This window comes from Streptococcus equinus (assembly GCF_049393805.1).
GTDB classification, from domain to species: Bacteria; Bacillota; Bacilli; order Lactobacillales; family Streptococcaceae; genus Streptococcus; species Streptococcus equinus.
In genome coordinates, this window is the sequence record NZ_CP185763.1 from 1,626,717 (window position 1) to 1,742,059 (window position 115,343).

Genomic DNA, 115,343 nt, shown 5'->3' on the forward strand with positions numbered 1-115,343 from the left:
GTATTCAAAAGTTGGTTGATGAACTCAACCAGTATAGAAAAGAGTATTATACCCAGGACCAACCAACGGTCTCTGATAGTGAATATGACAAGCTCTATCGTGAATTGGTAGAGCTTGAAAAGGCTAATCCAGATTTAGTTTTGCCAGATAGTCCGACTCAGGCAGTTGGTGGTCTTATTTTAGATGGTTTTGAAAAATATCAGCACGAAACACCGCTTTATAGTCTTCAAGATGCTTTTTCACGTGAAGAACTTGATGACTTTGACCGACGTGTAAAGGCTGAATTTCCAAATGCCTCTTACATGGCTGAGCTTAAGATTGATGGCTTATCGGTATCACTTGTCTACGTTGATGGTGAATTACAAGTTGGGGCTACACGTGGTGATGGTTCTATTGGTGAAAATATTACTGAGAATGTTAAGCGTATCAAAGATATCCCACATAAATTAGAGCAGCCGTTGACGATTACAGTTCGAGGCGAAGCTTATTTACCAAGAAAATCATTTGATAAAATCAATGAAGAACGTCGTGAAAGTGGTCAGTCAGAATTTGCCAATCCTCGTAATGCCGCAGCTGGGACTTTACGTCAGTTAAATACAGCTGTTGTTGCAAAACGAAATTTGGCAACTTTCCTTTATCAAGAAGTTGCGTCAACTGACAAAACAACACAAAATGATGTTTTAGAAGAATTAGCAGGCTACGGTTTTTCGGTTAATCCAAGACGTATCACGACATCATCTATGGATGATATTTGGAAATTTATCCAAGAAGTAGCAGCTGAACGTGATGAACTAGCCTACGATATTGATGGTATTGTTATCAAGGTCAATAGCTTGGCTATGCAAGAAGAACTAGGTTTTACGGTTAAAGCACCACGTTGGGCAATCGCTTATAAATTCCCAGCAGAAGAAAAAGAAGCTGAGATCTTATCAGTTGACTGGACAGTTGGACGTACAGGTGTTGTAACACCAACTGCGAATTTAACTCCTGTCCAACTTGCGGGAACTACAGTTAGCCGTGCTACCTTGCACAATGTTGATTACATTGCTGAAAAAGATATTCGTATTGGCGACACGGTTATTGTCTATAAAGCAGGAGATATTATTCCAGCGGTGCTTCACGTTGTTGAAAGCAAACGTGATAAGCAAGTGCCGATGCCGATTCCTGAGGCTTGTCCGTCTTGTGGTAGCGAGCTGATTCATTACGAGGATGAAGTAGCGCTTCGTTGTATTAATCCACTTTGCCCAAGTCAGATTCAAGAACGATTGACTCACTTTGCAAGTCGTGATGCAATGAACATTACAGGGCTTGGTCCATCAATTGTTAAGAAACTCTTTAAGGCTGATTTGGTTCATGATGTTGCAGATATTTATCGATTAAGTGTTGAAGATTTATTAACGCTTGATGGCTTCAAGGAAAAATCTGCTGAGAAGCTTTATGATGCTATCCAAACCTCTAAGTCTAATTCAGCTGAAAAATTGCTATTTGGTTTAGGCATTCGTCATGTTGGTGCTAAAGCCAGTCGTCAGCTTTTAGAAGTTTTTGAAAGCATTGAAAATCTAGTGGCAGCAGATGAAGAAGCTATTGCAAATATCGATGGTCTTGGAACTGTCATTGCCAAATCATTGCGCAGCTATTTTGCTAAAGATGAAGCAGAAAAACTTTTAAGTGAATTGAAAAATGCGGGTGTTAACTTTGCATATCTTGGAAAGAAAGTCTCTAAAGATGCTCAATTAGCCGGCTTAACAGTTGTTTTAACCGGAAAATTGCAACGCTTAACACGTAATGAAGCGAAGGAAAAATTGCAAGATTTAGGAGCAAAAGTCACTGGAAGTGTTTCTAAAAAGACAGATATTGTCGTTGCAGGAGCAGATGCAGGTTCAAAATTGACAAAAGCCCAAGCACTTGGAATTGAAGTCCGTGATGAAGCTTGGTTAGAAAGTTTATAATTTTTGAGGTAATAAAATGGTCAAAAAACAAAAACGAGCACGTTTAATCTATAATCCGACCTCTGGCCAGGAAATTATGAAGAAAAATGTTGCAGAAGTTCTAGATATTTTGGAAGGATTTGGATATGAAACTTCAGCATTCCAAACGACTCCTGAAGAAAATTCTGCACGTGATGAAGCAGCTAGAGCTGCTAAAGCTGGTTTTGATTTAGTCATTGCTGCTGGTGGTGATGGAACAATTAATGAAGTGGTTAACGGAATTGCTCCGCTTCCAAAACGTCCAAAGATGGCGATTATCCCGACAGGTACCACAAATGATTTTGCGCGTGCTCTGAAAATTCCGCGTGGAAATCCAGTTGAAGCAGCAAAAATCATTGGTAAGAATCAGTTGATTCACATGGATATTGGTCAAGCGCGTGAGGATACTTACTTCATTAATATTGCAGCAGCAGGTTCATTCACTGAATTGACTTACAGTGTGCCAAGCCAATTGAAAACAATGTTTGGATACTTAGCTTATTTAGCAAAAGGTGTAGAACTTTTACCAGGTATCCGCACAGTTCCAGTTCGCATCAAGCACGATAAAGGTGTCTTCGAAGGTGATGTGTCAATGATTTTTGCAGCCATCACAAACTCTGTTGGTGGTTTTGAGCAAATTGCTCCTGATGCAAAACTTGATGACGGTAAATTCACTCTTATCTTGGTTAAAACAGCTAACTTGATTGAAATTCTTCGCTTAATTCGCTTGGTACTTGATGGTGGCAAGCACATCGGTGACAAACGTATCGAATATATTAAGACAGGTTCTCTAGAAATTGAACCATTATCTGATAAGAGAATGATGATTAATTTGGACGGTGAATACGGCGGTGACGCCCCAATCAAACTTCGTAACCTTAAAAATCACATTACTTTCTTTGCAAATACTGATGAAATTTCTGATGATGCTCTAGTTTGGGACCAAGAGGAACTTGCTTTAGAGGCTATCGCTCAAAAATTTGCGCATGAAGTTGAAGATTTAGATGATTCAATGGATAATTAGTTCTGAAATGTTCAAATTGTAAACTATATTATAGTAGAAAGTTGTCACATTTTTAGTGTTCATGTAAGCCTTTAAAAGAAATCTTGTTCTTTGATGGCAAATTAAGTCATTTTCTACACATTTTTTAGAAAAAAACGCCATTAATTATTAGTGAATTATGGCTAAAAATACTAGAGAGAAGCGGATGATATCGTTTCTCTTTTTTTAAAATAAAAAAACTAAACAGAGGTTAAGTATAGTTTGGGAAAACGTTTCCTAAATCAGTGATTTCGTTGACAATTTTCTAAAATAGGACTAGAATAACAAGGTAAAAAATTTTAAAAGGAGATTCATATCATGTTGAATTTAAAAATCTTAGCACTTGGTCTTGCCGTACTAGGAGTTAGTCTTGGTGAAGGTATCCTTGTTGCCAATATTGCAAAATCTGCAGCACGTCAACCTGAAATGTTCAGCAAATTGCAAACAATTATGTTCCTTGGGGTAGCCTTTATCGAAGGTACATTCTTCGTCCTTCTTGCATCAACATTCTTCGTTGGATAATTCTAACTTAGAACATTAAAAAGAAGGAGGGATAGAGTTGGAAACATCTGTAAATCCAACAGCGCAGTTCTTTGGTATTGAGTTTGACTTAACCATTTTAGCGATGTCTCTCTTGACGGTGATTATTTCCTTCGGTATCATTTTTTGGGCTACTCGAAAAATGACTTTGAAACCTAAAGGAAAGCAGAATTTCATTGAGTACGTCTACGAGTTTGTACAAAATACGATTAAACCTAATCTAGGGAAATACACTCCCAACTACAGCTTGTTGATGTTCACGATTTTCTTTTTCATTCTGATTGCTAACAACCTTGGGTTGGTAGTGAAATTGGAGTCTGATAACTACAACTTTTGGACATCTCCAACATCAACTTTCATGGTTGATTTCACGCTATCTTTGATTATAGCGATTGTTGTCCATTTTGAAGGTGTACGAAAAAAAGGTGTAGGTGCATACTTGAAAGGGTACTTAAGCCCATTTCCAATGATGCTTCCAATGAACATTTTAGAGCAATTTACAAATCTTTTGTCACTTGCTTTGCGTTTATTTGGTAATATCTATGCCGGTGAAGTTGTTACAGCTTTGATTGTTGGCTTTGGTACAAAAAGCTTAATTTTTGCGCCATTTGCCTTTGCCCTTAACTTGGCTTGGGTTGCTTTCTCAGCCTTTATCGGATGCATTCAAGCGTACGTATTCACAATTTTGTCATCTAAATATATTTCAGAAAAACTCCCAGAAGATGAGGATGAATCTTAAGAAAGGAATAATCAATGGAAACACTAATCAATAGTACAAGTATTGGTAATATCATTATTACTGCTGGTTCAGTGATCCTTTTGTTGGTTCTCATCAAACTTTTTGCTTGGGAACAATTGACAGGGATCTTTGCCGCTCGTGAAGAAAAAATTGCTAATGATATTGATGGTGCAGAAGCAGCTCGTAAAGAAGCAGAAGCTCTTGCTGCTAAACGCCAAGAAGAGTTAGCTGGCGCTCGTACTGAGGCAACACAAATTATTGATGATGCCAAAGAAACTGGTAAAAATCAAGAGGCTAAAATCGTCGCTGAAGCACGCGAAGAAGCTAGTCGCTTGAAAGCTAAAGCTAATCAAGATATCGAACAAAGTAAAGCAGAAGCTCTTTCAAGTGTGAAAGGTGATGTCGCTGATTTAACTGTCCTTTTGGCAGAAAAAATCATGACAGCAAATCTTGACAAAGAAGCTCAAAGCAATCTCATTGATAGCTATCTTGACAAGCTAGGAGATGCCTAATGGATAAAAAGACACAAGCTCTTGTTGAGCAATATGCGAAAAGTCTCGTAGAAATTGCTATTGAAAAAGACAGTTTAGCTGAACTCCAATCAGAAACAGAAGCTTTGTTGTCTGTTTTTGAAGAGACAAACTTAGCTGACTCTTTGTCAAGTTTAGTTGTTTCACGTGATGAAAAAGTAAAACTTGTTAGGTTGCTTCAAGAGTCTAGTTCAGTTTACATGAACAATTTTCTTGAGGTAATTTTACAAAATGAACGAGAAGCGCTCTTGAAAGCCATCTTAGAAGGCGTTCAGAAAGATTTTGTTATTGCAACTAATCAACACGACATTGTTGTGACGACTGCGGTAGCATTGACTGATGAACAAAAAGAACGTATCCTTGCTTTGGCAGCTGAAAAATTTGGTGTCCAAGCAGGTAAACTCGTTGAAAACATCGATGAATCAATCCTTGGTGGATTTATCATCAATGTTAACAATCAAGTAATTGACACAAGCATTCGCCGTCAATTGCAAGAATTTAAAATGAATTTGAAATAGAAAGTGGTGTGACTTTTGGCAATTAATGCACAAGAAATTAGCGCTTTAATTAAAAAGCAAATTGAAAACTTCCAGCCAAATTTTGACGTCACAGAAACTGGTGTTGTCACTTATATCGGTGATGGTATCGCTCGTGCTCGTGGTCTTGATAATGCCATGAGTGGAGAACTTCTTGAATTTTCAAATGGTGCTTTCGGTATGGCTCAAAACCTTGAGTCAAATGACGTAGGTATCATCATTCTTGGAGATTTCTCTTCAATTCGTGAAGGTGATGAAGTTAAACGTACTGGTAAAATCATGGAAGTACCAGTAGGTGAAGCTCTTATCGGTCGTGTTGTTAACCCACTTGGTCAACCAGTAGATGGTCTTGGCGATATCGAGACAACTGCTACACGTCCAGTGGAAACACCTGCACCAGGCGTTATGCAACGTAAATCAGTTTCTGAACCACTCCAAACAGGTATTAAAGCGATTGACGCTTTGGTTCCAATTGGACGTGGTCAACGTGAATTAATCATTGGTGACCGTCAAACAGGTAAAACTTCTGTTGCGATTGACGCAATTTTGAACCAAAAAGGACAAGATATGATTTGTATCTATGTTGCTATTGGTCAAAAAGAATCAACTGTTCGTACACAAGTTGAAACACTTCGTAAATACGGTGCCCTTGATTACACAATTGTTGTGACAGCATCTGCTTCACAACCTTCTCCATTACTTTACATCGCTCCATATGCTGGTGTTGCAATGGCAGAAGAATTCATGTACAACGGAAAACACGTATTGATCGTTTATGATGATCTATCAAAACAAGCGGTAGCTTACCGTGAACTGTCACTTCTTCTTCGTCGTCCACCAGGACGTGAAGCTTACCCAGGTGATGTCTTCTATCTTCACAGCCGCTTGCTTGAACGCTCTGCGAAAGTTTCTGATGCACTTGGTGGTGGATCTATTACAGCTCTTCCATTCATCGAAACTCAAGCTGGTGATATCTCAGCTTACATCGCAACTAACGTAATCTCAATCACTGACGGACAAATCTTCTTGCAAGAAAATCTTTTCAACTCAGGTATTCGTCCTGCGATCGATGCTGGTTCTTCAGTATCACGTGTTGGTGGTTCAGCTCAAATCAAAGCAATGAAGAAAGTTGCTGGTACACTTCGTCTTGACTTGGCTTCTTACCGTGAACTTGAAGCCTTCACTCAATTTGGTTCAGACTTGGATGCTGCAACTCAAGCTAAACTTAACCGTGGACGTCGTACAGTAGAAGTGCTTAAACAACCTGTTCACAAACCACTTCCTGTTGAAAAACAAGTTGTGATTCTTTATGCACTTACTCATGGTTTCTTGGATGATGTGCCAGTAAATGACATCCTAGCATTCGAAGAAGCTTTGTATGATTACTTTGATGCACACTACGAATCAATCTTTGAAACTATCCGTACAACAAAAGATTTACCTGAAGAATCTGTCTTAGATGCAGCTATCAAAGCCTTTAAAGATCAGTCAGAATTCAAATAAGAGGGAGGTAGCATATGGCAGGCTCTCTTAGTGAAATCAAAGGGAAAATTATTTCAACTCAGAAAACTAGTCATATCACTGGTGCCATGCAAATGGTATCAGCTGCAAAATTGACTAAATCTGAGCAGGCAGCAAAAGATTTCCAAGTTTACGCATCAAAAATTCGTCAAATCACAACTGACTTATTGAAATCAGAACTTGTTAATGGTTCAAAAAATCCAATGCTTGCAGCACGTCCTGTTAAAAAGACTGGTTACATTGTAATCACATCTGATAAAGGACTTGTTGGTGGTTATAACTCAAAAATCCTTAAAGCAATGATGGATCTTATTGAGGAATATCACAAAGATGATAGCTATGCTATTATCGCCATTGGTGGTATTGGAGCTGATTTCTTTAAAGCCCGTGGTATGAACGTTGTCTTTGAATTGCGTGGTTTGGAAGATCAGCCATCATTTGAACAAGTTGGAAATATCATTTCAAAATCTGTTGAGATGTATAAAAACGAATTGTTCGATGAATTATATGTATGTTACAATCACCATGTGAATAGCTTGACTAGTCAAGTTCGTGTACAACAAATGCTTCCAATCGCTGAATTAGACGCTGACGAAGCAGCAGAAGAAGGTGTTACCGGTTTTGAATTGGAACCAAATCGTGAGATGATTTTGGAACAACTCTTGCCACAATACACTGAAAGTCTGATCTACGGAGCAATTGTTGATGCGAAAACTGCTGAGCATGCGGCAGGTATGACTGCTATGCAAACAGCAACTGATAACGCTAAAAACGTTATTAACGATTTGACTATTCAGTATAACCGTGCGCGTCAAGCTGCTATTACGCAAGAAATCACTGAAATTGTAGCAGGTGCTAACGCACTAGAATAATGTGAGTGCTTTTTAGCCTCATAAAAAAGGGAGCGACTCCCTAAAAAATCTAAAAGGAGAAAAACATGAGCTCAGGCAAAATTGCTCAGGTTGTTGGTCCAGTTGTCGACGTAGCGTTTGCAGCTGGTGACAAATTACCTGAGATTAATAATGCATTGATTGTTTATAAAAATGGCGATAAATCTCAAAAAATCGTGCTCGAAGTTGCTCTTGAACTTGGAGACGGTCTTGTTCGTACTATCGCTATGGAATCAACTGATGGGCTTACACGTGGATTAGAAGTTTTCGATACTGGTCGTCCAATTAGTGTACCAGTTGGTAAAGAAACTTTGGGTCGTGTGTTCAACGTTCTTGGTGATACAATTGACCTTGATGAACCATTCGCAGAAGATGCACCTCGCGAACCAATCCACAAAAAAGCACCAGCTTTTGATGAATTATCAACATCATCAGAAATCCTTGAAACAGGTATCAAAGTTATTGACCTTCTTGCCCCATACCTTAAAGGTGGTAAAGTCGGACTTTTCGGTGGTGCCGGTGTTGGTAAAACCGTTCTTATCCAAGAATTGATTCACAACATTGCCCAAGAACACGGTGGTATCTCAGTATTTACCGGTGTTGGGGAACGTACACGTGAAGGTAATGACCTTTACTGGGAAATGAAAGAATCTGGTGTTATCGAAAAAACAGCCATGGTCTTCGGTCAAATGAATGAACCACCTGGAGCACGTATGCGTGTTGCCCTTACTGGTTTGACAATTGCGGAATACTTCCGTGATGTTGAAGGACAAGACGTACTTCTCTTCATCGATAACATCTTCCGTTTCACTCAAGCAGGTTCTGAAGTATCAGCCCTTCTTGGTCGTATGCCATCTGCCGTTGGTTACCAACCAACATTGGCTACTGAAATGGGTCAATTGCAAGAACGTATCACATCAACTAAAAAAGGTTCTGTTACATCTATCCAAGCCATCTACGTACCAGCCGATGACTACACTGACCCAGCGCCAGCAACAGCATTCGCTCACTTGGATTCAACAACCAACCTTGAACGTAAGTTGACTCAAATGGGTATCTACCCAGCCGTTGACCCTCTTGCTTCAAGCTCACGTGCCCTTGCCCCAGAAATTGTTGGTCAAGAACACTATGAAGTAGCAACAGAAGTTCAACGTGTTCTTCAACGTTACCGTGAATTGCAAGATATCATTGCAATCCTTGGTATGGATGAATTGTCTGACGAAGAAAAAACATTGGTTGGACGTGCTCGTCGTATCCAATTCTTCTTGTCACAAAACTTCAACGTTGCTGAACAATTTACAGGTATGCCTGGTTCATACGTTCCAGTTGCTGAAACTGTTCGTGGATTCAAAGAAATCTTGGAAGGTAAATATGATGATCTTCCAGAAGATGCTTTCCGTAACGTAGGTCCAATCGAGGATGTAGTTGAAAAAGCTAAGAAAATGAATTACTAATGAGGTGATACCATGACATATATGACTGTTCAGGTAGTAACACCAGATGGTATTCGCTATGATCACCATGCTAATTTTATTTCAGTAAAAACACCGGATGGTGAGATGGGGATTTTGCCAGAACACATTAACCTCATTGCTCCGCTAACTGTCCACGAAATGAAGATTCATCGTACTGATGATCCTAATCATGTGGATTGGGTAGCTATCAACGGTGGTATTATTGAGATTAAAGATAATCTTGTGACAATTGTTGCAGACTCTGCAGAACGTGAACGCGATATCGATGTTAGCCGTGCTGAACGTGCTAAACTTCGTGCAGAACGTAAATTGGAACAAGCTCAAAGTACTCACGATATCGACGAAGTACGTCGTGCACAAGTTGCTCTTCGTCGTGCTTTGAACCGTATCAGTGTTGGTAATAAATAATATAAGAAAGTCTGAGATTTTTGTCTCAGACTTTTTTGTTCCATAAGCACTTTCTGTTACAATTTAATTGCCGCTGTGTAAAGAAGTTTGACATTTTATAAGTTTTTTGTTGTTGGCTTTGAATTCTGATATAATAGCCTTATGGAAATTTTAAATAGTTCAGTGACTCTGATTAGTCATCTAATCTTTATTGCGATGACTCACCAAGTGCTTCGCAATTTATTTGATTGGTCAAAAGTGATTAAAAATACTCCTGAGAATATCGGACGTCTCAAAGTTTTTATTCTTTTGTTGAGTATTGCCATTGGCTACATGGTAAGCCATTTTATTTTGGAAATTATCACTGTTAGCCAGACTTTCTTCTTCGGTTTTCAATAAAAGCAATAATTGGCAAACTATGATATAATTCTAGGTATTATAATATAAGAATGGAGTTCATTTTGGATAAAATTATAATTGAAGGTGGTAATACTCGCCTTGAAGGAGAAGTAATCATAGAAGGAGCTAAAAACGCTGTCCTTCCTCTTCTTGCTGCGACAATTTTACCAAAGGAAGGAAAAACAATTTTAACAAATGTTCCAATCCTTTCGGACGTATATACAATGAACAATGTTGTTCGTGGTTTAGATATTCAAGTTGATTTTGATGAGGCTAAAAATACTATTGAAGTAGATGCTTCAGGCGATATCTTGGATGTTGCACCGTATGAGTATGTCAGCAAAATGCGTGCTTCAATCGTTGTTTTAGGACCAATTCTAGCTCGTAAGGGTCATGCCAAAGTTTCAATGCCAGGTGGTTGTACAATTGGTAGCCGCCCAATTGACCTTCACCTCAAAGGGTTGGAGGCTATGGGTGCAAAAATCACACAATCCGGTGGTGATATTACAGCAACAGTTGATGGAAAACTTAAAGGAACAACAATCTATATGGATTTCCCATCAGTTGGTGCGACACAAAACTTGATGATGGCAGCAACTCTTGCTGAAGGTACTACAGTTATTGAGAATGTTGCTCGTGAGCCAGAAATTGTTGATTTGGCGATGCTTCTAAATAAAATGGGAGCGGTTGTTAAGGGTGCTGGTACTGAAACACTTACGATTGTTGGTGTCGACAGTCTTCACGGCGCTGAACACGATGTAGTTCAAGACCGTATCGAAGCAGGTACATTTATGGTTGCGGCAGCGATGACATCTGGTAATGTTCTCATCAAAGATGCTATCTGGGAACACAATCGTCCATTGATTTCAAAATTGATTGAAATGGGTGTGACTGTAATCGATGAACCAGAAGGTATTCGTGTGGTCGCTGATACAGCTAAATTAAAACCTGTAACAGTTAAGACACTTCCTCACCCAGGATTTCCTACAGACATGCAGGCTCAGTTCACAGCCTTGATGGCAGTGGTTAATGGTGAGTCAACAATGATTGAAACTGTTTTTGAAAATCGTTTCCAACATTTGGAAGAAATGCGCCGTATGGGATTGCAATCTGAAATCATGCGTGATACGGCAATGATTCACGGTGGTCAAGAACTTCAAGGAGCTCCTGTGATGTCAACAGACCTTCGTGCTAGCGCAGCTTTGATTTTAACAGGAATGGTCGCTAAAGGGACAACAACTGTAGGGCGTTTGAACCATCTTGACCGTGGTTATTACAAATTCCATGAAAAATTGGCAAAACTAGGTGCAAATATTAAACGTGTAAGCGAGGCTTAAAAATGACAAGTGGCTGGAAATATGTGGTAAGACAAATAGGATTAGTTTTATTGGTTGCTCTCTTAGCCTGCTTATTTTTAGCGATTGGATTGATGGTTGGATATGGTGTTATCGGAGATGGTAAAAATCCATTTTCAATTCTATCACTCGATAAATGGCAATCTATTATTGCTAAGTTTACAGGTCAATAATTAGAGCAGTTTCGAGAAACTTTGTTGTAGAATTTAGAGGTGGAATCATCGAATCTATTTTTAGGTTTGGTATTCCACTTTTTTGGTGAAAGGACGTTAATGGCAAAAAAATCAAATCTGTCTAAAAAGACAAAATCAATTATCTCTTTACTGGTTTTATTAGTTGGTATTGGAACAGGATGGGTAACGACATCTGATTCTAGTGACCCAGTCAGTCAAGTTTTATCCCTTGTTACGGGAGAATCATCATCGGTTACTTCAAATCATTCAAGTGCTAATGAATCAGCACCAAGTCAGGAATTGGCTGAGTCAGTTTTAACTGATAATGTTAAAGCACAGTTAGGCTCAACTATTGAATGGAATGGAGCAGGGGCTTATCTTGTAAATGGAAATAAAACCTCTTTGAATGCAAAGGTTGCAAGTAAACCTTATGCCAATAATAAGACGAAAGTTGTACAAGGACAGTCAGTTCCAACAGTTGCTAACGCACTTTTGAGTAAGTCAACCCGTCAATACCGAAGCCGTGAGGAAACAGGTAATGGCTCAACCTCTTGGACGCCAGCTGGTTGGCATCAAGTACAAAATCTATCTGGAACTTATAGCCATGCGGTTGATCGTGGGCATTTGCTTGGATACGCTTTAGTTGGTGGGCTAAAAGGTTTTGATGCCTCAACAAGTAACCCTGAAAATGTTGCTACTCAGACAGCTTGGGCAAATGAGGCTAGATCAGAAGATTCAACAGGACAGAATTACTATGAAGGGCTTGTCCGTCGAGCACTTGATCAGAATAAACGTGTTCGTTATCGTGTGACTTTGATTTATGATGGGGACAATATTTTAGCTAGTGGAACACATTTAGAAGCAAAATCATCTGACGGCAGCTTAGAGTTTAATGTCTTTGTTCCAAACGTTCAAAGTGGACTTACGATTGACTATTATTCTGGTCAGGTTAGTGTGAATTAATTTGGCTTGACCTTGTCAAATGGTGAAAAATTTGCTAGAATGAGGAGTAAATTGAATAGTGTCTTATGAGACTAGTAACCTTATGGCAGTTTAACAGGGAATGGAAGTCGTGACTGGAAGCTTCCTAGATGAAAGTTTGGCGAATTCACTCATGATAAAGACGATGAATTAAGGTCTGCTAGTCAGATAAAAAACGGATGGTACCGCGTGTCAACGCTCCGCTATTGGAGTATGGCACGCTTTTTTCGTTTTCAATTAAATCGGGCTTGACCCAAGGAAGGAAATTTAATGGATTTACAAGCGCAGTTAGAGGAATTAAAATCATCTACGCAAGCTAAATTGGCTGAAATGCGTGGGAACAATGCAAAAGAACTTCAAGAATTACGTGTTCAAGTTCTTGGTAAAAAAGGATCATTGACAGAATTGTTGAAAGGTTTGAAAGATCTTTCTAAAGAAATGCGTCCAGTTGTCGGAAAACAAGTCAATGAAGTGCGTGACGTTTTGACAAAAGCTTTTGAAGAACAAGCTAAAATTGTTGAAGCCGCTAAAATCAAAGCACAATTGGAATCAGAAAGCTTGGATGTGACTCTTCCAGGACGTCAAATCAATCTTGGTAACCGTCATGTCTTGTCACAAACAAGTGAAGAAATCGAAGATATCTTCCTTGGTATGGGATTCCAAGTTGTTGATGGTTTTGAAGTTGAATCAGATTACTACAACTTCGAACGTATGAACTTGCCTAAAGATCACCCAGCACGTGATATGCAAGATACTTTCTACATCACTGAAGAAATCTTGCTTCGTACACACACAAGTCCTGTTCAAGCTCGTACACTTGATAAACATGACTTCTCTAAAGGTCCATTGAAAATGATCTCACCAGGACGTGTGTTCCGTCGTGACACTGACGATGCAACTCACAGCCACCAATTCCACCAAATCGAAGGTCTTGTTGTTGGTGAAAATATTTCTATGGGTGACCTTAAAGGAACTCTTGAAATGATTATCAAGAAAATGTTTGGTGAAGATCGTAAAATCCGTCTTCGTCCATCATACTTCCCATTCACTGAACCATCAGTAGAAGTTGACGTTTCATGTTTCAAATGTGGCGGTAAAGGATGTAACGTATGTAAGAAAACAGGTTGGATTGAAATCCTTGGTGCTGGTATGGTACACCCTCGTGTTCTTGAAATGTCTGGCGTTGACTCAGAAAAATATTCTGGATTTGCTTTTGGTCTTGGTCAAGAACGTATTGCAATGCTTCGTTATGGTATCAACGATATTCGTGGCTTCTACCAAGGCGATGTCCGTTTCTCAGATCAATTTAAATAATCATTATTAAGAAAAAGAATTGGAGGTCATCATGGCAGAAATCAGAGTTGAAAAAGTGACCTTGGATAAGTTGGATGTGCTACAGAAACTTAGCATCGATACTTTTCGTGAAACTTTTGGTTTTGATAACACCGAGGAAGAACTTCAACAATTTTTCGATGACAATTACACTTTAGAGCAACTTGAAAAAGATGTGACAGATGCTGAATCTGATGTTCGCTTTGTTTTGGTTGATGGACGTGAAGTCGGTTTTATGAAAGTCAACTGGGGAGCTGCACAGACTGAGCATGAGTTAGAAAATGCTTTTGAAATTCAACGTATTTATATTCTTAGTGAATGTCAGGGTTTGGGCTTAGGTAAAAAATTATTTGAGCTAGCGCTTGATATGGCTAAAAAAGGTGGATTTGATTGGGCTTGGTTAGGTGTCTGGGAAGACAACGTTAAAGCGCAAGGATTCTATCGTAAATATGGTTTTGAGAAATTTTCAGAACACTCATTTGAAGTTGGCGATAAAGTCGATACAGATTGGCTTATGAGAAAAGCCTTAAAAGAATAACAGTAGAAAGGGATAAAGAAGCTTGCAGGTCAATTAAACTTTGACTGCGAAAGCTTTTAACACATTATTATGTTAGTAAGTTATAAATGGTTAAAAGAGCTTGTCGATGTTGATGTTACAACTCATGAGCTTTCTGAAAAAATGTCAACTACAGGGATTGAGGTTGAAGGAGTATCAACACCATCTGAAGGTTTGACAAAATTAGTTGTTGGTCATGTTGTATCTTGTGAAGATGTTCCTGAAACACACTTGCACCTTTGCCAAGTAGATACTGGTGATGACGAATTGCGCCAAATCGTTTGTGGTGCTCCAAATGTTACTGCAGGAATTAAAGTAATCGTTGCCGTTCCAGGTGCTCGTATTGCAGACAACTACAAAATCAAAAAAGGTAAAATCCGTGGTATGGAATCTCTTGGTATGATTTGCTCACTCCAAGAACTTGGTTTGCCAGAATCAATCATTCCAAAAGAATTTTCAGACGGAATTCAAATCTTGCCAGAAGATGCTAAACCAGGTGACAGCATTTTCCCATACCTTGATTTGGATGATGAAATCGTTGAATTGTCAATCACACCAAACCGTGCAGATGCTCTTTCAATGCGTGGTGTAGCTCACGAAGTAGCAGCTATCTACGGAAAAGAAGTTCACTTTCCAGAAAAAGAAGTTAAAGAAGTTTCTAAAGCTGCTAAAGATGTTATCGATGTTGCAATCGAGTCTGACAAAGTCTTGACTTACAAAGCACGTGTCGTTGAAAACGTGACTGTTAAACCAAGTCCACAATGGTTGCAAAACCTTTTGATGAACGCTGGAATCCGTCCAATCAACAACGTTGTTGACGTGACAAACTATGTTCTATTGTACTTTGGTCAACCAATGCACGCCTTTGATTTGAACAAATTTGAAGGAAATAAAATTGTTGCACGTAACGCGCGTGAAGGTGAAAAATTAGTCACTCTTGATGGCGAAGAACGTGAATTGATTGCTGAAGATCTTGTTATCACAGTTGCTGATAAACCAGTTGCACTTGCAGGTGTCATGGGTGGACAAGATACTGAAATCGACAGCGATTCTAAAAATGTTGTTCTTGAAGCTGCTGTCTTTGACGGTACATCAATTCGTCGCACAAGCGGTCGTTTGAACCTTCGTTCTGAAAGCTCAGCTCGTTTTGAAAAAGGTATCAACTATGCAACTGTCGATGAAGCTCTTGACTTTGCAGCAGCAATGCTTACAGAACTAGCTGAAGGTGATGTTCTTGCAGGTCGTGTTGAAGCTGGTTCAGTACCAACTGAAGATGTTGAAGTATCAACTACACTTGATTATGTTAACGTTCGTTTGGGAACAGAATTGACATATGCTGATATCGAAGATGTCTTTGCAAAACTTGGCTTTGGCTTGTCAGGAAATGCTGATAAATTTACAGTTTCAGTACCACGTCGTCGTTGGGATATTGCTATCCAAGCTGATTTGGTTGAAGAAATTGCTCGTATTTATGGTTACGAAAATCTTCCAACAACATTGCCACAAGCAGCTGGTACTGCAGGTGAATTGACAGCAACTCAAAAATTGCGTCGTAAAATGCGCTCAATCGCTGAAGCAGCAGGTTTGTCTGAAATTGTATCATATGCTTTGACAACACCTGAAAAAGCAACTGAATTCACATTGCAACCAAGCAACTTGACTGAATTAATGTGGCCAATGTCAGTAGAACGTTCAGTTCTTCGTCAAAACGTTGTTTCAGGTATGCTTGATACAATTGCTTACAACGTTGCTCGTAAGAACAGCAACTTGGCTATCTACGAAATTGGTAAAGTCTTCGAACAAAAAGGTAATCCAAAAGAAGACCTTCCAAATGAAATCAGCACATTTGCATTTGCCATTTCTGGTTTGGTAGCTGAAAAAGATTTCCAAACAAAAGCTACACCAGTTGATTTCTTCTATGCTAAAGGTATCGTTGAAGCAATCTTTAACAAACTTGACTTGACAGTTGATTACGTTGCTGAAAAAGGTCTTGATAGCATGCATCCAGGCCGTACAGCAAGCATTTACTTGGACGACAAATTAGTAGGTTTTGTTGGTCAAATTCACCCACAAACTGCTAAAAACTACAACGTTCCAGAAACTTATGTTGCTGAATTGAACTTGGATGTTATCGAAGCTGCTCTTGAAGCTGATAAAGCATTCGTAGAAATCACTAAATTCCCTGCAGTTTCTCGTGATATTGCTTTGCTATTGCCAGCAGCAACAACTCACAAAGATATTGTCACTGCAATTGAATCAGCTAAAGTGAAACGTTTGACTGATATCAAACTCTTCGACGTGTACGCTGGTGCAAACATTGCTGAAGGTATGAAATCAATGGCTTACAGCCTAACATTCCAAAATCCAAATGACAACTTGACTGATGAAGAAGTTACAAAATACATGGATAAAATCACTAAAGTCCTTGTTGAGCAACTCGGAGCAGAAGTTCGTTAATTGCTAACTTGTACAGTAGGCTATTTGGGTTAATATAAATAAACCACCGCTGCAAAGTGGTGGTTTTTGTTTTGTCAGAAATCCAAAGGCACTTAGAATTTGATATAATAAAACTATCTACTGCATGACGAAGGATTATTATGAAATTATTATATACAGATATTCAGTTTGATATGACTGAGATTTTAACGAAAGAGGCAATTGAACAAGCAAAAGCAAATAAGCGAGTTTTTTACATTGCCCCAAACTCTTTGTCTTTTGAAAAGGAAAGAGCGGTTTTAGGACTTTTGCCTGAGCAGGCTTCTTTTGCAATTACTATTACGCGTTTTGCTCAGATGGCACGTTATTTTGTCTTAAATGAGTCACAGACAACAGAAACAATTGATGACAATGGTTTAGCCATGATTTTTTACCGTGCGCTTTCACATTTTTCTGATACAGATTTGAAAGTCTTTGGACGTTTAAAACAGGATACTAATTTTATCAAGCAGTTGGTTGACTTGTATAAAGAGTTGAAGTCGGCTAATATGACTGTGCTTGATTTGAATGGGCTTCAATCTGAGGAAAAGCAAGAGGATTTGGTGAAAATTTTCTTGGCTGTCAATGATATTTTGTTAGCCAATCAGTATGATACTCAGTCAAAAATTGCTTTTTTTGCTAAGCAAGTTGAATCAGGGCACTTGGACAAGGCTCTTGAAAATGTAGCACTTGTCATTGATGGTTTTACGCGTTTTTCAGCAGAAGAAGAGCACTTGGTTAGCTTACTTGAGCAAAAATGTGCGCAAGTTATTATCGGAACATACAGCAGCCAAAAGGCTTATAAGGCAACCTTTACAGCGGGAAATGTTTATCAAGCTAGTTTGGATTTTTTGCGTTCTTTAGCGATGAAATTTCAAGCGCAGCCACATTATGTTGAGAGTTCTCAACAATCACACGAAGCTTTTGTTAAGTTATCAAAATTATTTGAAGCTAAGCATGATTTTACAACAGCAGAGTTAACCTTGACAGATGATGATAAGCAACACTACGCTATCTGGGATGTGATCAACCAAAAAGAAGAAGTTGAACATGTGGCTAAGGCGATTCGTCATAAGCTTTATGAGGGTTACCGTTATAAAGATATCTTGGTTCTTTTAGGTGATGTGGACAGCTATCGTCTTCAAATCGGAAAGATTTTTGACAAGTATGAAATTCCATATTATTTTGGGAAAGCAGAGTCGATGAGTGATCACCCGTTGGTGCATTTTATTGATTCTTTGGAGCGCGTGAAACGCTATCGCTTCCGAACAGAAGATGTTATCAATCTCTTGAAGACGGGGCTTTATGGACAATTCAAGCAAGATGATTTAGACCTTTTCGAGCAATATTTGATTTATGCTGATATTAAAGGACAAAGCAAGTTTGCAAAGGAATTTACGGTTAACTATAAAGGAAAAGAGCACTTAGCTTTTATGAATCGAATGCGCGAGCAAATCATGGCGCCTTTGCTTACGCTCTTTAAAGCACAAAAGCAGCTTGGTTCAAGTTTGCTTGAAAAATTAATGACTTTCTTGCGTGTTATTAGTCTTCCAGACAATCTTGAAAGCATGGTTGCCACTTTCCCAGAGATTGAGCAAGAAAAACACGAGCAAGTTTGGCGAACATTTACAGGAATTTTAAACCAATTCCAAACGATTTTCGGTAAAGAAAAATTGTCTTTGGATGAATTTTTATCGCTGGTCAGAAGTGGTATGCTTGCTGCTCAGTACCGTGTCGTACCTGCGACTGTCGACGTTGTTTCGGTAAAATCGTATGACCTTGTCGAACCACATACGAATAAATTTGTTTTTGCACTCGGTATGACGCAATCACATTTTCCTAAAATTGCCCAAAATCGCAGTTTAATCTCAGATGAAGAACGTGCCAAGGTCAACGAAAACACAGATGAAAACCAACGCTTTGATGTCATTAGTCGTGAGAACATCAAGAAAAATCACTTTGCAGCCCTTTCGCTTTTCAATGCTGCAACAGAAGAATTGGTTCTTAGTTTGCCACAAATTGTTAACGAATCAGAAGACAAAGAATCATCATATCTTGCTGAGCTAGCTAGCTTTGGTGTGCCTGTTTTGAAAAAAGGTCGCAATCGTTTATCAGCAAATCTTGAAGACATCGGAAACTACAAGGCGCTGTTGTCTCGAGTGATTGAGGTTAATCGTTTGGCGATTGAAGAAGAACGTGAGCTCAGCAAAGAAGAGCAAACATTTTGGTCTGTTGCTGTTCGATATCTTCGAAAAAAACTTGAGACACAAGGTATTGATTTGCCATTGATTAAAGATAATATGCAGACTAAGCCAGTAGCTTCTGAAGTTATTGAGACTCGTTTCCCGAGTGATAAGCCAATTAATTTGTCATCATCAGCTGTGACAACTTTCTATAATAACCAGTACAAGTATTTCTTGCAGTATGTTCTTGGCTTGCAAGAAGTTGAGACGATTCATCCGGATGCTAGAAACCATGGAACATATCTTCACCGTGTCTTTGAACTTGTCATGAAAGATGAGTCTGATCAGCCATTTGATACTAAGTTAAATCAAGCTATTCAAAAGACTAATTCTGAAGATGAGTTTAAATTTGTCTATGAAGAAGATGAAGAAAGTCGTTATTCTCTGACCGTTTTGGAAGATATTGCAAGAAGCACGGCAAGCATTTTGAAAAATGATGCTCAGATTCAAGTTGAAAACGAGGAAGAGCCGTTTGAATTGATGATTGCAAATGCAGTGCGCATTCGAGGTATTATTGACCGTGTTGACCGCTTGAGCGATGGCAGTCTTGGTGTGGTTGACTATAAATCAAGTCACAATACTTTTGATATTCAGAAATTCTACAATGGTTTGAACCCGCAATTGGTGACATATATGCAGGCTTTGCGTGATAAAAAAGGAAGAAGCGAGTCAGATAAAATTTTTGGTGCCATGTACCTTCACATGCAAGAACCCAAAGTTGATTTGTCAGCGGTAGCAACGACAGATAAAATTTTGGAGAATTTGTCAAAAGAGCTACGCTATCGTGGCCTATTCTTGGACGAAGAAAAAGGTTATCTATCAAATGGAAATTATCATTTGAATGATTCTGTTTACACTCAAGAAGAGCTCGATATTCTTCTTGCTTACAACCAAAAATTATTTATTCAAGCAGCAGAGCAAATCAAAAAAGGACATTTTCTGATTAATCCATACAGCGAAGATGGCAAGTCTGTCCAAGGTGACCAGCTAAAAGCTATCACACGCTTTGAAGCCAATCGCCACATGCCATACGCGAGAAAATGGTATAAACTACCAAGAAAAGAAAGACGTCAAGGCTTTTTGAGTCTAATGCTAAAAGAAGAGGAGGAAAAAGATGAACTTTAAGCCGTTTTTGACATCAGAAGAGATTTCCTTTTTGCAAGCTCAAGAAGCAAAGTCATCAAGCAAACAAAAACGCACGCCTGAACAGATTGAAGCGATTTATAGTTCTGGCAATAACATTTTAGTCTCAGCCTCAGCGGGTTCTGGTAAAACCTTTGTCATGGTTGAGCGCATTATTGATAAGATTTTACGTGGTGTCACTGTTGACCAGCTTTTCATCTCTACTTTTACTGTTAAAGCAGCAGGTGAGTTAAAAGAACGTCTTGAGAAAAAAATTAGTCAGGTTTTACAAGTAACCACAGATAACGACACAAAAACATATTTGAATGAGCAATTGCTAGGTCTTCAGACAGCTGACATTGGGACAATGGATGCCTTCACGCAAAAATTGGTTAACCAATATGGCTATACGCTTGGTATTTCGCCAACTTTCCGTATTATGACTGATAAGAGCGAACAAGACCTTGTCAAAAATGAAGTATTTGCAGATTTATTTTCTGATTATATGCTTGGTGAGAACCAAGACATTTTCCGTAAATTGGTGCGTAATTTTTCAGGAAATCGCAAGGATAGCTCAGAGTTTAGAGAAATCGTTTATAAGATTTATGACTTCAGTCAAGCTACGGATAATCCAAAAAAATGGATGTCTGAGGTATTTTTAAAAGGGGCTAAAACTTATACGGATTTTTCTGCTATTCCAGACCAAGAAGTCAATGACTTTCTAAGTTGCTTACATGATACGGCAAATCATTTGCAGGATGTGACGGACTTAGAGGATTATAAGCAGGTTACAGCTAAGGGGACACCTACTGCCAATTATAAAAAACACTTGAATATGATTGAGCATTTGCATGAATGGGCAATGCATTTTGAGACGCTTTACGGGCGTGAAGGTTTGGGACGTCTGGCTTCTGATGTGGCGGATTTAATTCCATCTAGCCCAGCTGTGACAGTTGCAGGAACGAAATATCCTGTCTTTAAAAATCTACAAGGGCGTTTGACCGGGCTTAAACACCTAGAGACGATTTTTAATTATCAATCAGAAAGTCTTCCTTTATTGGAATTATTGCAGAATTTTGTTCAAGATTTTTCTGAGCAATATTTACAAGCCAAAATCCAAGAAAACTCTTTTGAATTCTCAGATATCGCACATTTTGCGATTGAGATTTTGGAGGAAAATCCAGATATTCGTAAGCTTTATCAAGATAAGTACCACGAAGTGATGGTCGATGAGTACCAAGATAACAACCACACGCAGGAGCGCATGTTGGAATTGCTATCAAATGGTCATAATCGTTTTATGGTGGGAGATATCAAGCAATCGATTTATCGTTTTCGTCAGGCTGACCCACAGATTTTCAATCAAAAATTCAAAGATTTTCAAGAAAATCCTGAGCATGGAAAATTAATTTTGCTCAAAGAAAATTTCCGTAGCCAATCAGAAGTTCTAGATGCAACAAATAGCATTTTTACACACTTGATGGACGAGTCTGTTGGTGAGATTTTGTATGATGGCATGCATCAACTTGTTGCAGGAAGTGATGCTCAGAAAGAAGCTCACCCCGAAAATGAAACAAAAGTGCTCATTTACGACACTGATGAGGCAAATGGTGCTCCAGAAGGTGCTGAAGAAGAGTCAATCAATCCAAACGAAGTCAAGTTAGTCGCAAAAGAAATCATTCGTTTGCATAATGAGGAACACGTTCCGTTTGAAGATATTACTCTTCTAGTTTCGCTTCGTACGCGAAATAATGCGATTTTGCAGACCTTTGAACATTACGGGATTCCTTTGGTAACGGATGGTGGCGAACAAAATTATCTCAAATCGGTTGAGGTCATGGTGATGCTTGATACGCTTAGAGCACTTGATAATCCGCTTAATGATTATGCCCTAGTTGCTCTGATGCGCTCACCAATGTTTGCCTTTAATGAAGATGATCTAGCTAGACTAGCACTTCAGACTCTTGAAGATGAACACAAGGCTAATCTTTATCAAAAACTCGAACACGCTTTGAGTGGCACAGGTGAGCACGCTGATTTGATGACGGCAGCTCTTCAGAATAAATTGAAAGATTTCATGGACTGTCATGCAAGCTGGCGTGAATTTGCCAAATGGCACTCGCTTTATGACTTGATTTGGAAGATTTATAATGAGCGTTTCTATTATGATTACGTTGGAAATCTGCCTCGTGCAGAGCAACGTCAAGCCAATCTTTATGCGCTTGCCCTTCGTGCCAATAATTTTGAACGAGGCGGCTTTAAAGGCTTGTCACGCTTTATTCGTATGATTGACAAAGTTCTTGAGAGTGAAAATGATTTGGCAGATGTTGAAGTGGCACTGCCTAAAAATGCTGTAAACTTGATGACCATTCACAAGAGTAAGGGACTTGAGTTTAAGTATGTTTTCATTTTAAATCTTGATAAGAGATTTAGTATTCAAGACATGACTTCGCCTTTGATTCTGTCACGCCAAAATGGAGCAGGTATCAAGTATTTAGCTGATATGCGAGAAGAGTTGGAAACTGATTATTTCCCAGCAGTAAAAGTCAGCATGGATACTATGCCTTATCAACTGAACAAACGAGAACTGCGTTTAGCAATGCTATCTGAACAAATGCGTCTGCTTTACGTTGCAATGACTCGTGCAGAAAAGAGATTGTATTTAGTCGGAAAAGCAAGTGCAGAAAAATTAGTGGACAAATACAGTGGAAAATCAGAAAATAACCATATTCCAGTATCTGAGCGTGAAACTTTCATGACTTTCCAAGACTGGATTCTTGCTATTTATGATACTTACAAAAATTTGCCATTTAAAGTTGAATTTGTCACAGACGATGATTTGACAGAGGAAAAAATTGGTCAAATTGAAATGACGTCTGCTATTAAACCAGATGACTTGAAAGATAATCGTCAGACAGAAAATATTGCAGAAGCCTTGGATAGGTTAGAGGCTGTAGAAAAGCTAAATACTGAATATAAGGCTGCGATTAATCTGCCAAGTTTGAGAACACCAAGTCAAGTTAAAAAACTTTATGAGCCAGTTATGGACGTTGATGGTGTTGATGTCATGGCAAAACCATATCAAGCTAAGCCGACGTTTGAGCTTCCAGATTTTTCAAAGAAAGCAAAAGTAGAAGCGACAGCAATTGGTTCTGCGATGCATGAACTCATGCAGAGAATTACACTATCAGAGCAAGTGACACTTGACGATATCACATCAGCATTAGCACAAGTTTCAGCTGAAGATGATGTCAAATCACGTATTCGTCTTGAGCATGTGCTTGATTTCTTTGAAGGTTCAGAGCTCGGACAAATGATTCAGAAAAATGTTGATAAAATTTATCGTGAAGCTCCATTTGCCATGTTAAAAGAAGACCCAGAAAGTAACGAAAAATTTGTTGTACGTGGGATTGTCGATGGTTATCTTTTGTTCGACGACCGAATTGTTCTGTTTGATTATAAGACTGACAGATATACTAACAGCGAAGACATCAAAAAACGCTATCAGGGACAAATGGCTCTTTACGCCGAAGCCCTTAGCAAGTCTTACCATATCGAACAAGTTGACAAATACCTTGTTTTACTTGGCGGAGAAAACTTAGAAATAGTTAAACTGTAATTTAAAAGCGACCGATAATCGGTCGCTTTTTGTATAGTATTGTTATTGTATATAGAAAAATAAAGGTGAGTTTTTTGATTAATTCCAGAATTTAGCAGCGATTTCTTGACCTTGCTTGATTTTGGCCCATTGTTGTGGAATGGCTAGCTCATTTCCTGAGTCACATGATGCAAAGCCACATTGATGTGAAAGGAAAAGGCGTTCTTTTGGAATAATCTTGCTAGCTTCTTCGAGCATTTTAAGTGCACGTTCTTCGTCATCAAGTTCAGTTGTTTTACTTGAAAGAAGTCCAAGCACAACTTCAGCATCAGAGTCTTTCAAACTTTCAAGTGCTTTAAGGTCACCAGAAACTTCGCTATCCCACTCTAGGAAGAAACGGTCATAGTGTTGGTCTTTCAAGAATTTTGTAGCGATAGCTTCATAAGTTCCACCAGCAGCAGAACGGCTTTCATAGTTTCCACGGCAATTGTGTGTCCAAACTTTAAGTCCAAGCTCGTGACCATAATCAGCCACTTCATTGTTGACTGAGATGAATTCATCAGCTAGATTAGCAAGGGCACTATTTCCTTGAGCAAAGAAACCGGCTGGGTTTGTTTCATCAAAAAGTTCCCAAAGACAATCGTCGAATTGGATGATTTCACCACCAGCTTCTTTGTACTCTTTCAAGAATTCTTTATAGGCACTGATAAGACCAGCTTTTAATTCTTCGTTAGTTTTGTAAACTTGATTTTCACCAGCTAGTTTATTGAAAACAGTGAATTCTGTGTAAGCATGGGCAGGTCCCCAGATTGTTAGTTTTGTGTCAGTTTCACCAGCTTCTTCTTTAAGAAGTTTGTAAATATCTAGGAAGTGGTGATTTTTGCCAGAAAGTGGTTCTGTGATACGGATACCAATATCCTTACGTGTTTCAAAATGACCGCCATCATGGTCTTGGAAAGTGTATCCGTGGTCAGCGATGTAACGTTCAATACCTTTTAAGCCCCAAACGAAATCAAGGTGCCACATAGATTTTGAGTATTCGCCGTCAGTTAGGACATCGATACCTGCCGCTTTTTCTTCAGCGATAACTTTTTTGATATCAGCTGTTTCTGTTTCTTTGTAGCCTTCGAATGCATCGTAGAAAGGATATTTGATATCATCACGGTGTTCGATAGCGATTTTGTATTCGCGTAAATCTGCTGGTCGTAAAAGTGAACCAACTAGTTGAAATCTTGATTTAGCCATTTTCTATACCTCGTTTATTTTTTGTGACTCCTATTTTAGCTGAGCTTTTCAGTTTTGAAAAATAGTTATTTATATGGGGTAATGTATAGTTATAAACTATAACTGAAAAAATATGTTTTTCTATGAAAATGACAGAAAATTTGGTAAAATAAGAAAAGACTGACAATTTTTTACGGGAGATTTATAATGGATATTTGGGAGAAACTGTACGAAGCAGCAAAAAATGACTATAATCCACATTATGTGACGCCTTTTATTTATTCAAATCATGTTGTTGCAGCAATTGAAGCAGAAGATGGACAGATTTTCACAGGTTACTGTTTTGAAGCTACGTCTGGTGTATTTCATCTTTGTGCGGAACGAGCTGCAGCATTTAATATGTTCCAGCAATCTGGTCAAACGACCATAAAGCGTATCATTGCCTTTCGTGATAAAGCGCCAAATGGTGGTGGTTCAGGTATGCCTTGTGGTGCCTGCCGTGAATTTTTGATGCAATTGTCACCTAAAAATAAAGATTTGGAATTTATGATTGACTATGACAAGCGTGAAACCATTACACTTGGTGAGTTGATGCCAAATTGGTGGGGAGAAGAGCGCATGGCAGCTGGTATTGAGGATTTAGATTAGTCACAAGTAAAGATAAGCGAGGTAGAGGATGCGAGATAATCATTTACACACACATTTTTCATATGATTCAGAGGCTCAGTTTGAAGATTATTTAACTCATTATGATGGTGATATTGTGACAACAGAGCACTATGATTTGTCAAATCCTTATACTAAGCAAGATGATGTGCCGGATTATGACGCTTATTCGCGTGAAATAGCTGAGCTTAATCGAAAATATGGCAATCGTATCAAAAAAGGAATTGAAATTGGCTATTATGAGCCACGTGAAGATGATATTATTGCTTATTTAGCAGATAAGGACTATGACTTAAAATTGTTATCAGTTCACCATAATGGGACAAATGATTACCTTGATGATGAAGTGGCAGATATGGATAAAGCGGAGATTATTCAAGAATATCTGGATAAGTTGGAGTATGCTATTGGGCGCGTGGATGCGGATGTTTTAGCGCATTTTGATTATGGCTTTCGAATTTTTGATATGACAGTCGAGGATTTAAAAGTTTATGAACCTCAATTAAAGCGTATCTTCCAGAAAATGATTGACCATGATTTAGCTTTTGAGTTAAATAGTAAATCCATGTATTTGTATGGCAAAGAAGAGCTTTATCGATATGCACTAAGTCTAGTAAAAGAACTTGGTTGCCATAAATATTCCATTGGTTCAGATGGACACAAATTAGAGCATTTTCGTTTGGCGTTTGATAAGATTCAAGCATTATTGGATGAATTTGGCATTGAAGAGTGGGAGATTTTGTAAAGGGAAATTTAGGATGAAAATCATATTTTTACATGGTTTAGGACAAGACGAAACATCTTGGAATGAAGTGATAAAGGCATTGCCAAATCACGACTGTTTGAGTGTCAAGTTATTTGAAAGGGATGTTTTCCCAACAGATTTCAAAGTGTTGGAAGATAAAGTTCATAGTATTCTGGAAAGCATTGATGAAGATTTTATTCTTGTAGGGTTATCACTAGGTGGCATGCTAGTGCTTGATATGATTCAGTTTAATTTGGCAAATCTAAAAGGGATTGTGGTTTCGGGTGGTCAATATAAAATGAAGGGGAATTTAGCTTTTTATATGCAATATCTACTTTTTGCTTGCACCCCAGCTCGGGTATTTGAAAAACAAGGTGTTGACAAACATGCCATGAAATCATTTTACGGAGGGCTTTCACAGTTCAATTTAGCTAAAGTATTAACAGAGGTTGAGTTACCAGTTCAACTTATTTGTGGTCAAAATGATAAGGCAAACTTACCAGCAGCAAAAGCCATGCACAAACTAATGACTAATTCACAGTTGAACATTATCCCAGATAGTGGGCATGTGTTAAATACAGAGTGTCCAGATGATTTTGCTAATATTATTAAAAACTTTCTAAATAGAATCATGTAGTCAATCTAGGCAAATTTTTAATAAAAAAACGCTATGAGCAATCTAACTCATAGCATTTTTTATACTTTTTTCAGCAATTAGTGAGAAATACGTTTACGTGCTGCTTTTTTACGATTTTCTTGAATGAAAGCAGCTTTTTCTTCTTCAGGTTCAATAATTTTTTTCTTAACTGCAAAGATAGCGCCAGCAACTGTAGCTGCAGTGGCTACCACACCAGTAGCAAGACCTTTAGCAAATGCGAATTTTTTAGCCATAATAATTCTCCTCCTTACTGATAAGAACAGGGAGTATAAAGAGTTCTTTATACTCTTTTGTAGCAGTAGGATTGGTTTTCTTGTCCTACCACCTTATGTTATAATAATGGTAACTAAAAATGCCTAAAAGTTCAAGTGAAAACGTTATATTTACTAAAAAATCAGGCTTAGGACGGATAAAAATAAATGTCAAAAAAAATAAAACTGCTAGCTGTAGTTGGGCCGACTGCTGTTGGAAAAACAGCACTGGGAATTGAGCTAGCAAAACAATTCAACGGAGAAATTATCAGCGGTGATAGTCAGCAAGTCTATCGTCAATTAGATATTGGAACGGCAAAAGCAACTCCTGAAGAACAAGCTGAAGCAGTGCATCATTTGATTGATGTGCGCAATGTTGATGAGACTTACTCGGTTTATGATTTTGTTCAGGAAGCTAGCGCAGCCATTTCAGATATTGTCAGTCGAGGCAAACTTCCGATTATCGTCGGGGGAACAGGACTTTATCTTCAAAGCTTACTAGAAGGTTACCATCTGGGTGGTCAAGTAGATCAGGAAAAGGTTCTTACTTATCGAAAAGAGCTTGACCTTTTATCAGACGACGAGCTTTTTGAAAAAATAGCAGAGCAAAAAATTGAAATTCCTCAGATTAATCGACGTCGAGCTATCCGAGCACTTGAGTTAGCTAAATTTGGAAAAGATTTGGAAAACAAAGAAACAGATTATGATGCTTACTTGATTGGTCTAAATGACGATCGTCAAGTTCTGTATGACCGCATTAACCATCGCGTTGATCTCATGGTTGAAAATGGGGTTTTGGATGAGGCAAAATGGCTTTATGACAATTATCGTGAGGTTCAAGCAGCACGAGCTATTGGTTACAAAGAACTTTTCCCATACTTTTTAGGAGAAGATTCTCTTGAAAACTGTGTTGAAAAATTAAAACAAAACACACGACGTTTTGCCAAACGCCAGTTAACTTGGTTTAGAAATCGAATGGCAGTTCAGTTTTATAATGTTTCTGAAACAGATTTTAAAACAAAAGTTGCAGAAGATGTTGACCGTTTCTTAAATGATAAGAAAATGTAAGGTAGAGCAAAAACTCCTTTACCCTTTTCAAATAAAATTTATGTTATAATGATATTTACGGATTAATTAAGTAAAGGGGTGAGTACAAGATGATTGAAACAAGCAAGCACCAAGAACGAGTGATTTTGCTAGGAGTTGAGTTGCCTGACACAGAAAACTTTGAAATGTCAATGGAAGAATTGGCATCACTCGCAGAAACAGCAGGTGCTGAGGTAGTCTCATCTTATCGTCAAAAGCGTGAGAAATATGATAGTAAATCTTTGATTGGTTCAGGAAAATTAGCTGAAATCAAAGCGATTGTTGATGCTGATGAGATTGATACTGTGATTGTCAATGACCGCTTAACACCGCGTCAAAATGTTAATTTAGAAGCAGAACTTGGTGTTAAAGTTATTGACCGCATGCAGTTAATTTTAGATATTTTTGCCATGCGTGCTCGTAGTCACGAAGGTAAATTGCAAGTTCATCTGGCTCAACTCAAATACATGCTGCCACGTCTTGTTGGACAAGGTGTTATGCTTAGCCGACAAGCAGGTGGAATTGGTAGTCGTGGACCTGGTGAAAGTCAGTTAGAGCTTAACCGTCGTTCGATTCGCAATCAAATTTCAGATATTGAACGTCAACTGAAAATCGTTGAGAAGAATCGTGAAACTGGTCGAGAAAAACGCACTGAGTCACAAGTCTTTAAAATTGGTTTGATTGGCTACACAAATGCGGGTAAATCAACGATTATGAACGTTTTGACAAATGATAAGCAGTACGAAGCTGATGAATTGTTTGCGACTTTGGATGCGACGACAAAGCAAATTTATTTGCAAAATCAATTCCAAGTGACTCTCACGGACACGGTTGGATTTATTCAAAATTTACCGACAGAATTGGTAGCGGCGTTTAAGTCAACATTGGAAGAAAGCCGAAATGTTGATTTGCTTTTGCATGTCATCGATGCCAGCGATCCAAATCATGCCGAACATGAAAAAGTGGTTATGAATTTGTTAAAAGAGTTGGATATGCTTGATATTCCTCGCTTAGCGGTTTATAACAAAATGGATGTGGCAGAGCATTTTGCAGCGACAGCTTTTCCAAATGTTCGCATTTCAGCGCGTGATAAGGATGCTCGTTCACTCTTGCGTAGATTGATTATTAATGAAATTCGTGAGATTTTTGAACCTTTTAGCATTCGTGTGCATCAAAGTCAGGCTTATAAGCTTTATGATTTGAATAAAATTGCGCTTCTTGACCGTTATGACTTTGCACAAGAATATGAAACGATTACAGGTTACATTAATCCAAAAAATAAATGGAGACTAGAAGAATTTTATGACTGATTATATAAGCTTAGCTTTAAAATATGGTGGTTTTACATCACTTGATAAAGTGTATTTAAAAAATACTTTGGAAAATTTAACTGATGCGCAAAAATTGAGTTTTATCACACCACCACCAAGTGTTATTAACGCTTATTTTGCAGAAATGTATCAAAAACAATCTCCACAAGCAGCAACGGATTATTATTTTGAACTGTCAAAAGAACTTGATTTGTTAAATGACAGCCCATCTTTTGATGAGCATAAGCCGTTTATTCGCTTGAATTTATCTGGGAAATCATATGGTTTCACCTATGAAAACGACAAAGAAGTTGCGCGTGTTTTCTCTGAAAAGAATGAAGCATTGACAACGGATGTCTTGTTTGAATTGGCTCAAGTTTTCCCACAATACAAAGTCTATGTTGAAGCTGATAAGATTAAAATGTCAAAAATGGATTTTGATGATGAAGAACTAGAAGACTTAACGCCAGAAAGTAGTTTGCTCAGCCATGTTTCAAAATTAAAAGGCAATATGGTTAAGCTAAAAAGTTTTAATCGTGATGAATTATCAGATTTGTTGGCGCATTATCAAGGGCAAGTCTACTATACCTTTGATCAGCGCGAATTCATTGCGTATGTAAAAGTAACGAAATAGGAAGGATAACTAAAAACTTCGGTTTTTATTGGTATATATGGAATTACAATTTTTGGGAACAGGAGCGGGTCAGCCCTCAAAGTCACGTAATGTGTCAAGTTTAGTATTAAAGTTACTTGATGAGATCAACGAAGTCTGGATGTTTGATTGCGGCGAGGGCACACAACGCCAAATTTTGGAAACTGCAATTCGTCCACGTAAAATAAAACGTATTTTTATCACACACTTACACGGTGACCACATTTTTGGATTGCCAGGATTTCTAGCAAGCCGTGCCTTTCAAGCTAATGAAGAACAGACTGACCTTGATCTTTATGGTCCAGTAGGCATTCGTTCTTATGTTTTAAATAGCTTGCGCTTGTCAGGTGCACGTTTGCCATATCGTATTCATTTCCATGAATTTGACGAAAATAATCTTGGAAAAATCATGGAGACAGATAAATTTGTGGTTTATGCTGAAAAGCTCGATCACACTATTTTCTGTATTGGCTACCGTGTGATGCAAAAAGATCTTGAAGGAACGCTTGATGCGGAAGCTTTGAAAGCAGCTGGTGTACCATTTGGTCCATTGTTTGGAAAAATCAAGAGCGGACAAGATGTTGTGCTTGAAGATGGCACAAAAATCATTGCTAAAGATTATATTTCAGCACCGAAAAAAGGAAAAGTGGTTACTATTTTAGGTGACACACGTAAGACTGATGCTAGTGTTCGTCTTGGCCTTGGCGCTGATATTTTGGTCCACGAATCAACTTATGGTAAAGGTGATGAGAAAATTGCTCGTAAGCATGGTCACTCAACAGGAACACAAGCTGCTCAAATTGCAAAAGAAGCGTCAGCAAAATGTCTGCTGCTTAACCACGTCAGTGCTCGTTTCTTGGGTCGCGAATGTAAGCAAATCGAAAATGATGCCAAAGTCATTTTTGAAAATACACACTTAGTTAAAGATTTGGAAGAAGTTAGCTTATGAGAATAATCGCAATCACAGGGGCAACAGGTGGTCTTGCTCAAGAAATCGTAAAACAACTGCCGACAGATGATTTTGTTATTGCTTTAGGACGAAATCTTAAGCGTTTGGAAGCATGTTATGCCAACCGACCAAATACAGCCTGTTATGAATTAGACATGACAAGTGATGAGGCAATTGGTGACATGGTCGAAAAATTGTACGCTAATCATGGTTACATTGATGTCTTCATTAACAATGCTGGCTACGGTGATTTTAGTGAATTTGATGCTTATACAACAGCACAAATCCGTGATATGTTTGATATCAACACATTTGCAACCATGACTTTTTCACGTTTAGTTGGTCACAAGATGAAAGAAGCAGGACACGGGCATATTGTTAATATCGCAAGTATTGCTGGCTTGATTTCATCAGTCAAGTCATCTGTTTATTCTGCAACAAAATTTGCAGTGATTGGCTTTTCAAATGCTCTTCGTTTGGAACTTGCTGACAGTAATGTCTATGTGACCACTATTAACCCCGGACCGATTGCAACGACATTCTTTGACAAGGCAGACCCATCTGGCGACTACTTAAAGAGCGTTGACAAATTTGTTCTTCAACCTGATTATGTTGCCCGTCGTACGGTTGCCATTTTAGGTAAGAATAAACGTGAAGTGAACATGCCATTTTCAATGGCAGCAGCTCATAAATTCTATACACTTTTCCCAAAAGTTGCTGATTTTCTAGCACGAAAAGTGTTTAACTACAAATAACCTCCTTTCAATTCTACGTAAGAAGTGAGAAGTGAATGATAACAAGTAAATACCATTGGAAAAATATTGAAAAAGAGCCAGATGATGGCTTTTTTGACCTAACAAAAAAAGAAAAAATAACTGCCTTGGCTAGTAAGATTATTTACAGTCGAGGTATTGATACAGAAGAAAAATTAACTCAATTTTTGTCAAATGATTTATCAAAATTGCATGACCCTTATCTCTTACATGATATGGACAAAGCTGTTGCCCGTATTCGTCAAGCAATTGAAAATTATGAACAAATCTTAGTGTACGGTGACTATGATGCTGACGGTATGACAAGTGCAAGTATCATGAAAGAAGCACTTGAAATGCTAGGTGCGGAAGCTCAAGTCTACTTGCCAAATCGTTTTGTTGACGGCTATGGTCCAAATGAATCCGTTTATAAATATTTCATCGAGCAGCAACAAGTTTCTCTGATTATTACAGTTGACAACGGTGTGGCTGGACATGAAGCGATTAGCTACGCACAAAGTCAGGGTGTTGATGTTATCGTGACAGACCACCACGGTTTGCCAGCAGAGCTTCCGGAAGCTTTTGCGATTGTGCACCCAGAGCATCCAGAAGGAAATTATCCGTTTAAGTATTTAGCTGGTTGCGGCGTTGCTTTTAAAGTAGCTTGTGCTTTGCTTGAATCTATTCCGACAGAAATGCTTGATTTGGTTGCTATCGGTACGATTGCAGATATGGTCAGCTTGACTGATGAAAATCGAATCATGGTTAAAGTTGGGCTTGAAATGCTTAAGCAGACTGAACGCATTGGTTTAATGGAATTGATGAAAGTTTCTGATATTGACATGTTGGATGTTAATGAAGAGACTGTTGGTTTTAAAATCGCTCCGCAGTTAAATGCTCTAGGACGTCTTGATGATCCAAATCCTGCTGTTGAATTATTAACGGGATTTGATGATGAAGAAGCGCTAAGCATTGCTCAGATGATTAATGCGAAGAACGAAGAGCGTAAAGAAATCGTTCAAAAGATTTACGACGAAGCTATGAACATGGTTGATTTGGATAAGCCAGTTCAAGTTTTAGCCAAGGAAGGCTGGCATCCAGGTGTTTTGGGGATTGTAGCTGGACGTATTTTAGAACATATTGCTCAGCCAGTTATCGTTTTAAACATTGAAGATGGCATGGCGAAGGGTTCAGCAAGAAGTATTGAGGCTATCAATATCTTCCAAGCACTCGATGACCATCGTGATTTATTTGAGGCTTTTGGTGGACATGCTGGCGCCGCCGGAATGACTTTGCCGGTTGAAAATCTTGAACAACTATCTCAGGTGTTGTGCGACTATATTGCTGATAATGATATTGATTTGTCACAGAAAAAGACGCTGACAATTGACGAAATTTTGCCACTAGCTGAAATTGATTTAGACACGGTTAAGAGCCTTGAAAAAATTGCACCGTTTGGTATGGACAATCCAAAACCAGTTTTTGAGATTAAGGATTTCGAAGTTAAGCAAGCGCGTACCATGGGACAAAATGGTGCACACTTGAAATTGAAAATTACGCAAGGTTCAACAGCCGTTGATTTGGTTGCTTTTAACCAAGGACACCTAGTCCAAGAGTTCCAACAAGCACAAAATCTTTGCCTTGCTGTGACCTTGTCAATCAATAAATGGAATGGTCAGACTACTGTGCAATTGATGCTGGAAGATGCGCGTGTTGACGGTGTTCAGTTGATTGATATTCGTGCTAAGAATGCAAGCCTTCCTGAGCGTGTGCCTGTTCTAGATGAAGATACAACTGCAAGTGAAGTAGTTGTTCTAGACGTTCCAGAGAGCGCTGATGAATTAAAATCACTTTTTGTAGGTAGACAATTTGATGCTATTTATTTCAAAAACCACATCAAGCGTGCTTATTACCTAACAGGATACGGTACACGAGATCAATTTGCTAAGCTTTATAAAACGATTTATCAATTCCCTGAATTTGATGTTCGCTACAAGCTGAAAGAATTGAGTCATTATCTTAATATTCCTGATATTCTTTTGGTCAAAATGATTCAAATTTTTGATGAATTGGATTTTGTAACCATCACAGATGGAGTGATGGTCGTCAATAAAGATGCTGAGAAGCGCAGCATTTCTGACAGTAAAATTTATCAAAATCTTAAGCAAGAAGTGAAATTTCAAGAGCTTATGGCACTTGGAACGCCACAAGAAATTTATGACTGGTTGATGAACTAGCTTAAAAAGTTACGTTGCTTAGCTCAGCGTAGCTTTTTTAGTTTTTGCTATAGAAAACGTTTACTTAAAAATTGAAAACTTTTTAAATTGGAACTATAATGAGACTATAGGGTTATAGATGACTTTTAAGGTATTTTTTAAAGGAGGTTTCTTATGTGTACTGCAATTACTTATACAACTAAAGATAATTACTTTGGTCGAAATCTTGATTTGGACTTTTCTTACAATGAAACGGTAACGATTTGTCCTCGAAATTATCCTTTTTCGTTTAGACACCAAGGAGAAAATAACAGCCATTTTGCCATGATTGGTATGGCGACTGTAGTTGATGATTATCCACTTTTTTATGAAGCCGTTAATGAAAAAGGCTTGGGTATGGCAGGATTGAATTTTCCAGACAATGCTAACTATCAAGAAGTAGCAGAAGATAAGGTTAATGTTGCATCCTTTGAATTCATTCCTTGGTTATTGTCACAATGTGAATCTGTTGCAGAAGTTAAGGAACTATGTAAAAATCTCAATATAACAAACGAAGCTTTCAGTTCAGATTTTCAACCAAGTCCGCTACACTGGTTGGTAGCAGACCGTCATGAATCAATTGTGCTAGAACCACTTGCTAAAGGGTTAAAAGTTTACGATAACTCAACTGGTGTTTTGACTAATAATCCAACTTTTGATAAACAATTATTCAATTTGAATAACTATCGTCATCTATCTCCAAAGGTTTCAGAAAATCGTTTTGCTAAAGAGTTAGAACTTGAAACTTATAGCCGTGGCATGGGTGGACTTGGTTTGCCTGGTGATTTATCATCAATGTCACGTTATGTAAAAGTTGCTTTTACAAAATTAAATTCTGTGGCTGAAGAAACAGAAGAAAGCAGTGTTAATCAATTCTTCCACATTTTAAAATCTGTTGAACAACAAAAAGGACTTTGCTATGTCGATGAAAGTGGCAAATATGAGTACACTATTTATAGCTCATGCATCAACACTGATAAGGGAATTTACTACTACACAACTTACGACAACTCACAGATAACAGCGGTTGATATGTATAAAGAAAATTTGGATGATAGCAAGTTGGTTTCTTATCCATTAGTAAAAGAATGGCAAGTCAACTATCAGAACTAAGGCCTCAAAATTTAATTGCCAAAATCTCTTCCCTTTTAGAGAAAATATGGTATAATAAAATGTAAAAACATTTTTTGGCAAAAAGCCCATAGAAAGAAGAAAATGGATTTAAAAGATTATATCGCTACAATTGAAAACTATCCTAAAGAAGGAATCACTTTCCGTGATATTTCTCCTTTGATGGCAGATGGAAATGCTTATAGCTATGCTGTTCGCGAAATTGTACAGTATGCTACTGACAAAAAAATTGACATGATTGTTGGGCCAGAAGCTCGCGGATTTATCGTAGGTTGCCCAGTTGCATTTGAGCTTGGAATTGGTTTCGCACCAGTTCGTAAACCTGGTAAATTACCACGTGAAGTAATCACAGCAGATTACGAAAAAGAGTACGGTACAGATACTTTGTGTATGCATGCCGATGCTATTAAACCTGGACAACGTGTCCTTATCGTTGATGACCTTTTGGCAACAGGTGGTACTGTAAAAGCAACTATCGAAATGGTAGAACGCCTTGGTGGTGTTGTTGCTGGATGTGCTTTCCTTGTTGAATTGGACGGCCTAAACGGACGTAAAGCAATCGAAGGTTACGATACGAAAGTTTTGATGAATTTCCCAGGATAATTATAGCTAAAAACTATAACTACCTAAAGAAATTATATAATTGAAAACTATATCTCCATCTCTTATAATATTACTTAAAAATAATATTATAGAGTGGAGATATTTTCATGCCAATAAAACTTGATAAAGAATTACCGGCCTTAGACATTTTGCGCAAAGAGAATGTCTTCATCATGGATAATAAACGTGCAAAACACCAAGATATTCGTCCGATGGATTTTCTCATTGTCAATCTAATGCCGACAAAAGAAGTGACGGAAACGCAACTTTTACGTTTGCTTGCCAACACACCATTGCAAATTAATGTAGAATTTCTTTATATGACAAGCCATGAGTCGAAAAATACAACAGCTGAGCATTTGGAAACTTTTTATAAAACTTTTTCAGATGTTAAGCACAAGTATTATGATGGTCTGATTATTACTGGTGCGCCTGTTGAGACGATGCCTTTTGAAGAAGTGGATTATTGGGAAGAGCTCTGTGATATTTTTGACTGGGCAAAAACTCATGTTTATTCGACGCTTCATCTTTGTTGGGGAGCTCAAGCAGGGCTTTATTACAAATATGGCATTAAAAAGGTCATGTTAGAACAAAAATTATCGGGTATCTTTTCTCAAACGGTAAAAGAACCATCAAATCCAATTGTTCGAGGTTTTGATGATTCCTTTATGGCCCCGCATTCTAGGCATACAGAAGTTCGCCATGAAGATGTTGACAAAATCGATAATCTTGAGGTAATTGCTGAGGGACCGTCGGTTGGATTGTCTATTGTGGCAAGTAAAGATTTGCGTGAGGTTTATAGTTTTGGGCATTTGGAATATGACCGTGAAACTTTGGATCGTGAATACAAACGTGATTTGAAAGCTGGGAAAAATCCGAATCTTCCTGAGCATTATTATACCAACGATAATCCAGAGCAAGATATTCCAATGAAGTGGAATATGGCAGCAACGACATTTTTTAGTAACTGGATTAATTATGCCGTTTATCAAGAAACCCCATATTTGTTAGAGGAGTTAGAAAAAGAGCCTTCATTTTATGGTTTTCTATGATTAGCTGGAGTTGAAAAGTTATCCGTCTTTTGATATGTTAAGTTTTAGTGGATGTGAAAATCTTTTAGGAATGATATTATGAGTTATTTAGAAAATTATAAATCTGGTAATTTGGTGTTACCAAGTGCTCTTTTGTTTCATTACAAAGACATTTTCAAAAGTTCAGATGACTTTTTGATTTGGCAATTTATTTATTTGCAAAATACGACTAAAATGGATGATTTGGCACCAAGTCAAATTGCCAGTGCTCTTGATAAAACAGTTGCTGAAGTGAATCGTTCAATATCTGATTTGACAGCACAAGGTCTACTTGATATGAAGACTATTGAGCTTGAAAATGAAATCGAAGTGATTTTTGATGCTAGCCCAGTATTAGAATTGTTGGATCACTTGGTAGAAGCACCAAAACAAGTAGCTAAAAAGCAAGCTTCTAATCCGTTAAAAGAGTTAGTTGAAGATTTTGAACGTGAATTAGGTCGTATGTTGAGTCCGTTTGAGTTGGAAGATTTGCAAAAAACCATTCGTGAGGATAAAACTGAGCCTGACTTGGTACGTGCGGCTTTGCGCGAAGCTGTTTTCAACGGAAAAACAAACTGGAATTACATCAATGCCATTTTGCGCAATTGGCGTCGTGAAGGTATAACAACTCTACGTCAAGTTGAAGAGCGACGTAAAGAACACGAAGATTCTAAAGCTGGTAAGGTCAATGTTTCAGACGACTTTTTGGCTGCTATGGATTTGTGGAGTGACTGATGAGAATTGGACGAGAACGTTTAAAGAAAGTCTTAGAAATTATCGGTGATATGTATCCTGATGCCCGTTGTGAGTTGGATTGGCAAACGCCATTTCAACTTTTGGTTGCGGTGATATTGTCTGCGCAAACGACGGATAAAGCCGTTAATAAAGTTACACCAAATCTTTGGAAGAAATATCCTGAGATTGAGGATTTGGCGACGGCTAATCTGTCTGATGTGGAAGATTGTCTTCGTGCGATTGGGCTTTATAAAAATAAAGCTAAGAATATCATCAAGACTGCGCGTGCGATTTTGCAAGATTTTGATGGCAAAGTTCCTAAGACGCATAAAGAACTAGAAACCTTGCCTGGTGTTGGTCGAAAGACAGCTAATGTCGTACTAGCTGAAGTTTATGGCGTGCCGTCAATTGCTGTCGATACGCATGTTTCACGAATCGCAAAACGTCTTAACATTTCTGCACCAGATGCTGATGTTAAGGAGATTGAACAGGATTTGATGAAAAAAATTCCAAAGAAAGATTGGATTTTGACGCATCACCGCTTGATTTTCTTTGGACGCTATCATTGCTTGGCTAAAAAGCCTAATTGCGATATCTGTCCAGTCCAAACTTATTGCAAGTTTTATAAAGAAAATATCAAAAATAATTAGCAGTTCATATGGACTGCTTTTTATTGTGCTTTTGTAAGGAGAAGTCGTTTTTGATATAATAAAATGAATGATATTTTAGAAGGAAGAATTATGCAAACAGTATTATCACAGCGCTTAGCTGATGTGGCTGAATTTGTGCCACAAGGAGCGCGTTTATTGGACGTTGGAAGTGACCACGCTTACTTACCGATTGCTCTAATGGAAGAAGGAAAAATTGATTTTGCCATTGCTGGAGAAGTTGTGAAGGGACCTTATGAATCTGCAGTTCATAACGTTTCTGGAGCGGCTTTATCAGACAAGATTGATGTTCGATTGGCTGATGGACTAGCAGCATTTGAAGCATCTGATAACATTACAACAATTACGATTTGCGGCATGGGTGGCGGATTAATTGCTGATATTTTGGCTGCTGGTACTGAAAAATTAGCAAATGTAGAGCGTCTTATTTTACAACCTAACAACCGTGAAGATGAGCTTCGTACTTGGTTGATGAACAATGGCTTCAAGTTGGTTGCTGAAAAAATTATGACTGAAAATGATAAATTCTACGAAATCATGGTGATAGAACACGGTCAAATGGAGTTATCAGCGACAGAATTGCGTTTTGGTCCATTTTTGAATCAAGAAAAGTCTGATGTCTTTAAAGCACGCTGGCAACGAGAGTTGAAAAAACTTGAAATCGCTTTACCACATGTTCCAGAAAATCGTGTTGATGATCGCTCTGCTATTTTACAAAAAATGGCGGCTATCAAGGAGGCAATCAATGAAGGCTAGTGAAATTATTGCACGTTATGAGGCTTACTGTCCTCGCGAACTCTCAATGGAAGGCGATATTTCAGGACTTCAAATCGGAACACTTGATAAAGAAGTGAATCGAGTTATGATTGCGCTTGATGTGCGTGAAACAACAGTTGCTGAAGCAATCGAAAATAATGTTGATTTGATTATTGTTAAGCATGCACCGATTTTCCGTCCGCTTAAAGATTTAGTGGCAACTCCTCAAAATCAGATTTATCTGGATTTGGTTAAGCACGATATCGCAGTTTATGTCAGTCATACGAATATTGACATCGTTCCAGGTGGTCTGAATGACTGGTTCTGTGAGCTTTTGGAAATTACTGATACTGAGATTTTGAGTCCGACTTCTGATGGCTATGGTATCGGTCGTGTCGGCAACATCAAAGAACAAACTTTTTCAGAATTTGCTCTAAAAGTTAAAGAAAAATTCCAGCTTGACAGTGTTCGTTTGGTGGCATACGGCAATCAAGAACAACTTGTCAATCGAGTTGCTATTTGTGGTGGAAGTGGTCAAAGTTTTTATCGTGATGCAATGGCAAAAGGTGCCCAAGTTTATATTACAGGGGACATTTACTATCATACAGCCCAAGAAATGATTACAAATGGTATGCTAGCTATCGACCCAGGACATCATATCGAAGTGCTTATGGTTGACAAGCTACTTGAGAAATTTAATGCTTGGAAAGCAGAAAGCGACTGGAACGTCGAATTCTTAGCAAGTAAAGCTGAGACAAATCCGTTTTATCATTTGTAGGATTTTCAGCTGACATTTGTCAATAATAGTTTCTAATTGCCTGTAAAATTAGGAAAATTAGTGACAGCATTTGCAAAAAATGATAAAATAGTTCTGATAATTGATATTTATTTATAAAGAGGGAGACCTAACTATGAAAGGTATTATTCTTGCAGGAGGCTCAGGAACACGTTTGTATCCTTTGACTCGTGCAGCTTCAAAACAACTTATGCCAGTGTATGATAAACCAATGATTTATTATCCACTATCAACATTGATGTTGGCTGGTATCCGAGATATCCTAATCATCTCAACACCAACTGATATTCACCGTTTTGAAGAATTACTAGGTGATGGTTCTGAATTTGGTATTTCACTTTCTTATGCTGTACAACCAAGTCCAGACGGATTGGCACAAGCATTTATCATTGGTGAAGACTTCATCGGTGATGACAACGTAGCTCTTGTTTTGGGTGATAACATTTATCATGGTGCTGGACTTAGCAAAATGCTTCAAAAAGCAGCAAGCAAAGAAAAAGGTGCTACAGTATTTGGTTACCAAGTTAAAGACCCAGAACGTTTTGGTGTTGTTGAATTCGACGAAGATTTCAACGCTCTTTCAATCGAAGAAAAACCAGAACATCCAAAATCACACTATGCCGTAACAGGTCTTTACTTCTACGATAACGATGTTGTTGAGATTGCTAAAAGTATTAAACCAAGTGCGCGTGGTGAACTTGAAATCACAGATGTCAACAAAGTTTACCTAGAACGCGGAGATCTTTCAGTAGAAGTTATGGGTCGTGGATTTGCATGGCTTGATACTGGTACACATGAAAGTCTTCTTGAAGCAGCTCAATACATCGAAACAGTGCAACGTATGCAAAACCTTCAAGTGGCAAACTTGGAAGAAATTGCATACCGCATGGGTTACATCACAAAAGATGATGTGCGCGAACTTGCACAACCACTTAAGAAAAACGAATACGGAAAATACTTGCTCCGTTTGATTGGAGAAGAATAATGACAGAACAATTTTTTGGTAAAGAATTAGCAGCACGAAAAATCGAAGCTATTCCTGGAATGATTGAATTCGATATTCCAGTTCATGGAGATAACCGTGGTTGGTTCAAAGAAAACTTCCAAAAGGAAAAAATGTTACCACTTGGTTTCCCAGAATCATTCTTTGCAGAAGGAAAATTGCAAAATAACGTCAGCTTCTCACACAAAAATGTTTTACGTGGACTTCACGCAGAACCATGGGATAAATACATCTCAGTTGCAGACGAAGGTAAAGTTCTAGGTTCATGGGTTGATTTGCGTGAAGGTGAAAGCTTTGGTCACGTTTATCAAACTGTTATCGATGCTTCAAAAGGTATCTTTGTTCCTCGTGGTGTCGCTAATGGTTTCCAAGTATTGTCTGATAAAGTATCATACAGCTACTTAGTCAATGACTACTGGGCACTTGAACTTAAACCAAAATACGCTTTTGTAAACTACGCAGATCCAACTCTTGGTATTAAATGGGAAAACTTGGAAGAAGCAGAAGTTTCTGAAGCAGATAAAAATCACCCATTGCTTAAAGATGTTAAACCTTTGAGCAAAGATGATTTGAACTAAGGTTTTAATTCTAATTATTATTTGAATTTAAAAGAGCGAGCAAAGCGAGCTTGAAACGATATTTGACGCAGTGGTGAAAGTGAAATCTAATATTTTTTTAGATTTCACCGGAAATTTTGAGACTTTTGGCTCAAAATTTAGGCATGGAATTCCACAGGAAGTCGCTGCCGTCCGCACCACATAAGTCGAATATCAAAAATAAATAAAATTTCGGAGAAATTTAAAAGATGTCTGAATACAAAAATATCATCGTAACCGGTGGTGCAGGTTTCATCGGTTCAAACTTTGTACACTATGTTTACAATAATCACCCAGATGTACACGTTACAGTACTTGATAAATTAACATATGCTGGTAACCGTGCAAACTTGGAAGAAATCCTTGGTGATCGCGTTGAGTTGGTTGTTGGTGATATCGCTGACGCAGAATTGGTTGACAAATTGGCTGCTAAAGCTGATGCAATCGTTCACTACGCTGCAGAAAGCCACAACGATAACTCATTGAAAGATCCAAGTCCATTTATCCAAACAAACTTTGTTGGTACATACACACTTTTGGAAGCAGCTCGTAAATATGACCTTCGTTTCCACCACGTATCAACTGACGAAGTTTACGGAGATCTTCCACTTCGTGAAGACCTTCCAGGACATGGTGAAGGACCAGGTGAAAAATTCACTGCAGAAACAAAATACAACCCAAGTTCACCATATTCATCAACAAAAGCTGCATCAGACTTGATCGTAAAAGCTTGGGTACGTTCATTCGGCGTTAAAGCAACTATCTCTAACTGCTCTAACAACTATGGACCATACCAACACATCGAAAAATTCATTCCTCGTCAAATCACAAACATCTTGTCAGGAATTAAACCAAAACTTTACGGTGATGGCAAAAACGTTCGTGACTGGATTCACACAAACGACCACTCAACTGGTGTTTGGGCAATCTTGACAAAAGGACGTATCGGTGAAACTTACCTTATCGGTGCAGATGGTGAAAAGAACAACAAAGAAGTTCTTGAACTTATCCTTGAAAAAATGGGGCAACCAAAAGATGCCTACGATCACGTAACAGACCGTGCAGGTCACGACCTTCGTTACGCTATCGATTCAACTAAACTTCGTGAAGAACTTGGTTGGGAACCAAAATACACTAACTTCGAAGAAGGACTTGAAGCAACAATCAAATGGTATACAGATAACCAAGATTGGTGGAAAGCTGAAAAAGAAGCTGTTGAAGCTAACTACGCTAAAACACAAAAAGTTCTTGACTAATAAATTAAAAAGCCTATCACATCAAGCTTTTTCAGCTTGTGTGAAGGGCTTTTTTATGTGCTTTGGGGCATTTAGGGGGCAAAATACAGGAAGAAAAATGTTATAATAAGTTTACTTTTTGGATAAAGGAGGAGCAGTGATGAGAGATGACGTCAAATTAGCTCACGAAATTGCTAAAAGAGCGCATAAAGGTCAAGTTGACAAAGCTGGTGCACCTTATATTTTACACCCTGAGACTGTAGCGTCATTCGTCACGAAAGATGATGAAAAAATTGTTGCCTATTTACATGATGTGATAGAAGACACTCCTTGTCAGCTGAGAGATTTAGAAAATGCAGGATTCTCATCTGAGATTATAAAAGCAGTTGATTTATTGACTAGAAAAGCTGGTCAATCGTATAAGCAATATCTTAAACTTGTTAAAACAAATGAATTAGCACGTGTTGTCAAGTTAGCAGATTTGAAGCACAATTCGGATTTATCACGGCTTACTCATGTTACTGAAAATGACATTAAACGTTTGAAAAAGTACCAAGATGCTATTGTCTTTTTAAGCACTTAGAAGTTCTATGTGCTTTTTCTTACTTTACATTAGGAAAATAACTCATAAGTTAACCTTTGATGTAAGAATTGTTCTTATTTTTCTTGACGTCAAATTCAGAATAATAGCTATTTTTCTGGTACAATAGAAGAAAACGAGAAAGAAGAGAATGATGACAAAGTTAGCAACGATTTGTTATATTGATAATGGTGAGGCACTTTTGCTTTTGCACCGTAATAAAAAGCCAAATGATGTTCATGAAGGAAAATGGATTTCAGTTGGTGGTAAGCTTGAAGCAGGTGAGACTCCTGATGAATGCGCAAAGCGTGAAATTTTTGAAGAAACTCATTTTATCGTTAAAGAAATGGACTTTAAGGGAGTGATTACTTTCCCTGAATTTACACCTGGTCATGATTGGTACACATATGTGTTTAAAGTGACTGATTTTGAGGGTGAGTTGATTTCTGATGAGGAATCACGTGAAGGAACATTGGAATGGGTTCCTTATGATAAAGTTCTTTCAAAACCGACTTGGGAAGGTGATTATGAAATCTTTAAGTGGATTTTGGATGATGTTCCATTCTTTTCAGCTAAATTTACTTATGATGACCAACAACGTTTAGTTGATAAAAGTGTCACTTTCTATGATAATAAGTAGCACTTAAAGAATAGATTTACGTGAGTGAGGTTTTTTATGGACAGTCATAAAGAAAAAAAGTTTACAGATTCCTGGTTTTTCAAATGGGTATTAAATAGTCAAGCGACAGTAGCTATTTTGGTTACGTTTATTGTCTTTTTGACACTTTATTTGTTTACTAAGATTTCATTCTTATTTGAACCGGTTCTGGCATTTCTTGCTATCATCATGCTTCCTTTGGTTATATCAGCTATTCTTTATTATCTGATTAAGCCTTTGGTTGCTTTTATTGAACGTCGTGGTTTTAGTCGAACGACTTCAATTTTTATTGTTTTTGCCATTATTATCGCTTTGATTATTTGGGCAGGTGCAAGCTTTATTCCGATGATTGAAGGTCAAGTTAAGTCATTTATTGAAAATTTACCTGCCTATGTTAAAAGTGTTAACGTTGAAGGTTCTAAGCTTTTGAGAAGTCCATGGCTTGCTAATTATCAGACTGAGCTGCAGGATATGCTGGTAAATATTAGCAACAAGGCTGTTGATTACGCTGAAAGTTTTTCTAAGAATGCTTTTGATTGGGCATCTAATTTTGCCAGTGCCATAGCTCGTGTAACTGTTGCTATTATTATGTCACCTTTCATTCTATTTTATTTCTTACGTGATAGTCATAAGATGAAGGATGGTTTAATCAAGGCTTTGCCAACAAAAATGCGTCGTCCGTCAGCACGCATTCTTGGTGACATTAATAAACAACTTGCAGGTTATGTTCAAGGTCAAGTTACGGTTGCTATCGTTGTTGGAATTATGTTTACGGTCTTCTTTAATATTATAGGCTTGCGTTATGCGGCAACTTTTGGTATTATTGCAGGGTTTCTTAATATGATTCCGTATCTTGGTAGCTTTTTAGCTATGGTTCCTGTTGTGATTATGGGGATTGTTCAAGGACCGATTATGCTTGTTAAGGTTTTAGTCACTTTTGTGATTGAACAAACTATTGAAGGACGTTTTGTGGCACCATTGGTTTTGGGAAGCAAGTTGAGCATTCACCCAATTACCATTATGTTTATTTTGCTAACGTCTGGTTCGATGTTTGGTATTTGGGGAGTTTTCCTAGGAATTCCAATCTATGCGTCTATCAAGGTTGTTGTAAAAGAAATTTTTGACTGGTACAAAGGTGTCAGTGGTTTATACGAAGAAGATTTTATTGTCGAAAAAGGAGAAGAAAAAACAGAGAATGTTAAATAGTGAAAAAATGGTAGCTTCGCTTCAAAGTCAAGATTTGGAGCATGCTAATAAATACTTTAAACGTGCTTTAAAAGAAGATGATGCGGAAACACTCTTGGAATTGGCTGAATATCTTGAAAGCATTGGATTTTTACCGCAGGCAAAAGAAATCTATTTGCAAGAGCGTGAAGAATACCCAGAAGTTAATGTCAACCTTGCACAAATTGCTACAGAAGACGGCGACATTGAGGGGGCATTCTTGTATCTTGATGCGATTTCACCTGATAGTGATGCCTACTTGTCAGCACTTCTTGTCATGGCTGACATTTATGAAATGGAAGGTCTTGCGGATGTGGCGCGTGAGAAACTTTTGTTGGCTAATGAAATCAGTGATGAACCATTGGTTATCTTTGGTCTTGCTGAAATTGAACTTGAGCTTGGCAATTATAATCAGGCGATTAAAGAATACGCTAAGTTAGATAATCGTGAGATTTTGGAATTAACTGGTATTTCAACTTACCAACGTATTGGTCGAGCTTACGCTAGCCTTGGTAAGTTTGAAGCTGCGATTGAGTTCCTTGAAAAAGCTGTAGAAATCGAATACGATGACAATACTGTCTTTGAATTGGCAACAATCTTGTATGACCAAGAAGAGTACCAAAAAGCAAATATTTACTTCAAACAATTGGAAGCAATGAATCCAGACTTTGAAGGATACGAGTACGTTTATGCTCAATCTCTTCACGAAGAAAATAAAACTGAAGAAGCTCTTCGTTTAATTCAAAAAGGGTTAGCAAAAAATGAATTTGATACCAACCTTTTGCTTGCTGCATCACAATTCTCATATGAATTACATGATCCAAAACAAGCTGAAAGCTATTTAGTGAAAGCAAAAGAAGTAGCTGTAGACGATGAAGATGTGCTTATGCGTTTGACGAACTTGTATTTGGAAGAAGAGCGCTACGAAGATGTGATTGCACTAAATCGTGATAATATCGATAATGTTCTTACAAAATGGAACATTGCTAAAGCTTATCAAGCACTTGAAGCTGATAAAAAAGCTCTTAAGATTTATGATGATTTAGCGACTGATTTAGCAGACAATCCTGAGTTCTTACAAGATTATGCTTATATTTTGCGTGAATTTGGCTATATCGATCGTGCAAAAGACGTTGCAAAACGCTATTTAACCTTTGTTCCAGATGATGTTAATATGGTGGAATTTATAGATGAAGATGAATTTTAAAAGTCTTTTAGCTGGTAATCTCATAACAGTTATCATCATTTTTGTTTTGTTATCATTCTTTGATCAAAGCGGTGACCCGATGCGCAATATTATTGTTGTGTTTGTCGGATTTGTCCTGATGACTAGCTATGATTTTATTAGAACAAGAAAAGATAAGAAAAAATAGAGCGTAGCAAGTGCTACGTTTTTTTATGCTGTTTTCATAGATATTTTCATTAACATAGGTTAAAGATAAATAAAAATTTCACAAGCGAAATTTCACAAACTTTTCGTAAAACTATGGTATAATTGATTCATATTTGTGAAAAAATAAAATTTTGTGATTTAGATTTGACTAATTTTATCACCAAGCATATTAATAAGTGATGTATTTTGAAAGGAATACCTTTCTTGATTAGTCATCTAAATATAGGAGATAAAATGACAGAACAAAAGCAATATGGGGCTGACTTAGTTGTAGACAGTCTCATTAACCATGACATCGAGTACGTATTTGGTATTCCAGGGGCAAAAATTGACCGAGTTTTTGATACCCTTGAAGACAAAGGACCAAAATTAATCGTTGCTCGTCATGAACAAAATGCTGCCTTTATGGCACAAGGTATTGGACGTATTACAGGAAATCCTGGTGTTGTGATTACAACAAGTGGACCTGGTGTGTCAAACTTGGCAACAGGTTTGGTTACAGCGACTGACGAAGGTGATCCAGTTCTTGCTATTTCAGGACAAGTAAAACGCTGTGATTTGTTGAAGCGTTCGCACCAATCAATGAAAAACGTTGCGATGATGGAACCTGTGACAAAATTAGCAGTTGAAGTTCATGATCCAAATACTCTTTCTGAAACAATTGCTAATGCTTATCGTGCTGCAAAATCAGGCAAACGTGGGGCAAGTTTTGTATCAATTCCACAAGATGTGACAGACAGTCCAGTGTCAGTTAAAGCTATCAAACCATTGACAGACCCTAAACTTGGTTCAGCATCTGTTGATGATATTAACTACCTTGCACAAGCTATTCGCAATGCTAAATTGCCAGTTCTACTTTTGGGTAATGGCGCTTCTACACGAGCTGTGACAAAATCAATTCGTAAACTGTTAGAAGCTGTTAAATTGCCAGTTGTTGAAACATTCCAAGGTGCTGGTATTGTATCACGTGAACTCGAAGAAGATACTTTCTTTGGTCGTGTTGGACTTTTCCGCAATCAACCAGGTGATATGCTTCTAAAAAAAGCTGACCTTGTTATCGCAATCGGTTATGACCCAATCGAGTATGAAGCTCGTAACTGGAATGCTGAAATTTCAGCACGTATCATTGTTATCGATGTAGCTCAAGCAGAAATCGATACTTATTTCCAACCAGAACGCGAATTGATTGGTGATATTTCTGATACCATTGACTTGTTGTTGCCAGCAGTTAATGGCTACACATTACCAGCATGCTCAGTAGATTATCTTCAAAATCTTAAGAAAAACGTTGTTGAGGATGTGAAATTTGACCGAAACTCTAAAGAAGGTCTTGTTCACCCACTTGATGTTATTGACGTTTTACAAGAAAACACTACAGATGACATGACTGTTACTGTTGACGTCGGTAGTCACTACATTTGGATGGCACGTTACTTCAAATCATACGAAGCACGTCATTTGCTATTTTCAAATGGTATGCAAACTCTTGGCGTGGCTCTTCCATGGGCAATTTCAGCTGCGCTTGTCCGCCCAAATACAAAAGTCATTTCTGTCTCTGGTGACGGTGGATTCTTATTCTCAGCACAAGAATTGGAAACAGCTGTTCGCCTTAATTTACCAATCGTACACATCATCTGGAACGACGGAAAATACAACATGGTTGAATTCCAAGAAGAGATGAAATATGGTCGTTCTGCCGGTGTTGACTTCGGACCAGTTGACTTTGTAAAATATGCTGAAAGTTTTGGGGCTAAAGGTTACCGAGTTGATAGCAAAGATTCATTTGAAGCAACACTTAAAAAAGCTATCGCTGAGGCTGAAAATGGTCCAGTCTTGATTGATATTCCAATTGACTACAAAGATAACATCAAACTTGGTGAAACAATTTTACCTGATGAATTTTATTAAGCCTTGCATTTTAGAGAATTTGGCAATAAAATAGATTAGTATTATTTAATTTTAAATGACGAAAGTGAAGGAGAATATGTCAGAAACAATTAAACTTTTCCAATACAATACCTTGAGTGCCCTTATGGCTGGCCTTTATGGTGGTACATTAACAATCGGTGAACTTTTAGAGCACGGTGATTTGGGAATTGGAACACTTGATTCTATTGATGGAGAGTTGATTATTCTAGACGGTAAAGCCTATCAAGCTATCGGTTCAAACGGAAAACCTGAAATTGTTGAGGTTTCTGATGATGTCAAAGTTCCTTATGCTGCAGTTGTCCCTCATCAAGCAGAAGTGATTTTCAAACAACGTTATGAAATGGATGATGTTGAATTGAAAAAACGCATTGAATCATATTATGATGGGGTAAACTTGTTCCGTTCGATTAAAATTAAAGGGACTTTTTCTAAAATGCATGTTCGCATGATTCCAAAATCTGCACCAAATACAAAATTTGCAGAAGTAGCGACACGTCAACCAGAATATACTCGTGAAAACGTGACTGGTACCATTGTCGGTATTTGGACGCCACAGATGTTCCATGGTGTTAGTGTTGCAGGATATCATTTGCACTTTATTTCAGATGATTTAACTTTTGGTGGTCATGTGATGGATTTTGTGATTTCAGAAGGTGTTGTTGAAGTGGGACCTGTTGACCAACTAGATCAACGTTTCCCAGTTCAAGATCGTAAATACCTTTTTGCAAAATTTAATATGGATGAGCTAAAAGAAGACATCAATAAAAGCGAGTAAATCGTCTAGTTACGCATAAGAAAAAGCACATTACTAAATAAGGGTTATCCTTATTTTAGCAATGTGTTTTTTTATAAGATAAAATTCAATATAAAGTTGATTTTTATACGATTTTATCATAAACTATAATTTGTTGTGTATGAATTTTTTATCAATTTTGAAAATATTTGAAAATGAATTAATTCAACAATTTTATTAAATTTACAGGAGAATGTATGGATATTTTTCGAAAGACCCCAATGGCGCAAAAGACAAGTCATTTGCAACGACGCTTGGGGCTTGCTGAACTTATCTTTTTAGGGGTAGGTTCGATGGTCGGGACTGGTATTTTTACCATAACAGGAGTGGGTGCTTCGCAATATGCAGGACCTTCCATTACCATCTCGATTATTATTGCTGCTATTTGTGTGACGATGTCAGCATTGTTCTTTGCTGAATTTGCTTCAAGATTGCCTCATTCAGGTGGTGTTTATCGCTATTTGTATACTGTTTTTGGTGAGTATCCGGCTTGGATTGCTGGTTGGTTTATGATGATTGAGTTCGCAGGAGCTATTTCATCGGCTGCTTCAGGTTGGGGTGAGTACTTAAAAGCTTTCTTAAGAACTTTTGGAATCAATCTGCCAACGGCATTGAGTGGTCCATTTAATCCAGCAAAGGGAACTTACATTGATATTGTTCCAGTTATCTTGTTATTTTTTGTAACGGTGCTGGTTGTCATGGGAGTGCAGACAGTATTACGCTTCAATTCAATCTTGGTTATTTTTAAACTGGCTGTGTTAGTCATTTTCATCGCTCTTGGTTTAACAGCTATTAACACGAATAATTGGAGTGATTTTGCACCGTACGGTTTTGGTCAAATTTATGGCGGAAAAGTTGGTATTGTGGCAGGAGCTTCATTGATGTTCTTTGCTTTTCTAGGATTTGAATCGATTTCAATGGCGGCTGATGAAACAAAAGAGCCACAAAGAAAAATTCCTCAAGGTATTTTCGCATCAATTGGTTTGACAACTTTATTGTACATTTTAGTGACATTGGTTCTAACAGGAACGGTTCACTATTCTAAGTTGAATACTGCAGACGTTGTTCCTTTTGTACTTCGCAGCATTGGATTCCCTTTGGTTGGTAATATTGTTTCTGTTGTGGTTATTTTCACATTGGTGACTGTATGTATCTCAATGATGTTTGCCTTGTCTCGTGTGATTTACAACATTAGCTGTGATGGGTTATTGCCAAAACTATTCCAAGAATTGACACCTAAAAGTAAGGTGCCTAAAAAAGCAACAATCTTTGTTGGGATTGTGACAATGCTCTTTTCAGGGATTTTCCCTTTGGAAATCCTTGCTTTGTTAGTTAATATTGTGACACTTGCATACCTTATCTTGCTTGCTTTTGGGGTTATCAAACTTCGTAAAGACTTTGGCGAACCAAAAGAAGGAGAGTTCAAAACACCTTGGGTGCCTGTTCTTCCAATTCTATCAATTATAGTTTGCTTGTCATTGATGACACAATGTAAGATTGAGACATGGATTAGCTTTATTGTTGCTTTCATTATCGGAAGTTTAATCTATTTTGGTTTTGGTTACAGACATTCTCAATTTGGAAAAGAAACTGAAGAAGAAAAATAATAAAAAGTGATTCGTTTAAACGAATCACTTTTTGTTTTCGATGCGCATGCTATTAATTTTTTCTTCAGTCGGTGTGACACGAAGTGTTTTTTGACCAGTGTAAGTGACAAAACCAGGTTTGGCACCGGTTGGCTTGTTAAGCTTTTTAGCTTCAATCATATCAACTTGGATAAGATTTGATAGGCGAGCTTTAGAGTAATAGGCGGCAAGTTCAGCAGCATCAGTCTTGATTTCGTCGCTTGGGTTGAGGTTGTCTTTGATAAGAACGTGACTACCAGGAATATCTTTGGCGTGGAACCAAAGTTCACCTTTTTTAGCCATTTTGAAAGTCAATTCATCGTTTTGCAGGTTGTTGCGCCCAACCATGATGATTGTCTTGCCGTCTGAAGCCAGATATTGTTCTGGTCTTTTACGTTTGTGACGTTTATCTTTTGTGCGACGTTTGACAAATCCTGTCTCAACTAATTCTTCACGGATATCAGCAATATCTGAGATAGAAGCATGACTTAAAGATGTTTCGACACTTTCAAGGTAAGTAATCGTATGTTTAGTCTCTTCGATTAGACCAGTTAAATGTTTAACGGCTTCTTTAAGTTTTTGGTATTTTTTGAAATAACGCTGCGCATTTTGGTTAGGTGTCAAACTTTTATCAAGAGCAATCGTGATTTTTTCGTTAGTGTAGTAGTTGTCAAGTTCCACTTGGTCTTGGTTGTTTGGCACCATTGAGAGATAAGTGGTTAAAAGTTCACCTTTTTGGCGGAACTCTTCGGCGTTTTCAGTCGCTTGGAGTTCTTTTTCTTGTTTTTTGAGTTTTTTGACATTCTTGTCTAGCTCTGTTTGAACGCGGTGAATTAAATCGCTTGATTGTTGGTTAACACGATCGCGCTCGGCTTTGTCTTGATAGAAAACATCTAGCAATTCTGAAAGACTATCAAATGTTTTTTCTTTATTACTATTGTCAAATAGCACAGCGGCAAATGATTTATCAGTCATATTTGGCTGAACATCTCTAGCAAAGAAGGCGCGGAATTGTTTGATTTTGTCATCGCTCAGCTGAGCTGACAGATTTTCAGCAGTGTCACGTCCTAATCCTTGGAAAAGTTTTTGAAGGTGACGAGGTGCTAAATCCTCAGTTTGTAAGATTTCAAATAATTTTTCATCTGAAACCGTAAATGGATTTTTGGCATCTGTTTTTGGTGGAGCGATGTAAGTAGAGCCAGGCAAAATTGTTCGGTAGCTATTTTGTGAAAAGCCGATATGTTTGATAGACTCGATAATCTTGCTTTTGGCTTTATCAATCAAAATAATGTTACTGTGTTTGCCCATGATTTCAACGACCAAAGTGACTTTGACATTATCACCAATTTCGTTTTTATTTGAAAAGGCAATTTCTAAAATACGGTCGTTATCGATTTGTTCAAGACTTTCAATGACAGCACCTTGCAGGTATTTACGCATAATCATGGTAAATGTGTTTGGTGTTTGTGGATTTTGAAAATCTGTTTTGGTAATTTGCACACGCCCAAAAACAGGGTGAGCAGAAAGTAGTAGTTTATAATTTTTACGGTTATTACGAATAGTTAAAACAAGCTCATGCTCAAAGGGTTGATTGACCTTTTGAATGCGTCCGTAGAGAAGCTCGTCTTGTAATTCTTTGGTTAAATGATGTAGGAAAAAACCATCAAATGACATGATTAAAGTTGCCGTAATGCTAGCTAACCGAGAGCGATAAGAAGCTTACGACGTCTCCTTTCTAATCTCATGTTTTCAATTCTTCTATTATACCATAACCCTTGCAAAATCTGGACTCTGCGATATGGGAAAGTTTGCTCCTTACGATTTTTTTAATTTTTGAATGATTGTTAGAAGGTCTTGGTAATGTTTATTTTCCATTTTGACGATGGCATAGGTCTTGATGAAAATGTCTTTTAGTTTTTTAGAGCTTGAAATGATATTTGGATTTTCAAGCAGACGTTCAGCGATGTCTTGACTGACAATGGTAATGCCAGTACCTTTAAGCACTTCGTGTTCGATAAGTGAGAGATTATCGATAGAAATATGGTGTTGGGTTGGCAGCTGATTAATCTTGATAAATTCTTTTAAGAAATTATGGTAGCTGCTGGTCATGTGATAAAGTAAGAAAAGCGATTCTTCCCCCTTGTCGAATTTTTCGATGAGCTCTCTTTGCCCGACAATCATCAATTTATCAGAGCAAAGTGGAAGTTTGAGCACACCTTTTTGGGTGTAGCTACCTGACATAATTCCAAGATCGATTTGGTCATCCAAAAGCGCTTGAAAAATCTGATGGGAATTACTGTAAGTTTGGACATTGAGTTTACGGTTTTCTGGCAAATATTTTTGAATGGTTGACAAATAAGTCTTGAGATAAGAAGTGTCAGAACCAAGAATGATACTTTGCTCAAAGGTAGAGTCCAAATTATCAAGTAAGCTGTTAAAAGCAAGTAAAGTCTGATTGGCAAATTGATAAATGTCTTTTCCCTTAGGTGTCAGGGAGATTTTTTTATTTTTACGTAAGAAAACCTCACATAAATTGCTGCTAATTTCTTTTACACGCTTAGAAACAGCTGGTTGACTGATATTATTAAGCTTAGCAGCTTCAGAGAAACTCTGTGTTTCATAAATGTCTTTGATTAATTTGAAGTCGAAAATAGATAATTTATAACTAGATTTCATATTTTTGATTTTATCATAAATAAAAGTTATAGACAAGGATTCGAAAACAAGGAAAATAATCGCTGAAATGATAAAAAAATAGGAAAAATCTACACATATGTTATAAAATGTAACATAGACTATTGAAATAAAATTCTGAAAATTATAAAATATTGACATCAATTAAGAAAGAGGTCTGCGGTATGGTGGCTTTGGAAGAGGAGTTGGCGACTTTCGATTTGACAGCGAAGTATATGATCGAAATGAAGGGCATTCGAAAAAGTTATGGTAAGCAAGAAGTCCTAAAAAATATCAACCTGTCTGTTAAAAAAGGTGAGGTTGTGGTTTTGATTGGACCATCTGGAAGTGGAAAATCAACCTTGATTCGAACGATTAATAAATTGGAAAAGGTTGACGGTGGTGAAATTGCGGTTATGGGAAAGAACATTTACGACCTGAACATGAATGACAATTTGCTACGAGAACATGTCAATATGGTCTTTCAACACTTTAACCTTTTTAATAACATGACCATTGCTAAAAATATTGGTATCGGTCCAGAAAAATTACACCGAAAAAGCAGTGAAGAAGTGGATGAAATTGTTTTTCGATTGTTAATGGCAGTTGGTTTGTTTGATAAGAAAGATGCTTATCCTGAAAATCTGTCTGGCGGTCAGAAACAACGTGTTGCTATAGCAAGAGCTTTGGCAATGCAACCTGACATTATTTTATTTGATGAGCCGACTTCAGCGCTTGATCCTGAGATGGTTGGTGAGGTTTTGCAGGTGATGAAAGCTATTGCTAAAAGTGGTACGACAATGATTATTGTGACACACGAGATTGGTTTTGCAAAAGAAGTGGCAGATCGTATTGTATTTCTTGAACATGGTGAGTTAATCGCAGACATGCTACCTGAAGAGGTGAATCGTTCTTATCCCAATCAACGTGTGGCAAGTTTTTTGAAGCAAATTCTATAAGTTAGGTTTAGGAGAGAGTTATGTTTGGTGGGTTTCTGGAAAGTTATGGTGGTTTTATTTTAGATGGTGCCCTGATGACAGTCTTTTTGTCGGTGGTTTCCATGGTTTTAGCCCTGATTTTAGGGGGTGTTGTCACCGCAGCTAGGATGAGTGACAATCTTTTGATTAGTGGATTGACAAAACTTTACATTGAAGTGATTCGTGGTTTGCCGATGCTAGTCATTTTGTCACTCTTCTTTTATGGTTTGCCGATGCTGGGGCTAAATATTCCTAAAAGTACGCTTTTTGGTGTTGATTTAGACCGTTTGATTGCAGCCTTAACGGGTTTAACGGTTGGGGAATCGGTCTTTGTTGCTGAGATTTATCGGTCTGGGATTCAAGCGGTAGATTCAGGACAATTTGAAGGGGCTAGAAGTATTGGCTTTAATAAATTTCAAGCTTATCGGTACGTGATTATCCCGCAGGCGTTTAAAAATATTTTGCCAACTTTGGGAAATGAATTTGCGAATAACATTAAGTCAAGTTCGCAAGCATCGGTAATTGGGGTTGCTGATTTGATGTTTACAGCAAGCACTATTCAGGGAATTTCTTATAAACCTTTTCAAGCGGTAATTGCCGTTGGGATTGTTTATTTGGTTTTTACTTTTTCAACCACACGTATCGTTGCACATTACGAAAACAAGATGAATCGCAATGCAGAAGAATTAACTTTGCGTGATAAATGGGATGAGCTGGTGCAAACTATTAAAGCTAGCTGGAAGAGTTTGCTAGTGACAGCAGCTTTTCTAGTAATGATAATTGGTGCTTTTGCTCTTAATCATAGGGAAATAAACACGGCTGCTGGAAGCATCGATAAGATTCAGAATTCTGGACAGCTGGTTGTTGCAACTAACATTGGCTACGCTCCTTATGAGTTTTACGATTTGTCATCAGGTCACAAGAAAGCTGTTGGAGTTGACTTAGCTTTTGCCAAGCAATTAGCAAATAAATTGCAGGTGAAATTAGTGGTTAAAAATATGAATTTTGATTCGATTCTAGGAACGATCACGTCAGGAAATGCTGATATCGCCATTGCCGGGATGACAAAAACAAAAGAACGTGAAAAGTCGGTCGATTTCACACAAAACTACGTTAAGCAAATCAATAAAGTTGTTGTTCGGAAAGATTCAGCTCCTCAGTACACTGCGATTGCTGATTTAGCACAAAGTTCGATTGCAGTACAAAAATCAACAACGCAAGAAGATGTGGTCAAAGAGGACATCAAACCTAAGCAGATTGTTGCCTTATCAAGTTTGCCAGATGCGTTTTTGAATTTAGCACAAGGTAAAGTGGATGCTGTGGTTGCAGATGATACGGTAGCTGACCAATATATCGCAAGTAACAGTGAATTGACTTATGCTGACATTGATTTACCAGGGACAACTGAGACAGCTATGGCAATAACTGAGGGCAATCAATCGCTCAAGGCTTACGTGGATAAATTGATTGAGCAAGATAAAAAAGATGGTAGCTTTGATAAATGGATGAAAACCTATAGTGCTTTAGCACAAAAAAATACGGGAGAAAATGAGTAGGAGGAGATTCTTATGGCAGTAATTGATGGAACCAGCCGTTTACGAAAAGTGTTAATGTGCCGACCAGATTTTCTGGTAAGTGCGGCACCGATTAATGTGATTTCAGAGCAATACACTGAACCTTTGGACCACGACAAAATGATGCAAGAGTACAGCGCTGTGGTCAAAGCTTACCAGGATAATGGCGTGGAAGTGGTCCAGGTCACTTCTGGTAAAAAAATGCCAAATGCAGTTTTTGCTAGAGATTTTGGAGGTGATGTTAAGGAAGGATATATCTTAGGGCGTTTTAAAAAGCCTATTCGTTTTGAGGAACGTCGTCATTACGAAGACATTATGGCGGGGCTTGGCATTCCAAAAATTGCTGAAGTTACTGAAGGTTACTTTGAAGGGGGTGATTTTGCATTTATTGATGAGAAGACATTAGCGATTGGGGTGATTGATCGCACCAATCTCACAGGTGTTGATGAAATTCGTAAGCAATTAGAACCATATGGTTACAAGGTCTACGCTGTTAAGGCAAATCCAGACTATCTTCATCTGGATATGTGCTTTAACTTAGTAGCACCGAAACTTGCTATTGCTTATGAAGCTGGATTGCCAGAAGATTTTGTTACCTTGGTCAAGGAAAAAGGCATTAAGATTATTTCTGGAACGCAAGACATGATTTTTAAACATGGTTATAACGTTGAAGCTTTAGGAGATAATCGTGTGATGAGTTTAAAACAAAATATTTTTATTAACGAAGCACTTCGCAGTGAAGGCATGGAAGTCATAGAGGTCGATATGACGGAGTTATTGAAAGCAGGTGGTGGCGTGCATTGCATGACTTTCCCGCTTGAACGTTATTAATCACTTTTAATTATCATTTGTAGATGTGGATTGCCACGTAAAAAACAATTTAGAAAGTTTGTTATGTCAACATTTTTAGCTAAATCATTTGAAACTATTGTCGCTTACAAACCTGGTGAACAACTTGGAGATGATTACCTTAAATTAAATGCCAATGAAAGTTCACAAGAGCCTAGCCCTCGTGTTTTAGAGGTTTTGAAAAATGCTCAGAATTTAAATTATTACAACGATCCTTGTCAGCACAAATTACGTCAAAAATTGGCTGATTTGCATTCTTTGGATAAAACAAACGTCATTGTTGGAACAGGAGCAGATGATGTTTTAGATTTAATCTTTAGAACATTTTTTGAACGAGGCGATAAACTTGCTTTTCCTAAAGTGACTTATCCTTTTTATAAAGGCTATGCTGACACCTTTGGGTATGATGTGTTAGAAGTGCCTTTGACAAAAGATTTACGCGTTGATTTATCAGATTATGAAAAACTTCCCCACGCCGTTATAGTGGTGAATCCAGATGCCCCAACAGGATTTTTGAAACCTTTGTCAGCTATCAAAAAGTTACTTGTTTCAAACCCAGAACGACTGGTGATTGTTGATGAAGCTTATATTGATTTTGGTGGAGATTCACAATCAGCGATTCCCTTGGTTGAGGAGTTTTCAAATTTGATTGTGGTTCGTACTTTTTCCAAATCGCGTCAATTGGCCGGCGGTCGTATTGGTTACGCGGTTGCTTGTAAAGAACTTATCAAAGATATGGAAGATTTAAAAATGACGGTTAATCCATTCAATGTGAGTTTGCTACAAGAAGAAGTTGCTCTAGCAAGTCTTGAAGATGAATTTCATTTTGAAAGACATGTTAAGGAAATTATCGAAAATCGTGATTTTTTGACATCAGCTTTGCGAATTTTAGGTTTCAAGGTTTTAAACAGCAAAACAAACTTTATTTATGCCTCTTCACCTGTGATTTCAGGAGAGGAATTGTATGAGAAATTGCGTGAGCGTCATATTTTGGTTCGTCGTTATGACGTAGCAGAGGTTAAAGATTATGTTCGTATCACAATTGGAACCAAGCAAGAAATGCACCGCTTAGTCAGTGAGGTGGATGCAATTTTAAAGGAGAAAGATCATGTTAAAAGTGTTAATTTCTGATTATCCAAATGTTTTGGCGGAGCGTGATTTGAGTATCGAAGTTAACCTTTTAAAGGAACTTTTACCTGCCGATAGCGAAATTTCTGTTTACCCTTATATCAATGAGGATGAGTTCATCGAGCGAATGTCTGGTGTGGATGTTCTTTTGACAGCCTTTCTTCCCTTGAAGGAAAATATTCTGGCAAAATTTCCAGATTTGAAAGGTATTGCAGTTAATGCTACGGGAACAAATACCATTGACTGTGAGTATGCTGAGAAGTTAGGCATTGCTATTCGAAATTTAGGAGCTTATTCGACAGAAGACGTTGCCAACCACACGATTGCTCTATTACTAGCACTAAATCAAAAACTCTTTATTCATCGTAAATACATTGAAGCTGGTTTTTGGAGTTATCAAAAAGCTGGTGAAGTGAAGCGTTTGTCCTCGCAAACTTTGGCGATTTTTGGGCTTGGTCGAATTGGTCAAGCAGTGGCAAAACGTGCGAAAAGTTTTGGCATGTCAGTGATTGCCTACGATCCTTTTTTGCCAGAAGAAGTGGCAGAAGAAATTGGGGTCAAATTGGTCTCGGTCGAGACTATCCAAGCAGAAGCTGATGTGATTAGCTTGCATTTATTTGCTAATTCGGCAAATGAGCATTTCTTTAATCGTGATTTCTTTAAGAAATTGAAGAAACCGGTGATTTTTATCAATGTGGCGCGTGGTAGTCTGGTTGACGAAGCAGCCTTGGTAGAAGCACTTGATGAGGGCAAAGTGATTGGTGCTGGCTTGGACGTTTTAGAAAGTGAAAATCCAGATCTGCTTAACATTCCTTTGCTTGGGCGCGAGAATGTTATTCTAACGCCGCATTCAGCCTTTTACAGTCAAGAAAGTCTAAATACCTTGCAAGTTCAAACGGTTAAAAATGCAGTTGCCATTTTAAAGGAGTATCATCATGAAATTTGAAACTATTGAAGCCTACAGTTTGCCAGAGCGCATCGAAGCAATTGCTAAATATTTGGTGTCTATTCTTTCGGTAAATGGTACAGCAGGAGAGGTCAAGCTGGCAGATGCCATTTATGAGCTATTGCATTCAGCACCTTATTTTAAAGCTCACCCAGAAGATCTTTGGCAGCAGGTTTTGGAAAACGACTCCTTGAGACGAAAAAATAATTTTGCACTGCTCAGAAAAACGGGAACAACTAAGACTGTCATTCTACATTCGCACATGGACACCGTAGGCATAGAGGATTATGGTCCACTAAAGACAATCGCAAATGATCCAGATGCTCTGCTAGATTTTTTTAAAGATTATGACGATGACCCTGTCGTTCAAGAGCATGCTAAATCAGGTGATTGGCTCTTTGGACGAGGTATTCTTGACATGAAATCGGGCGATGCGGTCAATATTGCAACACTTTTGTATTACATGGAACACATGGATGAACTGCCCTGTAATTTACTTGTGATGACCAATTGTGTTGAGGAAAATGACCATACGGGTGCTATTCAAGCCTCAAGTGAACTTTTACGTTTGCGTAAAGCTGGCTATGATTTTAAAGTGGCTATCAATACAGATTTTATTTCGCCATCATATGACGGTGATGATAAGAAATATATCTACACGGGCGCAGCTGGAAAAATGCTGACATGTTTTTATATCAAAGGGAGAGAAACGCATGTTGGCAGTTGTTTGATGGGTATTGATGCCACGATGATTTCCAGTGCGATTAATCTTAAAATCAATACCAACCTTGATTTAGTTGAAAAAATTGACAATGAAGATATATTGCCAAGTTCTGTGATTTTACAACGAGATTGCAAGGATTTTTATAATGTCCAAACAAACAAGCGTGCCAATCTTTACTTCAATACTTTCTTATATGAAAAAAGTGCAGATACCATTTTGCACACCTTAATGGAAGCTAGTCGTGAGGCTGTCCATGAGGTTTCAAGACATTATAAAGAACGATTTAAGATTTATTCGGAAAGAAGTCATATTCATAGCCAGATTTCGCATGATATTACTGTGATGACTTTTTCGCAGTATCTAGATGTTTTGGAGAAAAAAGGTTTTGATAGCCAAGCCTTTATTCGGGAGTTCTTTAAAACTATCGGAGATTTTGACAAACGAGAAGTTGGCTTTGATTTGATTGATTACCTTGAGGAAAAAACACAGTCAGATGAAGCAAAAGTGATTGTCTTTTTAGCACCGCCGTTTTGTCCCCACAATTATACTGACCGTGACAGCGATGTTGACCAAGCGCTTGAAAAAATGATGGCAGAATTTCCTGAAGAACATTTTGTGAAACGTCGTTTTTTCCCATTTTTAAGTGATTCTAGCTATCTTGCGATGCGAGAAAGTCCAGAAGACATTGAAAAACTAAAGGCGAATTTTCCTCTGATGGATGCAATTTATCCATTGCCAGTTGATACCATCAGAAAGCTTGACATTCCAGCTCTTGACTTGGGTGTTTACGGTATTGGAGCTCATACTTGGAAAGAAAGACTCTACAAACCTTATTCTTATCACACTCTTCCAAAGGTTATTAGAAGTTTTATCAAGCATTTAAGCTAAAGTTTGAGCATGGCAAATAAGTGTTTTGAATAAAAATAAGAAAATTTCGAAAAGAACTTGAAATTTTCAGAATTTAGGTTATAATTATTAAAAAACACAGGAGGAAGCTAAGATATGAACATGACACAAACTCTTACAAGTTGGCAAAGTTGGCGTATGTAAAAGTTGTGTTTATGTTGTTGCATAGATACGACTTTTGGAGTACTTCTAAAAAGTATCTATGCGCTAATCTTAGTTAAAAGATAAAAAAGCGTGTAGTAAGCAATTACTAGACGCTTTTCTTTTTAGTTGACTCATCAAATTGAAAATAAGGTATTAAATAAATTAGATTGTTCAACGGAGAAAAATATGAAAAATAAAGCACTTATTGGAACACTTATTGGTCTTGTGATTTTGGTAGTTGGTTCAATGATTTATGACCAAACTAAAAGTGATTCAAGTAAAAATGATGTGGTTAAAATTGGTATTTTGCAGTATGTTACTCACGATGCACTTGATGAGATTGAAAAGGGAATCGAAGATGGTTTAGCTGATGCTGGTTACGATAAGAGTAATGCTAAAATTACGGTTCTCAATGCAGAAGCTGACCAAAGTAAAATTCAAACCATGAGTAAACAATTGGTTAGCGCCAAAAACGATGTTCTTATTGGAATTGCTACACCAGCGGCTCAAGGTTTGGCATCAGCTACGAGTGATATTCCAGTTGTGATGGGAGCAATTTCAGACCCAGTTGGTGCAAAATTGGTGAAAAATCTTAAACAACCAGAAGCAAATGTCACTGGTGTTTCAAACCAAGTTCCAATTGAACAAACAGTTGAAATGATTCAAGAAATCACGCCAAACGCCAAAACAATCGGTGTTCTGTATGCTAGCAGCGAGGATAATTCTGTTTCGCAAGTAGCGGAATTCAAAAAATACGCAGAAGCAGCAGGTATTAATGTCGTTAAATACGCTGTTCCATCAACAAATGAAATCAAAACGACAATGTCAGTAATGACTAGCAAGGTTGATGCGGTTTTCGTGCCACAAGATAACACGATTGCTTCAGCATTTACGACAGTTGTCAATTCAGCAAATGCTGCTAAAGTTCCTGTTTACTCATGTGTCGATACTATGGTTGAACAAGGAAGTCTTGCATCAGTTGCACAAAGTCAATATGATTTAGGTGTGGAAACAGCTAAAATTGCAGTTAAATTACTTGCAGGTAAAAAAGTGTCTGATGTTCCTGTAAAAATTGTTAATACTGGTACACCAACGCTTAATTTGAAAGAAGCAAAAGAGCTTGGCATTACGATTCCTGACAGCATGTTGTCAAAAGCAACAGTAGCAGTCAAAGAAGATGAAAATTAAGAGAGGAAGAGAAAAAATATGATTATTTCGTCAGTTTCACAAGGACTTTTGTGGGGAATTCTTGGATTAGGAATTTACCTCACATTCCGAATCCTTAATTTTCCAGATATGACAACAGAAGGGTCATTTCCGCTTGGCGGTGCAGTGGCCGTTACCTTGATGAATAATGGTTTACATCCGCTTTTAGCGACTTTAGCAGGAATGTTTGCAGGATGTGTGGCTGGGTTGGTTACTGGTCTTCTTTATACGAAAGGAAAAATTCCAACACTTCTAGCAGGGATTTTGGTGATGACGTCATGTAACTCTGTCATGCTTATGGTTATGAAGCGTGCTAATCTTGGTTTACTTGATATCAAACCACTGCAAGCAATGCTGCCATTTTCAGATAGCACGAATCTTTTGGTAATTGGCTTATTAGCAGTTGTCATTGTGATTTCTGCACTGATTTTCTTCCTGTATACTCGCCTAGGTCAAGCTTATATTGCAACGGGTGATAATCGAGATATGGCAAAAAGTTTTGGTATTAACACTGACCGCATGGAAGTTATGGGACTTGTGGTTTCAAATGGTTTGATTGCTTTGTCAGGTGCTCTTGTTAGTCAACAAGATGGCTACGCGGATGTCTCAAAAGGAATCGGTGTTATCGTTATCGGGCTTGCAAGTATTATTATCGGAGAAGTGCTCTACTCAACAGGTTTGACTCTACTTGAACGTTTGATTGCGATTGTGGTTGGTTCAATCTTGTACCAATTCTTAATTACAGGTGTTATCGCTCTTGGATTTAATACGAATTATCTTAAATTGTTTAGTGCGATTGTCCTAGCAATCTGCTTAATGGTTCCAGTTCTTAAAAATAAATTCTTTAAAGGAGTGACCTTATCACGATGAAAAAAATTGTAGAATTAAAAAATGCAACAGTACAAGTCAACAATGGTCTTGATGAGGTCAAAACAATCCTTGATGATGTGAATTTGACCATTTATGAACATGATTTTTTAACCATCTTAGGTGGAAATGGTGCTGGTAAATCAACACTCTTTAATGTGATTGCTGGAACATTGATGTTGACTAGCGGAAAAATTTACATTTTGGGTAAAGATGTGACGCATCTGCCAGCTGAAAAGCGTGCCAATTATCTTGCGCGTGTTTTCCAAGACCCAAAAATGGGAACAGCACCACGTATGACGGTGGCTGAAAATCTTCTCATTGCTAAATATCGTGGTGAAAAACGTGGACTTTTGCCTCGAAAAATTCATCATTTCACTGATGAGTTTAAAACATTAGTTGCACGAACTGGAAATGGTCTTGAAAAACATTTGGACACACCGACGGGGCTTTTATCAGGTGGGCAACGTCAAGCGCTCAGCCTTTTAATGGCAACGCTAAAACGTCCAGAATTGTTGCTTCTTGATGAACACACAGCTGCGCTTGATCCAAAAACAAGTGTATCTTTGATGAATCTGACAGACGAATTTGTAACTGGTGATGAGCTAACAGCACTCATGATTACACACCACATGGAAGATGCGCTCAAGTACGGCAATCGCTTGATTGTTATGAAAGATGGAAAAATCATTAAGGATCTCAATCAAGAAGAAAAAGCTCAGATGGCAATTGCTGATTACTATCAATTGTTTGAATAAGAAAAAACGCCTTAGGGCGTTTTTTTTGCGCTCTTAATAACATTTCCAAATTCAAAAGAAGAAAATCTTCTGAAAATATGTTACAATGAAATTGCTGTAATTCGACTTGCTAACCTTTTTTGGAGGCAAGGACCGTTAGTAAGATTTCATAAGCAAAGTAATTTGCACGTATAAAAAATTAAAATAAGGAGAAAACATCGACATGAGCGATATTAAAATTATTGCCCTAGGTGGGGTTCGTGAAAATGCTAAGAACCTCTATGTGGTAGAAGTTAATGACTCGATTTTCGTTTTGGATGCTGGGTTAAGATATCCTGAAAACGAGCAACTTGGTGTGGATGAAGTTATTCCAAACCTTGATTACTTAATTGAAAATAAAAAACGTGTTCAAGGGATTTTCCTAACACACGGGCACGCGGATGCTATCGGAGCTCTTCCATACATCTTATCTGAATTCAAAGCGCCAGTCTTTGGTTCACCACTTACAATTGAATTAGCAAAACTTTTTGTTAAAAAGAACACTAATGTTAAAAAATTCAATAATTTCCACGTTATTGATGCTGAAACAGAGATTGAATTTGCGGATGCAACTATTTCATTCTTTAAAACTACTCACTCAGTTCCAGAAAGTTTAGGGATTGTTGTAGGGACAGACGAAGGAAACATTGTTTACACAGGTGACTTCAAATTTGACCAAGCTGCACGTAAATATTACCGCACTGATTTGTCACGCTTGACAGAAATTGGTCGTGAAGGAGTGCTTGCTCTTCTTTCTGATTCAGCTAACGCAACTAGCCATGTGATGACAGCTAGTGAAGCAGAAGTTGCGGCTGAAATGGATAGCGCAATCGCTGACGCTGAAGGTCGTGTTATCATCGCTGCCGTTGCTTCAAACCTTGTTCGTATCCAACAAGTTTTTGATTCAGCTGCAGAATATGGTCGCCGTGTGGTTCTTACAGGTTTTGATGCTGAAAACATTGTTCGCACAGCGATTCGTATGAAACGCCTTCGTTTGGTAGATGAAAAACTTATCATCAAGCCAAAAGATATGCACAAATACGAAGACCACGAATTGATTATTCTTGAAGCTGGTCGTATGGGTGAACCAATCAATGGTTTGCATAAGATGGCTCTTGGTCGTCACCGTTACGTTCAAATTAAAGACGGTGATTTGGTATACATCGTTACAACACCAAGCCTTTCAAAAGAAGCTGCTGTTGCACGCGTTGAAAACTTGATTTACAAAGCAGGTGGGATTGTTCACCTTATTTCACAAAGCCTTAACGTGTCTGGTCATGCCAATGCGCGTGACTTGCAATTGATGCTTAACCTTCTTCAACCGAAATACCTCTTCCCAGTTCAAGGTGAGTACCGTAATTTAGCTGCTCACGCTGAATTGGCAGAAGAAGTTGGTATGTATCCTGAAAATATCTACATCGTTAAACGTGGTGATGTCATGGTTCTTGGTAAAAATGGCTTTAACCACGAAGGTAGCGTGCCAGCTGGAGATGTCATGATTGATGGTAATGCTATCGGTGATGTTGGTAACATCGTTCTTCGTGACCGTAAAGTCTTGTCAGAAGATGGTATTTTCATCGTTGCTTTGACTGTTAATAAACGTGAGAAGAAAATCGTTTCTAAAGCGAAGATTCACACACGTGGATTTGTCTATGTTAAGAAGAGTCGTGATATTCTTCGTGAGTCAGCTGAATTGGTTAACCAAACTGTTGAAAATTATCTTGAACAAGAAAACTTTGACTGGGGTGAATTAAAAGGAGCTGTTCGCGATGAAGTCGCTAAGTTCTTATTTGACCAAACAAAACGTCGCCCAGCGATTTTACCAGTCGTCATGGAAGTAAGATAAGAAAGATATTATTTCAATAATATAGCTGAAAAAGCTTTCCTCGACATAGTCGAGGGGGCTTTTTCTTATTCAAAAACTGTTTTTATTGTGATAAAATATCGAATATGGGAGGAAATAGGAGATAGTGAAAAAAATATTTTTATGTTTATTTGTTATCCTATCGTTTGTAGGAGTAACAAGTTATGCGGATGATGTGGAGTACAGCATAAACAATTATGATGGTGTATTAAAAATACACCAAGATAATACAGCTGATTTCTATCAGACGATTACATATAACTTTACTTCGGATTATAATGGACAGATTGTAACTTTAGGTGAAGCAGGGCATATGCCAACAGGATTTAAAGTTGATAGTCAACCCAAGGTTAGTGTTGAAACTGACTATGAATATTGTACGGTAACATCTGATATTAAAAAGATTAATAATGGATATCAACTCAAAATATATAACTCAGGTGTAGTAGGTGATACTGTGGTTGTCAAAGTTCACTGGAAGTTACGTAATTTATTTTTTGTTTATCAAGATGTTGCAGAATTAAACTGGGTTCCAATCAGTGATTGGAATGTAGTATTGAATAATGTTTCTTTTAAAGTTCTAACAGATAAAACAGTTTCAGATAGTCAGCTTTGGGCTCATAGGGGATATCTAAAGTCAGCTAATGTTAGAAAAATCTCAAATGGATATCAGATATCAGCTAAAAATATTAGCGGAAAACTAGAGATTCACGGATATTGGAATAAGTCTATTATCAGCGGATCTAAAGTAATACCTAAGAAACAAAAATCTGCTATTCTTAATCAAGAAAATAGAATTAATAAAGTTAATATTTTTTTAATAGCTTTATTACACCATTTTTCTATAGTATTTAGTGGTATTTTGGCAACGATTGCCATAATTATGTTTGTTACAGTAATGGTAGTTATTAATAAGAATAATTATTCTAATCATTTTTCTAAAACTTATGAAATACCAGATGATTTACCACCACTTGTGGTATTGAAGTATGTTTATGATTTAGATGTATTTCAATTATTTCCAAAATATCGTTTTATTCCCAAAAGATTTAGTTTTAGCAGGACAGTGCAAGCTACTTTGGTAGATTTAATTAATCGCCAAGCTATTGTTGTCAAAGGTGAACGCTTGATTCGTAATCGTGGAATAGTTTTACGTGCTTATGAGCGTGATGTCATAGATATGGCTTTCGGAAATAAGAATGAAGTTGACATACATTCACTTTTTTCTAGCTATCGATTTGATAAAAAAGTAGTTAAAAAATATAAAAAACGCTATAAGGGGGATGAACGGAAGAGAAAACTTAACAGCCTTGCAGAAAACTATAATAGACGTTTCAAGTCAAAACTTAACTCTATTTCTATAAAAGTTAATAGAGATATAAAAAATAGAAAACTTCCAAATATTCGTACAGAACTTCCTCAGAATTTAAAAATCTGCTTGAATATTGCTCTTTACATATTTTTCATTTCTTTAGCATTGTTAGTTATATGTACGTTCTATCTATTTATCAAAGAGGATGACTATGCTTCAATTTATTGTCTAGCGATGGTAATTGATGGTTTAATAACTTATTTTGTTTATAAAGTAATATCAAAAATCCAAAACGGTACTATTGTAACAGCTAAAGGAAAAGATTATATTCAAGAGTGGAATAGCTTTCGAAATATGATCAGAAGTGCTGGAAAATTTAATAAGGTTAAACTTGAAAATGTAACTTCATGGGATAATTTTTTGGTTTATGCTACATTATTTGGATATGCTCATCGTATTCGAAAATATCTTAAAAATAGTGATATAAAATTTGTAAACAAACCGTTAACAATGGTTAATGAAGATACATGGAATATGATTGGTATGCAAGCTAGGTATTGTGAGTCAATAAATTATACAACAAGTTCTGCAACGTCCTTCTCAGTTCCTTCTAGTGGATCAGAATCAGGTGGCTTCTCTGGCGGAGGCGGAGGTGGTGGTGGCGGAGCATTTTAAATGTTTCGACATTATAATTTTTTTGAAGCTAGTTTTTTTACTAGCTTCTTTTTTGTTGTGTACCGAAATGTTTATTTTTTCTTGTTTTTTTAAGCTTTGCTTGTTATACTAAAGCCCAGGGCAATTTGTTTATCTAAAACCCCGATAAAGAAAGGCTATGTATGAGAACATTATTTAAGATTATCTTCTTTATTCCAAGTCTTATTATTAATATTATTTGGAGTTTTTTCTGGGCAATTATCAAGACCATCGTCTTGTTTGCTATTGTTTGTTTTGGTCTGCTTTATTATGCTAATAACAGTAGCTCGCAGTTAGCAAATTCTATTTCAAATATCGCAAACAGTGTAACGACTTATTTTGCAGACAATAAAGATGATATTGCCACTAATTTAAAAGAATTGTCAACGGATGACTTTACGCATTATTCTGGTGCTCGCTGGTCTAGCAATTCAGCAAATGTTTATATTGAAACAACAGATGAAACCTTGGTTTCTGCTTACGAAGAAGCTATTAATGCTTGGAATGCGACTGGCGCTTTTACGTTTAATCTTGTTGAGAATGAAAGCTCTGCTGATATTGTTGCGACGGAATACTCTGATGCTAGCTCGAAAGCAGCAGGGCTTGCTGAAACTGAGACTAATGCTTTGACAAATCAAATCACTCATGTCGATGTGAAGTTGAACACGTATTATTTGCTTGAAAATGATTATGGCTACACGCACAATCGTATCGTTTACACTGCTGAGCATGAACTTGGGCATGCAATCGGATTAGATCACGACGATGACGAAGAATCAGTGATGCAGTCATCAGGCTCTTACTATGGTATTCAAAGCGTCGATATCGAAAAAGTGAATGAGATTTATAATTCTTAATGAAAAATCTGCTGAATTTGGCAGATTTTTTAACATTCTTCTAGTTTAACGGGTGAGGATTTGTTAAAATATAACTATGATTATTTTACAAGGAAACAAAATTGAACGCTCTTTTTCGGGCGATGTATTATTTGATAATATTAATATTCAAGTTGATGAAAAGGATCGTATTGCGCTTGTTGGGCGAAATGGTGCTGGTAAGTCAACGTTGTTAAAAATTTTAGTTGGGGAAGAAGCACCAACATCAGGTGAAATTAACACAAAACGTGATTTGAGTTTGTCATATTTGGCACAAGATAGCCGTTTCGAGTCTGAAAATACGATTTTTGATGAAATGCTCCATGTTTTTGATGATGTGCGAAGCATGGAATCACGTCTTCGTAAGATGGAAATGCAAATGGCTGAGCTAACAGGCGATGCCTTTGATAAATTGATGTCAGATTATGACCGCTTGTCAGAAGAATTTCGTGTTAAGGGTGGTTTCACTTACGAAGCAGAAATCAAAGCGATTTTGAACGGGTTCAAATTTGATGAATCGATGTGGCAAATGAAGATTTCTGAGTTGTCTGGTGGTCAAAATACACGTTTGGCACTTGCCAAAATGTTGCTTGAAAAGCCTGAACTTTTGGTACTTGACGAACCAACCAACCACTTGGATATCGAAACGATTGCTTGGCTTGAAAATTATTTGGTCAACTACCAAGGCGCATTGATTATCGTCAGTCACGACCGTTACTTCCTAGATAAAGTTGCAACGATTACTCTTGACTTGACAAAACATTCGCTTGACCGTTATGTTGGTAATTACTCAAAATTCATGGATTTGAAAGCTGAGAAATTGGCACTTGAAGCCAAAAATTACGAGAAACAAGCTAAAGAAATTGCTAAGCTGGAAGATTTTGTGCAACGTAACCTTGTACGTGCTTCAACGACAAAACGTGCGCAAGCTCGCCGCAAACAATTGGAAAAAATGGAACGCTTGGATAAACCGTCAGCTGGTCAAAAATCTGCTAACATGACCTTCCATGCAGACAAAGTATCAGGTAACGTTGTTTTGACAGTGGCGGATGCTGCCATTGGCTATGACGACCAAATCTTATCTGAACCAATCAACATTGATGTTAAGAAATTTGATGCGATTGCCATTGTTGGACCAAACGGTATCGGAAAATCAACGTTGATTAAATCAATCGTCGGTCAGATTCCATTTATCAAAGGTACATCAACTTACGGTGCCAACGTCGAAGTGGGTTACTATGACCAAACACAATCAAACTTGACTCGTACCAATACTGTACTTGATGAGCTTTGGAATGATTTTTCAACAACACCAGAAGTTGAAATTAGAAATCGTCTTGGTGCTTTCTTATTCTCAGGTGATGACGTTAAAAAATCTGTCAGCATGCTTTCAGGTGGCGAACGAGCTCGTCTGCTTTTAGCAAAATTATCAATGCAAAACAACAATTTCCTTATCCTTGACGAACCAACCAACCACTTGGATATTGACAGTAAGGAAGTTCTGGAAGATGCCTTGATTGATTTTGACGGTACGCTTTTATTTGTCAGCCACGACCGTTATTTCATTAACCGTGTAGCGACAAAAGTGCTTGAAATCTCTGAAGAAGGTTCAACACTTTACCTTGGTGATTACGATTATTACCTTGAGAAAAAAGCAGAGCTGGAAGAACTTGCTCGCTTGAAAGCTGAAGAAGCACAAGAAAAAACAACAGTTGTCGTAGAAAAAGCGCCAGCTAATGATTATCAAGCGCAAAAAGCAAATCAAAAAGAACTTCGTAAACTCACACGCCGAATCACTGAAATTGAAAATCAATTAGAAGAAATTGAAGCGCGAGAAGAAGAAATCAACCAAGCCATGCTTGCTACAAACGAAGCAAGTGAGTTGATTGATTTGCAAAAAGAGCTCGATGAACTAACTGAACAACAGGAAAATCTCATGCTTGAATGGGAAGAACTCAGCGAAAAGGTTGAGGGGTGAAATTGACCTAATGAGTGCAATGCTGAAGTGGGGAAAGGAGAATTTATGCAAGATTATGGACCAATCTTTAAAGAATCTCGAATCAATCGTGGTTTTTCTTTGAAGCAGGTAGCCTGCGATGATTTATCCATTTCACAGCTATCGCGTTTTGAACGAGGTGAGTCCGATATTTCTCTAAATAAATTTCTTCTAGCCTTGCAAGCCATTCAACTTTCACTTGATGAATTCATGAATCGAGCCAATAACTACAAAAAACTGGGACAGAAGAAATTGATGTCTCAAATGGCTGTTTACCATTATCAGAAAGATGTTCAAGGCTTGGAGAAAATGATTCAAGAGGAACAAAAGAAACTTGAAAAAGATTTTACCGATATCCAAGCAAAGCTTAATATCATTCTCTTTCGAGGCATGATTTGCCAATGCGACGACACTCGTACTATGTCAAAAGAGGATTTGGATTTTGTGATTGATTACCTCTTTCAAAAAGAAAACTGGGAAATTGGTGATTTAATCTTAATTGGTAATTTTTACACTTTTTATCCAACTCCTTTGATGAGTCGCATGGTTAGAGAAATTCTGAAACGAGTCGATTATTATTCTGAGATTTCAACGAATCGAAATTTGGTTGAATGCACCTTGATTAATATGATAGAGATTTGCACAGAGCGTGGGGAATTAGAGGAAGCGAGCTTTTTTGAGAAAGAAGCTGAAAAGTTATTGTCAAATGAGCGAAATGCTTATCACCGTACGGTTTTTCTCTACGAAAAGGGCTTCTTAAAATATGCTAAAGGTGATTTCAGTGGGATAGATGATATGAAAAATGCTATTTTTTGTTTTGAAGTGACTGGTGCTATCAATCACGCGAAACACTATCAATCTCATATGGAAAAAGTTTTAAAATGAAAAATTCTCGTATTCGGGAATTTTTTTATTCCCTTAAAAATCTCATTTATAATAATGGAAAAGATTTAAGGGGGATGAAAGTGGAGAAAAACAGTTTAAAACTTTTAGCAAGTAGGGCAGTTAACAAACTTGGAGATGTTTTATATGATTATGGGAATAGCAGTTGGATTGCGTCCATGGGCAGTTTCGGACAAAAGATGTTGGGAATTTACCAAATTGTCGAAGTTGTGATTGCTATTATCCTTAATCCATTTGGTGGAGCAATTGCAGATAGGTTTAGGCGTCGCAAGATTTTGCTCTGGACTGATGGGCTTTGTGCTTTGCTGTGTGTAATCTTGGCATTTATTCCTAGTAATCGCTTGATGTTATACGGTTTGATTCTGGCAAATATGCTGCTTGCTGTATCGAATGCTTTTTCTAACCCAGCTTATCGAGCTTATGTTCCTGAGGTTGTCAAAAAAGAGAAGCTTGTTAGTTATAATTCGTATTTAGAAACCTCTGTTCAAATCATTAAGGTGAGTTCACCTCTATTAGGATTTCTTATTTACCATTATTTTGGGATTCGTTGGACTTTAATTGTGGATAGTTTGACTTTTGGGATTTCTTTTCTTTGTCTGCTGATGATTAGGTATGTTGACTATGTTGGACACGAAATCAGACAGAATTTAACATTTAGAGAGATTCTTAAAGATATTTGGGAAGGATTTTTATATATTGTTGCTCAAAAAGAGATATTTTTTCTTTTGATAATGGCTACAACGGTAAATCTTTTCTTGGCAATGCTGACTTATTTATTGCCTTTTAGTTCTAGTATTTTTAAAATGTCGAGTGCTTATGCGACACTCCTTAGTTTATCGGCAGTTGGTTCTATTTTCGGTGCGATAGTGTCCAAAAGAGTTCCTAATACGATATCAGCATTATTATGGGCATTAGGGTTTAGCGGGCTAGGAATAACTGTTTTGGCTATTTCACCCTTAACAGGTTTGCCTATTTTTTTGAGCTTTTCTGGAGTGTTGTTTTACAGTCTTTTTGAAACTATCTTTAATATTCATTTCTTTAGTCAAGTTCAAAGTCGTGTCGCTAATGAGTATATGGGACGAGTGATTTCAAGTATTTATACTTTAGCGATTCTATTTATGCCATTAGGAACTTTAGTGATGACTTTGATAAGAAGTAGTATTTCGGCTTATAGTTTTATCATTATTGGCTTAGCTGTTTTTCTATTAGCCATGGTAGGATTATGTTATAGCAACAAACGATTGAAACTATCTCACGAAAAAGAAGGGTAACTCTTTAATGGTATGCAGCTGTCTGGGATTGGCAATATGCTAATTTTGGATAAGTTTGCATATCATTTTTTTGTTTTAAAAAATCAATAGCAGGCTATTGACTTTCGCCTTTAAAGTTTTATAATAGTGTTGGAAATAAAATGAAATGTTTAGCAAATCTTAAAGAGTGCCTGCTGGTTTGGAGTGGCATTTTTTGAAATTGCTTTTTTATTGTTGGAGGTTACTATGAATCCTAAAAATGCTCCATATGGTTGGTTGGTTAAGCGGATTGCGCATCGTTTGGAACAAAATATGAATAACTTTCTAAAACCTTATAACATCACTATTATGCAGTCTTGGGTTTTGCTTTATTTGAAGGATACCAAGGCATGCTGTACTTATAAGGAGCTTGAGAAGGCGTTTGAAGTTTCACAACCAACGATGGTTGGGATTATCTCACGTTTAGAGCAAAAGGATTTAGTCAATTCTGTTCAGGATGAAAAGGATAAGCGCATCAAGAAGGTTCATATTACTGACAAGGGGCTTGAAGTGATTATTCTGGTGTGTGACCACTTGAAAGAATCAGAAGATGATATCATTAGTGGCTTTTTTGATAATGAAAAAGAAACATTTCATTCTTTGCTTGAAAGAGCTTATTATAATGTTGTAGAAAGAGGTGACAAGAATGATTAAAACTCTTTTAGCTCAAGTTAAGGAGTACAAGACACCGTCTTTGCTTGCTCCTTTGTGTGCGGCTTTAGAAGTTTTCTTCGATATGTCAGTCCCTTTTGTCATTGCTAAATTGATTGACCAAGGGGTTCAAGCTGGAAATCTAGCTGTTGCCATGAAATATGGTATTTTAATGTTAATCCTTGCCACATGTGGCTTGACGACTGGTTTTTTAGCTGGTAAATTTGCTGCGCAAGCATCTGCAGGTTTCGCCGCTAATTTGCGTGAAGGTATGTATGATAATATTCAAACCTTTGCTTTTTCAAATATTGATAAATACAGCACAGCTGGTCTTGTCACTCGTATGACAACAGACGTTACAAACGTGCAAAATGCTTATCAGATGATTATTCGTGTGGTTGTGCGTGCACCTCTTACAATCATTGTCAGCATGATTATGTGTTTTGTAGTTGATCATCGTTTGAGTTCGATTTTCCTTGCTGCTGTCTTGATTCTTGGAGCTTCTCTTTTATTTATCATGCGTAAGGCGATGTCTACTTTTAATTATGTCTTTCGTAAATACGATGATTTGAATGCTAGTGTTCAAGAAAATATTTCAGCTATCCGAGTTGTCAAAGCTTTTGTACGTGAAAAATACGAAAACAAAAAATTCACGAAAGCAGCTGAAAACATTTATAATCTTTTTGTTAAAGCTGAAAAAATCATCATTTTTAACGTTCCAGTTATGATGACAATCATTTTCGGATGTATCATTTGCTTGTCATGGTTTGGGGCACAGTTTATCGTTGGCGGAACACTTACAACAGGTGAATTGACTTCTTTGATGTCTTATATCTTTGCCATGATGATGTCACTCATGATGCTATCAATGATTATGGTTATGGTTTCAATGAGTACTGCCAGTGCAGAACGTATCGCTGAAGTTTTGAATGAAAAAGCTGATATTGTTAATCCTGAAAATCCATTAATGGAAGTTCCAAATGGAGAAATCAATTTTGACCACGTGCATTTTTCATACAAACATGGCGGTGGCGAAGAAGTGCTTTCTGATATTGATTTGAGCATCAAGTCAGGTGAAATTATCGGTGTTATCGGTGGTACAGGTTCAGGGAAAACATCATTTGCTAACTTGATTTCTCGCCTTTATGATGTTGACGCTGGGTCAATTAAAGTTGGTGGACATGATGTTCGTGAATATGATTTGGAAGTTCTTCGTGACCAAGTTGCGGTTGTTCTTCAAAAAAATGTCCTTTTCTCAGGTACTATTTTAGACAACCTTCGTTGGGGTAATGAAAATGCGACTGACGAAGAATGTATCGAAGCTTGTCGTCAAGCTTGCGCTGATGAATTCATCGAGCGTTTCCCTGACAAATACAATACTTGGATTGAGCAAGGCGGAAGCAACGTTTCTGGTGGTCAAAAACAACGTCTATGTATCGCTCGCGCATTGCTTAAAAAACCAAAAGTTTTGATTCTTGATGATTCAACAAGTGCCGTTGATACAGCAACAGATGCCAATATTCGTAAGTCATTTGAAGAAACTATCCCAGGAACAACAAAAATTATCATTGCGCAACGTATCTCAAGTGTGCAACATGCTGATAAGATTTTGGTTCTTGATGATGGTAAAATCTCAGGCTTCGCTAGCCATGATGAATTACTTAAAACAAATGCTATCTATCGTGAAATCAATGATGTTCAACAACAAGGTAGCGGTGATTTTGATGAGGAAGGAGGTAATAACTAATGTCTCAATCTAAAACTCAAGTGAATAAACAGGCAACGCTAAAACGTGTTTTGGCTTATGTTTTCAAAAACTATAAGTGGCGATTTATGGCAGTATTTGTTTTGATTTTAATCTCTGCCCTTTGTATGGTTCGTTTTAGTTTGTTTATGCAAACCTTGATTGATAGTTATATTACCCCTCTTTTAGCAGCTAAGAATCCTGATTTTTCAGGATTGGCACACGCTATTTTCCAATTGATTATTATTGGGATTATCGGGGTAGCAAGTACTTATACTTTTAACCGTCTTATGGTTTATGTTGGACAAGGGACAATGCGTCGTATTCGTGTTGATTTGTTCACACACATGGAGAGTTTGCCAATTAAGTACTTTGATACACACGCCCACGGTGATATCATGTCAATCTACACTAACGACGTTGATACCCTTCGTCAGTTGATTAGTCAAAGTATTCCGCAAGTGGTGAATTCAACTTTTTCTATCGTGACAACATTTGTCAGCATGCTTGTTTTGAACGTGCCATTATCAGTTTTGTCACTATTTATGGTTGTTATTCTACTTTACGTGGCTCGTAAAATCGCTGCGCAATCATCAAAATATTTCCATGACCAACAAAATGATCTCGGTCGTGTCAATGGGTTCATTGAGGAAATGATGGATGGTCAGAAAGTCGTTAAAGTTTTCAACCACGAAGAGCGTGCTAAGGAAGATTTCCGAAAACTTAACCAAGAACTTCGTGAATCTGCTACAAATGCCAACATCTTTGCGAATATCTTGATGCCAGTCTCTGCTAATATCGGTCACTTTTCATATGTTCTTTGCGCCATGCTTGGAGCAGTTCTTGCTCTTAATGGTTATGCTGGCTTGACTTTGGGGACTTTGGTTTCTTTCCTAGCATTAAACCGTGGTTTTACTAATCCGATTACTCAAATCAGCCAACAAATCAACTCTGTTGTTATGGCGATGGCAGGTGCTGACCGTGTCTTCCAACTGCTAGATGCAGAATCTGAATTGGATGAAGGTTACGTTGAATTGGTTAATGCAAAAGAAGATGCTGCTGGAAATCTGCAAGAAGTGGAAGAATCAACTGGTACTTGGGCTTGGAAACATCCCCACGAAGATGGTACAGTGACTTATCATAAACAAGAAGGTCGTGTAACTTTCACAGATGTAACTTTTGGTTATAACGATGATAAGATGGTTTTACATGACATTAATTTGTTTGCGGAACCTGGTCAAAAAATCGCTTTTGTCGGCTCAACTGGTGCGGGTAAAACAACCATTACAAACTTGATTAACCGTTTCTACGATATCCAAGAAGGTAAGATTCATTACGATGGTATTAACATTCGTAAAATCAAAAAAGCTGACCTTCGTCGCAGTTTAGGAATTGTATTGCAAGATACACACCTCTTTACAGGAACTGTTATGGATAACATCCGTTACGGACGTTTGAATGCGACTGATGACGAATGTATTGCTGCGGCTAAGTTAGCTAATGCACATGATTTCATTAAACGTTTACCTGAAGGTTATGATACTATTTTGACAGGTGACGGAAGTAATCTCTCTCAAGGACAACGTCAATTACTTGCGATTGCGCGTGCAGCTGTAGCAAATCCACCTGCTTTGATTTTGGATGAAGCAACGTCATCAATCGATACGCGTACTGAAGTTCATGTGCAAGAAGGTATGGATGCTCTTATGAAAGGTCGTACAACATTTGTTATCGCTCACCGCTTGTCGACTGTTCGTAATGCTGATTGTATCATGGTTCTTGAACAAGGACGCATCATCGAACGTGGTAACCACGACGAGTTGATTGCGCAAAAAGGACGTTATTACCAACTTTATACAGGTAATGCCATTAGTGAATAATAGATTTAAACAATCTTTGGAAAATAGCACGGCTGTTTTTCAAGGGTTGTTTTTTGTTTTAGGTATATATTTTATTTGAAATTGTTAAATTGTCGTGATACACTTTGTTCAAAATAAAGGAGGGTTATCATGGCGAAATCTATCGACATTCGGCAACTTTCAGAGGCTATTCGGTTGAAAAAGATAATGGAACTAAGGTGAATTATTTCTTATATCCCGAATTTGAAATTCATCAAAATGTTTTACCTGCAAATACCATTCAAGATTGGCATAAGCATCAAGCTATCGAGGAAATTATTGTACCAACAAAAGGAAATGTAACTATTCAAGTTTTGGAAGACAATGCTGTAAGGACCTACACTGCGAATTGTGGTGAAGTTCTGCGTGTCAAACAATCTATACACAGAATCATTGGTGATGACAAAGAAGAAACAGAGTTTATTGTTTTCCGATTTGTACCGACTGGTAGCGACCAATCTGACAAAATAAAACATGACAAAGTCGATTGCGAAAAATTGGTAAGGGAAATATTGGGGGAGAAGTAAAATTATGCTAATGTAGGAATTAATATACTTTTATTGATTTTCATATTTAAGAATATCTGAAAGTCTGCTTATTTTATGCTATAATACTTAGAAAAAACGATTACATTGGGAGAGATTTATGAAGATTAAGATGAGCGAGGTCTTGTCGCAAAAGGAGAGCCTTGCCAGTTCCATTAGTAGCGCTAAAAGTCAGTTGGAAAGTGCTAGTTGCAAGCTAAAAAGCGCAGCTAATTCAGAGGCTCTAAAAGGTGACGTTAAAGATGCGATTGATAATAAAATCACTAATTACCAAGTGCCTTTGTTAACTAACTATGTGAACAGTTTGGGTGTCATCTCACAAGGTTATGATAACCTTATCAGTACTTTTAAGAGTATTGTGAGTGAAAATAGCGACTCTGCCATTATTGACACAGATGTCTTGCAACAAATGGTGGACAAGTTCGACTCACCGCTAGAGCAATTAAAGGCAAGCTCCGACGCGATTAATAAGGCAATTGACGATGTCGCAGACATTGTCACACTAACTAAAGTGACAACGGATGATGCCATTTCAGAATTTAGAGGCGCCAAGAAAGTCCTAACTAACACCATCAAGGACATGGGAACTTTCAATAATACCGTCTTCACCAGTGAAGCAGGCGACATCCTAGACGAACAAAATACACAAATTGGAAGCTTATCTAACCTAGGAAGTAGTTCATATACTAGCAAGAAAGCTAAGGATTTCTACAAGAAAACAGCTTTCAAAACAGAAGTTAAAGAAACTAAGCTTGTTGTTAGCGGTAAGGCTAGAAAGTTAAAACTTCAAAGTGACCTAGCTAAGGAACTTCAAACGTCAAAATATAGTGGGTACATGAATTTATCAGGTGCGATGGCACTTGCGGCAGCTATGCCAATTGCCCTAACTTGGAAAAAAGGTGCTAAGATTAATAAAACCTTATCTAAACCAGGTGGTCTGAGTGAAAAAGACTTAGAAAGTATTGGTGTAGGGATTAAGGAAAATAAAGAAATTCTCTTATATGATAATCTATTTGGTTACGCAAAATATACTTTTGAAACGTCAGTTTCCAACAAAGGAAAAGTTGCCTTTACTTTTAGTCAATCAGGATTGGATAGTGTGACATCTGGAAATACCACTTTGACTAAAAAAGTTGAACTAAATTTACCAGTTTCTGGTTCTGCTTTAGAAGGTCATCCATCATATGATGTTAGTGCTAATGCTAAGGGGATTAGCGGCATATCAGGAAGCATCGGAAATGATAAATCAAAAACAACGTATGGTGTTAAGTATATTAATGGCGCATTAGCAGCTTATACAAGTAACCAGTCGAATTTCGCATTGCCACAACAAGCCACAAACGATGTAGCGACCCTAAAAGAAAAAGTCACTTTCGAACAAGGCCAATACCTGAGAGATGGTGGGGGACCACATCTGACTGGGTATGATTATTGGGTAAAATCAGGAGATTTTGAGACTGCAGGAAAAATAATGAAACGTGAAGCAATCAAAAGTTTAGAATTTGGTACGACGCTAGTTGCAACAGTAGCTGTTGGAGCATTTGCTGTATCAACGTTTGGACTGGGTGGACTTGTGGTTGGAAGTTTAGCTGGAGGTGCACTAGGAATTGGGATAATTATCAACCATGAGGAGGAGAAGCATGAAGAATAATTTTCAAAATTGGGTATCTAAACAAAGGATAGAATTAATTTTTTATTTACCAAAACTCAACTTTTTCTTGCTGATGATACCAATTTTATGGTGTATTTATAAACTTTTTCAAGAACAGAAAGACAGCATGATAATAATATTATTGTTAGTAATTATTGTTTTATCATTTTTCGGGATTTTCATCAATAATCTGATAAGAAAGTCTGCATATTTGATGTTATATGAAAAAATTGATTTACAAAAAATTACAGACTATTTTAATTATGCTTATTCACATATTCCTGTAAGTCAAAGAAAAAAATTTAATTACTATTGTATTTTAAATAAGGCGCAAGTTGCTTTTCTTCGAGGAAAATTTGAAGAATCATTGCAACTTTTAAATCAAATAAAAAGTAGTGAGATGTTTTCATCAACTAGTGATAGAATTAAAGAAAATCAATTGTATTATGAGTTTTTAAACTATTGTAGTTTATCACAATTTGAAAATGCAGAATTATTATTAGATAAGCTTTCCAAAGAATATAAAGAGAGTTCAGAATTTATCTTGGATATTCTAAAAGGCAATGTAAGTGATTATGCTTTTGAGTATGAACCTCATACTAGATTAATGCTGATTAGTAGAAGTTATTATCAAGCTCTTAATTTGTTAAATGCTAATGATAAATCTGCTGCAAAAGAAAAATTTAAAAAAATTGCAGACGAAAATCCTGAACTTTTTTATGTCCGAGAGTCTAAGAAATATTTAGAGGAGTTAGAAAATGAATGAGAGAGAACATTTACCTATTGGGACTGTTGTTCGTGTGAATGGTGGCTCACAAAATTTAATGATTAGTACGCTTTTTCCAGTCACAGAAAAAGATGGTCAAAAAGGTTATTTTGATTTTGGTGCTGTGCCATTACCTTTGGGAGTAGTTAGTCAGGACTTGGTCTTTTTTAATAAAGAAGATATTGAAGAAATTCTTTTTTTAGGTTATATTGACGTATCGTTTCAGCAATTAATCGCTAATTATGATGAGCTAGTTACAAAAATTCAGTATCCTAAATTTACTGTTGACAATTTCAATAAGTAGTAAAAGGCGCATTTGGCGCCTTTTTTAGTTTGATTTGTTAAAACGTTTGCAAATAACGGTTAAATAATTTGTGATTTGAGACATAATATCATATGATGAATGGACTAAGAAAAAGATATTTGGAGGGCAATGTGATGAATTTGTCTCTAGAACAATATATAGATATGTATCTCAAAATGCAGCGTATTCGTGAGTTTGATATGCGCATTAATAAGTTAGTTCGACGTGGCTTTGTCCAAGGCATGACGCACTTTTCAGTTGGAGAAGAAGCGGCAAGTGTTGGGGCAATGGCACACTTGACTTATGATGATATTATTTTTTCAAATCATCGTGGGCATGGGCAGTGCATTGCTAAGGATATGGATTTGAATAAGATGATGGCTGAGCTTGCTGGCAAGGTGACTGGAGTGTCAAAAGGTCGTGGTGGTTCCATGCATTTGGCAGATTTTGAAAAAGGCAATTATGGTACGAATGGTATTGTTGGTGGTGGCTATGCACTTGCTGTTGGTGCTGCCTTGACACAACAGTATAAAAAGACGAATAATATTGTTGTTGCTTTTTCTGGTGACGGTGCAACCAACGAAGGCTCTTTTCATGAATCAGTAAACCTAGCAGCCACTTGGAGATTACCTGTTATTTTCTTTATTATCAATAACCGTTATGGTATTTCTATGGATATTAGGAGAGCGACCAACACGCCGCATCTTTACACACGAGCTGAAGCTTATGGTATTCCTGGGTTTTACTGTGAAGATGGTAATGATGTCCTAGCAGTTTATGAGACAATGGGTAAAGCGGTTGAACATGTGCGTTCTGGAAATGGTCCAGCCATTGTTGAGGTGGAATCCTACCGTTGGTTTGGGCATTCGACAGCTGACGCAGGCAAATATCGAAGCAAAGAGGAAGTTAATGACTGGAAGAAAAAAGACCCGCTTGTTAAATTTCGCACGTACTTGACTGAAAATCATTTAGCAAGCCATGACGAATTGGATGCAATCGATACGCAAGTAGTTAAAGAAATCGATGATGCTTATGCATTTGCACAAAATAGTCCTGAACCAGATTTGTCAGTAGCGTTTGAAGATATCTGGGTAGATTAAGTGCCTTTCAATCACAAAGAGGAGAAAGACAATGACTGAAACAAAACAAATGGCATTTCGTGAAGCAATCAATCTTGCAATGACAGAGGAAATGCGAAAAGATGAGACGATTTTTTTGATGGGTGAAGATGTTGGCATCTACGGTGGTGACTTCGGCACGTCTGTCGGCATGTTTGAGGAGTTTGGTCCTGAACGAGTCAAGGATACCCCAATTTCAGAAGCGGCAATTGCAGGAAGTGCTATAGGTGCTGCGATAACTGGTCTTCGTCCGATTGTTGATGTGACCTTTATGGATTTCATCACTATTGCGCTTGATGCCATTGTTAATAACGGCGCTAAAAATAATTACATGTTTGGTGGTGGTTTGAAAACGCCAGTGACCTTCAGGGTGGCATCGGGTTCTGGGATTGGTTCTGCAGCGCAACACTCACAGTCTCTGGAAGCTTGGTTGACTCATATTCCTGGCATCAAGGTTGTTGCACCAGGAAATGCTAATGATGCTAAAGGACTTCTAAAATCAGCTATTCGAGATAATAATATCGTAATTTTCATGGAGCCAAAGGCGCTTTATGGCAAGAAAGAAGAAGTCAGTTTGGATTCTGATTTTTATTTGCCACTTGGAAAGGGTGAGATTAAGCGTGAAGGAAATGATTTGACCATTGTTTCTTATGGTCGCATGCTGGAACGTGTCCTTCAAGCAGCAGATGAAGTGGCAGCTGACGGTATTAACGTTGAAGTCGTTGATCCGCGGACGCTTATTCCACTTGATAAGGAGTTGATTATCAATTCTGTTAAAAAAACTGGAAAGCTCATGCTGGTTAATGACGCTTATAAGACAGGTGGTTTTATTGGAGAAATAGCTGCGCTGGTTACAGAAAGTGAAGCTTTTGATTACCTTGATTATCCGATTGTACGTTTGGCAAGCGAAGATGTGCCAGTACCATACGCACGTGTTTTGGAAGAAGGTATTTTGCCAGATGTTGCTAAGATTAAAGCAGCCATTTATCAGATGGCACGTAACGGTCGTAAATCTTGAAAGGAGTCTCTGTGGTAAATGAAATGATTATGCCAAAGGCATCTGAAATTGGAAAAGTTCGTGCCACACCAGCTGCTAGAAAGATGGCACGTGAGCGCGATATTAATTTAGAAAAAATCAGTGGTAGTGGCGAAAATGGACGAATTCACAAGGAAGATGTCGAACAATTTAGCAAGATTTGTGTGACGCCTCTAGCTCGTAGAATTGCTAAGGACAGAGGTGTTGAACTTGAAAAGATAGTTGGAACAGGTGTTTCTGGCAAGATTACTAAGGAAGATGTTTTAGCAAGTCTAGGTGAAACTGTTGCTCAAAAAGAGGGCAAGGGCAGCCAAGTGTCACATCAACCTGTAGCTGTGTCAGATACATCACTTGCCAGTGACGGAGTTGAGATTGTTAAAATGTCTGCCATGCGTAAAGCCATTTCAAAAGGAATGAGTCAATCATATTTTACGGCGCCAACTTTTACGCTTAATTATGATATTGATATGACGAATTTGATTGCTCTTCGAAAGCAACTTGTTGAACCAATTAAGGAAAAGACAGGCTACAAGGTCACTTTCACTGACTTGATAGGGCTTGCTGTGATTAAGACCTTGATGAAGGAGGAACACCGTTTTCTTAATGCTTCTTTGGTTAATGATGCTCAGGAAATTGAAGTGCATCATTTTGTCAATCTTGGAATTGCTGTTGGACTTTCTGAAGGATTAGTGGTTCCTGTGATTCATGGCGCTGAACAGATGAGCTTGTCAGACTTTGTGGTAGCTTCAAAAAATGTTATTGAAAAAGCACAAGCTGGCAAATTGAAATCAGCAGACATGTCTGGCTCAACTTTCACCATAACAAATCTTGGAATGTTTGGAACCAAGTCATTTAATCCAATTATAAATCAACCAAATTCGGCGATTCTCGGCATTTCAGCGACCATTGATACACCTGTTGCTCATGAGGGTGAAGTGGTTATTCGACCAATTATGGGAATGAGTTTGACCATTGACCACCGCTTGGTTGACGGAATGAATGGTGCAAAATTCATGCTGGATTTAAAAGCACTTCTTGAAAATCCGCTGGAATTATTAATTTAGCTAATGAACTGAAAAGAAAGGTAATTTATGGCAATAGAAATTATCATGCCAAAGCTTGGCGTTGACATGCAAGAAGGCGAAATCATTGAATGGAAAAAAGTGGAGGGCGATTCTGTTCAAGAAGGCGATATTTTGCTTGAAATTATGTCTGACAAGACAAATATGGAAATCGAAGCCGAAGACTCTGGAGTACTTTTGAAAATTCTTCACGAGGCTGGTGAGGTTGTCCCAGTCACGGAAATCATTGGCTACCTCGGTGCTGAAGGTGAGGTGGTCGAGAAAATTGAACAAGCCACAGCAGACTTAACTGCAGCAGGATTGGAAGTACCTAAGGAAGTGGCGGCTGAGGCGACTTTTGAACAAAAAGTTCCGCTTGCAGCTGATGAGTATGACATGATTGTGGTTGGTGGAGGTCCTGCAGGCTATTATGCAGCTATCCGTGGTGCCCAACTTGGAGGAAAAATTGCAATCGTTGAAAAATCAGAGTTTGGCGGTACCTGCCTAAATGTTGGCTGTATTCCAACCAAAACTTATCTTAAAAATGCTGAAATCCTTGATGGGTTAAAAATCGCCGCTGGTCGTGGTATCAATCTAGCCTCAACTAGCTACAGTATTGATATGGATAAGACAGTTGCGTTTAAAAATTCTGTTGTCAAAACACTGACAAGTGGTGTTCGTAGCCTTTTGAAAGCCAATAAAGTAACTATCTTTGAAGGACTAGCCAAAGTCAATCCAGACAAGACAGTTGTGATTGGATCGCAAGTGATTAAAGGACATAGTATCATTTTGGCAACAGGTTCAAAAGTATCACGCATTAATATTCCAGGTATTGATTCTCCACTTGTTCTGACCTCTGATGATATCCTTGATTTGCGAGAAGTACCGAAATCATTAGCTGTCATTGGTGGTGGTGTTGTTGGAGTTGAACTTGGCTTGGTTTGGTCGTCTTACGGCGTTGATGTGACCGTTATTGAAATGTCAGACCGCATTATTCCAGCAATGGACAAGGAAATCTCACAGGAATTGCAAAAAATTCTGACCAAAAAGGGGATGACTATTAAAACAAATGTTGGAGTGTCAGAAATTATTGAGAAAAACAATAAGCTTGAGTTGACGCTGACAAATGGCGAGAAAATCCAATCAGACAAAGCTCTGCTATCGATTGGACGAGTTCCACAACTGCAAGGTCTTGAAAATCTCAACCTTGACATGGAAGGCAATCGCATCAAAGTTGATGCTTATCAAGAAACGTCAATCTCTGGTATTTATGCCCCTGGTGATGTCAATGGTCAAAAAATGCTAGCACACGCTGCTTATCGTATGGGAGAAGTGGCTGCTGAAAATGCTCTACGTGGTAATCATCGCAAAGCCAATCTCACATATACTCCAGCAGCGGTTTATACTCACCCAGAAGTTGCCATGGTTGGAATGACAGAAGAGGCTGCGCGTGAACAATATGGTGATATTTTGATTGGAAAGTCTAGCTTTGCTGGTAATGGACGAGCTCTTGCCTCTAATGAAGCACAAGGTTTTGTTAAAGTCATTGCTGACAGCAAGTACCATGAAATTCTTGGGGTGCATATTATTGGACCATCAGCAGCTGAGCTCATTAACGAAGCGGCAACGATTATGGAAAATGAATTGACCGTTGATGATGTTGTCCAAGCCATCCATGGACACCCGACCTTTTCTGAAAACATGTATGAAGCCTTCCTAGATACCATTGGTGAAGCCATCCATAACATGCCAAAGAGATAGATTGATTTGCGCTATGATTTAGCAAGTTAGCATAAATCAAAAAGAGTATGAGATAGAATTCTCATACTCTTTTATGACTCTAAACTATTTAGATTTCCTCTTCAACGAGTTTGTTTGAAGTTTGTGTTTTAGCGAGGTAAACGCCTGTCAACGTGATGATAATAGCGATAATAGATTGCAGGTTTAAATGTTCTTGGAAAATGACCCAAGCGTAAAGAGCTGCAACGACGGGTTGTGATAGAGTGATTAATGATGACAGACTAGCATTGACTTTTCCTAGGCAATAAGCGAGCAGTCCTTGTCCTAAAATTTGTGACACAAGAGCTAGTGCCAAAAGTGGCCAGAGTTCTTCAAAGTTTTTAGGCACGTAAAAACCTTCTGTAAAGAAGATAACAGCAGCCAATACGAGCAATGTTCCAAAAGCACTGAGGAACATGATAACATTTGATTTGACCGTATCACGTAGCTTGTAAACGGTAATCATGAACATCGCGTAAAAGACTGAAGCACCTAAGCTCATTGAATCGCCAAGAAGTCTTTCAGGTGACACAGTGACTTTATTTGCCATAAGGACAAAAACGCCTAGTAAAGTAACAAGTCCACCTAAAAGAAATTTTGGTGTCATTTTTTCTTTGAACAGAAAATAACTGACTGGAATCACCGTAAATGGTGTTAGATTAACGAGCAAATTTGAATTTGCCACAGTTGTGTAAGAAAAAGAACTGTTCCAAAAAGTCAAATCCCCTGCTAGAAAAGCGCCTGCTAAAACGATAGTGACAACTTGTTTATAGCTGAGTGATTGCAAATCTGATTTCTTGATAAAAGGCAGTAACATTGGGATAGAAAATAAAACTCGGTAAAAGCCAGTGTTGATTGGTGGCAATGGGCTGAGTTTTACAAAAATACCACCTGTTGCCAAAAAACAGATTGCTAAAAAGATTAGAAAGATGTATTTTGCTGAGTTACAGCGGTTGTTATTCATGTATTTTTTCACCTCGTGTAAAATTTTAAAGGATAAGTGGTATAATAAAAAGTACCAGTATTTAAAAATTTTTAGGTGCCACTTTGGAGGGGAAATGATTCATTTAGATAGAACCGCAGGTGCTAGCCCACTGTACCAGCAGATTTACCAGCAAATCAAGGCAGATATTTTGCAGGGCTATTTATCACCTGATGAGAAACTTTTAGGGACAAGAACGCTTGCTAAAATGCTTGAGGTCAGTCGAAATACTGTTGATAGAGCTTATGTGCAATTGACCTTGGAAGGATATATTGAAAGCCGTCAAAATGCAGGCTTTTATGTTTTGAAATTACCAAAATCGTTTAAATCAGAGAAAAAATTTAGCGAGCAAGTTCCGACGAATGAGGACTGTGTTTCTGATGAAGAGATTATTTATGATTTGACAAATAGTAGCCATACCAGCAATTTATTTCCCAAAAAAGTGTGGAAAAAACATTACTTAAATGCGCTTGATGAGTTGGATGATGCTGAGAAGTTGTCGACACTTCAGCCGTTTCAAGGCGAATATAAACTCAGAAAAGAGATTAGTCGTTATTTGGAACGTATTCGTGGGGTTAGGTGCCACCCGAGCCAGATTATTATCACGAGTGGTCTTCAGCAGTCGTTAGACTATCTTTGCCAGTTTTTAGGAAATACGCAAGAAAGTGTTTTGATGGAAGACCCAAGTTATCCTAAAGCGCGTGCAACTTTTAAGAAAAACCATTATAAAATTATGACAGCTGAGGTCGATGACAAAGGGCTTGATTTGACAAAGGTTGACAAAAATGCCGCAATCAAAATGATTTACACAACACCGTCGCATCAATTTCCACTGGGGATGATTATGCCCATATCAAGGCGTCAAGAGCTTTTAACGTTTGCAAAAGAAAGAAATTCTTTCATTATCGAGGATGATTATGATAGTGAGCTCCGCTATTATCAAAGACCAATTCCAGCTCTTAAATCGATTGACTACCTTGATCGTGTGATTTACTTGGGGACTTTTTCAAAGATATTATCGCCATCTTTTCGTATGGGCTACATGGTTTTGCCAGAACAGTTTACGGAAAAATTCTTAGAAAAAGGGAAACTTTATAATAGTACCGTTAATCTTTTGAACCAAATCGCGCTTGCTAATATCTTATCAAGTGGTGATTATGACCGCTTGGTTCGTAAGATGAATCATGTTTTTAAGAAACGTTATGAAGCATTTAAACAGGAATTCCAAAAATTTAAAACACCGATAGAGTTGTCTTCAAACGTTAGTGGTCAGTATTTTTTGTTGCACTTATCAAATGGGATGCAGCAGGATGAGTTGATTAAAAAAGCTGAAAAAGAAGGTGTCCGAGTTTATGACACCATGCAATTTTGGCAAGAAAAAGCAGCCTGCCCTCAGGAAAGTCTTTTTCTAGGTTTTAGTAAAATTGATTTGGAAGATATTCCGGACTGCGTTAGTCGCCTTAGAAAGGCATGGGAGAAGTAGTGAGCATATTAAGAGACGGTGGGGTAGGATTCTGATATACTAAGCCTAATGAAAATGAAGGAGCTTTCATATGAAGTATATCGTCAATAAGTCTCATAATCCTGCCTACAATATTGCGTTAGAAGCTTACGCTTTTCGTGAATTGTTAGCTGAAGATGAGCTTTTCATTCTTTGGATTAATGAGCCTGCGATTATCATTGGCAAACACCAAAATGCTATCGAAGAGATTAACAAAGCTTATACAGATGAGCATGGCATTCATGTAGTCCGTCGCTTGTCAGGTGGCGGTGCGGTTTACCATGACCTCAATAATTTGAATTACACGATTATTTCTAATAAATCACAAGAAGGTACCTTTGATTTTAAGACCTTTTCAAGACCTGTCATTGAAACCTTAGCTGATTTAGGGGTGACAGCGACTTTTACTGGTCGTAATGACATTGAAATTGATGGCAAGAAGTTTTGTGGCAATGCGCAAGCTTATTTCAAAGGAAGGATGATGCATCACGGCTGTCTATTGTTTGATGTTGATATGACGGTGCTTGAAAATGCTCTGCAAGTTTCAAAGGATAAAATTGAATCAAAAGGTGTTAAATCAGTGCGTGCGCGTGTGACAAATATCTTAGATGAATTGTCAGAAAAAATGACTGTTGAAGCATTTTCAGACCAATTACTTAACAAAATAAAAGAACAATACCCTGACATGACGGAGTATGTTCTTTCTGAAGCTGATTTAGAAAACATTCAAAATCTAGCCGATAACCAATTTGCCACTTGGGATTGGACTTACGGACAATCACCAGAATATACTATTAAGCGTTCAGTTCGTTATCCAGCAGGAAAAATTACAACATACGCCAATATTGAAAAATCAGTTATCAAAGGAATTAAAATTTATGGAGATTTTTTTGGTATCAATGACGTGGCTGAGGTCGAACAATCCTTAATCGGACTTCGATACGACTATCTTGACGTTCTAAAAAAACTCCAAACAATTGACACCACTAAATATTTCACTAATATAGCCCCACAAGAAATCGCGGAAGCAATCGTGGAATGACAAAAGACCCAGCTAGCAATTACTAGCTGGGTTTTATAGTTCTGTAAAAATTATGTTTTTTGGTGTTGATAAATTCTAAGTTATACCGTCATATGTTAAATTTACTTTTATATGCTACAAAATGTTATTTTTCGGTTTCTTCTTGCATCAGCTTAAGAAAGAGTTTGGTACTTGGTGATTGGGTACTTTGCTTTTTCCAGAGAATCTGAAGTGAATCGTTTTTTTGAGTCGCAAATGGAATAAATTTTAGTTCAGAATCAGTGTAGGCAGTGTTGATAATATCACCGAGACAAATCGCAATACCAAGTCCAGCTTTGACTAGAAGTGACGCGTTGTAGAGAAGATTATAGGTTGCAACGATGTGATAGTCGCCAAGTCCAGCTAGCTCTCGGAGGTCATTATTGGTTTGAGCAGAAGTGATTAGTGGATAGGACAAGATATCTGCTAATTCAACTTTATCAAACTTAGTCAACGGATGATTTTTGGGGACCAAGACTCCCCATTGGTCACGATTTTTAAAAGTAAGCGCATTGTATTTTCGATTGTCAAAATCACCGATTGTGATGCCTAAATCGTAGACTCCTTTATTCAAATGTTCCAAAATGTCATCAGCGTTTCCGCTACGAATGTGAATACGAATCTCAGGGTACTGGTCTGTCATTTTTTTGATGACAGTTGCGACAATATCAAGTGAGTGAGTTTCAGCAGCGCCGATGTAAATTTCTCCAGAAATCTCTTCTGATTTTCGAATATTATTTTCTGTTTTTTCGACTAAAGCAAGAATTTCGATGGCACGATTGTAGAGGTATTGCCCATCATCTGTCAATTGAATTTCTCGGCTGCCACGGTGAAAAAGTACAGTATCAAGTTCTTCTTCCAAATCTTTGATTTGGCGTGATAGTGTCGGTTGTGTCACGTGTAAGGTGTTTGCCGCATTTGAAATACTTTTCGTTTGGACAATGGTTACAAAATAATTGAGGACGCGAATATCCATGTTTTTCTCCTATGCATTTTAACTATATTAAGTATGTAATATAAGTATTTGCTATGTTTATTGTAGCGTGTTAGAGTATTTTTGTAAATTAAAAAATAAAAATCCTTGACTTGGAGTCGACTACAAGGTGTAGACTAAGTGACGTTTCGGTCCTAGAAGGACTTTGAAAATGGAGGGATAAAAATGAAAATTATTAATCAAGAATTATTGACTGGTGAGCGTGCTTGTTTTAAAGCAGAAAATACAAAAATCACTCAATCAGTTTTTGCGGACGGCGAATCACCTTTAAAAGAAAGCCGCAATATCATTTTAGAAAATGATATTTTCCGTTGGAAATACCCGCTTTGGTACTCAAAACATGTTACAGCTGAAAATGTTCAGCTACTTGATACTGCACGTTCTGGAATCTGGTATACGCATGATATTAAAATCAAAAATAGTGTCATTCAAGCTCCCAAGACTTTCCGTCGCAGCTCAGCTATTGTTCTAGAAAATGTTCAAATGCCAAATGCCCTAGAAAGTTTGTGGTCATGTGAAGAGGTTAGATTAACAAATGTTAATGTGACTGGTGACTATTTTGGCATGAATAGTAAGAATGTTAAGCTTGAAAATGTGACTATTACTGGTAATTATTGCTTTGATGGTGCTGAAAATGTGGAAGTCTCAAATAGTACTTTGCTATCCAAAGATGCTTTTTGGAATTGTAAGCATGTGGTTGTACGTGATTCGACAATCGTTGGCGAATACCTTGCATGGAATACCGAAGACATTACTTTTATCAATTGTACGATTGAAAGTAATCAGGGGCTTTGTTATATGAAGCATGTTACGCTCGATAATTGTAAATTAATCCATTCAGATTTGGTCTTTGAGTACGTTGAGGATTTGCAAGCAGACATTAAGTCAGACATTATCAGCGTTAAAAATCCAATTTCGGGTTCAATTGTAGCTGACAATATCGGTGAGATTATTTTTGATGACCCTAACATTGATAGCAATAAAACTAAGATTAGCTTGAGAGAGGCTGTGTGATACGTGAAAAAATATCATTTTGATAAAATTGTCAATCGTCGTAAAGTGAATTCCTATAAATGGGATGTTGGTGAGGATGAACTCCCGATGTGGGTTGCAGACATGGATTTTGACACAGCTCCAGAAATTAAATGTGCTATTCAGACACGTTTAAATCAGGGTGCTCTTGGTTACAATACCGTGCCGGATTCATTTTTTGAGTCTTATATTTCATGGTGGGAGCGTCGACATGGTTTCACGCTTAAAAAAGAGTGGCTGATGTTTTGTACAGGTGCTGTTCCGGCGATTTCATCAATTGTCCGCAAGATGACGAAAGAAAATGACAAAGTCTTGCTCATCACGCCAGTCTATAACATTTTTTACAATTCTATCTTGAACAACGGTCGTGAAGTTTTAGAGAGTCGCATGCTGTATGAGGATGGAAAGTACAGTATCGATTATGAGGATTTGGAAAATAAGCTGGCGCAAGATGAGACGACTTTGATGATTTTTTGCAATCCACACAATCCAACAGGTTATGTTTGGACAAAAGCTGAGCTCGAAAAAATTGGTCAACTTTGTCTAAAACATGATGTTCTTATCTTATCAGACGAAGTGCATTGTGATTTGACACATCCAGGTAGCAAGTATACGCCTTTTGCATCAGTATCAGAGGCTATTTCAAATATCAGTATGACTTGTATGGCACCGTCAAAAGCTTTTAATATCGCAGGTCTGCAAACATCAGTGATTTCTGTGCCAAATGAAACCCTTCGCAAGCAAGTCAATCGTGGCATCAATACAGACGAAGTGGCAGAACCAAATTCATTTGCTATTCAAGCGACAGAAGCAGCTTTCAATGACTCTGAAGAATGGTTAGATGAATTGAATCGCTATTTGGCAACTAACCGCGCCTATCTAATTGAGCAAGTGAGTGAGACTTTCCATGAAATTAAAATCGTTGAGGCAAAGGCGACTTACCTTGCCTGGCTTGACTGCTCTGCTATTTCACAAGATACAACAGACTTATGTGACTTTATCCGCCACGAAACAGGCTTAATCTTATCAAGCGGTGAGATTTTTGGTGGCAACGGGAAGTCATTTATCAGATGGAACTATGCTTGCCCGCTTGAGCTATTAATTGATGGTGTGGAGCGTTTTAAAAAAGCAGTTAGAAAATATAGCGAGCAGTAAATGAAAAAATATCTAAGGATTTTGTTCATTGTGATGGCTGTGCTTTTATCAGCTTGCCAGCCAAGTCAGCAAAATCACATACATAAAAAGGTTTCAGGTGAAAAAATGATTAAAGTAAGTGTAAATAATAAAACGTTTAAACTTCTTTTAAATGATTCGACTGCCGCGCGTGAGTTTCGAGACAGTCTTCCTTTGACGTTAAAGATGAGCGATGTCAACGGCAATGAAAAATATGCTGTGCTAGATAGAGACTTCACTTCAAATAACCACCGAGCTGGAAAAATCCATTCAGGTGATTTGAAATTGTGGGCTGGTAACGGTTTGGTCTTGTTTTATGACGATTTTTCATCGAGCTATTTCTACACTGATTTAGGAAAATTAGTGGATAGTAGCGGGCTTACAGACAGTCTCGGACACGGTAATGTTACAGTGACATTCGAAGAGGAGAATTAGTATGGCATTTCTTGTAACGATTGCTGGCGAAAGCTTTGAGTTGATTTTGGAAAATAATGCTAGCGCGAAAGCATTTGCCAAACTTTTACCACTTGAGCTTGATATGGCTGATGTTAATGGCAATGAAAAATTTTATTTATTAGCTGACCACTTGCCACGCAAAGAACAATGCTCATGCTCGATTAAAACAGGTGACTTATTGCTCTGCCAGACGAATGAACTGACCTTTTTCTATGATGATTGCAAGACTTGTTTTAAATACACTTATCTAGGGCATATCAAAGACACGACCAACTTTAGCAAAGCCATGGCTGGAAAAAACGTTACTGTTGTTTTTGAGGAAAAGTAGGATAGTCTTGACCGCTTCGAGAAATTACTGCTTATTTTTGCTATAATGTTTGAAAAAAAGAAATGATGGGGTGGCAACCTATGACAAAAATGAGACGTCGTGACCGTGAAGTGACTGACTTGACAGAAATCAAAGCTATTGTTGAGAAAAATATGATTTTGCATTTAGGGCTTTTTGATGAGGAATTTCCTTACGTTGTCCCTTTGCATTATGGTTATGAGTACCGTGAAGAAACTGACCAGTTTATTTTTTACACACACGGTGCGAGACAAGGGCATAAAATTGATTTAATCCACCAAAATCCCAATGTTTGTGTTCAGATTGAGGGAGAAGTGGTGCCTGATTACGACTATGACGTGCCTTGTAAATACGGTGCTTTCTTTAGTTCGTTTATCGGACGTGGAAAAGCAGAGTTTCTCGAAGATTCAGAGCAAAAAGCCTACGCCCTTAATCTACTCATGCAGCACCAAGCTGGCAAAACATTTGAATTCACTGAAAAAATGACAAAACCAGTCGGCGTGATTAAGATTGTGATTGACCAATATTCCGCCAAAGCTAAGACAATGATGCCTAAAAAATAATAGAAAAACAAGGCTGAGACAAAAAGTGTCCAGCTTTTTTGGGTTAATAAAGGTAGAAAATTAAAAAATACTCTTGACCTAGAGTGAGCTCCAAGGTATAAAGTATAGGTGATATTAAAAAGAGGAGGAAATTATGGAAAGTGACGTAGTCGCAACACAGCAAAACACGTATTTTTTTAGCAATCGTGATTTAGCAAAATTGTTCATTCCTTTGATTATTGAACAAGGTTTGGAATATCTGGTGGGCTTAATTGCCTCGATTTTGGTTTCAAGAGTTGGTGAAGCAGCAGTGTCAGGAGTATCCTTGGTTGAATTTCTTATGGCGCTCTTTATCAGTATTTTTGCCGCATTTGCAACGGGTGGTGGCATTGTTGCAGGTCAATACTTAGGTGACCGTGATAGTAAAAATGCTAATAAAGCTGTCAATCAGTTGGTCAAATTCACATTGTATTTTAGCTTAATGATCACTATTTTGATTTTTGCGATTAAGCCATTTATCTTAAGTCATTTATTTGGAACGATTACACCTGAGGTTCATTCGCAAGCAGATCGCTACTTTAATATTGTTGCTTTATCAACACCGTTTATTGCTCTTTATAATTCGGGTGCAGCGATTTTTAGAACCTTAAATAAATCACGCTTGCCGATGAATATTATGCTAGTCATGAATGGATTGAATATTTTAATGGGGATTAGTCTGATTTATGGCCTTGGATGGGGTGTTGAAGGAGTAGCTGTACCGATTCTCTTTTCACGTGTTGGCGCAATGATTTTAGTGCTTTGGTTTGCCTATCATCTAACGTCTGAATTGACTTTAGGAAATTTTTTGAAAGAAAAAGTTGACTGGAAAATGATTAAGAAGGTTCTTAGTATTGGACTACCATTTGGTTTTGAAAATGGTATGTTTTTCCTTGGACGTTTGATTGTCTTATCTTTTGTGTCACTTTTTGGTACAGCTGCCATCGCTGCAAATTCGGTTGGTGGAACCATTATCATGTTTCAAGGATTGCCGGGTATTTCAATCGTATTGGGCTTAGCAGTCATTATTTCAAAATGTGTTGGTGCTGGAGATTATGTGCAAGCAGAATATTACAAACGTAAAGTTAGCCGAATCATCCATATTACAAATGCTTGTTTTTCAGCTGCTGTTATAGCTTTAATGCCTTTGTTAATGAAATTATATGATCTATCAGCACAAGCAACACACTATGTTTGGATTATTGTCCTTGCTCATGGGATTTTAGTCAGCCTTTTTTGGAATTCTGGCTATGTTTTACCTGTTGTCTTTCGTAGTGCGGGTGATGCGAATTTCCCAATGGTCATCAGTATTTCTTCTATGCTTTTAGTTCGTGTAGTATGTGCCTACTTTTTTTCTGTTAACCTTGGTATGGGGATGCTAGGAACTTGGGCGGCTATGTTTCTAGACTGGTTTGTTAAAGGAATTATTTATGAAATCCGTTACCATAAGGGGACATGGAAAAATTATAAGTTAGTGTAAGAAAAGATTTCCTCACTAGTTTGGTGGGGAATTTTTATTGGAAAACTATGCTTTTTAGGCATTGAATATATCAAATATAAGTATTTGTAATAGGCAGCATTCCTTGTTATGATAATGGTAGAAGTTAAGGAAAGGAAGTGTCGAATGCAGAAAACTTCAAACCGTTCATTGGTTTTACTGTTAACAATCGGTGTATTTGGGATTCTGAATACAGAAATGGGGATAACGGGTATCTTGCCACATATTTCTGAGCATTATGGTATTTCCCTAACTACAGCCAGTCTGTTGGTATGTGGATTTGCTTTAGTTGTGGCTATCGCAGGACCAACCATGCCCCTACTGTTTTCAAAGGTCAACCGAAGGTCTGTTATGCTTTTGGCTACCGGTGCTTTTGCTTTGAGCACTATCGTTTCGATTTTTGCGCCAAACTTTACTGTTTTACTGATTGCGCGTGTTTTACCAGCAATTTTTCATCCTGTATATGTTTCTATGGCAATGACGGTTGCAGCTACATCTGTTCCTGAAAATGAATCGCAAAAAGCAGTTGCTCAAGTTTTTATGGGAGTTTCAGCTGGAACGCTGCTTGGAGTGCCAGTTTCTAATTTTTTAGCTAGCCAATTCTCGCTCAGCTTAGCCATGCTTTTCTTTGCTGTTATTAATTTACTTGTTTTTATCGGAACCATAGTTTTAGTGCCATCGATGCCAGTGACACGTGGCTTGTCTTATGGACAACAATTAAGCATTTTAAAACGAAAAACAATATGGATTTCTATTATAAGCGTTATTTTATTGAATGGAGCTGTGCTTGGTTTTAATTCCTATATGTCAGATTTCTTAGCGACTTTCTCACAAATCAACGTTAATCTAATTGCCTTGGTTTTGTTAAGTATTGGCTTGGCTAATATTATCGGTAATGCTCTGGCTGGAAAATTCTTAGACAAAAATGCTCATCAATTATTGATTAGTTTACCGCTCGTCCTAATTATTAATCTAGCTTTACTGTTTTTCTTTGGAAATCGAGCACTAGCAATGATGATTTTAGTTGTCATTTTTGGAATGTTTGGTGGACTTGCAGGAAATGTGAATCAATATATGATTTATAGCGTTGGTGAAGATGCACCGGATTTTGCTAACGGCTTATTTTTAGCAGCTGCCAATCTTGGTGTGACTGTCGGGACATCGTTTACAGGTAAATTTATTGACATTGGAAATGGTAGTCAGTTTAGTATCTGGGGAAGCATCATAATGTTGCTATTTGCTTTCTTAACAATTCAAATTCGACAGAAGTGGCTTTCAAACAAATAACTTTATTGAAATTTTGATAAATCACCTTGACTTAGAGCGGACTTCAAGGTGTAGAGTAACTATTAGGGAAAGATTTAGAAGCTTTTGCCGATAAATTTTTTAAATTATTTTAGGTTAGTGTTACACTTTAAGTAACATCATAAACACACATGAAAAGGAGAATAAGATGACTGAACAATTACATTTGGTACAAGAATGGGATAAAGTTTTCCCAAAAAGTGACAAAGTTGACCACAAAAAAGTGACTTTTCATAATCACTTTGGTATTACTTTAGCTGCTGATATGTATATTCCTAAGAATGCTTCAGGAAAATTACCAGCACTTGCTGTGTCAGGACCTTTTGGTGCGGTGAAAGAACAATCTTCAGGACTTTATGCGCAAGAAATGGCAGAGCGTGGTTTCTTGACAATTGCTTTTGACCCGTCTTACACAGGAGAATCAGGCGGTACTCCACGTTATATGCAATCTCCAGACATTAATACCGAAGATTTCCAAGCAGCTGTTGATTATCTATCAACGCTTGAAAATGTTGATGCGGATAAAGTTGGTATCATCGGTATTTGTGGTTGGGGAGGCATTGCCCTTAATGCAGCAGCGATTGACCCACGTATCAAAGTAACAGTAGCCTCAACTATGTATGACATGTCTCGAATTGCTGGAAATGGTTATTTTGATTCAGCTGATAATGAAGAAGCACGTTACCAAGCTCGTCTAGCTCTTGCAAATCAACGTACCAAAGATTATCAAAATGGTGATTACGCTCTAGCTGGTGGTGTGGTTGACCCTCTTCCAGACGACGCACCGCAATTTGTCAAAGATTATTATGCTTATTACAAACAACCGCGTGGTTATCATGCACGTAGCCTTAATTCTAATAATGGCTGGGCAGTTCAAGCAAATACAAGTTTCCTAAATACGCGTTTCCTTCATTACACTGATGAAATCCGCAATGCAGTACTTGTCGTTCATGGTGACAAGGCTCACTCATATTACATGGGTAAGGATGCCTTTGAAAAATTAACAGGTAATAACAAGAAGATGATTTCTGTCGCAGGTGCAAGTCACTGTGACCTTTATGACCAAAAAGATATCATCCCATTTGATGACATTGAAAAATTCATCAACGAAAATCTATAATTGAGTTTATAGCATTCATAAATTAACTTTCTTTGCGAATAAAAAAACTTCCGTCTGTTAAGGCGGAAGTTTTTAGTTTAACGAAGTAATTCTTGATAAAGAGCAACTTCGTCATCTTCAGCAACGTTGAAAATAATTTTCTTAACGTATTTACTTTGTGCCAAGAAATTTTTGACTGTATTTACAGCGATTCTAGCAGCATCTTCGTTAACGAAATGTTTATCGTGATTTGTTGCTAGCGACGCTAGTGCTACAGACTCTAACTGATTTTTTTCAGCTAAGGTCAAGCAAGAAAGATAACTTTGTGCAAGTAAATCAGCATCAGATTCTGTCAAATGTTCATTGATAGCTGGTCCAACAGTGTGGAGAATGAATTTTGCTGGAAGATTATAACCAGGTGTGATTTTAGCACTGCCTTCTGGTTCGTCATGTCCTTGATCCTTCATCAGATTGTAGCATTCCAAACGTAGTTGAACACCAGCGTAAGTATGAATCGTATTGTCAGCACATTCGTGAAGAGGTTGGAAACAACCAAGCATTTGGCGGTTTGCCATATTGACAATAGCATCAACCTGAAGACGTGAAATATCTCCTTTCCACACATATAATCGATCATCTGTGGCGAGAGGTTGAATGTGATTTAAAAAGACAACAACGCGCTCAGCTTTTTTTAATTGAAGATAGTCATTTTGCATAATCAAAAAGCGTGTTGAAACAGCCATAGGCGGTCTAACATTGAGAAGAGCTCGCAAAAGTGCTTCTTGTCCAGGTAAATCTTCAGGCACATCGATAGCTTTGAATTGTGGATTTTCCATAATCAGGTAATCTAAAAGGAAGTTTACCATTTCTTTCTTAGTCATACGGACTCCTTACTAAATATATAAAATCGCTTACTCAGATTTTAGTATATCACCTTTTTAACGAATTCGCATTAAGAAAAAATAGACTTTCTTAGCCTATTTTTTGATAATCATCTCAATAACTTTAGTAAGTTTTTCTTCTTGAAGTTCAGGATCTTGTACAGGTTCCTCAATGACTTGATTGATTTTGTTTCCGATGACAATGCCGATTGTACGATTGATACTTGATCTGACTGCTGTAAGTTGAGTCACGATATCTATGCATTCTTGCTCTTCGTCAATCATTTTTTGAATGCCACGTAGCTGCCCTTCAGCACGTTTTAAACGATTGAGAATATCTTTTTTATCTGTTTTCATGAGGCCTCCTTTTTCATATATTATACCGGTGGTAGGTATAATTGTCAAACTTGAAACCTTTTCGTTGACAGAATAAAAACCTCTGTGATATTATTCTTTTATACCTATAGGGGTATTTTTTCAAAAGGAGGAGAAGCTCATTTTTCTTAAAAAACTTTTTACTCAACCAGTGAGAACAATTACAACAACTGAGCTTGAGAACAAGATACAAGACAAGTCTACTGTCTTATTAGATGTGCGAACAGCTCAAGAATACATTGGGGGGCATATTAAGGGAGCACGACTTTTTTCACTTGATAGGATTCATACCTATGAGGGTAAAAAAGATAAGTCTATTTACCTTATCTGTCACTCTGGAGCACGCAGTAAGCGTGCCGCAAAAATCTTAAAAGCTAAAGGTTATGATGCTATTTCTGTTAAAGGTGGCATGTTAGCTTGGCATGGAAAAATTGTTGGAGGAAATAGATGACTAAAATTCTTATTGTTGGTGGTGTCGCTGGGGGCATGTCAGCTGCGACACGTCTTCGCCGTTTGATGGAAGATGCTGAAATTATTGTTTTTGATAAAGGACCGTACGTTTCATTTGCTAACTGTGGCTTACCTTTCCACGTTTCTGGAGAAATTGCAGAGCGTAGCAATTTACTAGTTCAGACACCTGAGCGATTGAAAGCACGCTTTAACATTGATGTACGTCCAGAATCAGAAGTATTATCAGTTGATGCAGACAAGAAAGAAATCACAGTTCGTCATGGTGACGAAGACTATACAGAATCATATGATAAATTAATTTTATCACCAGGTGCTAAACCATTTGTTCCAGAGATGGAAGGATTAGACAGTGCAGATAATGTTTTTGTGCTCCGTAATATTCCAGATTTGGATAAAATCATGGCTGCTTTGTCTGATGTTGAATCAGGAAATGCAACAGTCATTGGTGCAGGGTTTATCGGTCTTGAAATGGCAGAAAGCTTAGCCAAAAAAGGTTTGAAAGTGACCATCGTTGAAAGAGCACCGCATGTCTTACCGCCACTCGATGAAGAAATGGCAGCTTTTGTTAAGCAGGAGTTGGAAGAAAATGGTATCAAAGTTTATACCAATCAATCTGCTAAAGCTTTCAAAGATAATGGCAAAACGATCATTTTAGAAGATGATAGTGAGTTGACATCAGATATTACGATTATGTCTGTCGGGGTTCAACCAGAATCTAGTCTAGCAAAAGAAGCTGGTCTTGAACTTGGTCTTCGTGGTGGTATTTTGGTTAATCAAAATTACCAAACAAGTAATCCAGACATTTATGCGGTTGGAGATGCCATTATCGTTAAACAAGAAATAACTGGTCAGGATGCACTGATTTCTCTGGCGAGTCCAGCCAATCGCCAGGGTCGTCAAGTCGCTGACAATATTGCTGGCATAGCGCGTCAAAATAAAGGTAGCATTGGAACAGCTATCGTTCGAGTCTTTGATTTAGCAGCGGCTTCAACAGGTTTAAGTGAGCGTATTGCTCGTCAGCATTTTGAAGATGTTGTTGTCGTTCATACGAATAACAAAGATCACGCTGGCTATTATCCAGGGGCAACTGATGTTGTTTTGAAATTAATTTTCAATAAGAAAACTGGAGTTATCTATGGAGCTCAAGCTGTGGGACAAAAAGGTGTCGACAAACGTATCGATGTTTTAGCTACTGCCATCAAAGCGGGCTTAACTGTAGCAGATCTTCCAGAACTAGAGTTCACTTATGCGCCACCATTTGGAGCTGCTAAAGACCCAGTTAATATGGCTGGATATGCTGCACTTAATATCATTGAAGGTATTAGTGAGTCTGTCCAGTGGTATGATTTGGCTGACGAATTAGCAAAAGGTAAAATCTTACTTGATGTGCGTACAAAAGCAGAAGTTGCTAGAGGCTATATCGCAAATGGTATTAACATACCACTTGACGAATTACGTGAGCGTCTATCTGAATTAGATTCTAGCAAAGAATATATCATCAGTTGTCACAGCGGTCTTCGTTCTTACATTGGAGAACGCATTTTGAAACAAAACGGCTTTAAAGCGAAGAATCTTGATGGTGCTTACCACCTCTATAGTACTGTAAAACCAGAGGATATTAAACATGATTAAAGAAATCTCAGCAACTCACCTACATGAAAAAATGAAGAGCGAAAGCTGTAATATTATTGATGTGCGTGAAAGAGTAGAATTTGCTACGGGGCATGTTCCAGCTGCTGTTAATATGCCTTTAAGTGAGTTTGTATCAAGCTACCAAACGCTTGAAAAAGATAAAACTTATCATATCATCTGCCAGAGTGGTGCACGTTCTGGCCAGGCTTGCCTTTTTCTTGAGGCACAAGGCTATAATGTCGTCAATATTGCAGGTGGTACTTCAGCATGGCCAGGAGTATTAGAATACTAATTAAACATTTTCTAATTTTTTAGCAGGGCAAATTTACCCTGCTTTTATGTTATAATCATTTTATGATTGATAAGAATACCATTTTACAAGAAGCTGAAAAGCTTGTTTATGATAAATTGCATACGGATGCAAGCGGGCATGATTGGTGGCATGCGGTTCGTGTGAGAAATACTGCACGAGAATTGGCGGAAAAAGAAGGAGCAGATAGTTTCATTTGTCAATTGACTGCTTTGGTGCATGACATGGCTGATGAGAAATTAAATGATAATCCAGAGCAAGCTTTAGCAGAATTGAAGGGTTGGTTGACTAATCAAGGCTTAGCTGAGAGCGATGTAAATCATGTTATCCAAATCATCAATACCATGTCATTTAAGGGCGACGGCAGCAGTATACCAGAAACACTAGAAGGAAAAATTGTACAAGATGCTGACCGACTAGATGCTATTGGTGCAATTGGGATTGCTCGTTGCATGGCTTATTCAGGTAGCAAAAGTCGTCCAATTCATGACCCAAACATGAAAGCTCGCGAGCATTTAAGTCACGATGAATATCGTAACGGCAAGGATACAGCAATCATTCACTTCTATGAAAAATTGCTCAAACTTAAAGATTTGATGAATACTGATTATGCACGCAAAATGGCAGAGCACCGCCACAAAGTTTTAGAAGAATTTTTGCAAGAATTTTATGCAGAATGGGATGGCAAATTATAGCATTGCAAATAAAAAAGAAAATGCTATAATTGAAAGACCAAAATTGTGGAGGTTTGTTATATGACAATTAGAGGTGCAAAAGAAGCAGATATTCCAAAGCTTATAGACTTGTTAGAGCAAGTTCTTTTAGTGCACCACAAGGTGAGACCAGATTTATTTCAAGAAAAGGGAGTCAAGTACACCGAAAGTGAATTAGCAGAGCTTATCGCTGATGATAGCCGTCCTATTTTTGTTTATGAAGATGAAAGTGGGACAGTTCTTGGTCATATGTTTACTGTGATTGAGGAATCACATGCGCCAAAAGTTTCTCACAAAACGCTGTTTATTGATGATTTGTGTGTGGATGAGGCTGCGCGTGGGCAAAAGATTGGTGAACAACTTTACCGCTTTGCTCTTCAATATGCCAAAGAAATTGGCTGCTATAATCTCACATTAAACGTTTGGAGTGCTAATAAATCTGCTGTGCGTTTCTATGAACGTCAAGGATTGACACCACAAGAAACCCGTATGGAACAAATTATTGATTAATAAAATGAGAAGTAAATGTGTAAAACGTTTACTTCTATTTTTTTGTCAAAAATGCTTACGAAGAAAAATTTTTTATGGTAGACTGAATCCTGTTGACTGTAAACTGGAGTTGTTTGGAAAGAGTGCAGAACATCTATTTTAAGCACTATCCTAGCGGAGGACATCATGTTGTACGCCGACCTAGGTTGAGGGTTGATGAATAATTACATGAATGGAGATTGATAGAATGCCTCGTAATTTTAAAGAAGCAATGGTGTTTACATGTTTGATGTGTGGAATGATGGTTTTTGGAATGAGTATGTGGAACTTATTTGTTGCAGGAGCATTTTCATGGAAACACGTTTTTCTAGGATTCATTCCTGGTTTTATCGTTGCTTTCATTTTAGATACTCTAATTGTTGGACCAATTGCTAAAAAAATCGCATTTGGAATTTTGCCAAGCGGCTTAAAACATCAATTAGTTAAAATTCTTACTATCTCAGGATGCATGGTTCTTGGTATGGTAACTTGTATGTCATTTTACGGAATGGTCTTTAGTCATGGCTTGTCAGCTATTTCTCTTCCATTATATGGACGTACTTGGATTACAAACTTTGTTGTAGCATTGCCATATAATTTCTTAATCGTTGGACCAATTGCCCGTTTCTTCCTTGGAGAAATTCAAAAACAAGGTCTTTTGGCACCAGCGCCAGCACCTGCTGAAGTAACAGAATAATATGAAGAAAGTTGGAAGGTTTCTTCCAGCTTTTTTTGTACACATATGAAATTCTGTTGAAAATACTTTGGAAAGCAAGGCTTATTTACCTTGGTGGTTTGAAAAAGTAGTATAATGAGCTTAAGGACGTGTAACCGTTTTTAGAAATCGAGGAACAAGTTATGAGTAATCGAACAAATGAAAAAACTGTTCAACTTGACCTTGAAACTTACGCAGCTAACGACGTTTACAAAGCCGCTGCTACGCAAAGCTCAGGCCTAAGTCATAAACAAGTCAAAGAACGTCAAAAACAATATGGTCCAAATCGACTAAAAGAAGCTGAAAAAGAACCAGTCATTGTAACTTTTATTAGAAATTTTACAAGCCTTATGGCAATCCTTCTCTGGGTAGGAGGTGCTGTGGCGATTTTATCTCACAGTGTTGAACTTGGTCTTGCCATTTGGTTTGTCAATATCATCAATGGTGTTTTCAGTTTTGTTCAAGAATACCGTGCGAGCCAAGCAACCGAAGCTCTTAAAAAGATGCTTCCTTCTTATGCACGTGTTATTCGTGATGGACAAGAAGAAAAAGTGCTTGCTGAAGAGTTGGTGCCTGGCGACCTTGTTTTGATTGAAGAAGGTGACCGTATCTCTGCAGATGGTCGTGTCATTTTTGCAACAGATTTGCAGGTCAATCAATCCGCTCTAACAGGTGAATCAAATCCTGTCTATAAAAACAGTGAGGCTGACACAGATGCTCAAAAGACAGCTCTTGAATATGACAATATGGTCTTTGCAGGTACGACTGTTTCATCTGGTTCAGCCAAGATGATTGTCTCAGCGACTGGTATGGCAACCCAATTTGGACAAATCGCTCACCTGACAGAAAATATGGCTGATGATAAAAGCCCACTTCAAAAAGAATTAGACCATTTGACCAAACAAATTTCAGTTATTGCAATTACTGTTGGGGTTATTTTCTTTATTGCAGCGACACTTTTTGTCCACCAACCATTTGCAAAAGCCTTTATTTTCGCACTCGGTATGATTGTCGCCTTTATCCCAGAAGGATTGCTTCCGACAGTTACTCTTTCTTTGGCAATGGCTGTGCAACGCATGGCAAAATCAAACGCCTTGGTTAAAAAATTATCATCCGTTGAAACTTTGGGAGCAACTTCGGTTATTTGTTCGGATAAGACAGGTACATTGACCCAAAATGCCATGACGGTTAATCACCTCTGGCAAGTATCTGGTCAGTATGATGTGACAGGACTAGGCTATGCTGCTGAAGGAGATATCCGCAAAAGTGGAGGTAAGAAAGCTGCGCTTATCGAAAGTCAACCACTTGAACACCTTGTCCGCTTTGCTCACCTCTGTAGCAATGCACAAGTTTTGCCACCTAATGACGAAAATGCCTCGTACACTGTCCTTGGTGACCCGACTGAAGCTTGCTTGAATGTCTTAACTGAAAAAGCAGGTCTAACCCTTGAGAAAAATAAATCTTGGGGACCACGTTTGAAAGAATTGCCTTTTGATTCTGTGCGCAAGCGCATGACAACTATCAATCGAGTAGACAGTCTAGTTGACGGCAGCTCTTTGGTGTCAATCACTAAAGGTGCACCAAAAGAAATGGTAGAGCTCTGCCATTTCTACAAAGACCAAACTGGCATTCATGAAATGACAGCTGATGTCCAATCACGTATCTTAGCAGCAAATGATGCATTTGCCAAAGATGGTTTGCGAGTTTTGGCACTTGCTTACCGAACTTTGGAAAGCGATCGATTGATTCAAGAAGAGCAATGGACACAAGATATTCTTGAAAAGAATATGATTTTTCTTGGTTTGATTGCCATGAGTGACCCACCTCGTGAAGGTGTGCGTGAGGCAGTCGAAAAATGTCACCGTGCAAGTATTCGAATTATCATGGTGACAGGAGATTATGGCTTAACGGCACTTAGCATTGCAAAGAAAATTGGTATTGTGCGTGGCGATGATGCACGCGTGGTGACTGGATTAGAGTTGGAAAACATGTCAGATGACCAACTTAAAGACGCCCTCAAAGGTGAGATTGTTTTTGCGCGTGTAGCACCTGAACAAAAATACCGAGTTGTGTCAGCTTTGCAAGAATTGGGTGAAGTTGTCGCTGTGACAGGAGACGGAGTCAACGATGCTCCTGCTCTTAAAAAAGCAGATATTGGTGTCGCCATGGGGATTACAGGTACAGATGTCGCAAAAGAATCTGCGGATATGATTTTAGCCGATGACCATTTTGCATCGATTGTTAAAGCAGTTGAAGAAGGTCGTGCAGTTTACCATAACATCAAGAAATTCTTGACTTATATTTTCAACTCAAACACTCCAGAAGCAGTACCATCAGCCTTCTTCCTATTATCACGTGGTTTTGTGCCACTTCCTTTGACGGTCATGCAAATTTTAGCAGTCGATTTGGGTACTGACATGATTCCTGCTCTTGGTTTGGGGGTTGAACCGCCTGAACCAGGTGTGATGAATCGACCACCTCGCAAACTGACTGACCGTTTACTTGATAAAAAATTACTTATTAAAGCTTTTCTTTGGTATGGTTTGATTGAGTCAGCTCTTGCTATGGGTGCGTTCTTTATGACTTACCTTTTGCATAATGGAAATTTGGCTGTGCTTGCAAGTTCTGGTCAATTGTACCAAGAAGCAACAACCATGACTTTGGGTGCCATTATTTTCTGCCAAATTGGTATGGTCATGAACAGCAGAACCTCTGACCAATCCATTCGTAAGTTGCAATTATTTGGTAATCCTTTGATTAATATCGGTTTAGTTGTTGAATTGATTATTTTTGTGATTCTGGTATATGTGCCTGTTTTTCATGATTTGTTCAACACAGCAAGTCTTGGTGTTTGGCACTGGCTTTACCTTATGCTCTGCCCATTTGTCATCGTAGGACTTGAAGAATGGCGTAAGAGACTTATGCGAAAATAAGCTTACTTTGGGTGTCTGTCTTTTCCTTGACACTTTCTGAAAATCTCTGTAAAATTCAAAAGAGTTAGGGGAGAATTATGGCGACAATTAATGACTATTTAGATTACAACAAAAATCGTTCTTTTGAAGAATTTGCCTTTAATGAAGCGGATATTCTATGCTTGAATGAGCTTGGTTATTTCTGTTTTGAGGAGTTAGATGCATCGATTGATTTTTCAAAAGAAGTGAATCTTCACGAGGTCTTAATGCCTTATGTAACAGGTGAAAAAGTCTTTAATCATAGTTTTTTGGTGACAAAAGCCCGAGTAGATTTGCTAAAAAGTGTTGTCACTTCACAGCGTTTTAAAAATCTTGTGCTATCAGATTATATCAACGATGTTGACTCAGAGTATGAAAGACAATTTTCAGCAATGGTCTTTCGTTTGCCTGAACTTAATCATCATCAGATTGTTTTTCGTGGGACAGATGATACCTTGATTGGCTGGAAAGAGGACTTCAAACTGACCTACGTCCGAGAGATTCCTGCTCATCGAGCAGCGGTAGCCTATCTTGAATCTTATCTTGAAAAATATGCTGGCAAAGTGACCGTCAGTGGTCATTCTAAAGGTGGCAATTTAGCACTTTATGCGGTGGCACATGTTAATGACTTACTTCGACCTCAGGTAGAAAAAGTTTATATGCTTGATGCACCAGGTTTGCAAGAAGAAGGCCTTGATAGTGAGGGATATAAGGCTGTTCGCAAGCGCGTGACGGTTATTCGACCAGAAGAATCTATCGTCGGTATTATGCTCTATAATGACATCACCCCGATAGTTGTTAAGAGTAACGCTACAGGTATCATGCAACATGCCCTTACCTCATGGCAGCTTAATGAAGAAACTGGTGAGCTTATTTTAGCAGAATGTCAGACAGCTTTAAGTCAGAACCTTGAGAAGACTTTCAAACAATGGATGACAGAGTTGTCTAGTCAAGAATTAAAAGTACTTTTTGATACTCTTTTTGATACCCTGATGTCGAGTGGTATTAATAGCATTAATGACGTGACCATTGATAGAAAATTTGCTACAAAATTAGCCAAAAGCATCGCCTCATTCTACTCAGTCGGGACAGAAAAGAAAATGCTCCTTGCGAAATCCGCAAAGCTCTTCGGTGAAGCGTTTGTCGGACACAGTAAGTTTGGCAATTTTGGAAAAGATAGTATTCCTTTTAGCTTACCAGACTTTAACAGTTTGTTAGCTAATTTGAATAATAGAAAATCAAAATAAAACTTGAGATTTTTCTCAAGTTTTTTTCTTGACTTAGAGTTAACTTCAAGGTATATACTGAAGTAAAGTTAGAAAGGAGATGACCTATGAATATCAAAAAAGTCAGTGAACAGACTGGGGTTTCTGCAGATACGATTCGCTACTATGAACGGATTGGCTTGCTGCCGCGTGTACGTCGAAATAAATCAGGCATCCGCGATTTTTCTGAACAAGACATTGCAACACTTGAGTTTATTCGCTGTTTCAGACGAGCTGGAATGAGTGTTGAATCCTTGATTGAGTACATGAATTTAGTTGAACAAGGTGAAGGCACTGAAGAAGCTCGCATGCACCTCTTGCAAGAACAACGTGATAAACTAGATGCTCGTATTGATGAATTACTAGCAACTAGAAATCGCATGGATTATAAGATTAAAAATTATCAAAACATATTACTGGAAAAGGAAAATGTCCTTTTTGATGAGAAACCAGAGTAGTAAGGAGAGGAAAAATGGAATATAAAACACTTTCAAATGGAGTCAAAATGCCTATTTTAGGGTTTGGTGTCTACCAAGTGCCAGATTTAGCTGAGTGTGAACGTGTTGTGAGTGACGCCATTTCAGTTGGTTACCGCTCAATTGATACTGCGCAAGCTTATATGAACGAAGAAGCAGTTGGAAATGCTATTCGAAAATCTGGAATTGCGCGTGAGGAGTTTTTCATCACTACTAAGATCTGGATTAGCAATTATGGCTATGAAAAAGCTAAAGCCTCTCTTGATGCCTCTCTAGAGAAACTGCAAACAGATTATATTGATTTGGTGCTTCTTCATCAACCGTTTGGCGATTACTATGGTGCCTATCGTGCTATGGAAGAATATTATAAAGCAGGAAAAATTAAAGCGATTGGGATCAGTAATTTTGCTCCAGACCGTGTAGCAGATTTGGCTATTTTTTCTGATGTCACTCCAATGGTAAATCAAGTTGAAACGCATGTTTTTAATCAGCAAGTAAATGCTCGTAAAACAATGGATGAATACGGTGTTCAAATTGAATCTTGGGGACCATTTGCAGAAGGAGGTAATCATTTATTTACTAATGAAACTTTAGTTGCTATCGGTTCAAAATATCATAAAACAGCAGCGCAAGTTGCTCTTCGTTACCTTATTCAACGTGATGTAGTTGTCATTCCTAAAACAGTTCACAAAAATCGTATGGAACAAAATTTTGATGTTTTCGATTTTGTTTTAACAGATGATGATATGGCAGAGATTTTGAAACTTGATACAGGAAAGAGTCTATTCTTCTCGCATACTGACCCTGAAACAGTTAAAGCATTAAGTTCTTTTAAAATTTAAGTATACTCAAAAAGCATAATGCTGTATTTGAAATGAGTATTTGTTATTTTACTTAAGCAGGATTACAATAGCTTTAGAAAGAATTCTTGGTGTTGAAAGGAGTCAAAAATGACAATTAAACAAACTGCAGGTCGTGACCAATTAGGTGAATTTGCCCCTGATTTTGCGCACTTTAACGATGATATTCTTTTTGGTGAAAACTGGAACAATACTGATATTGATGTCAAAACTCGTTGCATTATCACCGTTGTTGCCCTCATGTCACAAGGCATCACAGACAGTTCACTTGTGTATCATTTGCAAAATGCCAAAGCTAACGGTGTTAGCAAAGAAGAAATTTCAGCTATCGTGACACACGTAGCATTTTACGCAGGATGGCCAAAAGCTTGGGCAGTATTTAACCTTGCAAAAGATGTTTGGAGTGAAGATTAAACATACGAAAGAAAGGATAGAAGATGGTAGATAAAGAACTTTTTGATAAAGAAAATGTATTCGGACAAGGTCAGCCAAATGACGCTTTTGCCCAATATTTTGATGGGCAATCCTTCCTAAATCCTCTTGTCGGATCAGATTCAACACTATTTTTGGCAAATGTGACTTTTGAACCAGGTTGTCGTAACCACTGGCATATTCATAATGCTAGCAAAGGTGGCGGTCAAATTTTGATTTGCACAGCAGGTCAAGGTTGGTATCAAGAAGAAGGCAAAGAAGCAGTTAGTCTTGAACCAGGAAAAGTTATCGTGATTCCAGCAAATGTCAAACATTGGCATGGCGCTAAGAAAGATTCATGGTTTAGCCACATCTCAGTAGAAGTGCCAGGTGAAAATACTTCAAATACTTGGCTAGAAGCAGTTAGCGAAGCTGACTACAACGCACTTTAAGACATTTTTATTGTCATATATTTAAACAAAATTAATCTCTCATTCATTAGATACCCAGTAAAATCTGGGTATTTTTTGTGTCGTGACAATTTTATTTTGCCGTGTTAAACTAGAAACTATGACGCAAGAAAAACATATTAGGCTAGTTAAGGCTGGGCCATTTCTTAATCTTTTTAAAAAAGATGCTCAGTATGTAACTCCGATTTTTAGAATAGACCAGAAACGAAAAAATTTACAATTTGTTATTGTTTTTAAATTGGATGAGTCGGCTGATTTTTACGTGCTTAATCGCTCGGAAAAAGGTTATAGCAAGGAATTAAAACGTATTAAGGTATTTACAAAATCACAGCTTTATAGTGCGATGGCAAAAGTCCCCATCAAAGCGCGTGAGACGATTCAGATTTTGCAAGTGCCAAGTGATAAAAAGCAGCTGAAAGATTACATTACTTATTATAACAAAGCAAGCATAGACTGGTTGAGTTACGGTAAGACAGTAGCTCTTGATGATGTCTACAATCCTTTTCGTGATGCGCACTCATCGCTTTTTCACACAGATAGCACTGACAGTGTGGTATCCTACGATGATTATCAAGGAATTCAAGACTTTCATCCTTTTTCTGTTTTGGACAATCATGCGCAAGCTCTGCCATGTCGTTATCAAGACCCGATAAGACAGAAGACTATTTCACTGCAACTGATGGGCTGGTATTTTCTTGGGCAACAGTTGAAAATCAGTTGGAAACCCGACAATCAGCACAATGCACGCTGGCGCTCGTCGGTTGTGGCGATTGACCGAAAGACTCGCCGTTATTTCTTTCAAGGAAATATTTATCAAGAAAAAGGAACTGACCCCGTCTTTTTAGAGAATCTTTCATTTGATTGTGATTTGAAAAATAGCAGAGTAACAAAAGCAGAATTTGACAGATTTATTCAAGAGATAAAAGAACAAGAGCGCGTGGCTTTGCTAAAGCTGCGCTGACAATCAAAGAGGATTTTGAGTCCTCTTTTTATTTGTGCTATAATATTTTCTGACTGAAAACAATATTAGAAAGTATGAAAATGACAGATATTGACATTGAACGTTATCATGAACTAGCTCAACAAAAACAAAAAGAACACCGCAAATTTTTAGCAACACTCAAGAAAAAAGCTCCTAAAAATCTTGATAAAATTACTCAAGAAATTCACACAGAAGTTTTTAACGAGATTGATTGCACAAAATGTGCTAACTGCTGCAAAAGCTTAGGTCCGCTGTTTACAGAAGCAGATATTACACGCATTTCAAAAGTCTTTCGCATGAAACTTGGCGCATTTGAAGACATGTACCTTCGCGTCGATGAAGACGGCGACAAAGTCTTTCAATCAATGCCTTGTCCATTTTTAGGCGATGACAACCTTTGCACCATTTATGACGTCCGACCAAAAGCATGCCGTGAATTTCCACACACAGACCGCAAAAAAATTTATCAAATTAATAACCTAACCATCAAAAACACCCTTTTCTGCCCCGCAGCCTACCTCTTTGTCGAAAAACTCAAAGAACGATTGGAAGGGAAATAGAGAAGTTGCCTCCTCTCATTTTGAGGGGAGGTTTTTCTATCCCTTGCTACGCTTACGTTTTCGTGAAAGCGGTAAAATTTGCAATCAAATAAATGTACTTTGCATGAAAATCATAGTAAGCTAACAGTAATCGAAATAGAGGAGGGCACTTATGTTTTTAGCCTGGAATGAAATAAAACACTCGAAGTTACGTTATGGATTGGTAGTAGGAGTGATATTTTTAATTGCTTACCTAGTATTTTTCCTGACAAGTTTAGCTAATGGCTTGGCACAGACCAATCGTTCGGCGGTTGATTCTTGGAAATCTGATTATGTCATTTTAAATGAGCAAGCTAATAAAAATCTGCGCATGTCACGCTTTTCAGTCGACTTAAAAAATGATGTTAAGGCTGATAAAATGGCAGAATTGACACAAGCTTCTGCAACAATTAAAGACAAGGAAAAAAATAAAATTAATGTCAATTTATTCGCGATTAAGCAGGATGAATTTCTACGTCCGAAGTTGAGTGAAGGAAGGCTTTTCTCAAAAACAGGAGAAGTTGTCGCTGATAGTAGCTTAAAAAAATCCTATCAATTAAAAATTGGTGACAAAATTACTCTTGGAGATAGTACTAAAAAGCTGACTATTACTGGTTTTACGGATAATGCGAGCTTTAATGTTCAGCCAGTTCTTTACACGACAAAAGAAACACTGGCAAGCGTCCTTGCGGATAATGCTCAAGTAAATACAATCAGTGCTCTTGTGATTCGTGGCAAGGTAAATCAGGTTCCTAAAGAGCTTGAAAGCATGACAGCGTCGACGTTTATTGAAAATCTTCCGGGTTATAAAGCTCAGAATCTGACTTTTTCCTTTATGATTGGCTTTTTGATTGTGATAGCAGCGATTGTCATTGGAATATTTATCTATATTTTGACACTGCAGAAAAAAGCAATTTTTGGTGTTTTAAAAGCGCAAGGAATTTCGAACTTTTATTTGTCAAAAATGGTTTTTGCACAGACCTTCATTTTAGCCATATTAGCGGTTAGTCTCGGCTTAGCGTTAACCCTGATCAGTGCCGTTTTTCTACCAACATCAGTTCCGTTTCAGGTAAATCCACTCTTTTTTGCAGGAATCAGTGTGATGATGGTTCTTATCGCAGTCTTTGGCGCACTATTCTCAGTGATCAGCATCGTTAAAGTTGACCCGCTGAAAGCAATCGGTTAGGAGAATTTATGACAGCAATTGAATTAATAAAAATCAAAAAATATTTTAAAGATGGACCCGAACAAATTGAAGCTCTGAAAGAAACCAATTTGACCATTAATAAGGGAGAATTTGTAGCAGTTATTGGGCCATCGGGCTCTGGGAAAAGTACCTTTTTGACCATTATCGGCGGGCTACAATCACCCTCACAAGGTGAGGTCAGACTCAATGGTCAATCATTTAGCCAGAAAAAAGAAAAAGAACGCGCTAAAATGCGTTTTGATCAGATTGGATTTATTCTGCAAGCTTCAAACTTAGTGCCATTTTTAAAAATCAAAGATCAGCTACGTTTGGTTGATAAGGTGGATAAGAAAAAGCAGCGTGAGTCGATTGATAGCCTTTTTGCTCAGCTTGGCATCACTGATATCGCAGATAAATATCCTGAAGAGATTTCTGGTGGACAAAGGCAGCGTGTCGCTATCGCTAGAGCTTTGTACAATGACCCAACTATTATCCTTGCAGATGAACCAACAGCGAGCTTGGATACTGAAAAAGCAATGGAAGTTGTCAAAATATTAGCCGATGAAGCTAAAGAAAAAAATAAAGCGGTCTTGATGGTAACGCATGACAGACGCTTGGTTGCTTATTGTGACCGATTGTTAGTCATGGAAGACGGTGTTTTGTGTGAAGAGGAGATTAGTACATTCCAGCAATAAGACTCTGTGTGTGATATAATGAAGTCAAAACTGACTGAGTTTAAAACGGGTCGTAAGTAAAGGAGACGTCATGATTACTTTTTTCTTGCAAATGCGTCGGACCATTCGTGTCTTGTGGTCACTTCTAAAAGATGAAGAGACTCGAGGAATAGCAGGTGTTACTGCTGTAGTGCTTTTAAGTGGTACACTTTTTTATGCCAATGTCGAGCATTTTTCATACCTTGATGCTTTGTACTTTTCCTTTACAACCTTAACAACGATTGGTTATGGTGATATTTACCCGGTGACGGCAGTCGGCAAAATCTTCACCATGGCATACTCTGTCATTGGTCTTGGAATCATGGCAAGTTTCTTGGCTGTTGTGGTTAAGAAATTTGAGAAAATCAGATTTAAAAAGTAAATTAGTTTTGGACAAACAAAAAGCCGAAAGCGTTCAAACTTTCGGTTTTTTAATAATCAATTTTACGTTCTTCTGTGATGAGTTTCGCCATTTGTGTTGGATTTGTGATGTGAATCTGGTGACCGCATTTATCAATCATATCTTCAGCGCGCAAAGCCTTAACCATTCGTGCAATGGTCACAGAGTGCATGCCAAGGTAGCAAGCAATTTCTTGATAAGTAAAGAAAGTGTCTAAAACAAGATCGCCTTTATCGCTTGCTTCGGCTTGATCAAGCAAGAAACGACAGAATTGAACCAAAGCAGGCTCATTTTTACTGCTGTGAAAATGCTCCATCAGATAAATGTGATTTTCAGTCAGTGTATTTAGCATAAGACTAACAACTGATGGAAATCCAAGCAACTCTTGAAATTGTCGACTTGAGATACGATAAGCAATGCACGGCGTTTTAGCCACGATTGAAAATGATTTTTTTCCATAGTAGTTCAGATGAACAGTGTTCATCAAGGGGACAAATCCAACGAATTGTTGTTTTTTAAAATAGAGGTAGGTTGTCTCTCTACCGTCAGAAGAAATAGAAGAAAGAGCACATATACCTGAGCATAGGATATAAATATCACCGCTTGTTTCTCCAGCGACGGACTGTGCTAAATATTCACCCTTTTGAAAAGCTACACGTTCGCCGTATTGATAAAGTTCTGTAATATCTAGTGTAGATTGCATAATTGCCCTTTCTAAAAATTAACATAGGCTATATAACTATATAGTTTACGAAAAAAAAACGTTTTTATCAAGCCAAAAAATCAGAAAAAGAGCTTAAAAATATCTTGATAATGATTTTTAAAATGACTATTTTTGCGCCAAATAAAGGTAAAATCATGACTCATGGCAGAAATATCCAAATTAATTTTTTGGAGTTTACCTGCAGAAATTTCTTTTTGAACCACGCTTTGATAAACAAAACTAATTCCCAGATTTTTTTGGACCAGCTCGCAAATGGTATTTAGATTACCAATTTCAGTAATTTTATGGAAATCAGAAATGGTTAGATTGGCCTCTTTGAGCATGATTTCAAGTATTTCACGGGTACCTGACCCTTGCTCGCGCACAATGATAGGATAGGTTAGTAGGTCTTCTAAAGAATAGCTTCCGCTTGCTAGGGGTGAGCCGGGAGAAGCGACCGCGATGAAAGGTTCTGTGCGATAAGGCAGAAAATCGTATTTTTCTTTTGAAAAGAAACCTTCGATCAAGGCAAAATCAATCTGTCCATTATCAATAGCTTTTAACAGTTTCTTGGTATTATCCACCAGCATTTTGACTTGGAAATTCGGGTGATTTGCCAAAATATCAACTAAAGAATCGGTCAAAACATACTCGCCAATGGTCAAAGTAGCCCCAAAATTTAGCGGCTGTAAATCTTGCTTAAGCTGTGTCTTGAAATGCTTAATATCTGTGTCCATAGTCGTCAGCAAATCAAGCAATTCTTTGCCACTTTGTGTCAGCCGACATTGCTTGCCAGAAAAGGTAAAAAGCTTAGTTTGATACTCTGTCTCTAAAGTTTTGATATGCTTAGTGACTGCAGGTTGAGTGATATGCAATTCTTTAGCAGCTTGGGTAAAATTAAGCGTTTCGCAGACTTTCATAAAGGTAAAAACACGGTAATCAAGCATAATAATCTCCTATTATTTTTTTTTATTATATCATAATAAATCATAATTTTACATTATAACTTGTCCGGGTTATAATGTTTTGTGAAAAGGAGTTTTTATTATGATGACAATTGAGAAAAAATTGCCGGGAATTATGTTTTGTGTGATTCTGGCTTTACCAGCCTGGTTTTTAGGGCATTTATTTCCACTTGTAGGAGCGCCAGTATTTGCAATTTTACTTGGGATGGTTGTGGGGAATTTTCATAATAATCGCACCCAAACCACTGATGGTATTGCTTTTACATCAAAAT

110 protein-coding genes (2 of these 110 cut by a window edge) are annotated in these 115,343 nt (G+C 37.8%); 100 read left to right on the forward strand and 10 right to left on the reverse strand.

Annotated elements, in window-relative coordinates; all coding sequences use genetic code 11:
* The 19 genes from ligA to addA all read left to right on the forward strand — a co-directional run.
* Window positions 1-1,949, forward strand: the 3' portion of a protein-coding gene (gene ligA, locus ACN0NP_RS08120; protein ID WP_021141989.1) for an NAD-dependent DNA ligase LigA. The gene continues 10 nt to the left of window position 1, outside the view; the window shows 1,949 of its 1,959 coding nt (coding positions 11-1,959); its start codon lies off the left edge, out of view; it ends in the stop codon at window positions 1,947-1,949.
* 16 nt (window positions 1,950-1,965) lie between these two features.
* Entirely contained in the window at window positions 1,966-2,991 is a 1,026-nt protein-coding gene (locus tag ACN0NP_RS08125; protein WP_024344330.1) for a diacylglycerol kinase family lipid kinase, read from the forward strand.
* Window positions 2,992-3,327: 336 nt separating this feature from the next.
* Window positions 3,328-3,531 carry a F0F1 ATP synthase subunit C gene (locus tag ACN0NP_RS08130; RefSeq protein ID WP_021141992.1) on the forward strand — a complete coding sequence of 68 codons (204 nt, stop codon included), beginning with the start codon at window positions 3,328-3,330 and terminating at the stop codon, window positions 3,529-3,531.
* 37 nt (window positions 3,532-3,568) lie between these two features.
* Window positions 3,569-4,288 (forward strand): F0F1 ATP synthase subunit A, encoded by a 720-nt coding sequence (atpB, locus tag ACN0NP_RS08135; protein WP_024344332.1) that lies wholly within the window; start codon window positions 3,569-3,571, stop codon window positions 4,286-4,288.
* Between the two features lie 14 nt (window positions 4,289-4,302).
* Complete coding sequence (gene atpF, locus ACN0NP_RS08140) at window positions 4,303-4,800, forward strand: F0F1 ATP synthase subunit B (protein ID WP_021141995.1); 498 nt, start codon at window positions 4,303-4,305, stop codon at window positions 4,798-4,800.
* The gene (locus ACN0NP_RS08145; protein WP_024344333.1) at window positions 4,800-5,336 is read left to right on the forward strand and encodes a F0F1 ATP synthase subunit delta; all 537 of its coding nucleotides are present in this window, start codon (window positions 4,800-4,802) and stop codon (window positions 5,334-5,336) included. Before atpF ends, ACN0NP_RS08145 begins: the two co-directional genes overlap by 1 nt.
* A 15-nt stretch (window positions 5,337-5,351) precedes the next feature.
* The gene (gene atpA / locus ACN0NP_RS08150; RefSeq protein ID WP_021141997.1) at window positions 5,352-6,857 is read left to right on the forward strand and encodes a F0F1 ATP synthase subunit alpha; all 1,506 of its coding nucleotides are present in this window, start codon (window positions 5,352-5,354) and stop codon (window positions 6,855-6,857) included.
* Between the two features lie 14 nt (window positions 6,858-6,871).
* Window positions 6,872-7,747, forward strand: a complete 876-nt coding sequence (locus ACN0NP_RS08155; RefSeq protein WP_004231084.1) for a F0F1 ATP synthase subunit gamma — start codon at window positions 6,872-6,874, stop codon at window positions 7,745-7,747.
* 65 nt (window positions 7,748-7,812) lie between these two features.
* A complete protein-coding gene (gene atpD / locus ACN0NP_RS08160; RefSeq protein WP_024344335.1) occupies window positions 7,813-9,219 on the forward strand; it encodes a F0F1 ATP synthase subunit beta in 1,407 nt (468 codons plus the stop codon).
* A gap of 12 nt (window positions 9,220-9,231) precedes the next feature.
* Complete coding sequence (locus ACN0NP_RS08165; protein ID WP_021142000.1) at window positions 9,232-9,648, forward strand: F0F1 ATP synthase subunit epsilon; 417 nt, start codon at window positions 9,232-9,234, stop codon at window positions 9,646-9,648.
* Window positions 9,649-9,789: 141 nt separating this feature from the next.
* Window positions 9,790-10,026 (forward strand): DUF1146 family protein, encoded by a 237-nt coding sequence (locus ACN0NP_RS08170; RefSeq protein WP_021142001.1) that lies wholly within the window; start codon window positions 9,790-9,792, stop codon window positions 10,024-10,026.
* 62 nt (window positions 10,027-10,088) lie between these two features.
* The gene (gene murA, locus ACN0NP_RS08175; RefSeq protein ID WP_021142002.1) at window positions 10,089-11,363 is read left to right on the forward strand and encodes a UDP-N-acetylglucosamine 1-carboxyvinyltransferase; all 1,275 of its coding nucleotides are present in this window, start codon (window positions 10,089-10,091) and stop codon (window positions 11,361-11,363) included.
* Between the two features lie 2 nt (window positions 11,364-11,365).
* Window positions 11,366-11,554, forward strand: coding sequence for a DNA-directed RNA polymerase subunit beta (locus tag ACN0NP_RS08180; RefSeq protein ID WP_024344337.1), 189 nt, complete (start codon window positions 11,366-11,368; stop codon window positions 11,552-11,554).
* 99 nt (window positions 11,555-11,653) lie between these two features.
* Complete coding sequence (locus ACN0NP_RS08185; protein ID WP_074863517.1) at window positions 11,654-12,517, forward strand: DNA/RNA non-specific endonuclease; 864 nt, start codon at window positions 11,654-11,656, stop codon at window positions 12,515-12,517.
* 288 nt (window positions 12,518-12,805) lie between these two features.
* Window positions 12,806-13,849: a phenylalanine--tRNA ligase subunit alpha gene (pheS, locus tag ACN0NP_RS08190; protein ID WP_027967999.1), complete on the forward strand. Its 1,044-nt coding sequence runs from the start codon at window positions 12,806-12,808 to the stop codon at window positions 13,847-13,849.
* 31 nt (window positions 13,850-13,880) lie between these two features.
* Window positions 13,881-14,405 (forward strand): GNAT family N-acetyltransferase, encoded by a 525-nt coding sequence (locus ACN0NP_RS08195; RefSeq protein ID WP_021142007.1) that lies wholly within the window; start codon window positions 13,881-13,883, stop codon window positions 14,403-14,405.
* A 69-nt stretch (window positions 14,406-14,474) separates the two neighbouring features.
* Entirely contained in the window at window positions 14,475-16,880 is a 2,406-nt protein-coding gene (gene pheT, locus ACN0NP_RS08200) for a phenylalanine--tRNA ligase subunit beta (RefSeq protein WP_423217133.1), read from the forward strand.
* A gap of 140 nt (window positions 16,881-17,020) precedes the next feature.
* On the forward strand, window positions 17,021-20,266 hold the full coding sequence (gene rexB / locus ACN0NP_RS08205) for an ATP-dependent nuclease subunit B (protein WP_423217134.1): 3,246 nt from the start codon (window positions 17,021-17,023) through the stop codon (window positions 20,264-20,266).
* On the forward strand, window positions 20,256-23,882 hold the full coding sequence (gene addA / locus ACN0NP_RS08210) for a helicase-exonuclease AddAB subunit AddA (RefSeq protein ID WP_423217135.1): 3,627 nt from the start codon (window positions 20,256-20,258) through the stop codon (window positions 23,880-23,882). Before rexB ends, addA begins: the two co-directional genes overlap by 11 nt.
* Before the next feature lie 78 nt (window positions 23,883-23,960).
* Here the strand turns inward: addA and ACN0NP_RS08215 are convergent, their stop codons facing one another.
* Complete coding sequence (locus ACN0NP_RS08215) at window positions 23,961-25,106, reverse strand: cobalamin-independent methionine synthase II family protein (RefSeq protein WP_074533900.1); 1,146 nt, start codon at window positions 25,104-25,106, stop codon at window positions 23,961-23,963.
* A 186-nt stretch (window positions 25,107-25,292) separates the two neighbouring features.
* Between ACN0NP_RS08215 and ACN0NP_RS08220 the strand changes: the two genes are divergently transcribed.
* The 3 genes from ACN0NP_RS08220 to ACN0NP_RS08230 are packed head-to-tail and all read left to right on the forward strand — an operon-like array spanning window position 25,293 to window position 27,133.
* Window positions 25,293-25,733 carry a cytidine deaminase family protein gene (locus ACN0NP_RS08220; RefSeq protein WP_021142019.1) on the forward strand — a complete coding sequence of 147 codons (441 nt, stop codon included), beginning with the start codon at window positions 25,293-25,295 and terminating at the stop codon, window positions 25,731-25,733.
* A 28-nt stretch (window positions 25,734-25,761) separates the two neighbouring features.
* Complete coding sequence (locus ACN0NP_RS08225; RefSeq protein ID WP_074629677.1) at window positions 25,762-26,496, forward strand: PHP domain-containing protein; 735 nt, start codon at window positions 25,762-25,764, stop codon at window positions 26,494-26,496.
* Window positions 26,497-26,509: 13 nt separating this feature from the next.
* Window positions 26,510-27,133, forward strand: a complete 624-nt coding sequence (locus ACN0NP_RS08230) for an alpha/beta fold hydrolase (RefSeq protein WP_243603219.1) — start codon at window positions 26,510-26,512, stop codon at window positions 27,131-27,133.
* A gap of 77 nt (window positions 27,134-27,210) precedes the next feature.
* On the opposite strand, the gene ACN0NP_RS08235 is transcribed toward ACN0NP_RS08230, so the two are convergent.
* Window positions 27,211-27,387 (reverse strand): DUF3042 family protein, encoded by a 177-nt coding sequence (locus ACN0NP_RS08235; RefSeq protein ID WP_006532352.1) that lies wholly within the window; start codon window positions 27,385-27,387, stop codon window positions 27,211-27,213.
* A 186-nt stretch (window positions 27,388-27,573) separates the two neighbouring features.
* Here ACN0NP_RS08235 and miaA point away from each other — a divergent pair, with 186 nt between their 5' ends.
* From miaA to ACN0NP_RS08355, 24 genes are all read left to right on the forward strand, one after another.
* Window positions 27,574-28,473 carry a tRNA (adenosine(37)-N6)-dimethylallyltransferase MiaA gene (gene miaA / locus ACN0NP_RS08240; RefSeq protein WP_423217136.1) on the forward strand — a complete coding sequence of 300 codons (900 nt, stop codon included), beginning with the start codon at window positions 27,574-27,576 and terminating at the stop codon, window positions 28,471-28,473.
* Window positions 28,474-28,562: 89 nt separating this feature from the next.
* The gene (hflX, locus tag ACN0NP_RS08245; protein ID WP_021142023.1) at window positions 28,563-29,801 is read left to right on the forward strand and encodes a GTPase HflX; all 1,239 of its coding nucleotides are present in this window, start codon (window positions 28,563-28,565) and stop codon (window positions 29,799-29,801) included.
* A complete protein-coding gene (locus ACN0NP_RS08250) occupies window positions 29,794-30,435 on the forward strand; it encodes a cystathionine beta-lyase (RefSeq protein ID WP_423217137.1) in 642 nt (213 codons plus the stop codon). The genes hflX and ACN0NP_RS08250 overlap by 8 nt, the downstream gene beginning before the upstream one ends.
* Window positions 30,436-30,472: 37 nt before the next feature.
* Entirely contained in the window at window positions 30,473-31,402 is a 930-nt protein-coding gene (gene rnz, locus ACN0NP_RS08255) for a ribonuclease Z (protein WP_024344347.1), read from the forward strand.
* Window positions 31,399-32,157 (forward strand): SDR family NAD(P)-dependent oxidoreductase, encoded by a 759-nt coding sequence (locus tag ACN0NP_RS08260; protein WP_423217138.1) that lies wholly within the window; start codon window positions 31,399-31,401, stop codon window positions 32,155-32,157. The genes rnz and ACN0NP_RS08260 overlap by 4 nt, the downstream gene beginning before the upstream one ends.
* 35 nt (window positions 32,158-32,192) lie before the next feature.
* Window positions 32,193-34,391, forward strand: coding sequence for a single-stranded-DNA-specific exonuclease RecJ (gene recJ, locus ACN0NP_RS08265; RefSeq protein ID WP_423217139.1), 2,199 nt, complete (start codon window positions 32,193-32,195; stop codon window positions 34,389-34,391).
* A gap of 153 nt (window positions 34,392-34,544) precedes the next feature.
* The gene (bsh, locus tag ACN0NP_RS08270) at window positions 34,545-35,522 is read left to right on the forward strand and encodes a choloylglycine hydrolase (protein ID WP_039690960.1); all 978 of its coding nucleotides are present in this window, start codon (window positions 34,545-34,547) and stop codon (window positions 35,520-35,522) included.
* 102 nt (window positions 35,523-35,624) lie between these two features.
* Window positions 35,625-36,143 carry an adenine phosphoribosyltransferase gene (locus ACN0NP_RS08275; RefSeq protein ID WP_021142031.1) on the forward strand — a complete coding sequence of 173 codons (519 nt, stop codon included), beginning with the start codon at window positions 35,625-35,627 and terminating at the stop codon, window positions 36,141-36,143.
* A 107-nt stretch (window positions 36,144-36,250) separates the two neighbouring features.
* Window positions 36,251-37,195, forward strand: a complete 945-nt coding sequence (metA, locus tag ACN0NP_RS08280; protein ID WP_021142032.1) for a homoserine O-acetyltransferase MetA — start codon at window positions 36,251-36,253, stop codon at window positions 37,193-37,195.
* A gap of 78 nt (window positions 37,196-37,273) precedes the next feature.
* Window positions 37,274-37,948, forward strand: coding sequence for a DnaD domain-containing protein (locus ACN0NP_RS08285; protein WP_021142033.1), 675 nt, complete (start codon window positions 37,274-37,276; stop codon window positions 37,946-37,948).
* Entirely contained in the window at window positions 37,948-38,598 is a 651-nt protein-coding gene (nth, locus tag ACN0NP_RS08290; protein ID WP_074483401.1) for an endonuclease III, read from the forward strand. The genes ACN0NP_RS08285 and nth overlap by 1 nt, the downstream gene beginning before the upstream one ends.
* A gap of 90 nt (window positions 38,599-38,688) precedes the next feature.
* The gene (locus ACN0NP_RS08295) at window positions 38,689-39,372 is read left to right on the forward strand and encodes a tRNA (adenine(22)-N(1))-methyltransferase (RefSeq protein WP_423217140.1); all 684 of its coding nucleotides are present in this window, start codon (window positions 38,689-38,691) and stop codon (window positions 39,370-39,372) included.
* Window positions 39,362-40,150: a Nif3-like dinuclear metal center hexameric protein gene (locus ACN0NP_RS08300; RefSeq protein WP_423217141.1), complete on the forward strand. Its 789-nt coding sequence runs from the start codon at window positions 39,362-39,364 to the stop codon at window positions 40,148-40,150. Before ACN0NP_RS08295 ends, ACN0NP_RS08300 begins: the two co-directional genes overlap by 11 nt.
* Window positions 40,151-40,283: 133 nt before the next feature.
* Window positions 40,284-41,153: a glucose-1-phosphate thymidylyltransferase RfbA gene (gene rfbA, locus ACN0NP_RS08305; protein WP_004231150.1), complete on the forward strand. Its 870-nt coding sequence runs from the start codon at window positions 40,284-40,286 to the stop codon at window positions 41,151-41,153.
* Window positions 41,153-41,749: a dTDP-4-dehydrorhamnose 3,5-epimerase family protein gene (locus ACN0NP_RS08310; RefSeq protein WP_004231151.1), complete on the forward strand. Its 597-nt coding sequence runs from the start codon at window positions 41,153-41,155 to the stop codon at window positions 41,747-41,749. Before rfbA ends, ACN0NP_RS08310 begins: the two co-directional genes overlap by 1 nt.
* A gap of 227 nt (window positions 41,750-41,976) precedes the next feature.
* Window positions 41,977-43,023 carry a dTDP-glucose 4,6-dehydratase gene (rfbB, locus tag ACN0NP_RS08315; RefSeq protein WP_021142038.1) on the forward strand — a complete coding sequence of 349 codons (1,047 nt, stop codon included), beginning with the start codon at window positions 41,977-41,979 and terminating at the stop codon, window positions 43,021-43,023.
* Window positions 43,024-43,162: 139 nt separating this feature from the next.
* A complete protein-coding gene (locus tag ACN0NP_RS08320) occupies window positions 43,163-43,585 on the forward strand; it encodes an HD domain-containing protein (protein ID WP_039690956.1) in 423 nt (140 codons plus the stop codon).
* 151 nt (window positions 43,586-43,736) lie between these two features.
* Entirely contained in the window at window positions 43,737-44,222 is a 486-nt protein-coding gene (locus ACN0NP_RS08325; protein ID WP_021142040.1) for an NUDIX hydrolase, read from the forward strand.
* Window positions 44,223-44,258: 36 nt separating this feature from the next.
* Window positions 44,259-45,446, forward strand: coding sequence for an AI-2E family transporter (locus ACN0NP_RS08330; RefSeq protein ID WP_039690955.1), 1,188 nt, complete (start codon window positions 44,259-44,261; stop codon window positions 45,444-45,446).
* Window positions 45,436-46,671: a tetratricopeptide repeat protein gene (locus tag ACN0NP_RS08335; RefSeq protein WP_423217142.1), complete on the forward strand. Its 1,236-nt coding sequence runs from the start codon at window positions 45,436-45,438 to the stop codon at window positions 46,669-46,671. Before ACN0NP_RS08330 ends, ACN0NP_RS08335 begins: the two co-directional genes overlap by 11 nt.
* Window positions 46,655-46,837, forward strand: a complete 183-nt coding sequence (locus tag ACN0NP_RS08340) for a hypothetical protein (protein WP_021142043.1) — start codon at window positions 46,655-46,657, stop codon at window positions 46,835-46,837. The genes ACN0NP_RS08335 and ACN0NP_RS08340 overlap by 17 nt, the downstream gene beginning before the upstream one ends.
* Before the next feature lie 254 nt (window positions 46,838-47,091).
* On the forward strand, window positions 47,092-48,765 hold the full coding sequence (gene alsS / locus ACN0NP_RS08345; protein WP_134775096.1) for an acetolactate synthase AlsS: 1,674 nt from the start codon (window positions 47,092-47,094) through the stop codon (window positions 48,763-48,765).
* 76 nt (window positions 48,766-48,841) lie between these two features.
* Complete coding sequence (gene budA / locus ACN0NP_RS08350) at window positions 48,842-49,561, forward strand: acetolactate decarboxylase (protein ID WP_021142045.1); 720 nt, start codon at window positions 48,842-48,844, stop codon at window positions 49,559-49,561.
* A gap of 215 nt (window positions 49,562-49,776) precedes the next feature.
* Window positions 49,777-51,186: an APC family permease gene (locus ACN0NP_RS08355; protein ID WP_420543934.1), complete on the forward strand. Its 1,410-nt coding sequence runs from the start codon at window positions 49,777-49,779 to the stop codon at window positions 51,184-51,186.
* 24 nt (window positions 51,187-51,210) lie between these two features.
* On the opposite strand, the gene ACN0NP_RS08360 is transcribed toward ACN0NP_RS08355, so the two are convergent.
* Together ACN0NP_RS08360 and ACN0NP_RS08365 are read right to left on the reverse strand one after the other, a co-directional pair.
* Entirely contained in the window at window positions 51,211-52,878 is a 1,668-nt protein-coding gene (locus ACN0NP_RS08360) for an Rqc2 family fibronectin-binding protein (protein WP_423217143.1), read from the reverse strand.
* Between the two features lie 141 nt (window positions 52,879-53,019).
* Complete coding sequence (locus ACN0NP_RS08365) at window positions 53,020-53,880, reverse strand: LysR family transcriptional regulator (RefSeq protein WP_423217144.1); 861 nt, start codon at window positions 53,878-53,880, stop codon at window positions 53,020-53,022.
* A gap of 218 nt (window positions 53,881-54,098) precedes the next feature.
* On the opposite strand from ACN0NP_RS08365, the gene ACN0NP_RS08370 reads away from it, so the two are divergent.
* The 26 genes from ACN0NP_RS08370 (at window position 54,099) to lpdA (ending at window position 85,441) form a co-directional block, all read left to right on the forward strand.
* Window positions 54,099-54,836 carry an amino acid ABC transporter ATP-binding protein gene (locus ACN0NP_RS08370; RefSeq protein ID WP_423217677.1) on the forward strand — a complete coding sequence of 246 codons (738 nt, stop codon included), beginning with the start codon at window positions 54,099-54,101 and terminating at the stop codon, window positions 54,834-54,836.
* 20 nt (window positions 54,837-54,856) lie between these two features.
* Window positions 54,857-56,410, forward strand: coding sequence for an ABC transporter permease subunit (locus tag ACN0NP_RS08375; protein WP_423217145.1), 1,554 nt, complete (start codon window positions 54,857-54,859; stop codon window positions 56,408-56,410).
* A gap of 12 nt (window positions 56,411-56,422) precedes the next feature.
* Window positions 56,423-57,259: a dimethylarginine dimethylaminohydrolase family protein gene (locus ACN0NP_RS08380; protein ID WP_033152320.1), complete on the forward strand. Its 837-nt coding sequence runs from the start codon at window positions 56,423-56,425 to the stop codon at window positions 57,257-57,259.
* Between the two features lie 63 nt (window positions 57,260-57,322).
* Window positions 57,323-58,408 carry a histidinol-phosphate transaminase gene (gene hisC / locus ACN0NP_RS08385; RefSeq protein WP_423217146.1) on the forward strand — a complete coding sequence of 362 codons (1,086 nt, stop codon included), beginning with the start codon at window positions 57,323-57,325 and terminating at the stop codon, window positions 58,406-58,408.
* Window positions 58,386-59,351 carry an NAD(P)-dependent oxidoreductase gene (locus ACN0NP_RS08390; RefSeq protein WP_033152322.1) on the forward strand — a complete coding sequence of 322 codons (966 nt, stop codon included), beginning with the start codon at window positions 58,386-58,388 and terminating at the stop codon, window positions 59,349-59,351. Before hisC ends, ACN0NP_RS08390 begins: the two co-directional genes overlap by 23 nt.
* Entirely contained in the window at window positions 59,341-60,963 is a 1,623-nt protein-coding gene (locus tag ACN0NP_RS08395; RefSeq protein WP_423217147.1) for a peptidase M20, read from the forward strand. Before ACN0NP_RS08390 ends, ACN0NP_RS08395 begins: the two co-directional genes overlap by 11 nt.
* A 348-nt stretch (window positions 60,964-61,311) precedes the next feature.
* Window positions 61,312-62,313 carry a tryptophan ABC transporter substrate-binding protein gene (trpX, locus tag ACN0NP_RS08400; protein ID WP_423217148.1) on the forward strand — a complete coding sequence of 334 codons (1,002 nt, stop codon included), beginning with the start codon at window positions 61,312-61,314 and terminating at the stop codon, window positions 62,311-62,313.
* An 18-nt stretch (window positions 62,314-62,331) separates the two neighbouring features.
* A complete protein-coding gene (locus tag ACN0NP_RS08405) occupies window positions 62,332-63,201 on the forward strand; it encodes an ABC transporter permease (protein ID WP_074863650.1) in 870 nt (289 codons plus the stop codon).
* A complete protein-coding gene (locus tag ACN0NP_RS08410) occupies window positions 63,198-63,956 on the forward strand; it encodes an ABC transporter ATP-binding protein (RefSeq protein WP_024344671.1) in 759 nt (252 codons plus the stop codon). Before ACN0NP_RS08405 ends, ACN0NP_RS08410 begins: the two co-directional genes overlap by 4 nt.
* A gap of 202 nt (window positions 63,957-64,158) precedes the next feature.
* Window positions 64,159-65,820: a ribonuclease J gene (locus ACN0NP_RS08415; protein ID WP_024344672.1), complete on the forward strand. Its 1,662-nt coding sequence runs from the start codon at window positions 64,159-64,161 to the stop codon at window positions 65,818-65,820.
* A gap of 124 nt (window positions 65,821-65,944) precedes the next feature.
* On the forward strand, window positions 65,945-67,825 hold the full coding sequence (locus tag ACN0NP_RS08420) for a DUF2207 family protein (RefSeq protein ID WP_423217149.1): 1,881 nt from the start codon (window positions 65,945-65,947) through the stop codon (window positions 67,823-67,825).
* Window positions 67,826-67,986: 161 nt separating this feature from the next.
* On the forward strand, window positions 67,987-68,700 hold the full coding sequence (locus ACN0NP_RS08425) for a matrixin family metalloprotease (protein WP_423217150.1): 714 nt from the start codon (window positions 67,987-67,989) through the stop codon (window positions 68,698-68,700).
* A gap of 76 nt (window positions 68,701-68,776) precedes the next feature.
* Window positions 68,777-70,696, forward strand: a complete 1,920-nt coding sequence (locus tag ACN0NP_RS08430) for an ABC-F family ATP-binding cassette domain-containing protein (protein ID WP_039690940.1) — start codon at window positions 68,777-68,779, stop codon at window positions 70,694-70,696.
* Between the two features lie 45 nt (window positions 70,697-70,741).
* Window positions 70,742-71,599, forward strand: coding sequence for an Rgg/GadR/MutR family transcriptional regulator (locus tag ACN0NP_RS08435; RefSeq protein ID WP_039698351.1), 858 nt, complete (start codon window positions 70,742-70,744; stop codon window positions 71,597-71,599).
* Window positions 71,600-71,679: 80 nt separating this feature from the next.
* Complete coding sequence (locus tag ACN0NP_RS08440) at window positions 71,680-72,888, forward strand: MFS transporter (RefSeq protein WP_423217678.1); 1,209 nt, start codon at window positions 71,680-71,682, stop codon at window positions 72,886-72,888.
* Window positions 72,889-73,113: 225 nt separating this feature from the next.
* Window positions 73,114-73,560 carry a MarR family winged helix-turn-helix transcriptional regulator gene (locus tag ACN0NP_RS08445; RefSeq protein WP_021142069.1) on the forward strand — a complete coding sequence of 149 codons (447 nt, stop codon included), beginning with the start codon at window positions 73,114-73,116 and terminating at the stop codon, window positions 73,558-73,560.
* A complete protein-coding gene (locus ACN0NP_RS08450) occupies window positions 73,553-75,304 on the forward strand; it encodes an ABC transporter ATP-binding protein (protein WP_423217151.1) in 1,752 nt (583 codons plus the stop codon). Before ACN0NP_RS08445 ends, ACN0NP_RS08450 begins: the two co-directional genes overlap by 8 nt.
* Window positions 75,304-77,181: an ABC transporter ATP-binding protein gene (locus tag ACN0NP_RS08455; RefSeq protein ID WP_423217152.1), complete on the forward strand. Its 1,878-nt coding sequence runs from the start codon at window positions 75,304-75,306 to the stop codon at window positions 77,179-77,181. The genes ACN0NP_RS08450 and ACN0NP_RS08455 overlap by 1 nt, the downstream gene beginning before the upstream one ends.
* Window positions 77,182-77,285: 104 nt before the next feature.
* Window positions 77,286-77,726: a cupin domain-containing protein gene (locus tag ACN0NP_RS08460; RefSeq protein ID WP_423217153.1), complete on the forward strand. Its 441-nt coding sequence runs from the start codon at window positions 77,286-77,288 to the stop codon at window positions 77,724-77,726.
* 118 nt (window positions 77,727-77,844) lie between these two features.
* Complete coding sequence (locus tag ACN0NP_RS08465) at window positions 77,845-79,395, forward strand: T7SS effector LXG polymorphic toxin (RefSeq protein ID WP_423217154.1); 1,551 nt, start codon at window positions 77,845-77,847, stop codon at window positions 79,393-79,395.
* Window positions 79,385-80,161, forward strand: a complete 777-nt coding sequence (locus tag ACN0NP_RS08470) for a hypothetical protein (RefSeq protein WP_423217155.1) — start codon at window positions 79,385-79,387, stop codon at window positions 80,159-80,161. Before ACN0NP_RS08465 ends, ACN0NP_RS08470 begins: the two co-directional genes overlap by 11 nt.
* Entirely contained in the window at window positions 80,154-80,465 is a 312-nt protein-coding gene (locus tag ACN0NP_RS08475) for a DUF4176 domain-containing protein (protein ID WP_423217156.1), read from the forward strand. The genes ACN0NP_RS08470 and ACN0NP_RS08475 overlap by 8 nt, the downstream gene beginning before the upstream one ends.
* A gap of 134 nt (window positions 80,466-80,599) precedes the next feature.
* Window positions 80,600-81,565, forward strand: coding sequence for a thiamine pyrophosphate-dependent dehydrogenase E1 component subunit alpha (locus ACN0NP_RS08480; RefSeq protein WP_282644819.1), 966 nt, complete (start codon window positions 80,600-80,602; stop codon window positions 81,563-81,565).
* A gap of 31 nt (window positions 81,566-81,596) precedes the next feature.
* Complete coding sequence (locus ACN0NP_RS08485; RefSeq protein WP_423217157.1) at window positions 81,597-82,601, forward strand: alpha-ketoacid dehydrogenase subunit beta; 1,005 nt, start codon at window positions 81,597-81,599, stop codon at window positions 82,599-82,601.
* A 23-nt stretch (window positions 82,602-82,624) separates the two neighbouring features.
* Window positions 82,625-83,683: a dihydrolipoamide acetyltransferase gene (locus ACN0NP_RS08490; RefSeq protein ID WP_423217679.1), complete on the forward strand. Its 1,059-nt coding sequence runs from the start codon at window positions 82,625-82,627 to the stop codon at window positions 83,681-83,683.
* Window positions 83,684-83,710: 27 nt separating this feature from the next.
* Entirely contained in the window at window positions 83,711-85,441 is a 1,731-nt protein-coding gene (gene lpdA / locus ACN0NP_RS08495) for a dihydrolipoyl dehydrogenase (RefSeq protein WP_423217158.1), read from the forward strand.
* Window positions 85,442-85,529: 88 nt separating this feature from the next.
* Here the strand turns inward: lpdA and ACN0NP_RS08500 are convergent, their stop codons facing one another.
* Window positions 85,530-86,423, reverse strand: coding sequence for a DMT family transporter (locus ACN0NP_RS08500; protein ID WP_024344683.1), 894 nt, complete (start codon window positions 86,421-86,423; stop codon window positions 85,530-85,532).
* Between the two features lie 94 nt (window positions 86,424-86,517).
* Between ACN0NP_RS08500 and ACN0NP_RS08505 the strand changes: the two genes are divergently transcribed.
* Together ACN0NP_RS08505 and ACN0NP_RS08510 are read left to right on the forward strand one after the other, a co-directional pair.
* Window positions 86,518-87,924 carry a PLP-dependent aminotransferase family protein gene (locus tag ACN0NP_RS08505; protein ID WP_423217159.1) on the forward strand — a complete coding sequence of 469 codons (1,407 nt, stop codon included), beginning with the start codon at window positions 86,518-86,520 and terminating at the stop codon, window positions 87,922-87,924.
* A 70-nt stretch (window positions 87,925-87,994) separates the two neighbouring features.
* Complete coding sequence (locus ACN0NP_RS08510; RefSeq protein WP_423217160.1) at window positions 87,995-88,984, forward strand: lipoate--protein ligase; 990 nt, start codon at window positions 87,995-87,997, stop codon at window positions 88,982-88,984.
* Between the two features lie 124 nt (window positions 88,985-89,108).
* Here the strand turns inward: ACN0NP_RS08510 and ACN0NP_RS08515 are convergent, their stop codons facing one another.
* Entirely contained in the window at window positions 89,109-89,978 is an 870-nt protein-coding gene (locus tag ACN0NP_RS08515; protein ID WP_423217161.1) for a LysR family transcriptional regulator, read from the reverse strand.
* Between the two features lie 183 nt (window positions 89,979-90,161).
* On the opposite strand from ACN0NP_RS08515, the gene ACN0NP_RS08520 reads away from it, so the two are divergent.
* From ACN0NP_RS08520 to ACN0NP_RS08555, 8 genes are all read left to right on the forward strand, one after another.
* The gene (locus ACN0NP_RS08520; RefSeq protein WP_074451099.1) at window positions 90,162-91,010 is read left to right on the forward strand and encodes a DUF3737 family protein; all 849 of its coding nucleotides are present in this window, start codon (window positions 90,162-90,164) and stop codon (window positions 91,008-91,010) included.
* Between the two features lie 3 nt (window positions 91,011-91,013).
* Window positions 91,014-92,183 (forward strand): MalY/PatB family protein, encoded by a 1,170-nt coding sequence (locus ACN0NP_RS08525; RefSeq protein ID WP_423217162.1) that lies wholly within the window; start codon window positions 91,014-91,016, stop codon window positions 92,181-92,183.
* Window positions 92,184-92,288: 105 nt separating this feature from the next.
* Window positions 92,289-92,636: a cyclophilin-like fold protein gene (locus ACN0NP_RS08530; RefSeq protein WP_423217163.1), complete on the forward strand. Its 348-nt coding sequence runs from the start codon at window positions 92,289-92,291 to the stop codon at window positions 92,634-92,636.
* A gap of 1 nt (window position 92,637) precedes the next feature.
* The gene (locus tag ACN0NP_RS08535) at window positions 92,638-92,985 is read left to right on the forward strand and encodes a cyclophilin-like fold protein (RefSeq protein WP_039698338.1); all 348 of its coding nucleotides are present in this window, start codon (window positions 92,638-92,640) and stop codon (window positions 92,983-92,985) included.
* 80 nt (window positions 92,986-93,065) lie between these two features.
* On the forward strand, window positions 93,066-93,566 hold the full coding sequence (locus tag ACN0NP_RS08540) for a pyridoxamine 5'-phosphate oxidase family protein (protein ID WP_423217164.1): 501 nt from the start codon (window positions 93,066-93,068) through the stop codon (window positions 93,564-93,566).
* Between the two features lie 133 nt (window positions 93,567-93,699).
* A complete protein-coding gene (locus ACN0NP_RS08545) occupies window positions 93,700-95,064 on the forward strand; it encodes an MATE family efflux transporter (RefSeq protein ID WP_423217165.1) in 1,365 nt (454 codons plus the stop codon).
* Window positions 95,065-95,208: 144 nt separating this feature from the next.
* Complete coding sequence (locus ACN0NP_RS08550; RefSeq protein ID WP_423217166.1) at window positions 95,209-96,369, forward strand: MFS transporter; 1,161 nt, start codon at window positions 95,209-95,211, stop codon at window positions 96,367-96,369.
* A gap of 166 nt (window positions 96,370-96,535) precedes the next feature.
* Window positions 96,536-97,507 (forward strand): alpha/beta hydrolase, encoded by a 972-nt coding sequence (locus ACN0NP_RS08555; RefSeq protein WP_423217167.1) that lies wholly within the window; start codon window positions 96,536-96,538, stop codon window positions 97,505-97,507.
* Window positions 97,508-97,584: 77 nt separating this feature from the next.
* Here ACN0NP_RS08555 and ACN0NP_RS08560 read toward each other — a convergent pair whose 3' ends face one another.
* A complete protein-coding gene (locus tag ACN0NP_RS08560; RefSeq protein ID WP_024344694.1) occupies window positions 97,585-98,367 on the reverse strand; it encodes a protein-ADP-ribose hydrolase in 783 nt (260 codons plus the stop codon).
* A gap of 96 nt (window positions 98,368-98,463) precedes the next feature.
* Window positions 98,464-98,724: a metal-sensitive transcriptional regulator gene (locus ACN0NP_RS08565; protein WP_423217168.1), complete on the reverse strand. Its 261-nt coding sequence runs from the start codon at window positions 98,722-98,724 to the stop codon at window positions 98,464-98,466.
* A 169-nt stretch (window positions 98,725-98,893) separates the two neighbouring features.
* On the opposite strand from ACN0NP_RS08565, the gene ACN0NP_RS08570 reads away from it, so the two are divergent.
* From ACN0NP_RS08570 to ACN0NP_RS08650, 17 genes are all read left to right on the forward strand, one after another.
* Window positions 98,894-99,193 (forward strand): rhodanese-like domain-containing protein, encoded by a 300-nt coding sequence (locus ACN0NP_RS08570; RefSeq protein WP_287180669.1) that lies wholly within the window; start codon window positions 98,894-98,896, stop codon window positions 99,191-99,193.
* Window positions 99,190-100,845, forward strand: coding sequence for an FAD-dependent oxidoreductase (locus ACN0NP_RS08575; RefSeq protein ID WP_423217169.1), 1,656 nt, complete (start codon window positions 99,190-99,192; stop codon window positions 100,843-100,845). Before ACN0NP_RS08570 ends, ACN0NP_RS08575 begins: the two co-directional genes overlap by 4 nt.
* Window positions 100,838-101,137 carry a rhodanese-like domain-containing protein gene (locus ACN0NP_RS08580; RefSeq protein WP_423217170.1) on the forward strand — a complete coding sequence of 100 codons (300 nt, stop codon included), beginning with the start codon at window positions 100,838-100,840 and terminating at the stop codon, window positions 101,135-101,137. Before ACN0NP_RS08575 ends, ACN0NP_RS08580 begins: the two co-directional genes overlap by 8 nt.
* 62 nt (window positions 101,138-101,199) lie before the next feature.
* The gene (locus ACN0NP_RS08585; RefSeq protein WP_423217171.1) at window positions 101,200-101,850 is read left to right on the forward strand and encodes an HD domain-containing protein; all 651 of its coding nucleotides are present in this window, start codon (window positions 101,200-101,202) and stop codon (window positions 101,848-101,850) included.
* Between the two features lie 60 nt (window positions 101,851-101,910).
* Window positions 101,911-102,378, forward strand: coding sequence for a GNAT family N-acetyltransferase (locus ACN0NP_RS08590; RefSeq protein ID WP_423217172.1), 468 nt, complete (start codon window positions 101,911-101,913; stop codon window positions 102,376-102,378).
* 226 nt (window positions 102,379-102,604) lie between these two features.
* Window positions 102,605-103,093 (forward strand): hypothetical protein, encoded by a 489-nt coding sequence (locus tag ACN0NP_RS08595; RefSeq protein WP_024344701.1) that lies wholly within the window; start codon window positions 102,605-102,607, stop codon window positions 103,091-103,093.
* 161 nt (window positions 103,094-103,254) lie between these two features.
* Window positions 103,255-106,044: a cation-translocating P-type ATPase gene (locus tag ACN0NP_RS08600; protein WP_423217173.1), complete on the forward strand. Its 2,790-nt coding sequence runs from the start codon at window positions 103,255-103,257 to the stop codon at window positions 106,042-106,044.
* A gap of 77 nt (window positions 106,045-106,121) precedes the next feature.
* On the forward strand, window positions 106,122-107,309 hold the full coding sequence (locus ACN0NP_RS08605) for an Mbeg1-like protein (RefSeq protein WP_423217174.1): 1,188 nt from the start codon (window positions 106,122-106,124) through the stop codon (window positions 107,307-107,309).
* An 86-nt stretch (window positions 107,310-107,395) separates the two neighbouring features.
* Entirely contained in the window at window positions 107,396-107,785 is a 390-nt protein-coding gene (gene nmlR / locus ACN0NP_RS08610) for a stress response transcriptional regulator NmlR (RefSeq protein WP_243603261.1), read from the forward strand.
* Window positions 107,786-107,799: 14 nt separating this feature from the next.
* Window positions 107,800-108,645: an aldo/keto reductase gene (locus ACN0NP_RS08615; protein ID WP_423217175.1), complete on the forward strand. Its 846-nt coding sequence runs from the start codon at window positions 107,800-107,802 to the stop codon at window positions 108,643-108,645.
* 108 nt (window positions 108,646-108,753) lie between these two features.
* Window positions 108,754-109,077, forward strand: coding sequence for a carboxymuconolactone decarboxylase family protein (locus ACN0NP_RS08620; protein WP_021142106.1), 324 nt, complete (start codon window positions 108,754-108,756; stop codon window positions 109,075-109,077).
* Between the two features lie 23 nt (window positions 109,078-109,100).
* Window positions 109,101-109,526, forward strand: a complete 426-nt coding sequence (locus ACN0NP_RS08625) for a cupin domain-containing protein (RefSeq protein ID WP_039690914.1) — start codon at window positions 109,101-109,103, stop codon at window positions 109,524-109,526.
* 118 nt (window positions 109,527-109,644) lie between these two features.
* On the forward strand, window positions 109,645-110,505 hold the full coding sequence (locus tag ACN0NP_RS08630) for a hypothetical protein (RefSeq protein WP_423217680.1): 861 nt from the start codon (window positions 109,645-109,647) through the stop codon (window positions 110,503-110,505).
* 80 nt (window positions 110,506-110,585) lie between these two features.
* On the forward strand, window positions 110,586-111,086 hold the full coding sequence (locus ACN0NP_RS08635) for a YkgJ family cysteine cluster protein (RefSeq protein ID WP_074629206.1): 501 nt from the start codon (window positions 110,586-110,588) through the stop codon (window positions 111,084-111,086).
* A 151-nt stretch (window positions 111,087-111,237) separates the two neighbouring features.
* Window positions 111,238-112,290: an ABC transporter permease gene (locus ACN0NP_RS08640; protein WP_423217176.1), complete on the forward strand. Its 1,053-nt coding sequence runs from the start codon at window positions 111,238-111,240 to the stop codon at window positions 112,288-112,290.
* Between the two features lie 8 nt (window positions 112,291-112,298).
* On the forward strand, window positions 112,299-112,985 hold the full coding sequence (locus tag ACN0NP_RS08645) for an ABC transporter ATP-binding protein (RefSeq protein WP_157328025.1): 687 nt from the start codon (window positions 112,299-112,301) through the stop codon (window positions 112,983-112,985).
* A gap of 70 nt (window positions 112,986-113,055) precedes the next feature.
* On the forward strand, window positions 113,056-113,385 hold the full coding sequence (locus ACN0NP_RS08650; protein WP_074669358.1) for a potassium channel family protein: 330 nt from the start codon (window positions 113,056-113,058) through the stop codon (window positions 113,383-113,385).
* A 49-nt stretch (window positions 113,386-113,434) separates the two neighbouring features.
* On the opposite strand, the gene ACN0NP_RS08655 is transcribed toward ACN0NP_RS08650, so the two are convergent.
* Complete coding sequence (locus ACN0NP_RS08655; protein ID WP_027968177.1) at window positions 113,435-114,106, reverse strand: Crp/Fnr family transcriptional regulator; 672 nt, start codon at window positions 114,104-114,106, stop codon at window positions 113,435-113,437.
* Between the two features lie 80 nt (window positions 114,107-114,186).
* The gene (locus ACN0NP_RS08660) at window positions 114,187-115,053 is read right to left on the reverse strand and encodes a LysR family transcriptional regulator (RefSeq protein WP_039690907.1); all 867 of its coding nucleotides are present in this window, start codon (window positions 115,051-115,053) and stop codon (window positions 114,187-114,189) included.
* A gap of 100 nt (window positions 115,054-115,153) precedes the next feature.
* Between ACN0NP_RS08660 and ACN0NP_RS08665 the strand changes: the two genes are divergently transcribed.
* Window positions 115,154-115,343, forward strand: the start of a protein-coding gene (locus ACN0NP_RS08665; protein ID WP_423217177.1) for a YeiH family protein. It continues 836 nt past the right edge of the window; the window shows 190 of its 1,026 coding nt (coding positions 1-190); its start codon is at window positions 115,154-115,156; its stop codon lies off the right edge, out of view.

Excerpts from the sequence above, each read along its gene's own strand:
- ACN0NP_RS08125 (WP_024344330.1), top strand. The coding sequence starts at position 1,966 with ATGGTCAAAAAACAAAAACGAGCACGTTTAATCTATAATCCGACCTCT.
- ACN0NP_RS08130 (WP_021141992.1), top strand. The coding sequence starts at position 3,328 with ATGTTGAATTTAAAAATCTTAGCACTTGGTCTTGCCGTACTAGGAGTT.
- atpF (WP_021141995.1), top strand. The coding sequence starts at position 4,303 with ATGGAAACACTAATCAATAGTACAAGTATTGGTAATATCATTATTACT.
- ACN0NP_RS08145 (WP_024344333.1), top strand. The coding sequence starts at position 4,800 with ATGGATAAAAAGACACAAGCTCTTGTTGAGCAATATGCGAAAAGTCTC.
- ACN0NP_RS08155 (WP_004231084.1), top strand. The coding sequence starts at position 6,872 with ATGGCAGGCTCTCTTAGTGAAATCAAAGGGAAAATTATTTCAACTCAG.
- atpD (WP_024344335.1), top strand. The coding sequence starts at position 7,813 with ATGAGCTCAGGCAAAATTGCTCAGGTTGTTGGTCCAGTTGTCGACGTA.
- ACN0NP_RS08165 (WP_021142000.1), top strand. The coding sequence starts at position 9,232 with ATGACATATATGACTGTTCAGGTAGTAACACCAGATGGTATTCGCTAT.
- ACN0NP_RS08170 (WP_021142001.1), top strand. The coding sequence starts at position 9,790 with ATGGAAATTTTAAATAGTTCAGTGACTCTGATTAGTCATCTAATCTTT.
- ACN0NP_RS08180 (WP_024344337.1), top strand. The coding sequence starts at position 11,366 with ATGACAAGTGGCTGGAAATATGTGGTAAGACAAATAGGATTAGTTTTA.
- ACN0NP_RS08185 (WP_074863517.1), top strand. The coding sequence starts at position 11,654 with ATGGCAAAAAAATCAAATCTGTCTAAAAAGACAAAATCAATTATCTCT.
- pheS (WP_027967999.1), top strand. The coding sequence starts at position 12,806 with ATGGATTTACAAGCGCAGTTAGAGGAATTAAAATCATCTACGCAAGCT.
- ACN0NP_RS08195 (WP_021142007.1), top strand. The coding sequence starts at position 13,881 with ATGGCAGAAATCAGAGTTGAAAAAGTGACCTTGGATAAGTTGGATGTG.
- pheT (WP_423217133.1), top strand. The coding sequence starts at position 14,475 with ATGTTAGTAAGTTATAAATGGTTAAAAGAGCTTGTCGATGTTGATGTT.
- rexB (WP_423217134.1), top strand. The coding sequence starts at position 17,021 with ATGAAATTATTATATACAGATATTCAGTTTGATATGACTGAGATTTTA.
- addA (WP_423217135.1), top strand. The coding sequence starts at position 20,256 with ATGAACTTTAAGCCGTTTTTGACATCAGAAGAGATTTCCTTTTTGCAA.
- ACN0NP_RS08215 (WP_074533900.1), bottom strand. The coding sequence starts at position 25,106 with ATGGCTAAATCAAGATTTCAACTAGTTGGTTCACTTTTACGACCAGCA.
- ACN0NP_RS08220 (WP_021142019.1), top strand. The coding sequence starts at position 25,293 with ATGGATATTTGGGAGAAACTGTACGAAGCAGCAAAAAATGACTATAAT.
- ACN0NP_RS08225 (WP_074629677.1), top strand. The coding sequence starts at position 25,762 with ATGCGAGATAATCATTTACACACACATTTTTCATATGATTCAGAGGCT.
- ACN0NP_RS08230 (WP_243603219.1), top strand. The coding sequence starts at position 26,510 with ATGAAAATCATATTTTTACATGGTTTAGGACAAGACGAAACATCTTGG.
- ACN0NP_RS08235 (WP_006532352.1), bottom strand. The coding sequence starts at position 27,387 with ATGGCTAAAAAATTCGCATTTGCTAAAGGTCTTGCTACTGGTGTGGTA.
- miaA (WP_423217136.1), top strand. The coding sequence starts at position 27,574 with ATGTCAAAAAAAATAAAACTGCTAGCTGTAGTTGGGCCGACTGCTGTT.
- hflX (WP_021142023.1), top strand. The coding sequence starts at position 28,563 with ATGATTGAAACAAGCAAGCACCAAGAACGAGTGATTTTGCTAGGAGTT.
- ACN0NP_RS08250 (WP_423217137.1), top strand. The coding sequence starts at position 29,794 with ATGACTGATTATATAAGCTTAGCTTTAAAATATGGTGGTTTTACATCA.
- rnz (WP_024344347.1), top strand. The coding sequence starts at position 30,473 with ATGGAATTACAATTTTTGGGAACAGGAGCGGGTCAGCCCTCAAAGTCA.
- ACN0NP_RS08260 (WP_423217138.1), top strand. The coding sequence starts at position 31,399 with ATGAGAATAATCGCAATCACAGGGGCAACAGGTGGTCTTGCTCAAGAA.
- recJ (WP_423217139.1), top strand. The coding sequence starts at position 32,193 with ATGATAACAAGTAAATACCATTGGAAAAATATTGAAAAAGAGCCAGAT.
- bsh (WP_039690960.1), top strand. The coding sequence starts at position 34,545 with ATGTGTACTGCAATTACTTATACAACTAAAGATAATTACTTTGGTCGA.
- ACN0NP_RS08275 (WP_021142031.1), top strand. The coding sequence starts at position 35,625 with ATGGATTTAAAAGATTATATCGCTACAATTGAAAACTATCCTAAAGAA.
- metA (WP_021142032.1), top strand. The coding sequence starts at position 36,251 with ATGCCAATAAAACTTGATAAAGAATTACCGGCCTTAGACATTTTGCGC.
- ACN0NP_RS08285 (WP_021142033.1), top strand. The coding sequence starts at position 37,274 with ATGAGTTATTTAGAAAATTATAAATCTGGTAATTTGGTGTTACCAAGT.
- nth (WP_074483401.1), top strand. The coding sequence starts at position 37,948 with ATGAGAATTGGACGAGAACGTTTAAAGAAAGTCTTAGAAATTATCGGT.
- ACN0NP_RS08295 (WP_423217140.1), top strand. The coding sequence starts at position 38,689 with ATGCAAACAGTATTATCACAGCGCTTAGCTGATGTGGCTGAATTTGTG.
- ACN0NP_RS08300 (WP_423217141.1), top strand. The coding sequence starts at position 39,362 with ATGAAGGCTAGTGAAATTATTGCACGTTATGAGGCTTACTGTCCTCGC.
- rfbA (WP_004231150.1), top strand. The coding sequence starts at position 40,284 with ATGAAAGGTATTATTCTTGCAGGAGGCTCAGGAACACGTTTGTATCCT.
- ACN0NP_RS08310 (WP_004231151.1), top strand. The coding sequence starts at position 41,153 with ATGACAGAACAATTTTTTGGTAAAGAATTAGCAGCACGAAAAATCGAA.
- rfbB (WP_021142038.1), top strand. The coding sequence starts at position 41,977 with ATGTCTGAATACAAAAATATCATCGTAACCGGTGGTGCAGGTTTCATC.
- ACN0NP_RS08320 (WP_039690956.1), top strand. The coding sequence starts at position 43,163 with ATGAGAGATGACGTCAAATTAGCTCACGAAATTGCTAAAAGAGCGCAT.
- ACN0NP_RS08325 (WP_021142040.1), top strand. The coding sequence starts at position 43,737 with ATGACAAAGTTAGCAACGATTTGTTATATTGATAATGGTGAGGCACTT.
- ACN0NP_RS08330 (WP_039690955.1), top strand. The coding sequence starts at position 44,259 with ATGGACAGTCATAAAGAAAAAAAGTTTACAGATTCCTGGTTTTTCAAA.
- ACN0NP_RS08335 (WP_423217142.1), top strand. The coding sequence starts at position 45,436 with ATGTTAAATAGTGAAAAAATGGTAGCTTCGCTTCAAAGTCAAGATTTG.
- ACN0NP_RS08340 (WP_021142043.1), top strand. The coding sequence starts at position 46,655 with ATGAAGATGAATTTTAAAAGTCTTTTAGCTGGTAATCTCATAACAGTT.
- alsS (WP_134775096.1), top strand. The coding sequence starts at position 47,092 with ATGACAGAACAAAAGCAATATGGGGCTGACTTAGTTGTAGACAGTCTC.
- budA (WP_021142045.1), top strand. The coding sequence starts at position 48,842 with ATGTCAGAAACAATTAAACTTTTCCAATACAATACCTTGAGTGCCCTT.
- ACN0NP_RS08355 (WP_420543934.1), top strand. The coding sequence starts at position 49,777 with ATGGATATTTTTCGAAAGACCCCAATGGCGCAAAAGACAAGTCATTTG.
- ACN0NP_RS08360 (WP_423217143.1), bottom strand. The coding sequence starts at position 52,878 with ATGTCATTTGATGGTTTTTTCCTACATCATTTAACCAAAGAATTACAA.
- ACN0NP_RS08365 (WP_423217144.1), bottom strand. The coding sequence starts at position 53,880 with ATGAAATCTAGTTATAAATTATCTATTTTCGACTTCAAATTAATCAAA.
- ACN0NP_RS08375 (WP_423217145.1), top strand. The coding sequence starts at position 54,857 with ATGTTTGGTGGGTTTCTGGAAAGTTATGGTGGTTTTATTTTAGATGGT.
- ACN0NP_RS08380 (WP_033152320.1), top strand. The coding sequence starts at position 56,423 with ATGGCAGTAATTGATGGAACCAGCCGTTTACGAAAAGTGTTAATGTGC.
- hisC (WP_423217146.1), top strand. The coding sequence starts at position 57,323 with ATGTCAACATTTTTAGCTAAATCATTTGAAACTATTGTCGCTTACAAA.
- ACN0NP_RS08390 (WP_033152322.1), top strand. The coding sequence starts at position 58,386 with ATGTTAAAAGTGTTAATTTCTGATTATCCAAATGTTTTGGCGGAGCGT.
- ACN0NP_RS08395 (WP_423217147.1), top strand. The coding sequence starts at position 59,341 with ATGAAATTTGAAACTATTGAAGCCTACAGTTTGCCAGAGCGCATCGAA.
- trpX (WP_423217148.1), top strand. The coding sequence starts at position 61,312 with ATGAAAAATAAAGCACTTATTGGAACACTTATTGGTCTTGTGATTTTG.
- ACN0NP_RS08405 (WP_074863650.1), top strand. The coding sequence starts at position 62,332 with ATGATTATTTCGTCAGTTTCACAAGGACTTTTGTGGGGAATTCTTGGA.
- ACN0NP_RS08410 (WP_024344671.1), top strand. The coding sequence starts at position 63,198 with ATGAAAAAAATTGTAGAATTAAAAAATGCAACAGTACAAGTCAACAAT.
- ACN0NP_RS08415 (WP_024344672.1), top strand. The coding sequence starts at position 64,159 with ATGAGCGATATTAAAATTATTGCCCTAGGTGGGGTTCGTGAAAATGCT.
- ACN0NP_RS08425 (WP_423217150.1), top strand. The coding sequence starts at position 67,987 with ATGAGAACATTATTTAAGATTATCTTCTTTATTCCAAGTCTTATTATT.
- ACN0NP_RS08430 (WP_039690940.1), top strand. The coding sequence starts at position 68,777 with ATGATTATTTTACAAGGAAACAAAATTGAACGCTCTTTTTCGGGCGAT.
- ACN0NP_RS08435 (WP_039698351.1), top strand. The coding sequence starts at position 70,742 with ATGCAAGATTATGGACCAATCTTTAAAGAATCTCGAATCAATCGTGGT.
- ACN0NP_RS08445 (WP_021142069.1), top strand. The coding sequence starts at position 73,114 with ATGAATCCTAAAAATGCTCCATATGGTTGGTTGGTTAAGCGGATTGCG.
- ACN0NP_RS08450 (WP_423217151.1), top strand. The coding sequence starts at position 73,553 with ATGATTAAAACTCTTTTAGCTCAAGTTAAGGAGTACAAGACACCGTCT.
- ACN0NP_RS08455 (WP_423217152.1), top strand. The coding sequence starts at position 75,304 with ATGTCTCAATCTAAAACTCAAGTGAATAAACAGGCAACGCTAAAACGT.
- ACN0NP_RS08465 (WP_423217154.1), top strand. The coding sequence starts at position 77,845 with ATGAAGATTAAGATGAGCGAGGTCTTGTCGCAAAAGGAGAGCCTTGCC.
- ACN0NP_RS08470 (WP_423217155.1), top strand. The coding sequence starts at position 79,385 with ATGAAGAATAATTTTCAAAATTGGGTATCTAAACAAAGGATAGAATTA.
- ACN0NP_RS08475 (WP_423217156.1), top strand. The coding sequence starts at position 80,154 with ATGAATGAGAGAGAACATTTACCTATTGGGACTGTTGTTCGTGTGAAT.
- ACN0NP_RS08480 (WP_282644819.1), top strand. The coding sequence starts at position 80,600 with ATGAATTTGTCTCTAGAACAATATATAGATATGTATCTCAAAATGCAG.
- ACN0NP_RS08485 (WP_423217157.1), top strand. The coding sequence starts at position 81,597 with ATGACTGAAACAAAACAAATGGCATTTCGTGAAGCAATCAATCTTGCA.
- ACN0NP_RS08490 (WP_423217679.1), top strand. The coding sequence starts at position 82,625 with ATGATTATGCCAAAGGCATCTGAAATTGGAAAAGTTCGTGCCACACCA.
- lpdA (WP_423217158.1), top strand. The coding sequence starts at position 83,711 with ATGGCAATAGAAATTATCATGCCAAAGCTTGGCGTTGACATGCAAGAA.
- ACN0NP_RS08500 (WP_024344683.1), bottom strand. The coding sequence starts at position 86,423 with ATGAATAACAACCGCTGTAACTCAGCAAAATACATCTTTCTAATCTTT.
- ACN0NP_RS08505 (WP_423217159.1), top strand. The coding sequence starts at position 86,518 with ATGATTCATTTAGATAGAACCGCAGGTGCTAGCCCACTGTACCAGCAG.
- ACN0NP_RS08510 (WP_423217160.1), top strand. The coding sequence starts at position 87,995 with ATGAAGTATATCGTCAATAAGTCTCATAATCCTGCCTACAATATTGCG.
- ACN0NP_RS08515 (WP_423217161.1), bottom strand. The coding sequence starts at position 89,978 with ATGGATATTCGCGTCCTCAATTATTTTGTAACCATTGTCCAAACGAAA.
- ACN0NP_RS08520 (WP_074451099.1), top strand. The coding sequence starts at position 90,162 with ATGAAAATTATTAATCAAGAATTATTGACTGGTGAGCGTGCTTGTTTT.
- ACN0NP_RS08530 (WP_423217163.1), top strand. The coding sequence starts at position 92,289 with ATGATTAAAGTAAGTGTAAATAATAAAACGTTTAAACTTCTTTTAAAT.
- ACN0NP_RS08535 (WP_039698338.1), top strand. The coding sequence starts at position 92,638 with ATGGCATTTCTTGTAACGATTGCTGGCGAAAGCTTTGAGTTGATTTTG.
- ACN0NP_RS08540 (WP_423217164.1), top strand. The coding sequence starts at position 93,066 with ATGACAAAAATGAGACGTCGTGACCGTGAAGTGACTGACTTGACAGAA.
- ACN0NP_RS08545 (WP_423217165.1), top strand. The coding sequence starts at position 93,700 with ATGGAAAGTGACGTAGTCGCAACACAGCAAAACACGTATTTTTTTAGC.
- ACN0NP_RS08550 (WP_423217166.1), top strand. The coding sequence starts at position 95,209 with ATGCAGAAAACTTCAAACCGTTCATTGGTTTTACTGTTAACAATCGGT.
- ACN0NP_RS08555 (WP_423217167.1), top strand. The coding sequence starts at position 96,536 with ATGACTGAACAATTACATTTGGTACAAGAATGGGATAAAGTTTTCCCA.
- ACN0NP_RS08560 (WP_024344694.1), bottom strand. The coding sequence starts at position 98,367 with ATGACTAAGAAAGAAATGGTAAACTTCCTTTTAGATTACCTGATTATG.
- ACN0NP_RS08565 (WP_423217168.1), bottom strand. The coding sequence starts at position 98,724 with ATGAAAACAGATAAAAAAGATATTCTCAATCGTTTAAAACGTGCTGAA.
- ACN0NP_RS08575 (WP_423217169.1), top strand. The coding sequence starts at position 99,190 with ATGACTAAAATTCTTATTGTTGGTGGTGTCGCTGGGGGCATGTCAGCT.
- ACN0NP_RS08580 (WP_423217170.1), top strand. The coding sequence starts at position 100,838 with ATGATTAAAGAAATCTCAGCAACTCACCTACATGAAAAAATGAAGAGC.
- ACN0NP_RS08585 (WP_423217171.1), top strand. The coding sequence starts at position 101,200 with ATGATTGATAAGAATACCATTTTACAAGAAGCTGAAAAGCTTGTTTAT.
- ACN0NP_RS08590 (WP_423217172.1), top strand. The coding sequence starts at position 101,911 with ATGACAATTAGAGGTGCAAAAGAAGCAGATATTCCAAAGCTTATAGAC.
- ACN0NP_RS08595 (WP_024344701.1), top strand. The coding sequence starts at position 102,605 with ATGCCTCGTAATTTTAAAGAAGCAATGGTGTTTACATGTTTGATGTGT.
- ACN0NP_RS08600 (WP_423217173.1), top strand. The coding sequence starts at position 103,255 with ATGAGTAATCGAACAAATGAAAAAACTGTTCAACTTGACCTTGAAACT.
- ACN0NP_RS08605 (WP_423217174.1), top strand. The coding sequence starts at position 106,122 with ATGGCGACAATTAATGACTATTTAGATTACAACAAAAATCGTTCTTTT.
- nmlR (WP_243603261.1), top strand. The coding sequence starts at position 107,396 with ATGAATATCAAAAAAGTCAGTGAACAGACTGGGGTTTCTGCAGATACG.
- ACN0NP_RS08615 (WP_423217175.1), top strand. The coding sequence starts at position 107,800 with ATGGAATATAAAACACTTTCAAATGGAGTCAAAATGCCTATTTTAGGG.
- ACN0NP_RS08620 (WP_021142106.1), top strand. The coding sequence starts at position 108,754 with ATGACAATTAAACAAACTGCAGGTCGTGACCAATTAGGTGAATTTGCC.
- ACN0NP_RS08625 (WP_039690914.1), top strand. The coding sequence starts at position 109,101 with ATGGTAGATAAAGAACTTTTTGATAAAGAAAATGTATTCGGACAAGGT.
- ACN0NP_RS08630 (WP_423217680.1), top strand. The coding sequence starts at position 109,645 with ATGACGCAAGAAAAACATATTAGGCTAGTTAAGGCTGGGCCATTTCTT.
- ACN0NP_RS08635 (WP_074629206.1), top strand. The coding sequence starts at position 110,586 with ATGACAGATATTGACATTGAACGTTATCATGAACTAGCTCAACAAAAA.
- ACN0NP_RS08640 (WP_423217176.1), top strand. The coding sequence starts at position 111,238 with ATGTTTTTAGCCTGGAATGAAATAAAACACTCGAAGTTACGTTATGGA.
- ACN0NP_RS08645 (WP_157328025.1), top strand. The coding sequence starts at position 112,299 with ATGACAGCAATTGAATTAATAAAAATCAAAAAATATTTTAAAGATGGA.
- ACN0NP_RS08650 (WP_074669358.1), top strand. The coding sequence starts at position 113,056 with ATGATTACTTTTTTCTTGCAAATGCGTCGGACCATTCGTGTCTTGTGG.
- ACN0NP_RS08655 (WP_027968177.1), bottom strand. The coding sequence starts at position 114,106 with ATGCAATCTACACTAGATATTACAGAACTTTATCAATACGGCGAACGT.
- ACN0NP_RS08660 (WP_039690907.1), bottom strand. The coding sequence starts at position 115,053 with ATGCTTGATTACCGTGTTTTTACCTTTATGAAAGTCTGCGAAACGCTT.